103 protein-coding genes, 9 tRNA genes, 1 other RNA gene and 1 pseudogene (1 of these 114 only partly in view) are annotated in these 113,084 nt (G+C 71.7%); 70 read left to right on the top strand and 44 right to left on the bottom strand.

The window, feature by feature from the left end; genetic code table 11:
* The 5 genes from ACZ5VD_RS13240 to ACZ5VD_RS13220 form a co-directional block, all read left to right on the top strand.
* On the top strand, positions 1-762 hold the 3' portion of the coding sequence (locus ACZ5VD_RS13240; protein WP_468550164.1) for a sensor histidine kinase. It extends 879 nt beyond the left edge of the window; 762 of the gene's 1,641 nt are visible here — the last part of the coding sequence; the start codon falls outside the window, past its left edge; its stop codon occupies positions 760-762.
* A gap of 14 nt (positions 763-776) precedes the next feature.
* Positions 777-2,411 (top strand): bifunctional glycosyltransferase family 2/GtrA family protein, encoded by a 1,635-nt coding sequence (locus ACZ5VD_RS13235; RefSeq protein WP_468682265.1) that lies wholly within the window; start codon positions 777-779, stop codon positions 2,409-2,411.
* Entirely contained in the window at positions 2,408-4,645 is a 2,238-nt protein-coding gene (locus tag ACZ5VD_RS13230; RefSeq protein WP_468682264.1) for a glycosyltransferase family 39 protein, read from the top strand. The genes ACZ5VD_RS13235 and ACZ5VD_RS13230 overlap by 4 nt, the downstream gene beginning before the upstream one ends.
* Before the next feature lie 167 nt (positions 4,646-4,812).
* Complete coding sequence (locus tag ACZ5VD_RS13225) at positions 4,813-6,342, top strand: MFS transporter (RefSeq protein WP_468682263.1); 1,530 nt, start codon at positions 4,813-4,815, stop codon at positions 6,340-6,342.
* Between the two features lie 124 nt (positions 6,343-6,466).
* The gene (locus tag ACZ5VD_RS13220; protein ID WP_468550168.1) at positions 6,467-7,225 is read left to right on the top strand and encodes a TetR/AcrR family transcriptional regulator; all 759 of its coding nucleotides are present in this window, start codon (positions 6,467-6,469) and stop codon (positions 7,223-7,225) included.
* Between the two features lie 421 nt (positions 7,226-7,646).
* Here the strand turns inward: ACZ5VD_RS13220 and ACZ5VD_RS13215 are convergent, their stop codons facing one another.
* Both ACZ5VD_RS13215 and ACZ5VD_RS13210 read right to left on the bottom strand, forming a co-directional pair.
* Entirely contained in the window at positions 7,647-8,117 is a 471-nt protein-coding gene (locus tag ACZ5VD_RS13215) for a PPOX class F420-dependent oxidoreductase (protein ID WP_468550169.1), read from the bottom strand.
* 122 nt (positions 8,118-8,239) lie between these two features.
* Positions 8,240-8,611: an STAS domain-containing protein gene (locus ACZ5VD_RS13210; protein WP_468550170.1), complete on the bottom strand. Its 372-nt coding sequence runs from the start codon at positions 8,609-8,611 to the stop codon at positions 8,240-8,242.
* Between the two features lie 220 nt (positions 8,612-8,831).
* Here ACZ5VD_RS13210 and ACZ5VD_RS13205 point away from each other — a divergent pair, with 220 nt between their 5' ends.
* From ACZ5VD_RS13205 to ACZ5VD_RS13195, 3 genes are all read left to right on the top strand, one after another.
* Positions 8,832-9,545 (top strand): ANTAR domain-containing protein, encoded by a 714-nt coding sequence (locus tag ACZ5VD_RS13205; protein ID WP_468682262.1) that lies wholly within the window; start codon positions 8,832-8,834, stop codon positions 9,543-9,545.
* Between the two features lie 110 nt (positions 9,546-9,655).
* Positions 9,656-10,351 (top strand): GAF and ANTAR domain-containing protein, encoded by a 696-nt coding sequence (locus tag ACZ5VD_RS13200; RefSeq protein ID WP_468682261.1) that lies wholly within the window; start codon positions 9,656-9,658, stop codon positions 10,349-10,351.
* 74 nt (positions 10,352-10,425) lie between these two features.
* Positions 10,426-10,815: a hypothetical protein gene (locus ACZ5VD_RS13195; RefSeq protein ID WP_468682260.1), complete on the top strand. Its 390-nt coding sequence runs from the start codon at positions 10,426-10,428 to the stop codon at positions 10,813-10,815.
* A gap of 112 nt (positions 10,816-10,927) precedes the next feature.
* Here the strand turns inward: ACZ5VD_RS13195 and ACZ5VD_RS13190 are convergent, their stop codons facing one another.
* From ACZ5VD_RS13190 to ACZ5VD_RS13180, 3 genes are all read right to left on the bottom strand, one after another.
* Positions 10,928-11,749: a YceI family protein gene (locus tag ACZ5VD_RS13190; protein WP_468550174.1), complete on the bottom strand. Its 822-nt coding sequence runs from the start codon at positions 11,747-11,749 to the stop codon at positions 10,928-10,930.
* A gap of 84 nt (positions 11,750-11,833) precedes the next feature.
* The gene (locus ACZ5VD_RS13185) at positions 11,834-14,284 is read right to left on the bottom strand and encodes an MFS transporter (RefSeq protein WP_468682489.1); all 2,451 of its coding nucleotides are present in this window, start codon (positions 14,282-14,284) and stop codon (positions 11,834-11,836) included.
* Between the two features lie 94 nt (positions 14,285-14,378).
* Positions 14,379-14,903, bottom strand: coding sequence for a MarR family winged helix-turn-helix transcriptional regulator (locus ACZ5VD_RS13180; protein WP_468550175.1), 525 nt, complete (start codon positions 14,901-14,903; stop codon positions 14,379-14,381).
* A gap of 194 nt (positions 14,904-15,097) precedes the next feature.
* On the opposite strand from ACZ5VD_RS13180, the gene ACZ5VD_RS13175 reads away from it, so the two are divergent.
* Positions 15,098-15,295, top strand: a complete 198-nt coding sequence (locus ACZ5VD_RS13175; RefSeq protein ID WP_468550176.1) for a hypothetical protein — start codon at positions 15,098-15,100, stop codon at positions 15,293-15,295.
* Positions 15,296-15,354: 59 nt separating this feature from the next.
* On the opposite strand, the gene ACZ5VD_RS13170 is transcribed toward ACZ5VD_RS13175, so the two are convergent.
* The 9 genes from ACZ5VD_RS13170 to ACZ5VD_RS13130 all read right to left on the bottom strand — a co-directional run bounded on the left by ACZ5VD_RS13170 (position 15,355) and on the right by ACZ5VD_RS13130 (position 20,893).
* Positions 15,355-16,149, bottom strand: coding sequence for a hypothetical protein (locus tag ACZ5VD_RS13170; RefSeq protein ID WP_468682259.1), 795 nt, complete (start codon positions 16,147-16,149; stop codon positions 15,355-15,357).
* Positions 16,150-16,203: 54 nt separating this feature from the next.
* Positions 16,204-17,091 carry an RNA polymerase sigma factor SigF gene (locus ACZ5VD_RS13165; RefSeq protein WP_468550178.1) on the bottom strand — a complete coding sequence of 296 codons (888 nt, stop codon included), beginning with the start codon at positions 17,089-17,091 and terminating at the stop codon, positions 16,204-16,206.
* A 333-nt stretch (positions 17,092-17,424) separates the two neighbouring features.
* Entirely contained in the window at positions 17,425-18,291 is an 867-nt protein-coding gene (locus ACZ5VD_RS13160; RefSeq protein ID WP_468682258.1) for an RNA polymerase sigma factor SigF, read from the bottom strand.
* A gap of 152 nt (positions 18,292-18,443) precedes the next feature.
* On the bottom strand, positions 18,444-18,737 hold the full coding sequence (locus ACZ5VD_RS13155) for a Dabb family protein (RefSeq protein WP_468550180.1): 294 nt from the start codon (positions 18,735-18,737) through the stop codon (positions 18,444-18,446).
* A 46-nt stretch (positions 18,738-18,783) separates the two neighbouring features.
* Entirely contained in the window at positions 18,784-18,960 is a 177-nt protein-coding gene (locus ACZ5VD_RS13150; RefSeq protein ID WP_468550181.1) for a hypothetical protein, read from the bottom strand.
* An 84-nt stretch (positions 18,961-19,044) separates the two neighbouring features.
* Positions 19,045-19,129 (bottom strand) — tRNA-Ser (locus ACZ5VD_RS13145).
* A 158-nt stretch (positions 19,130-19,287) separates the two neighbouring features.
* Positions 19,288-19,719: a tRNA adenosine(34) deaminase TadA gene (gene tadA / locus ACZ5VD_RS13140; RefSeq protein WP_468682257.1), complete on the bottom strand. Its 432-nt coding sequence runs from the start codon at positions 19,717-19,719 to the stop codon at positions 19,288-19,290.
* A 56-nt stretch (positions 19,720-19,775) separates the two neighbouring features.
* Entirely contained in the window at positions 19,776-20,312 is a 537-nt protein-coding gene (locus ACZ5VD_RS13135) for a tRNA adenosine deaminase-associated protein (protein WP_468550183.1), read from the bottom strand.
* 332 nt (positions 20,313-20,644) lie between these two features.
* Positions 20,645-20,893: a hypothetical protein gene (locus ACZ5VD_RS13130; RefSeq protein ID WP_468550184.1), complete on the bottom strand. Its 249-nt coding sequence runs from the start codon at positions 20,891-20,893 to the stop codon at positions 20,645-20,647.
* A 153-nt stretch (positions 20,894-21,046) separates the two neighbouring features.
* Here ACZ5VD_RS13130 and upp point away from each other — a divergent pair, with 153 nt between their 5' ends.
* Positions 21,047-21,682: a uracil phosphoribosyltransferase gene (gene upp, locus ACZ5VD_RS13125; protein WP_468550185.1), complete on the top strand. Its 636-nt coding sequence runs from the start codon at positions 21,047-21,049 to the stop codon at positions 21,680-21,682.
* Between the two features lie 45 nt (positions 21,683-21,727).
* Here the strand turns inward: upp and ACZ5VD_RS13120 are convergent, their stop codons facing one another.
* Together ACZ5VD_RS13120 and ACZ5VD_RS13115 are read right to left on the bottom strand one after the other, a co-directional pair.
* Positions 21,728-22,381 (bottom strand): LytR C-terminal domain-containing protein, encoded by a 654-nt coding sequence (locus ACZ5VD_RS13120; RefSeq protein ID WP_468550186.1) that lies wholly within the window; start codon positions 22,379-22,381, stop codon positions 21,728-21,730.
* Between the two features lie 151 nt (positions 22,382-22,532).
* Positions 22,533-22,829, bottom strand: a complete 297-nt coding sequence (locus ACZ5VD_RS13115) for a type II toxin-antitoxin system VapB family antitoxin (protein WP_003999914.1) — start codon at positions 22,827-22,829, stop codon at positions 22,533-22,535.
* Positions 22,830-22,932: 103 nt separating this feature from the next.
* On the opposite strand from ACZ5VD_RS13115, the gene ACZ5VD_RS13110 reads away from it, so the two are divergent.
* Positions 22,933-24,528 (top strand): helicase HerA-like domain-containing protein, encoded by a 1,596-nt coding sequence (locus ACZ5VD_RS13110; protein ID WP_468682256.1) that lies wholly within the window; start codon positions 22,933-22,935, stop codon positions 24,526-24,528.
* Positions 24,529-24,562: 34 nt separating this feature from the next.
* Here ACZ5VD_RS13110 and ACZ5VD_RS13105 read toward each other — a convergent pair whose 3' ends face one another.
* From ACZ5VD_RS13105 to ACZ5VD_RS13090, 4 genes are all read right to left on the bottom strand, one after another.
* Complete coding sequence (locus ACZ5VD_RS13105; RefSeq protein ID WP_468550188.1) at positions 24,563-24,694, bottom strand: hypothetical protein; 132 nt, start codon at positions 24,692-24,694, stop codon at positions 24,563-24,565.
* Between the two features lie 46 nt (positions 24,695-24,740).
* Entirely contained in the window at positions 24,741-25,082 is a 342-nt protein-coding gene (locus tag ACZ5VD_RS13100; protein ID WP_468682255.1) for a hypothetical protein, read from the bottom strand.
* A gap of 82 nt (positions 25,083-25,164) precedes the next feature.
* A complete protein-coding gene (locus tag ACZ5VD_RS13095; RefSeq protein ID WP_468550190.1) occupies positions 25,165-25,764 on the bottom strand; it encodes an HhH-GPD-type base excision DNA repair protein in 600 nt (199 codons plus the stop codon).
* 41 nt (positions 25,765-25,805) lie between these two features.
* Positions 25,806-26,525 (bottom strand): siderophore-interacting protein, encoded by a 720-nt coding sequence (locus ACZ5VD_RS13090; protein ID WP_468682488.1) that lies wholly within the window; start codon positions 26,523-26,525, stop codon positions 25,806-25,808.
* Between the two features lie 119 nt (positions 26,526-26,644).
* Between ACZ5VD_RS13090 and ACZ5VD_RS13085 the strand changes: the two genes are divergently transcribed.
* The 6 genes from ACZ5VD_RS13085 (at position 26,645) to ACZ5VD_RS13060 (ending at position 33,082) form a co-directional block, all read left to right on the top strand.
* Positions 26,645-28,789, top strand: coding sequence for a penicillin acylase family protein (locus ACZ5VD_RS13085; protein WP_468682254.1), 2,145 nt, complete (start codon positions 26,645-26,647; stop codon positions 28,787-28,789).
* On the top strand, positions 28,782-29,411 hold the full coding sequence (locus ACZ5VD_RS13080) for a GNAT family N-acetyltransferase (RefSeq protein ID WP_468682253.1): 630 nt from the start codon (positions 28,782-28,784) through the stop codon (positions 29,409-29,411). Before ACZ5VD_RS13085 ends, ACZ5VD_RS13080 begins: the two co-directional genes overlap by 8 nt.
* Complete coding sequence (locus ACZ5VD_RS13075) at positions 29,408-29,881, top strand: cupin domain-containing protein (protein WP_468550194.1); 474 nt, start codon at positions 29,408-29,410, stop codon at positions 29,879-29,881. The genes ACZ5VD_RS13080 and ACZ5VD_RS13075 overlap by 4 nt, the downstream gene beginning before the upstream one ends.
* Positions 29,878-30,744: an SDR family NAD(P)-dependent oxidoreductase gene (locus ACZ5VD_RS13070; RefSeq protein ID WP_468550195.1), complete on the top strand. Its 867-nt coding sequence runs from the start codon at positions 29,878-29,880 to the stop codon at positions 30,742-30,744. Before ACZ5VD_RS13075 ends, ACZ5VD_RS13070 begins: the two co-directional genes overlap by 4 nt.
* A 158-nt stretch (positions 30,745-30,902) precedes the next feature.
* Entirely contained in the window at positions 30,903-32,690 is a 1,788-nt protein-coding gene (locus tag ACZ5VD_RS13065) for a copper resistance CopC/CopD family protein (protein ID WP_468682487.1), read from the top strand.
* Positions 32,691-32,791: 101 nt separating this feature from the next.
* Positions 32,792-33,082 carry a zinc-ribbon domain-containing protein gene (locus ACZ5VD_RS13060; RefSeq protein WP_468550196.1) on the top strand — a complete coding sequence of 97 codons (291 nt, stop codon included), beginning with the start codon at positions 32,792-32,794 and terminating at the stop codon, positions 33,080-33,082.
* A 42-nt stretch (positions 33,083-33,124) separates the two neighbouring features.
* On the opposite strand, the gene ACZ5VD_RS13055 is transcribed toward ACZ5VD_RS13060, so the two are convergent.
* The 3 genes from ACZ5VD_RS13055 to ACZ5VD_RS13045 form a co-directional block, all read right to left on the bottom strand.
* Positions 33,125-34,105: an oxygenase MpaB family protein gene (locus ACZ5VD_RS13055; RefSeq protein WP_468550197.1), complete on the bottom strand. Its 981-nt coding sequence runs from the start codon at positions 34,103-34,105 to the stop codon at positions 33,125-33,127.
* 137 nt (positions 34,106-34,242) lie between these two features.
* Positions 34,243-35,838: a multicopper oxidase family protein gene (locus tag ACZ5VD_RS13050; RefSeq protein WP_468550198.1), complete on the bottom strand. Its 1,596-nt coding sequence runs from the start codon at positions 35,836-35,838 to the stop codon at positions 34,243-34,245.
* Positions 35,838-37,031: an FAD-dependent oxidoreductase gene (locus ACZ5VD_RS13045; RefSeq protein WP_468682252.1), complete on the bottom strand. Its 1,194-nt coding sequence runs from the start codon at positions 37,029-37,031 to the stop codon at positions 35,838-35,840. The genes ACZ5VD_RS13050 and ACZ5VD_RS13045 overlap by 1 nt, the downstream gene beginning before the upstream one ends.
* Before the next feature lie 84 nt (positions 37,032-37,115).
* Here ACZ5VD_RS13045 and ACZ5VD_RS13040 point away from each other — a divergent pair, with 84 nt between their 5' ends.
* Positions 37,116-37,589: a MarR family winged helix-turn-helix transcriptional regulator gene (locus ACZ5VD_RS13040; protein ID WP_468682251.1), complete on the top strand. Its 474-nt coding sequence runs from the start codon at positions 37,116-37,118 to the stop codon at positions 37,587-37,589.
* 121 nt (positions 37,590-37,710) lie between these two features.
* Here ACZ5VD_RS13040 and ACZ5VD_RS13035 read toward each other — a convergent pair.
* A tRNA-Ser gene (locus ACZ5VD_RS13035) sits at positions 37,711-37,798 on the bottom strand.
* Between the two features lie 73 nt (positions 37,799-37,871).
* On the opposite strand from ACZ5VD_RS13035, the gene ffs reads away from it, so the two are divergent.
* The 6 genes from ffs (at position 37,872) to ACZ5VD_RS13005 (ending at position 47,756) form a co-directional block, all read left to right on the top strand.
* An RNA gene (ffs, locus tag ACZ5VD_RS13030) (signal recognition particle sRNA small type) lies at positions 37,872-37,968 on the top strand.
* Positions 37,969-38,831: 863 nt separating this feature from the next.
* A complete protein-coding gene (locus ACZ5VD_RS13025) occupies positions 38,832-41,291 on the top strand; it encodes a DNA polymerase III subunit gamma and tau (RefSeq protein WP_468682250.1) in 2,460 nt (819 codons plus the stop codon).
* A gap of 319 nt (positions 41,292-41,610) precedes the next feature.
* Entirely contained in the window at positions 41,611-42,864 is a 1,254-nt protein-coding gene (gene purD / locus ACZ5VD_RS13020; RefSeq protein ID WP_468682249.1) for a phosphoribosylamine--glycine ligase, read from the top strand.
* A 316-nt stretch (positions 42,865-43,180) separates the two neighbouring features.
* Positions 43,181-45,013: a M48 family metalloprotease gene (locus ACZ5VD_RS13015; protein WP_468550221.1), complete on the top strand. Its 1,833-nt coding sequence runs from the start codon at positions 43,181-43,183 to the stop codon at positions 45,011-45,013.
* 210 nt (positions 45,014-45,223) lie between these two features.
* Positions 45,224-46,771, top strand: a complete 1,548-nt coding sequence (locus tag ACZ5VD_RS13010) for a N,N-dimethylformamidase beta subunit family domain-containing protein (RefSeq protein WP_468682248.1) — start codon at positions 45,224-45,226, stop codon at positions 46,769-46,771.
* Between the two features lie 85 nt (positions 46,772-46,856).
* Positions 46,857-47,756, top strand: a complete 900-nt coding sequence (locus tag ACZ5VD_RS13005) for a phosphoribosylaminoimidazolesuccinocarboxamide synthase (RefSeq protein WP_468682247.1) — start codon at positions 46,857-46,859, stop codon at positions 47,754-47,756.
* A 42-nt stretch (positions 47,757-47,798) separates the two neighbouring features.
* Here the strand turns inward: ACZ5VD_RS13005 and ACZ5VD_RS13000 are convergent.
* From ACZ5VD_RS13000 to ACZ5VD_RS12965, 8 genes are all read right to left on the bottom strand, one after another.
* Positions 47,799-47,874 (bottom strand) — tRNA-Gly (locus ACZ5VD_RS13000).
* A 23-nt stretch (positions 47,875-47,897) separates the two neighbouring features.
* Complete coding sequence (locus ACZ5VD_RS12995) at positions 47,898-48,512, bottom strand: response regulator (RefSeq protein WP_468550224.1); 615 nt, start codon at positions 48,510-48,512, stop codon at positions 47,898-47,900.
* Positions 48,509-49,813, bottom strand: coding sequence for a sensor histidine kinase (locus ACZ5VD_RS12990; protein WP_468682246.1), 1,305 nt, complete (start codon positions 49,811-49,813; stop codon positions 48,509-48,511). Before ACZ5VD_RS12990 ends, ACZ5VD_RS12995 begins: the two co-directional genes overlap by 4 nt.
* 23 nt (positions 49,814-49,836) lie before the next feature.
* Positions 49,837-50,616, bottom strand: a complete 780-nt coding sequence (locus ACZ5VD_RS12985) for an ABC transporter permease (protein ID WP_468550226.1) — start codon at positions 50,614-50,616, stop codon at positions 49,837-49,839.
* Positions 50,613-51,569 carry an ABC transporter ATP-binding protein gene (locus ACZ5VD_RS12980; RefSeq protein ID WP_468550227.1) on the bottom strand — a complete coding sequence of 319 codons (957 nt, stop codon included), beginning with the start codon at positions 51,567-51,569 and terminating at the stop codon, positions 50,613-50,615. The genes ACZ5VD_RS12985 and ACZ5VD_RS12980 overlap by 4 nt, the downstream gene beginning before the upstream one ends.
* A 152-nt stretch (positions 51,570-51,721) precedes the next feature.
* Positions 51,722-51,794 (bottom strand) — tRNA-Gly (locus tag ACZ5VD_RS12975).
* An 80-nt stretch (positions 51,795-51,874) separates the two neighbouring features.
* A tRNA-Gly gene (locus ACZ5VD_RS12970) sits at positions 51,875-51,946 on the bottom strand.
* 123 nt (positions 51,947-52,069) lie between these two features.
* The gene (locus ACZ5VD_RS12965) at positions 52,070-52,387 is read right to left on the bottom strand and encodes a histone-like nucleoid-structuring protein Lsr2 (RefSeq protein ID WP_468550228.1); all 318 of its coding nucleotides are present in this window, start codon (positions 52,385-52,387) and stop codon (positions 52,070-52,072) included.
* A 375-nt stretch (positions 52,388-52,762) separates the two neighbouring features.
* On the opposite strand from ACZ5VD_RS12965, the gene purS reads away from it, so the two are divergent.
* The 9 genes from purS (at position 52,763) to purM (ending at position 61,849) form a co-directional block, all read left to right on the top strand.
* Positions 52,763-53,026 carry a phosphoribosylformylglycinamidine synthase subunit PurS gene (purS, locus tag ACZ5VD_RS12960; protein ID WP_030620556.1) on the top strand — a complete coding sequence of 88 codons (264 nt, stop codon included), beginning with the start codon at positions 52,763-52,765 and terminating at the stop codon, positions 53,024-53,026.
* Positions 53,023-53,727, top strand: a complete 705-nt coding sequence (gene purQ, locus ACZ5VD_RS12955; RefSeq protein WP_468550229.1) for a phosphoribosylformylglycinamidine synthase subunit PurQ — start codon at positions 53,023-53,025, stop codon at positions 53,725-53,727. The genes purS and purQ overlap by 4 nt, the downstream gene beginning before the upstream one ends.
* Positions 53,724-55,982 (top strand): phosphoribosylformylglycinamidine synthase subunit PurL, encoded by a 2,259-nt coding sequence (gene purL, locus ACZ5VD_RS12950; RefSeq protein WP_468550230.1) that lies wholly within the window; start codon positions 53,724-53,726, stop codon positions 55,980-55,982. Before purQ ends, purL begins: the two co-directional genes overlap by 4 nt.
* 118 nt (positions 55,983-56,100) lie before the next feature.
* A complete protein-coding gene (locus tag ACZ5VD_RS12945) occupies positions 56,101-56,601 on the top strand; it encodes an ArsR/SmtB family transcription factor (protein WP_468682245.1) in 501 nt (166 codons plus the stop codon).
* Between the two features lie 46 nt (positions 56,602-56,647).
* On the top strand, positions 56,648-57,469 hold the full coding sequence (locus ACZ5VD_RS12940; RefSeq protein WP_468682244.1) for a M23 family metallopeptidase: 822 nt from the start codon (positions 56,648-56,650) through the stop codon (positions 57,467-57,469).
* A gap of 10 nt (positions 57,470-57,479) precedes the next feature.
* Complete coding sequence (locus ACZ5VD_RS12935; protein ID WP_468682243.1) at positions 57,480-58,277, top strand: maleylpyruvate isomerase family mycothiol-dependent enzyme; 798 nt, start codon at positions 57,480-57,482, stop codon at positions 58,275-58,277.
* A gap of 57 nt (positions 58,278-58,334) precedes the next feature.
* The gene (locus ACZ5VD_RS12930) at positions 58,335-59,126 is read left to right on the top strand and encodes an META domain-containing protein (RefSeq protein WP_468550234.1); all 792 of its coding nucleotides are present in this window, start codon (positions 58,335-58,337) and stop codon (positions 59,124-59,126) included.
* Between the two features lie 83 nt (positions 59,127-59,209).
* The gene (gene purF / locus ACZ5VD_RS12925; protein WP_468550235.1) at positions 59,210-60,739 is read left to right on the top strand and encodes an amidophosphoribosyltransferase; all 1,530 of its coding nucleotides are present in this window, start codon (positions 59,210-59,212) and stop codon (positions 60,737-60,739) included.
* Positions 60,740-60,772: 33 nt separating this feature from the next.
* Complete coding sequence (gene purM, locus ACZ5VD_RS12920; protein ID WP_468550236.1) at positions 60,773-61,849, top strand: phosphoribosylformylglycinamidine cyclo-ligase; 1,077 nt, start codon at positions 60,773-60,775, stop codon at positions 61,847-61,849.
* 101 nt (positions 61,850-61,950) lie between these two features.
* Here the strand turns inward: purM and ACZ5VD_RS12915 are convergent, their stop codons facing one another.
* Both ACZ5VD_RS12915 and ACZ5VD_RS12910 read right to left on the bottom strand, forming a co-directional pair.
* Positions 61,951-62,208 carry a DUF3073 domain-containing protein gene (locus ACZ5VD_RS12915; RefSeq protein WP_468550237.1) on the bottom strand — a complete coding sequence of 86 codons (258 nt, stop codon included), beginning with the start codon at positions 62,206-62,208 and terminating at the stop codon, positions 61,951-61,953.
* A gap of 299 nt (positions 62,209-62,507) precedes the next feature.
* Entirely contained in the window at positions 62,508-63,614 is a 1,107-nt protein-coding gene (locus ACZ5VD_RS12910) for a Leu/Phe/Val dehydrogenase (protein WP_468550238.1), read from the bottom strand.
* Between the two features lie 218 nt (positions 63,615-63,832).
* Between ACZ5VD_RS12910 and ACZ5VD_RS12905 the strand changes: the two genes are divergently transcribed.
* Both ACZ5VD_RS12905 and bldC read left to right on the top strand, forming a co-directional pair.
* Positions 63,833-64,675: a DUF8083 family protein gene (locus tag ACZ5VD_RS12905; RefSeq protein WP_468682242.1), complete on the top strand. Its 843-nt coding sequence runs from the start codon at positions 63,833-63,835 to the stop codon at positions 64,673-64,675.
* Between the two features lie 560 nt (positions 64,676-65,235).
* On the top strand, positions 65,236-65,442 hold the full coding sequence (gene bldC / locus ACZ5VD_RS12900; RefSeq protein ID WP_003949541.1) for a developmental transcriptional regulator BldC: 207 nt from the start codon (positions 65,236-65,238) through the stop codon (positions 65,440-65,442).
* A 457-nt stretch (positions 65,443-65,899) separates the two neighbouring features.
* On the opposite strand, the gene ACZ5VD_RS12895 is transcribed toward bldC, so the two are convergent.
* From ACZ5VD_RS12895 to hrpA, 3 genes are all read right to left on the bottom strand, one after another.
* Positions 65,900-66,121 carry a DUF6274 family protein gene (locus ACZ5VD_RS12895; protein WP_468550240.1) on the bottom strand — a complete coding sequence of 74 codons (222 nt, stop codon included), beginning with the start codon at positions 66,119-66,121 and terminating at the stop codon, positions 65,900-65,902.
* Between the two features lie 177 nt (positions 66,122-66,298).
* A tRNA-Asp gene (locus ACZ5VD_RS12890) sits at positions 66,299-66,373 on the bottom strand.
* A 94-nt stretch (positions 66,374-66,467) separates the two neighbouring features.
* On the bottom strand, positions 66,468-70,445 hold the full coding sequence (gene hrpA, locus ACZ5VD_RS12885; protein WP_468682241.1) for an ATP-dependent RNA helicase HrpA: 3,978 nt from the start codon (positions 70,443-70,445) through the stop codon (positions 66,468-66,470).
* A gap of 208 nt (positions 70,446-70,653) precedes the next feature.
* On the opposite strand from hrpA, the gene ACZ5VD_RS12880 reads away from it, so the two are divergent.
* A complete protein-coding gene (locus ACZ5VD_RS12880; RefSeq protein WP_468682240.1) occupies positions 70,654-72,219 on the top strand; it encodes a right-handed parallel beta-helix repeat-containing protein in 1,566 nt (521 codons plus the stop codon).
* Positions 72,220-72,303: 84 nt separating this feature from the next.
* Here the strand turns inward: ACZ5VD_RS12880 and ACZ5VD_RS12875 are convergent.
* Both ACZ5VD_RS12875 and ACZ5VD_RS12870 read right to left on the bottom strand, forming a co-directional pair.
* Positions 72,304-72,380 (bottom strand) — tRNA-Phe (locus ACZ5VD_RS12875).
* A 24-nt stretch (positions 72,381-72,404) separates the two neighbouring features.
* Positions 72,405-72,479, bottom strand: a tRNA-Asp gene (locus ACZ5VD_RS12870).
* Positions 72,480-72,781: 302 nt separating this feature from the next.
* On the opposite strand from ACZ5VD_RS12870, the gene ACZ5VD_RS12865 reads away from it, so the two are divergent.
* From ACZ5VD_RS12865 to ACZ5VD_RS12835, 7 genes are all read left to right on the top strand, one after another.
* Positions 72,782-73,276 (top strand): O-methyltransferase, encoded by a 495-nt coding sequence (locus ACZ5VD_RS12865; RefSeq protein WP_468550243.1) that lies wholly within the window; start codon positions 72,782-72,784, stop codon positions 73,274-73,276.
* A 342-nt stretch (positions 73,277-73,618) separates the two neighbouring features.
* A complete protein-coding gene (locus tag ACZ5VD_RS12860) occupies positions 73,619-73,987 on the top strand; it encodes a hypothetical protein (RefSeq protein ID WP_468550244.1) in 369 nt (122 codons plus the stop codon).
* Positions 73,987-75,450 (top strand): FAD-binding oxidoreductase, encoded by a 1,464-nt coding sequence (locus ACZ5VD_RS12855; RefSeq protein WP_468550245.1) that lies wholly within the window; start codon positions 73,987-73,989, stop codon positions 75,448-75,450. The genes ACZ5VD_RS12860 and ACZ5VD_RS12855 overlap by 1 nt, the downstream gene beginning before the upstream one ends.
* Positions 75,447-76,220, top strand: coding sequence for an SDR family NAD(P)-dependent oxidoreductase (locus tag ACZ5VD_RS12850; RefSeq protein ID WP_468550246.1), 774 nt, complete (start codon positions 75,447-75,449; stop codon positions 76,218-76,220). The genes ACZ5VD_RS12855 and ACZ5VD_RS12850 overlap by 4 nt, the downstream gene beginning before the upstream one ends.
* 122 nt (positions 76,221-76,342) lie before the next feature.
* Positions 76,343-77,305, top strand: coding sequence for a GNAT family N-acetyltransferase (locus tag ACZ5VD_RS12845; RefSeq protein WP_468550247.1), 963 nt, complete (start codon positions 76,343-76,345; stop codon positions 77,303-77,305).
* A 47-nt stretch (positions 77,306-77,352) separates the two neighbouring features.
* A complete protein-coding gene (locus ACZ5VD_RS12840) occupies positions 77,353-78,186 on the top strand; it encodes an ester cyclase (RefSeq protein ID WP_468550248.1) in 834 nt (277 codons plus the stop codon).
* A gap of 52 nt (positions 78,187-78,238) precedes the next feature.
* Complete coding sequence (locus ACZ5VD_RS12835) at positions 78,239-79,876, top strand: FAD-dependent oxidoreductase (protein WP_468682239.1); 1,638 nt, start codon at positions 78,239-78,241, stop codon at positions 79,874-79,876.
* Between the two features lie 62 nt (positions 79,877-79,938).
* Here the strand turns inward: ACZ5VD_RS12835 and ACZ5VD_RS12830 are convergent, their stop codons facing one another.
* Positions 79,939-80,427, bottom strand: a complete 489-nt coding sequence (locus tag ACZ5VD_RS12830) for a MarR family winged helix-turn-helix transcriptional regulator (protein ID WP_468550250.1) — start codon at positions 80,425-80,427, stop codon at positions 79,939-79,941.
* A 126-nt stretch (positions 80,428-80,553) separates the two neighbouring features.
* Here ACZ5VD_RS12830 and ACZ5VD_RS12825 point away from each other — a divergent pair, with 126 nt between their 5' ends.
* Positions 80,554-82,098, top strand: a complete 1,545-nt coding sequence (locus tag ACZ5VD_RS12825) for an FAD-dependent monooxygenase (protein WP_468682238.1) — start codon at positions 80,554-80,556, stop codon at positions 82,096-82,098.
* 39 nt (positions 82,099-82,137) lie between these two features.
* Here ACZ5VD_RS12825 and ACZ5VD_RS12820 read toward each other — a convergent pair whose 3' ends face one another.
* A complete protein-coding gene (locus tag ACZ5VD_RS12820; RefSeq protein ID WP_468682237.1) occupies positions 82,138-82,260 on the bottom strand; it encodes a hypothetical protein in 123 nt (40 codons plus the stop codon).
* Between ACZ5VD_RS12820 and ACZ5VD_RS12815 the strand changes: the two genes are divergently transcribed.
* The 6 genes from ACZ5VD_RS12815 to ACZ5VD_RS12790 all read left to right on the top strand — a co-directional run bounded on the left by ACZ5VD_RS12815 (position 82,259) and on the right by ACZ5VD_RS12790 (position 90,070).
* Entirely contained in the window at positions 82,259-83,203 is a 945-nt protein-coding gene (locus tag ACZ5VD_RS12815) for a methyltransferase (RefSeq protein ID WP_468550253.1), read from the top strand. The genes ACZ5VD_RS12820 and ACZ5VD_RS12815 overlap by 2 nt on opposite strands.
* A gap of 59 nt (positions 83,204-83,262) precedes the next feature.
* Positions 83,263-84,240, top strand: a complete 978-nt coding sequence (locus ACZ5VD_RS12810; protein WP_468682236.1) for a quinone oxidoreductase family protein — start codon at positions 83,263-83,265, stop codon at positions 84,238-84,240.
* 166 nt (positions 84,241-84,406) lie between these two features.
* The gene (locus ACZ5VD_RS12805; protein WP_468550255.1) at positions 84,407-85,384 is read left to right on the top strand and encodes a quinone oxidoreductase family protein; all 978 of its coding nucleotides are present in this window, start codon (positions 84,407-84,409) and stop codon (positions 85,382-85,384) included.
* A gap of 228 nt (positions 85,385-85,612) precedes the next feature.
* A complete protein-coding gene (locus ACZ5VD_RS12800; protein ID WP_468550256.1) occupies positions 85,613-87,178 on the top strand; it encodes an MDR family MFS transporter in 1,566 nt (521 codons plus the stop codon).
* Positions 87,179-87,401: 223 nt separating this feature from the next.
* The gene (locus tag ACZ5VD_RS12795; protein ID WP_468682235.1) at positions 87,402-88,466 is read left to right on the top strand and encodes a methyltransferase; all 1,065 of its coding nucleotides are present in this window, start codon (positions 87,402-87,404) and stop codon (positions 88,464-88,466) included.
* Positions 88,463-90,070 carry an FAD-dependent oxidoreductase gene (locus tag ACZ5VD_RS12790; RefSeq protein ID WP_468682234.1) on the top strand — a complete coding sequence of 536 codons (1,608 nt, stop codon included), beginning with the start codon at positions 88,463-88,465 and terminating at the stop codon, positions 90,068-90,070. The genes ACZ5VD_RS12795 and ACZ5VD_RS12790 overlap by 4 nt, the downstream gene beginning before the upstream one ends.
* A gap of 356 nt (positions 90,071-90,426) precedes the next feature.
* Here the strand turns inward: ACZ5VD_RS12790 and ACZ5VD_RS12785 are convergent, their stop codons facing one another.
* Positions 90,427-92,013 carry an FAD-dependent monooxygenase gene (locus tag ACZ5VD_RS12785; RefSeq protein ID WP_468682233.1) on the bottom strand — a complete coding sequence of 529 codons (1,587 nt, stop codon included), beginning with the start codon at positions 92,011-92,013 and terminating at the stop codon, positions 90,427-90,429.
* 250 nt (positions 92,014-92,263) lie between these two features.
* Between ACZ5VD_RS12785 and ACZ5VD_RS12780 the strand changes: the two genes are divergently transcribed.
* The 17 genes and pseudogenes from ACZ5VD_RS12780 (at position 92,264) to ACZ5VD_RS12700 (ending at position 108,201) form a co-directional block, all read left to right on the top strand.
* A complete protein-coding gene (locus ACZ5VD_RS12780) occupies positions 92,264-92,713 on the top strand; it encodes an anthrone oxygenase family protein (protein ID WP_468550260.1) in 450 nt (149 codons plus the stop codon).
* Positions 92,710-93,279: a PNPOx family protein gene (locus ACZ5VD_RS12775; protein WP_468682232.1), complete on the top strand. Its 570-nt coding sequence runs from the start codon at positions 92,710-92,712 to the stop codon at positions 93,277-93,279. The genes ACZ5VD_RS12780 and ACZ5VD_RS12775 overlap by 4 nt, the downstream gene beginning before the upstream one ends.
* Positions 93,276-95,153, top strand: coding sequence for an asparagine synthase (glutamine-hydrolyzing) (gene asnB, locus ACZ5VD_RS12770; protein ID WP_468682231.1), 1,878 nt, complete (start codon positions 93,276-93,278; stop codon positions 95,151-95,153). Before ACZ5VD_RS12775 ends, asnB begins: the two co-directional genes overlap by 4 nt.
* Before the next feature lie 336 nt (positions 95,154-95,489).
* Positions 95,490-97,394, top strand: a complete 1,905-nt coding sequence (locus ACZ5VD_RS12765; RefSeq protein WP_468682230.1) for an AfsR/SARP family transcriptional regulator — start codon at positions 95,490-95,492, stop codon at positions 97,392-97,394.
* 493 nt (positions 97,395-97,887) lie between these two features.
* Positions 97,888-98,259: a TcmI family type II polyketide cyclase gene (locus tag ACZ5VD_RS12760; protein ID WP_468550264.1), complete on the top strand. Its 372-nt coding sequence runs from the start codon at positions 97,888-97,890 to the stop codon at positions 98,257-98,259.
* Positions 98,256-98,687 (top strand): cupin domain-containing protein, encoded by a 432-nt coding sequence (locus tag ACZ5VD_RS12755; RefSeq protein WP_468682229.1) that lies wholly within the window; start codon positions 98,256-98,258, stop codon positions 98,685-98,687. The genes ACZ5VD_RS12760 and ACZ5VD_RS12755 overlap by 4 nt, the downstream gene beginning before the upstream one ends.
* A complete protein-coding gene (locus tag ACZ5VD_RS12750) occupies positions 98,684-99,970 on the top strand; it encodes a beta-ketoacyl-[acyl-carrier-protein] synthase family protein (RefSeq protein ID WP_468550266.1) in 1,287 nt (428 codons plus the stop codon). Before ACZ5VD_RS12755 ends, ACZ5VD_RS12750 begins: the two co-directional genes overlap by 4 nt.
* A complete protein-coding gene (locus tag ACZ5VD_RS12745; protein WP_468682228.1) occupies positions 99,967-101,241 on the top strand; it encodes a ketosynthase chain-length factor in 1,275 nt (424 codons plus the stop codon). The genes ACZ5VD_RS12750 and ACZ5VD_RS12745 overlap by 4 nt, the downstream gene beginning before the upstream one ends.
* 273 nt (positions 101,242-101,514) lie before the next feature.
* Positions 101,515-101,778: an acyl carrier protein gene (locus tag ACZ5VD_RS12740; protein WP_468550268.1), complete on the top strand. Its 264-nt coding sequence runs from the start codon at positions 101,515-101,517 to the stop codon at positions 101,776-101,778.
* A pseudogene (locus ACZ5VD_RS12735) lies at positions 101,778-102,236 on the top strand (SRPBCC family protein); the annotation flags it as partial. The gene ACZ5VD_RS12740 and the pseudogene ACZ5VD_RS12735, both read left to right, overlap by 1 nt.
* Positions 102,216-102,983, top strand: a complete 768-nt coding sequence (locus ACZ5VD_RS12730) for an SDR family NAD(P)-dependent oxidoreductase (protein ID WP_468682486.1) — start codon at positions 102,216-102,218, stop codon at positions 102,981-102,983. The pseudogene ACZ5VD_RS12735 and the gene ACZ5VD_RS12730, both read left to right, overlap by 21 nt.
* A gap of 29 nt (positions 102,984-103,012) precedes the next feature.
* Positions 103,013-103,762 (top strand): SDR family NAD(P)-dependent oxidoreductase, encoded by a 750-nt coding sequence (locus tag ACZ5VD_RS12725; RefSeq protein ID WP_468682227.1) that lies wholly within the window; start codon positions 103,013-103,015, stop codon positions 103,760-103,762.
* Between the two features lies 1 nt (position 103,763).
* Positions 103,764-104,090, top strand: a complete 327-nt coding sequence (locus ACZ5VD_RS12720; RefSeq protein WP_468550270.1) for an antibiotic biosynthesis monooxygenase family protein — start codon at positions 103,764-103,766, stop codon at positions 104,088-104,090.
* A complete protein-coding gene (locus ACZ5VD_RS12715) occupies positions 104,087-104,437 on the top strand; it encodes an antibiotic biosynthesis monooxygenase family protein (protein ID WP_468550271.1) in 351 nt (116 codons plus the stop codon). Before ACZ5VD_RS12720 ends, ACZ5VD_RS12715 begins: the two co-directional genes overlap by 4 nt.
* Before the next feature lie 2 nt (positions 104,438-104,439).
* The gene (locus ACZ5VD_RS12710) at positions 104,440-105,687 is read left to right on the top strand and encodes a cytochrome P450 family protein (protein WP_468550272.1); all 1,248 of its coding nucleotides are present in this window, start codon (positions 104,440-104,442) and stop codon (positions 105,685-105,687) included.
* A gap of 48 nt (positions 105,688-105,735) precedes the next feature.
* Positions 105,736-106,554, top strand: a complete 819-nt coding sequence (locus ACZ5VD_RS12705) for an SAM-dependent methyltransferase (protein ID WP_468550273.1) — start codon at positions 105,736-105,738, stop codon at positions 106,552-106,554.
* A gap of 204 nt (positions 106,555-106,758) precedes the next feature.
* Entirely contained in the window at positions 106,759-108,201 is a 1,443-nt protein-coding gene (locus ACZ5VD_RS12700) for a peptide MFS transporter (RefSeq protein ID WP_468682226.1), read from the top strand.
* A 5-nt stretch (positions 108,202-108,206) separates the two neighbouring features.
* Here the strand turns inward: ACZ5VD_RS12700 and ACZ5VD_RS12695 are convergent.
* Both ACZ5VD_RS12695 and ACZ5VD_RS12690 read right to left on the bottom strand, forming a co-directional pair.
* Positions 108,207-108,279: transfer RNA gene (locus tag ACZ5VD_RS12695), tRNA-Glu, on the bottom strand.
* Positions 108,280-108,347: 68 nt separating this feature from the next.
* The gene (locus ACZ5VD_RS12690; protein ID WP_468682225.1) at positions 108,348-109,925 is read right to left on the bottom strand and encodes a metallophosphoesterase family protein; all 1,578 of its coding nucleotides are present in this window, start codon (positions 109,923-109,925) and stop codon (positions 108,348-108,350) included.
* Positions 109,926-110,029: 104 nt separating this feature from the next.
* Here ACZ5VD_RS12690 and ACZ5VD_RS12685 point away from each other — a divergent pair, with 104 nt between their 5' ends.
* The 3 genes from ACZ5VD_RS12685 to ACZ5VD_RS12675 form a co-directional block, all read left to right on the top strand.
* Positions 110,030-110,380 (top strand): metallopeptidase family protein, encoded by a 351-nt coding sequence (locus ACZ5VD_RS12685; protein ID WP_468550276.1) that lies wholly within the window; start codon positions 110,030-110,032, stop codon positions 110,378-110,380.
* 89 nt (positions 110,381-110,469) lie between these two features.
* Complete coding sequence (locus ACZ5VD_RS12680) at positions 110,470-110,997, top strand: hypothetical protein (protein WP_468550277.1); 528 nt, start codon at positions 110,470-110,472, stop codon at positions 110,995-110,997.
* Positions 110,998-111,286: 289 nt separating this feature from the next.
* The coding region (locus ACZ5VD_RS12675; RefSeq protein ID WP_468682224.1) for a DEAD/DEAH box helicase at positions 111,287-113,084 on the top strand (1,798 nt) is incomplete at its 3' end.

Raw genomic sequence — 113,084 nt, 5'->3', positions numbered from 1 at the left:
ATGCGGGTCCGGCAGTTCGTGGCGGACGCCAGCCATGAGCTGAGGACGCCGCTCTCCTCCATCCGCGGGTACGCCGAGCTCACCAGACGCGGCAGGGAGCAGATCGGGCCCGACACCCGGCACGCCCTCGGCCGTATCGAGTCCGAGGCGGGCAGGATGACGCTGCTCGTCGAGGATCTGCTGCTGCTCGCCCGGCTGGACGCCGGACGGCCGCTGCAGTTCGAGCAGACCGACCTGATCCCGCTGGTCGTCGACACGGTCAGCGACTCGCGCGCGGCCGGCATGGAGCACAACTGGCGCCTGGACCTGCCCGACGAACCGGCCCTGGTGACCGCGGACGCGGCGCGGGTCCAGCAGGTGCTGGTCAACCTGCTGGGCAACGCCCGCAAGCACACCCCTGCCGGTACGACCATCACCGCCCGCATCCAGCGGCGCGGCCCCTGGATGTGCGTGGACATCGAGGACAACGGCCAGGGCATCCCGGACGACCTGCTGCCGCGGGTCTTCGAGCGCTTCGCGCGGGGCGACTCCTCGCGTTCCCGTGCCTCCGGGTCGACCGGTCTGGGGCTCGCGATCGTGCAGGCCGTCGCGTCCGCGCACGGGGGCGCGGTGACCGTGGACAGCGTTCCCGGGCGCACCGTCTTCACCGTGCACCTGCCCGCGCTGGGTCCGGTGACCCCCCGTCCGGCGCCCGAAACGAACTGGCAATCGCACTCACAGGCACAGCACAGCGCTGCCATATGGGTGCAACAGGGCGCTTGACCACAGTCGTTGTCATGCGAACCGATTCTTCTCCCGGCACTCTGCCGGCGCGGGAGCACCTCCCGGCCGGAGACGCGGGTGCGCCTGTCCTGGACGTCGTGATCCCCGTCTACAACGAGGAGAAGGACCTCCAGCCGTGTGTGCTGAGACTGCACGATCACCTCAAGCGCACGTTCCCGTACGCGTTCCGCATCACGATCGCGGACAACGCGTCGACGGACACCACTCCGCAGGTGTCCGCACGGCTGGAGGCGGAGATCCCGGAGGTGCGGGCCTTCCGGCTGGAGCAGAAGGGCCGCGGCCGGGCGCTGCGGACCGTCTGGTCCTCCTCGGACGCCCCGATCCTCGCGTACATGGACGTGGACCTGTCCACCGACCTGAACGCGCTGCTGCCGCTGGTGGCACCGCTGATCTCCGGCCACTCGGACCTGGCGATCGGCTCCCGGCTGGCCCGTAGCTCGCGGGTGGTCCGCGGCGCCAAGCGGGAGTTCATCAGCCGCTCCTACAACCTGATCCTGCGCGGCTCGCTCCAGGCCCGCTTCTCGGACGCGCAGTGCGGATTCAAGGCGATCCGCCGCGATGTCGCCCAGGTGCTGCTCCCCATGGTGGAGGACAGCGGCTGGTTCTTCGACACCGAGATGCTCGTGATCGCCGAGCGGGCCGGGCTGCGGATCCACGAGGTTCCCGTCGACTGGGTCGACGACCCGGACTCCACGGTGCACATCGTGAAGACGGCGACCGAGGACCTCAAGGGGGTGTGGCGGGTGGGCAAGGCCCTGGCCGGCGGTTCGCTGCCGCTGGACCGGATCACCCGGCCGTTCGGCGACGACCCGCGCGACCGCGAGATCCAGGACGTGCCGAAGGGGCTGGCCCGCCAACTGGTCGGCTTCTGTGTCGTCGGCGGTCTGTCGACGCTCTTCTACCTGCTGCTCTACAGCGGCTTCCGTGAGTTCTCCGGTTCGCAGACCGCCAACGCGCTCGCGCTGCTGGTCTCGGCGGTCGCCAACACGGCGGCCAACCGGCGGCTGACCTTCGGGGTGCGGGGCCGCGGCGGCGCCGTCCGGCATCAGGCGCAGGGCCTGGTCGTCTTCGGTATCGGCCTGGCGCTGACCAGCGGCTCCCTCGCCGCCCTGAGCGCGGCGTCGTCCAGCCCCGCGCACTCCACCGAGCTCGCGGTCCTCATCGCCGCCAACCTGGCCGCGACGGTCCTGCGCTTCCTGCTCTTCAGGGCCTGGGTGTTCCCGGACCGGCGCGAGTCGACCGTGGTGGCCTTGCACCACCCGGAGTACCAGCCGGAGTACCAGCCGGAGTACCAGCCGGAGTACCGGCCGGGCCATCGCCCGGAGTACCGGCCGGAGTACGGCCCGGAACACCACCGGGAGCACGCTCCGTCCGCGCCGGCCCACCCGACGCAGCACGGCATGCCCCACCCGCCGCTGCCGCAGCGCCCGAACGCGCAGACGCAGACACCCCATTACGCCGCGGCGCCTCGATCGCCGTACGACACCGACCAGTACCGCGACCGGTACCGAGACCAGCACCACGACCAGTTCCGCGCCGGTGAAGCCGCGGACCGCACCCGGGGGGACGCGACCATGCACCTGCAGCCGGTGCGCCCGACCGACACCGACCCTAGGAACGTCCGATGACCACGCACACCGATCAGCCGACCCCGCAGGGTCCCTCGGCCTGGGGGCCGCCCGTGGCGAGCACCGGTACGGCCGGTACGGGTTCGGCCGTCCAGGAGCCGGTGGCCCCTCCGGCGCCGTCGGCCCCCGAGTCCGGTGAGCCCCGGCAGCCCTTCGTACGGAGACTGTGGCGGGGGCGGCCCGAGGACCCGAGCTGGGCGCGCCCCGCGTTCCTCGGCCTGCTGCTGGCGACCGCGGCGCTCTACTTCTACAACCTGAGCGCCTCCGGCTACTCCAACTCCTTCTACTCGGCGGCCGTCCAGGCCGGCACCAAGAGCTGGAAGGCGATGTTCTTCGGCTCGCTGGACGCGGGCAACGCCATCACCGTCGACAAGCCCTCGGCCTTCCTGTGGCCGATGGAGATCGCGGCACGGATCTTCGGCCTCAACTCGTGGACGATCCTCGGCCCCGAGGTCCTCATGGGCGTCGGCACGGTCGCGGTCGTGTACGCCTCGGTGCGCCGCCGGTTCAGCCCCGGGGCCGGTCTGATCGCGGGCGCCGTGCTCGCGCTCACTCCCGTCGCGGCGCTGATGTTCCGGTTCAACAACCCGGACGCGATGCTGGCGCTCCTGATGGCGCTGGCCTGCTACTTCGTCGTCCGCGCGGTCGAGGACGGCCGGACCAGGTGGCTGGTGTACGCCGGTGTCGCGATCGGTTTCGCGTTCCTCGGCAAGACCCTGCAGGCCTTCCTGATCCTCCCGTCCCTGGCCATCGTGTACGCGGTGGTCGCCCCGGTGTCGCTGAAGAAGCGCTTCGGACAGCTGGCCGCGGGGACGCTCGCGCTGATCGTCTCCGGCGGCTGGTGGGTCGCGATCGTCGAGCTGTGGCCGGCGTCCTCCCGCCCCTACATCGGCGGCTCGCAGAACAACAGCTTCCTTGAACTGACCTTCGGCTACAACGGTCTCGGCCGGCTGAACGGCGAGGAGACCGGCAGCGTCGGCGGAGGGGGTGGCGGTGGCGGTACCGGCCAGTGGGGCGAGACCGGCTGGAACCGGATGTTCAACTCCGAGATCGGCGCCCAGATCTCCTGGCTGCTGCCCGCCGCGCTGATCCTGCTCGTCGCCGGCCTGGTGGCCACCCGCAAGCTCAAGCGGACGTCCGTCACACGCGGTTCGTTCCTGGTGTGGGGCGGCTCGCTGCTCATCACCATGGTGGTCTTCAGCTACATGGCGGGCATCTTCCACCAGTACTACACGATCGCCCTCGCCCCCTACATCGCCGCCGTGGTCGGCATGGGCGCGGACGTCCTGTGGAAGAAGCGCACCGAGACGTGGGCCTCGCTCACCCTCGCCGCCTCGGTCGTGGCGGCCTCGGGCTGGGGGTACGTCCTCCTCGACCGCACCCCCGACTACCTGCCCTGGCTGAAGTGGCTGGTCCTCGTCGGCGGCCTGGTCGCCGCGCTCGGCCTGATCTTCGTGGCCAGGCTCGGCCGGCAACTGGCGCTCGCCGCGGTGGGCCTGGGCATCGTGGCCTCGCTGGCCGGTCCGGCCGCGTACACCGTGAGCACGGTGAACTCCGCACACACCGGCTCCATCCCGACGGCGGGTCCGGCGGGCGCGAGCATGATGGGCGGCCGGGGCGGCGGTCCCGGCGGCGGTGGCGGCATGGGCGGCGGGATGCCCGGCGGCGGCCAGAACCAGCAGAACGGCAACGGCAACACCCAGGGCCAGGGCCGGCAGAACGGCAACGGCTTCCCGGGCGGCGGGATGCCCGGCCAGAACGGCAACGGGAACAGCCAGGGCAACGGCAACACGCAGGGTCAGGGCCAGAACCAGCGGGGCGGCGCCATGGGTGGAGGCGGCATGGGCGGCGGAGGTGGCGGTGTCGGCGGGCTGCTCAACGGCGCCACCGTCACCGACGAGGCGAAGAAGCTGCTGGAGGCCGACGCCGACCAGTACACCTGGGCCGCAGCCGCCATCGGCGCCCAGAACGCGGCGAGTTACCAGCTGGCCACCGACGAGTCGGTGATGGCGATCGGCGGCTTCAACGGCACCGACCCGTCCCCGACGCTGGCCCAGTTCAAGCAGTACGTGACGGACGGGAAGATCCACTACTTCATCTCGTCCGGCACCGGCGGCGGCATGGGTGGCAGCAGCGACGGCACGTCCTCGCAGATCACCACCTGGGTCGAGGCCAACTTCAAGAAGGTCACGGTCGGTTCGTCCACCTTCTACGACCTGACGCAGAAGGCGTAGCGAACTCACCCGGAACGGAAGGGCGGTGGCCACGGCCACCGCCCTTCTCCGTTTCTCTGTTTCTCTGTTTCCGCGTTTCCCCGTCCTCCGTCCCCCTCCATCCCTTCGTCGCCCCGTCCCCATATCTCTCTTGTACGCCGTATGGGAACTGTTCTACGGTGTAGAGCATGACGACGTCCCCCCAGGAACAGGCCCCTGCGGTCCAGCAGCCCGGCGGCCACCCGCAGCGCTGGCTGATCCTCGGTGTCATCTGCCTCGCGCAGCTCACCGTCGTGCTCGACAACACCGTCCTGAACGTGGCGATCCCCTCGCTCACCCGTGAGCTGGGCGCGGGCACCGCCGACATCCAGTGGATGATCAACGCCTACTCGCTGGCCCAGTCCGGACTGCTGCTCACCGCGGGCAGTGCCGCCGACCGCTACGGCCGCCGGAAGATGCTGATAGCCGGCCTGGTCCTGTTCGGTACGGGCTCACTGATCGCCGGACTCGCCGACTCCACGGGCCAGTTGATCGCGGCACGGGCCGGAATGGGCGTCGGTGGCGCTCTCCTGCTGACCACCACCCTCGCCGTGGTGATGCAGATCTTCGTGCCCGAGGAGCACGCCAGGGCGATCGGCATCTGGGCCGCGGTCAACGCGCTCGGCTTCGCGACCGGCCCGCTGATCGGCGGCTTCATGCTGAACCACTTCTGGTGGGGGGCGATCTTCCTGATCAACCTGCCGGTCGCCGGGCTCGCCCTGGTGGCCGTGGTGGCGCTGGTCCCGGAGTCCAAGGCAGCGTCCTCCCGGGTGACGACCCCCGGATCCCCGGCACGGAGCGACCGGCCCGACCTGCTGGGTGCCCTGCTGTCGACCGTCGGCATGACCTCGCTCGTGTTCGCGATCATCTCCGGGCCGGAGCACGGCTGGACGTCCGGCCGGGTGCTCGGCACGGCGGCCGTCGCGGTCGTGGTCCTCGGCCTGTTCGCGTACTGGGAGAGCCGGATCCCGTACCCCATGCTCGACCTGCACTTCTTCAGGGACCGCCGGTTCACCGGTGCGGTCGCGGGCTTGGTGCTCATCACCTTCGGCATGGGCGGATCGCTGTTCCTGCTCACCCAGCACCTGCAGTTCGTGCTCGGCTACGGCCCCCTGGAGGCGGGTCTGCGTACGGCCCCGCTGGCGGTGGCGATCGTGGCGCTGAACTTCTCCGGACTGGCGGCGAAGTGGACGACCAGGCTCGGCCATCCCCTCTCCGTCGGGCTGGGCATGGTGCTGATGTCGGCGGGCCTGGTCTCGATCGCCACCCTCACCGAACACGGCTACGGCGGGACGCTGGCAGGGCTGTTGCTCATCGGCGCCGGAGCGGGGATCGCCAACCCGGCCATGGCTCACGCCATCATGAGCGCGATTCCCCGGGAGAAGGCGGGCGTCGGTGCCGGGATCAACGGCACGTTGGCGGAGTTCGGGACGGGGTTGGGGGTCGCCGTGCTCGGGGCCGTGCTCAACGCCCGTTTCGCCGCGCTGATCCCGGTGGCGGCGGTGTCCCTGCCGGGGGCGCTGGCCGAGGCGGGATCGGACCAGGAGAGGGCGCGGATCACGGACGCGTTCGCCTCCGGGCTGGAGAGCAGCCAGTTGGTGGGGGCGGTGGCCGTGCTGTTCGGGGGCCTGGTCGCGGGGGCGTTGTTGTGGCGGGCCGAGCGGGAAGACTCCGTCTAGGAATCCGGTCGGCCGCGCAGGAGGCGACCGCGGGTCGTCCGTTGTGGCTGGTCGCGCAGTTCCTCGCGCCTGTGGGGGCGCGCCTAAGCTGACCCGTATCACCCAGTTCCGAGGAAGGTGCGCCATGGCGGATGCGGCCCGGAGGCCGACGCGGACCAGCGTCTGGCTCGACGGCAAGGCGCGCCGGGGCGGGCGGGGTGGCGGGCAGCCGTCTGGCCTCGACCGGGACCGGATCACCGAGGCGACCGTACGGCTCCTGGACGCCGACGGACTGGCCAGGTTCTCGATGCGCCGGCTGGCCGCGGAGCTGAACGTCACGGCGATGTCCGTCTACTGGTACGTCGACACCAAGGACGACCTCCTCGAACTCGCCCTGGACGCGGTCTTCGGCGAGCTGGAGCTGCCCGATCCGGAGGCCGACGAGGACTGGCGCGACCAGCTGCGGATGCTGACCCGGGGCTACCGGTCGCTGCTGGTCCGCCACTCCTGGATGTCGCCGCTGGCCGGCACCTATCTCAACCTCGGCCCGAACCACCTGGCCTTCGCCCGCGTGGTCCAGCAGGTCATCCGCAGGACCGGGCTGCCGGTGCACGGCGTGACCGGGGCCATCTCGGCCGTCTTCCAGTTCGTCTACGGCTACGGCACGCTCGAAGGCCACTTCTTCGCCCGCGTCGCGGAGGCCGGAGTGACCCCGGACGAGTACTTCCAGCACGCCGTCAGCACGGCGACCCGGGCCCCGGATGCCGCCGAGATCATCCAGGAGTCCACCAAGATCATGGAGGCCCGCGGTGGCGACACGGTCGAGGAGATGATGGAACGCGACTTCACGTTCGCCCTGGATCTGCTGGTGGCGGGCATCGAGGCAATGGTGGCAAGAGGCTGACCCCACCGACGCGAGCCTGCCACCCGACCCGGTTGCCCGAGATCAACTACCCGAGGCCGGACCCGAATCGTCCCGCTCGCGGGCAACTGCCCGAGGTCGGCCCCGGACTGGCCTGCTCGCGGCCATCTGCCCGAGGTCGGCCACCCGAACCGGCCCGCTCGCGGCCATCTACCCGAGGTCGGCCCCGGACTGGCCTGCTCGCGGCCATCTACCCGAGGTCGGCCATCCGAACTGGCCTGCTCGCGGCCAACTGCCCGAGATCGGCTGCCCGAGTCGGCCGCCTGAGACCGGCCGCCCGACGTCGGCAGCCCGACCTCTCCCGCTCGACCTCAACCGCCCGAGCAGTCGCCCGACCTCTCCCGCTCGACCTCAACGGCCCGAGCAGTCGTCCGGCCTCCGACCCCGGCCTCCGCCCCCGACCTCAGTCGTCCGAGGCCAGTCGGGCCGGGAATCCGCCGGTGGCGACCGGGCCCCACCGCTCCGGTGTGACCCGGATGATCGACTTGCCCTGCTTCAGCATGGCCGCCCGGTACTCGTCCCAGTCCGGGTGCTCGCCGGCGATGTTCCGGTAGTACTCCACGAGCGGCTCGACGGAGTCCGGCGGGTCGATGACCTCGGCCGCGCCGTCGATCTGCACCCACGGCCCGTTCCAGTCGTCGCTGAGGACGAGGAGGCTGACCCGCGGATCCCGCTTGGCGTTGCGGGTCTTGGCGCGCTCGGGGTAGGTCGAGACGACGATCCGCCCGGAGTCGTCGACCCCGCAGGTCAGCGGCGAGCCCTGGGGGCTGCCGTCGGACCGGCGGGTGAGCAGGATGGCGTGGTGGCGCGGTCGTACGAAGTCCAGCAACTCGTCCAGTGATACGGCGGTGTTGGTCGCGATGTTCGGTGCCATGGTCCCAGCCTAGGACGCCGCCCGGCACACCGCGCGACGGCACCGGCGCCCGGCACACCGCGCGACGGCGGCAGGTGACGACACCCGCCCCGCCACCCCACGCCTCCCGCGGCGGCTCCGCCCTACGACTCCAGCGCCTCGGCGAGGTTGTCGTACACCGGGATGTCCCGCCGCAGCCCGGTCAGGCCCAGGACGCGGCAGGCCGCCCCGCCGGGTGCCGCCACCACGCGTATCCGCGCCCCGGGAGGCAGGTCACGGCACACCTCCTCGACGAGGCGGACACCCTGGGAGTCCATGAAGTCGGTCCCGGTGAGGTCCAGGACCAGCAGGCGCAGCCGGTCGGCGCGGGCGTCCACGGCGGACATCACGCGCCGGTGGAGGCCCACGGCGTTGCAGAGATCGATCTCGACGGGCAGGGCGATCACGGTGCAGCCGGGCAGATCACGCAGATCACGCAGCTCGCACGGATTCGGGAGGAAGGTCACGGCGCTCACCTGGCAGACGCTCGTCCGGATTCCGGGGAGGCCACTTCCTGACCTGTCGGCTCCATTCCACCATGCCGCGGAGCGCGCCCGAAAGTGCCTGTGGCCTTCGTCGGCCGGACCTCGGCCGAACGTCACCTCGACGCAACAGAGCAGATAAAGTGCTGTCCGTCCTGTGCTCGCAGTCGGGAATGTGCTGCGGAGCTCTCCTGCGCACGGCCAAAAGCCGTGCATGCCGAAGAGGTTCGTGGTGTCTGCGTTCGAGTTTCCTGATTTGCCCCATTTTCCCGCCGGTTTCGCGTTGGCGGAGGCCCTGACGGTGGCAGCTCAGCAACTGCACGACACGGTCACCCCGCACCACACGATGCGTACCGCGGTCCGGCTGGCCGTCCACGTCCTGCCCGGCGCCGACCACGCGGGCATCTCCGTCATCGAGCGCCCCCAGCACCGCCGTTCGGTCGCCTGGACCGACGAGGTCGTGCGCACGGCCGAGGCCGGACGCGAGCAGGCGGCGTACTGGGAGGGGCTGTGGTCCGCGCCCGTCGTACGGGTGGAGGACAGCGAGTCCGACGACGGCGGGGCGGTCCTCGCGGAACTGGGCCTGCGCTCGGCGCTCTCGTTGCGGCTGCGCGCCGACCGCCGCCGTCTCACCGTGCTCACCGCGTACGCCCGCAAGCCGCGCGCCTTCGACGAGTCCGCCACCCGCGTCGGCCGGCTGTTCACCGCGCACGTCAGCCTCGCCCTGGACTCCGCGACCGTACGGGAGCAGCTGACGGAGGCCATGCGCACCCGGGACCTGATCGGACAGGCCACCGGGATCCTGATGGAACGGATGGACATGGACGCGGCCGAGGCGTTCGAGTCCCTGGTCAAGGCCTCGCAGCGGGAGAACGTCAAGCTGCGCGACCTGGCCCGCCGGATCGTCGACGCCAACCGGACCGCATGAGAGGCACCACACGACGGGCGTCGCAGGACCCGGCACCACATGACCCGCGACACACGACCGGCGGGGGGCGCCCAGGCGTTAACGGGCGTCGACGGGATATCCGTACCTCCATGAGCCCTGACCCGTCCGACACGCTGGAGATGGCCATCGTGCGCAGCAGCGGCCTCGACACGCTGCTGCGCGATCTGACCGACCGAGCCGTCGAGGTGGTGCCCGGTGCCGCCGCCTGCAGCATCACCGTGCGCCGCGCCGACCGCCTGCTCACCCTGGCGGGGAGCCGTGGTCTGCCGGGCGGCCTCGACCAGCGCCAGTACGAGAACGATTCGGGGCCGTGTGTGGAGGCCGCCGAGACCAGCACCGAGCAGTACTCCGCCGACCTGGAGACCGAGACCCGCTGGCCGCACTACACGCCGTACGCCCTCTCCGCCGGAGTGCGCTGTGTGCTGGCGCAGCCGATCGCCGTCGAGGGCGAGCGAGGCGCCGCCCTCAACCTCTACGGTGTCGAGCCCGGGGCGCTGGGCCCGGGCCGGGACGCGGCCCGTGCCTTCGCCGCCCGGGTCGGCGACGCGATCAACGTCGCCCTGCGCGTCGAGCGGCGCCACGAGTCGGCCGCCGACGTGCGCACCGCCCTGCTCTCCCGCAGCGTCATCGACCAGGCGGTCGGCATCCTGATGGCCCAGGAGCGGATCGACGCCGACCTCGCGATGCAACGGCTGCGCCGGGTCTCGCAGGACCACAACGTCAAACTCCGGGACCTGTGCAACGACTTGGTGGCCCGGGTGGGCAGCGGCGACGGCCCGTCCTGAGCGGGAGGGGCGAGGTCCGGCCAGTTCGCCCGGACGCCTGCGCGGTCCGGCCCGCACCCCCTAGCGTGAGCCGCATGAGCGCGGAAGACCTCAGCCCCGAGGACCAGTGGCCGCTGCCACCCGCCTGGATGTGGGACTGCGCCGAGTGCATCCGCCGCTACGAGGCGATGAAGCACGTGCAGGCCGTCATCGCCGGGCTGACCGCGGAGGATCCCGGCGTCGACTGGGACGTCACGGACAGCGTCGTCGGCACCCAGATCGACCTCGGCCGGCACCTCGCCGAAGCCCACCGCGACGCCCTGCCCGACTGGGACGCCGGGTGCCGGGCCTGCGTCGACCACCGGGCCTCCGTGGAACGCACCGGGCAGCGCTCGCCCGACCGGCTGCCGGGGGCGGTCACGGCGGCCGAGGAGCACCGGGCCCGCCACCTGTTCGCCCCGCCCCGCATCGTCGGCCTCATGTGAGCCGGCTGGGCCCTGTCCGGCGGGCTCACACCGCAGACGCGGGGCTCACCAGCGAGGAAGGGGCGCCGCCGATTCCCTGCGGCCTGATCCGCCGGACAGGGTCCGGCCCGGCCTAGCCCTGCGGCAGCGACTCGCCCCGCACCGCCTGGATGTCCAGCTCCACCTTCAGCGTCGTACCGATGGCGGCGATGCCCGCCTGGACGACCTGGTTGTAGTTCATGGCGAAGTCCTCGCGGCGCAGTTCCGTGGTGGCCCGGAAGGCCGCCCGGGTTCCGCCCCAGGGGTCCGCGCCGGTGCCGAGGTAGGCGAGGTCGAGGTCGACGGGCCGTAGGACACCGTGCATCCCCAGTTCGCCGTGGACCCGCCAGCGGTCGGAACCGGCCGCCGTGAGCCCCGTCGACCGGTAGGTGATCTCGGGGTACCTGTCCACGTCCAGGAAGTCGGCGGACTTCAGGTGCCCGTCGCGCATCGTGTTGCCGGTGTCGATGGACGCGGCCCGGATGACCGCCTCCACCCGGGACTTGGCCACGTCGTCGGGGGCGACCTCGATCGAGGCCGTGAACTCGGTGAACCGGCCGCGCACACTGGAGATGCCCAGGTGCTGGGCGAGCGCGGCCACCCCGGAGTGCGCCGGGTCGACGGTCCAGGGCCCCGGCGGCGGAAGTTCGGAGCCGCCCTGCCGGGCCAGCGTCACCGTGCCGACCTCGGCCCGCCCGCTCGCGGTGACGAGCGCACTGGCGGCGGCGGGCGCGTACCCGACCGCCGTGACGATGACGGTGTACGCCCCCGGCGCGAGCGCTTCGGTGTCCCGCACCGCGCCTTCCTCGTCGGCCTCGGCACGCAGCACCTGCGTGCCGGTCGTGTCGGTCACCGTGACGACCGCGTGCGACACGGCCCATCCGTCCCGGGTACGGATCCTCGCGGTCAGTCCCATCTCGCTGTCACTCCTCACAAGAGACCGGCCCGCGGCGGTGCGCACCTCCGCTCGGAGTGCTCACCGCCACGGGCCGGAGTCGAACTACTCGCCGGGGTGGGCGAGTTCGATGTGGTGGTCGTCGACTCCCCGACCGTTCACGGTCAGCGCGGTCGCGACCGGCGGGTACCCGGTGGCGATCACGGTGTAGTCGCCGCCGTCCAGGTCGGTGAAGGCGTACGCCCCGTCCGTCCCGGTGGTGGAGGTGCCGACCACGTTGCCCGCCGCGTCCACGAGGGTGACCCGCGCGTCGGCGAGGGGCCCGTGCGGTGCCCGGACGACACCCTGGAGCTGGGCTCCGGCGTCGAGGTCGACCTCGATCCGGGTGACCCCCGTGCCGCCGATCTCGACAGGCAGGGCGCGCGGCCGGAACCCGGCCGCGTTCACCGCGACGGTCACCGTTCCCGGCACCAGCTCGGTGAGGGCGAACTCGCCCTGCTCACCGGTGGCGACGGTGGCCAGCAGGTCACCGCGCACGTCCGTCACGATCACCATGGCGTCCTTGACGGGCAGCGCTCCCTGCGCGGCCCGCACCACACCGGTCAGCCCGCTGGTGCCGCTGAGCAGGATGTCGTACGACACCGGCTCGTCGCCCACCACCACGGTGGACGCCTGCGGCTGGAACCCGTCGGCGGAGGCGATCAGGACGTAACTGCCGGCACCCGGCGCGTCCACCGCGTAGGAACCGTCGGCCTGCGCGACCGACCGGCCGAGCTGTCGTCCCGCGAGGGAGATCAGCGTGACGGCGGCCTGCGGCACCGGCGCGCTCTCGGCGCCGCGGACCTGACCGCGGACCGGGATCCCGCCGTAGCCGTTTCCGGTGCCGAAGGACGCCGCGGGAGCCTCCGACGGGGCGACGGCTCCGAGCCGCCGGGTGTCCTCGGGACCGGCCTCCGGGGTGGCGGCGGCCCAGCTCGGGACGCGCTCCTCGGCGGGGACCGCGACGGTGGCTGCCGCCGGAGCGGTCTCCTTGGCCTCCGCGGCCTGCGCCAGCCCGCCCGAGGTCCGCAGCGGGACCTCCTTGATGAACAGGGTGACGAGGAACGCGAGCAGGGCCAGCGGCGCGGCGATCAGGAAGACGTCCGCGATGCCGTGGCCGTACGCGCTCTCCATCACCGTGCGCAGCGGAAGGGGCAGGCTGTCCATGTCCGGGATGGTGCTGGTGGAGCTCGAAGAGGCGGCGGCGGCCGCGTACTTGGGGTCGAGGGTCGCCAGGCCGTCCTTGGCGTAGTCGGTGATCCGGTTGGCCATGACGGCGCCCAGCGCCGAGACGCCGACCGCACCGCCGAGGGACCGGAAGAACGTCACCGTGGAGCTGGCCGCGCCCAGGTCGGCGGGGTCCACCTGGTTCTGCGTGCACAGCACCAGGTTCTGCATCATCATGCCGATGCCGAGGCCCAGCAGCGCCATGAAGATCGCGATGTGCCAGTACTCGGTGTCGTAGCGGATCGTGCCGAGCAGGCCCAGACCCGCGGTCACCAGCACACCGCCGGCCAGCAGCCAGGCCTTCCAGCGGCCGGTCTTGGTGATGACCTGCCCGGAGACCGTCGACGAGACGAACAGGCCGCCGATCATCGGGATGGTCATGACGCCGGACATCGTCGGCGACTTGTCGCGGGCCAGCTGGAAGTACTGGCTGAAGAAGACGGTGCCGGTGAACATCGCGACACCCACGAAGAGCGAGGCGATCGAGGAGAGCGTGATGGTGCGGTTGCGGAACAGCCGCAGCGGGATGATCGGTTCGCGCGCCTTGGACTCGACGAGCACGAACAGCAGCCCGAGCACGACCGATCCGCCGACCATCGCGTACGTCTGCCACGACACCCAGTCGTACTTGTCACCGGCGAAGGTGACCCAGACCAGCAGCAGCGAGACCGCGGCGGAGATGAGGAACGCGCCGCCCCAGTCGACCTTGACGTCCCGCTTCACGACGGGCAGGTGCAGGGTCTTCTGCAGCACGATCAGCGCGATGACCGCGAACGGCACACCGACGTAGAAGCACCAGCGCCAGCCGAGCCAGCTGGTGTCGGTGATGACACCGCCGAGCAGCGGGCCGCCGACGGTGGCGACGGCGAAGGTCGCGCCGAGGTAGCCGGAGTAACGCCCGCGCTCCCGCGGCGAGATCATCGCGGCCATCACGATCTGCGCGAGGGCGGACAGGCCGCCCACGCCGATGCCCTGGACGACACGGCAGGCGATCAGCATGCCGGCGTTCTGCGAGAGTCCGGCCGCGGCCGAGCCCAACACGTAGATGATCAGGGCTATCTGGACGAGCGCCTTCTTGCTGTACAGGTCGGACAGCTTGCCCCACAGGGGAGTCGCCGCGGTCATGGAGAGCAGCGCGGCGGTGACGACCCAGGTGTAGGCGGACTGGCCGCCGCCCAGGTCGCCGATGATCTCGGGGAGGGCGTTGGAGACGATCGTCGACGACAGGATCGCGACGAACATGCCGAGCAGCAGCCCGGAGAGCGCCTCCATGATCTGCCGGTGTGTCATCTGGACGCCGTCGGAGGAGCTTGAGGAGCCTCCCCCGTGCTTGGCGTGAGCCCGCACACCGGCTGGTGTGGTCGTTGCCATGGGCTTCCTTCTCTTACGTGGTGATCGCTGGTGTACGGGGGGACTGTTCGGGGGCGGGAGGGGCCGGCGGCCGGGGTTCCACCGGCGGGGCGTGCGAGGCGTGCGGGACGCGGCAGTCGTCGAAGCTGGCCCGGAGCCGCGCCATCAGCGCGGTCAGCTGGGTCACCTCGTCGTCGCTCCAGTCGCTCAGCCGCTCGGAGAGCATCAGGCAGGTCCGCCGGGACATCTCCGTCAGCCGCGCCCGGCCCGAGGGCGTCAGGCGCAGGATGCGGGAGCGCTTGTCCGCCGGGTCGGGGGAGCGGTCGATCCAGCCGCGCTCGGCCACATGGGCCACGTGGCGGCTGGTCACCGACATGTCCACGGCGAGCAGCTCCGCGAGCTTGCTCATGCGCATGTCCCCGTACCGGTCGAGCAGGGTCAGCACGGCGGCGGAACCGCTCGGGCAGTCGGACGGCATGATCCGCCCTATCTCCCTCTTCACGGCCCCGAAGGCGCTGAACTGACGCATCAGCTCCTCGTACTGCGCCTGCTCGGCCATCACACCTCCCGTGTTCGTTGCTTAGGGCAACCGTATGAGAGGTTGGTTGCTACAGGCAAATAAATCGGAGGGCTCGCGGCCAAAAACTTGGCAAAGGCAAGTATTGCGAACGTAAACGCACAGGTGAGGTGATGCGGTGCGGACCCGGAGCCCCCACTTGGGCCACACCCCCGGATTCGCTAGGGTCTCGGTGCATGGCTAACACGCAGGGCCCCCAGGGCAACCACGACCCCGCCGGCAGCACCCAGATGTTCCGCGCGTTCGTCGACGAGGCCCCTCCGGGCCAACAGCAGCAGGCCGCCACCGCGGGCGGTCCCCGTCTCGGTCTGATCATCGGCGTCGTGGTCGCCGTCGTGATCGTCGCCGCCGTCGCCTGGCTCGCGCTGAAGTAACCCATCCCACCGGGGAGTGACCGCCCCGCCGGGAAGCGACCACTCCCGCCGGGAAGTGACTACTCCCACCGGACGGACACGTCCCGCGTCTCCACATGCATGCCCCACGGCACGCGCCACTCGTCGACGCACACCGTCCAGGTCTTCTTCTTCCGCGCGCCGGGACCGATCGGCGCCGGAAGCTTCTCGGTGGACTCGATCGTCGCCCAGTCGACACCGAGTGCGCCGATGACGTGCGCCCCGAAGGTCACGGTGCCCGAACGCACCGCGGCCGCCCCGGTGTTGTGGAAGGCCAGCGTCACGTCCTCGCACCACCGTTCGTCCACGGCCTCCCGCACGGGCTCACCCACCACGAGTGCGGCGGGACCGGTCGGCGGGGCCGTGGGGCGGGCAGTGGGCGCCGGGGGCGCCGGGGGCGCCGGTGAGGCGGGAGAGTGGGGCGATGGAGACGGACTCGCCGTCGTCGGACCGGAGTTGTCGCCCCCGGACGGGGGAGAGCCCGGACCGGCGCCGCTGCCGTCCGGTGAGCCGGATCCCGGCACGGCCCCCGAAGAGGTGGCTCCCGTAGGCGAGTTGTCGCCGCCACCGGACCGCCGAGCCCGGCCGTCGCCGTCACCACCACCGTCACGGTCACCATCGCCGTCGAGCGGCACCAGTGTCACGTCCCCCGTCGGCGCCACCGCCGTACCGGACACGAGAGGCCGGCCGCCCGCCGCGCCGGTGGCGACATGGCCGGCGCCCTCCCCGCCCCCGCACGCGGCCAGGGCGCCGCCCAGGCAGACGGCAGCCGCCGACGCGCCGATCAGGGCGCGCCGACGGCCGGAGGTCCATCCGGAGCGGGTCGCTCGAAGCATCGCGCCATGGTGGCTGACGCTCCGTCAAATGGAAACCCTCGTACCCGACTTCCGTCAGTCGGAGATCAGGCCTTCCCGCAGCTGCGCCAGTGTCCGGGTGAGCAGCCGGGAGACGTGCATCTGGGAGATGCCGACCTCGTCGCCGATCTGGGACTGGGTCATGTTGGCGAAGAAGCGCAGCATGATGATCCGGCGCTCGCGCGGCGGCAGCTTGGCCAGCAGCGGCTTCAGCGACTCGCGGTACTCCACACCCTCCAGGGCCGTGTCCTCGTAGCCGAGGCGGTCCGCGAGGGAGCCCTCGCCGCCGTCGTCCTCCGGGGCCGGGGAGTCGAGCGAGGAGGCGGTGTACGCGTTGCCGACCGCGAGGCCGTCGACGACGTCCTCCTCGGACACGCCCAGGACCGCGGCGAGTTCGGGCACGGTCGGGGAGCGGTCCAGTTTCTGCGCGAGCTCGTCACTGGCCTTGGTGAGGGCCAGCCGCAGCTCCTGGAGGCGCCGCGGGACGCGGACCGACCAGGACGTGTCCCGGAAGAACCGCTTGATCTCACCGACCACGGTCGGCATCGCGAACGTCGGGAACTCGACGCCCCGTTCGCAGTCGAAGCGGTCGATCGCCTTGATCAGGCCGATCGTGCCGACTTGGACGATGTCCTCCATCGGCTCGTTGCGGGAGCGGAAGCGGGCGGCCGCGTAGCGCACCAGCGGGAGGTTGAGCTCGATGAGGGTGTCCCGTACGTACGCGCGCTCGGGGCTGTTCTCGTCGAGTGCGGCGAGCCGCAGGAAGAGGGAGCGGGACAGGGTGCGGGTGTCGAGAGCTCCCGAGGTCGGGAGGGCCGGGGCCGGGGCCGGCGTGGCCTCGACGGTCGTTACGTCGTCGAGCGCTGGCACAGGCTCGCTCTTCATGAGCGTGAGCACCTTCGAGCTGCCCTGGTCTGCGGACATGCCACCCCCTTTGGGTCGCGGGACGGTCGCGGCGAACGCTCCCTTGCGGAACGTCGGCCTTCACCTGAATACCGGAGCCGAAGCCCCGGCAAACGCGCTTCCGGCAGAATGTCACATGTCGGCAACACGCTGTAGTGACATGTCGACACGCAAGACGCGAATACGCCCTGGAAGAAGGGGGTCTGACGGTATTTCGGCTCAGAAAGGCCGGGATCCGAGCTGGTGAGCGATTCAGTCCCGCGGGTGACAGCTCGATCGTTCATCCGGACGGGCGCCGGGTGGGCTCCTGCCAGGCGTCGGACGGGCGCCGGCAGGGCGCCGATCGGGCTTCTCTCAGGCTTCGATCCGGTTCGCGGACCGCAGCCGCTGGAAGCTGCGCGCGAGCAGCCGTGAGACATGCATCTGGGAGACGCCGAGTTCCGCGCTGATCTGCGACTGGGTGAGATTGCTGTAGTAGCGCAGCAGCAGAATGCGCTGCTCGCGCTCCGGCAGCTGGACCAGCAGATGCCGTACGAGATCCCGGTGCTCCACGCCGTCCAGGGCCGGGTCCTCGTAGCCGAGCCGGTCCAGCAGCCCCGGCAGCCCGTCGCCCTCCTGGGCGGCCTCCAGTGAGGTGGCGTGGTACGACCGTCCGGCCTCGATGCAGGACAGCACCTCCTCCTCGCTGATGCGCAGCCGTTCGGCGATCTCGCCGGTCGTCGGGGTGCGCCCGAAGGCGGTGGTCAGGTCCTCGGTCGCGCTGCTGACCTGCACCCACAGCTCGTGCAGCCGGCGCGGTACGTGGACCGTGCGGACGTTGTCGCGGAAGTACCGCTTGATCTCGCCGATCACGGTCGGCATCGCGAACGTCGGGAACTGCACGCCCCGCTCCGGGTCGAAGCGGTCGATGGCGTTGATGAGGCCGATGGTGCCGACCTGGACGACGTCCTCCATCGGCTCGTTGCGGGAGCGGAAGCGGGCGGCCGCGTAGCGCACCAGCGGGAGGTTGGCCTCGATGAGCGCCCCGCGCACCCGGTTGTGCTCCGGCGTGCCCGGCTGGAGGCCTGTGAGCTGGGCGAAGAGCACCTGGGTGAGGGCCCGGGTGTCGGCGCCACGGCTGCGCTGGGGTGCGGCTGCCGGGATTTCGGCGACCTCGGCGACTTCTTGGGGCGGCGCAGTACTGGCCGACACGGTCAACGCCACCTCTTCATCGGTCTTCATCGGTCAACTCATCCTTCAAAAGCGGTCATAGCATCACAAGACATGTGCACTGTGTGCAAGCACCGCATAACACCGTGTTGAGGGAAGAGTTGGGGCATAAGACGCGAAAAAGCCCCCCGCCGTTCCGGCGAAGGGCTTCGAGGGGAGGGGGTTCAGTACGCGTAATCGGCGATCACCCAGGTGGCGAACTCGTGCCACAGGGCCACGCCCGCCTGGTGGTCGGGGTGCTCCACGTACCGGCGCAGGGCGCCCGGGTCGTCGAAGCCCGAGTTGATGGCGAAGTCGTACGCGATGGGCCGGTCGCTGAGGTTCCAGCCCAGTTCCCAGAAGCGGATCTCGGGGATGGTGCCGTCGAGCGCGCGGAAGGCCTCGACGCCCTTCACGACCCGCGGGTCGTCGCGCTCGACGCCCTCGTTGAGCTTGAAGAGGACGAGATGGCGGATCATGTGCGCTCCCAGCTGCTCGGCCCTGTCGGTGCGTGGCCCCGGAGGGCTATTTGGCCCCGTCGGCGAGCCAGGTGAAGAAGTCGCCGATGGACTTGGCCGCGTCCGATATGCCCTCGAAGGCTATCTGGACGTAGTCGGCCGCCGTTTCCGGGTCCGTGATGATCACGTACAGCACGAAGACCACGACTGCGTAGACGGCGATCTTCTTCGAGTTCACCGCCATTGCGGCCTCCCCTGTCTCACCTGTGACGAATGCGCGCACATGATCGCACGAAGGGCCCCGTCTGACGACGGGGCCCTTCAGAAGCGGTAGCGGAGGGATTTGAACCCTCGGTGACTTGCGCCACACTCGCTTTCGAGGCGAGCTCCTTCGGCCGCTCGGACACGCTACCGAGACAGACCTTACAGCAAGGTGGCGCATGGTTTGAAATCCGTTTCCCGGGCCGTGGGGACGGCCGTTGGGCGGGACCTCGGACGTCATCCCGGCCCGGATCCCAGCCCGGATTCCGGCCGGGTTCCGGTCGGATCCCGGCCGGACCTCAGCGGCACCTCAGCGGGAACGGAAGAAGTCGGTGAGAAGCCCCGCGCACTCCTCGGCGAGCACTCCCTCGACGACCTCCGGGCGGTGGTTGAGCCGCCGGTCGCGGACGACGTCCCAGAGGGAGCCGGCCGCGCCCGCCTTCTCGTCACGGGCGCCGTAGACCACGCGGTCCACCCGGGACTGCACGAGCGCGCCCGCGCACATCGTGCACGGCTCCAGCGTCACGACCAGCGTGCAGCCGGTCAGCCGCCAGCGCCCGAGCCGCTCGGCGGCCCGGCGGACCGCCAGGACCTCCGCGTGCGCGGTCGGGTCGCCGGTGGCCTCGCGTTCGTTGTGCCCGGCCGCCAGGACGGTCGTACCGTCCTCGGCCAGCACGAGGGCGCCGACCGGGACGTCACCGCCCCGGCCGGCCTCTCCGGCCTCGTCCAGGGCGAGCCGCATCGCGGCCCGCCAGCGGTCGCGTACCGGGTCCGGCGGCGTTCCTGCGGTCGATGCGGTCAGCGAACGGCCTCCAGGACCTCGGAGGCGCCGAGGGCCTCGGCGATCTCGGTGACCGCGTCCGTGGACAGCGACTTCAGTTCCTTCTCGCCGACCCCGAGGTCGTCGAGGATCTGGATGTCGCCGACCGGGCCGTGCGGCACGATCTCGCCGGAGCCGCCTGCCTCGCCGTCTCCGTCGTCATCGTCGTCGTTCTCACCGTCCTCGGTGCCGTCGAGGTCGAGGGCGTCCAGGTCGGGCTCGTCGTCGTCGGGATCTCTGCCGAGCAGTTCGTCGGTCAGCAGGATCTCGCCGTACGAACTGCGGGCGGCGGCGGCTGCGTCCGAGACGTAGATACGAGGATCCTCCTCGCCGTCGATGCGGACGACGCCGAACCAGGCGTCCTCCTGCTCGATCAGCACGAGCACCGTGTCCTCGTCGGGAGCGGACTCCCGGGCCAGGTCGGCGAGATCCGACAAGGTCTCCACGTCATCGAGCTCTGTGTCGCTCGCTTCCCACCCGTCTTCGGTGCGCGCGAGCAGTGCGGCGAAGTACACCGTGACTCTCCCACTGGTCTTAGGCGTGCCGGTTGGGGGTCCCCCCGGCGGAGGCTTCGGGCGGGGAGAGCTGTGCTCCGAGCCCACCCACTCGGAATCGTGGCAGAAACAAGACGCTCAGGGGACGTCTTCGGCTCCCTGTGTCCTGGGCTGCCGCCGATCTCCTGGCGGCAAAGGGTCCGTCGAGGTCTCACCAGCGCACTCGTCGCCGCCAACAGCGGATCGTACGCGGCTTTTCCGAACGCCCGCGCAGGGCCACCGGTACGACGGCGAGGGTCCGCGATCTCCCAACTGGGCGGCCCTGTCAGCGTGTCCCCGCTCTTGACGGGCTCTTACCAGCGGAAGGTGCGCATCCGCATCGCGCGCCGCAGCCGGGCCGTCTTGGCGCGCCTGGGCTGCACCCGGTCGCGCAGTTCGCGGGCCTCGGCGAGGTCGCGCAGGAACTGTGCGCGGCGCCGCCGGCGCTCGGCGTCCGTCTCCCGGTCGTCCGATGCGCCCGGCGTGTCCGTCCGGCGCACGGTGTACGGCGTCCCCGGCTGCTCGCGCGGCGACGGATTCTTACGGGTTTCCCGGTCAGGCATAGGTTCACCACCCCAGTCCGTCTATCCCACCTTCCCTCGGACGGGCGGTTTGACGCCACTGATCGGGTGAGCGGGCGGTCCAGGGCTTGCGCGGCCCGGGGCTCACCCCGACTGGGAGCGCCGGGCACACCGGGCCCGGCTACTGTTGTGGACATGCGTCTCCACGTCGTCGACCACCCGCTGGTCGCCCACAAGCTCACCACGCTGCGCGACCAGCGCACCGACTCCGCGACCTTCCGCCGTCTCGCCGACGAGCTGGTCACCCTGCTCGCCTACGAGGCCACGCGTGACGTGCGCACCGAGCAGGTCGACATCACGACGCCGGTCGCCTCGACCACGGGCGTCAAGCTGTCCTACCCGCGCCCGCTGGTGGTGCCGATCCTGCGGGCCGGCCTCGGCATGCTCGACGGCATGGTCCGCCTGCTGCCGACCGCAGAGGTGGGCTTCATGGGCATGGTCCGCGACGAGGAGACCCTCCAGCCCTCCACGTACGCCACGCGCATGCCGGAGGACCTCTCCGGCCGTCAGGTGTACGTCGTGGACCCGATGCTCGCCACCGGCGGCACCCTGGTCGTGGCGATCCAGGAGCTGATCAAGCGCGGCGCCGACGACGTCACCGCCGTGGTCCTGCTCGCCGCCCCCGAGGGCGTCGAGGTCATGGAGCGCGAGCTCGCCGGCACCCCGGTCACCGTCGTCACCGCCTCGGTCGACGAGCGCCTGAACGAGCACGGCTACATCGTGCCGGGCCTGGGCGACGCGGGGGACCGGATGTACGGGGCGGCCGAGTAGGGCCCGGCCCGCCCGGCGGTACCGGGACGGGACGTCCTGCGACCCTCAGCAGCTCTTCTTCGACGAGGTGGCTGTCGGCCGGGGCGCGGCCAGTGCGGCCAGCGCCTTGTCGGCGGCCACCTTGTTCGTGAGGTTCTTGAAGCCGGTGCCGATGATCAGGTCGAGGGTGGTGCCCTTGCGGGCGGCGTCCGTGCGGCGCTCGGCCGTGGCGAGCTGGGTCGCGAGGACGGGCAGCGAGGTCTCCAGGGAGGGGGCCGGGCCGAGCAGTATCCCGGTGCCGTCGACCTTCTTGTCGAACTCCTTGGACGCGTTGCCCACGTCCCCGATCTTGAAGCCGCGCTTCTTCAGCTCGTCCGCCGTCTTCTTCGCGAGGCCGCTGCGGGCCGTCGCGTTGAACACGTTGACGGTGATCTGGGCCGGCCTGACCGCGGAGACGGGGGTGTCGGCGGAGGCGGACGCCGACGGGGTGACCCGGGTGCCGCAGTCCGACTTGGCACCGGCCGCCGCGGCCTTCTCGCCGCCACCGGTGAAGACGTCGACGAGCTGCAGGGTGCCCCAGCCCACCAGTCCCAGTGCGGCGACCGAGGCCACCAGCCCGAGGGCGAGCCTGCCGCGCCGCCGGGGCCGGCGCATGCGTGGGAACTTGTCTCCCGTGATCCGGTATTGGCCACCCATGCCGGGGGGAGTCAGCATGCTCATGAGCGCAGCGTAGTGCGCTCGGGCGGCGATGCCTACTAGATGATCATTGGACGCGGCGTAACCCGGACAGGAGAACCCGAAAGGGCCAACCCGGCACCGGGACGGCGCCCGCGGGACGGCGCCCGCGGGGAACGTGTCCGGGTGGAACGCGTCAGTCCAGTTCGAGCACGCGCGCGTGCAGCACCTGGCGCTGCTGGAGCGCCGCGCGGACCGCGCGGTGCAGGCCGTCCTCCAGATACAGGTCGCCCTGCCACTTCACGACATGCGCGAAGAGGTCGCCGTAGAACGTGGAGTCCTCGGCGAGCAGGGTTTCCAGGTCGAGCTGGCCCTTGGTCGTCACGAGCTGATCGAGGCGGACCGGGCGCGGCGCGACATCCGCCCACTGCCGGGTGCTTTCCCGGCCGTGGTCGGGGTACGGCCGGCCGTTTCCGATGCGCTTGAAGATCACACGGAAAGCCTACCGGTCAAGACCTTCCGGGCGCAGCCATGACGGCGGAGTGCGAGCCTGGAAAAGACGTGTCAAACCTGGGCGAACAGAGCAGGGGCCCGACATGAGTGACAGCGAAACCGTTCCGCAGGCCGCCGCTCCCGAGGCGCGGGGGAGCGCTCCCGCCCTCCCGGACGAGGCCCTGAAGATCGCTTCCGGGTACGCCTTCACCGGCCCCGCCCTCGATCTGGGCGCCCTGCTCTGGGACGGGGTATGTCTGCCGGACGCGCAGATCCGTATCCCGCTGCCCATGCTCAACCGGCACGGACTGGTCGCGGGTGCCACCGGCACCGGCAAGACCAAGACGCTCCAGCTGATCGCCGAGCAGCTGTCGGCCCAGGGCGTCCCGGTGTTCCTCGCCGACATCAAGGGGGACGTCTCCGGGATCTCGGCGCCGGGGCAGGCGAACGACAAGGTCGGCTCCCGCGCCGCCGAGGTGCACCAGACATGGACGCCCACCGGCTTCCCCGCCGAGTTCTACGCCCTGGGCGGCCTCGGCCACGGCATCCCGGTGCGCGCGACCGTCACCAGCTTCGGCCCGGTGCTGCTGTCCAAGGTGCTCCAGCTCAACCAGACGCAGGAGCAGTCCCTCGGCCTGGTCTTCCACTACGCGGACCACAAGGGCCTGGAACTGGTCGACCTCAAGGACCTGCGGGCCGTCGTCGCCTTCCTCACCTCGGACGAGGGCAAGGCCGAGCTGAAGGAGATCGGCGGGCTGTCCACGGCGACGGCCGGGGTGATCCTCCGCTCCCTGACCGCCTTCGAGGCGCAGGGCATGGCCGACTTCTTCGGGGAGCCGGAGTTCGACACCGCCGAGTTCCTGCGCACGGCCGAGGACGGCCGCGGACTGGTGTCGGTCCTCGAACTGCCCGCCGTCCAGGACAAGCCGCAGCTCTTCTCGACCTTCCTGATGTGGCTGCTCGCCGATCTGTTCCACGACCTGCCCGAGGTCGGCGACGCCGACCGCCCCAAGCTGGTCTTCTTCTTCGACGAGGCGCATCTGCTCTTCGACGACGCCTCGAAGGCGTTCCTGGACGCGATCACGCGGACCGTCCGGCTCATTCGCTCGAAAGGGGTCGGCGTCTTCTTCGTGACCCAGACCCCCAAGGACGTGCCGGCCGACGTCCTCGCCCAGCTCGGCAACCGCGTCCAGCACGCGCTGCGCGCCTTCACCCCGGACGACCAGAAGGCGCTGAAGGCGACGGTGAAGACGTTCCCGGACTCGGCGTACGACCTGGAGGAGCTGCTGACCGGGCTCGGTACCGGCGAGGCCGTCGTCACCGTGCTCAGCGAGAAGGGCGCCCCGACCCCGGTCGCCGCGACCAGGCTGCGCGCACCCGAGTCCCTGATGGGCCCGATCGAGGCGACGGCCCTGGACCGGGCGGTCGAGGCCTCCGCGCTGCACGCGCGTTATGCACAGGCTGTGGACCGGGAGTCGGCGTACGAGAAGCTGACGGCGCCCAAACCCTCCGGGGGTGCCAAGGGGCCGGACGAGATGACGGCTCCGAAGGCCGGGGCCGCACAGCGGAAGAAGAAGCCCTCCGCCGTCGAACAGGTCGTCGGCAGCGGCATGTTCCAGTCCCTCGCGCGCTCGATCGGCACCCAGATCGGCCGCGAGATCACCCGTTCGGTCTTCGGGACGGCGCGGCGGAGGCGGTAGGCCCCGAAGCCGGGCCGCCGCCTCCGCCCGCCGGTCAGCGGCCCGGTTCCTTCGGGGGCTGCTGCGGCTTCGCCTCCTCCATCCGGGGCAGCTGCGTCTTCGGCGCGTTGCGTGCGGCCTCGGCGCGCAGCAGGGCGCGCAGGACCGCGTACGGGTCGATGGGCATGGCAGGGTTCCTCACGTCGTGCCGACAGGCCTGGGAGCGGGCTCTGTCAGCAGCGCAGGACCACCGAGCGCCGGGTGTGCGGCAGCCGCGGAGCACCCGCCGGGGCGGGCAGGTGCCGGGCGGCCGGGGCGGGCGGCGGGGCCGGGAGGGGCGCGGGCCGCAGCGGTACGGCGGGCCGGCCGGAGCCGCGCGTCACCGGTCGCAGCACGGTGTCCAGGACGTCGTACTCGAAGACCGCCGAGCCGCTCTCGGCCACCGTCACGGAGGCGGGCAGCGCGTGCGCGCCCGTGTGCGCTCCCGGCACGGACAGGGCGAGCAGCAGGACGAGCACCCGCAGCCAGGCATGCCGACGGCCGGGGCCGGGGGCTGCTGGTGCGGCGGTGCTCACGGGAGGTCATCTCCCCGTGCGGAGTACGTCGTTCATCCCACCGGCGGCGAGAACCGCCCGCTCGGCCTACGGACCGCCCCGGCTACGGCTGTTTCCCGGCGGCCTTCGCGGCCTTCGCCGCCGCCTTCGCCTCCTGCTTGTGCGCGCGGACCTTGACCAGCGACTCGGGCCCAGTGATGTCGGCGACGGAGCGGAACGACTCCGGTTCGCCGTAGGCGCCCGCCGCCTCGCGCCAGCCCTCGGGGCGGACGCCGAGCTGCTTGCCGAGGAGGGCGAGGAAGATCCGGGCCTTCTGCTTGCCGAAGCCGGGCAGCGCCTCCAGGCGGCGCAGCAGTTCCGCGCCGTCGCCCACGCCCTTCCAGACGAGTTCGGCGTTCCCGTCGTAGTGCTCGACGAGGTACTGGCACAGCTGCTGGACCCGCTTGGCCATCGACCCCGGGTAGCGGTGCACGGCCGGCTTCTCCGACAGCAGGGCGGCGAAGGCCTCCGGGCTCTGGGCGGCGATCTCGTGCGCGTCGAGGTCGTCCGCGCCCATCCGGCCGGCGATGGTCGCCGGGCCCTTGAACGCCCACTCCATCGGAACCTGCTGGTCCAGCAGCATGCCGGTCAGCGCGGCGAGCGGGGAGCGGCCGAGCAGTGCGTCGGCCTCGGGGTCCTGGGCGAGGTGAAGGGTGACGTCCATGCCCCGATGATGCCGTCTGGGGCGGCGGCCCGCTCCTCGGGTCAGGGCCGCCAGTACCCGAGGGCGTGCATGCGCTGCTTGGGGACGCCCAGCTCCTTGCGGACGTACGACGACAGGGCGCGGGTGGTCGTGGTGTCGCAGGCGATCCAGACGTACGGGTCGGGGGTGCCCTTCAGCAGCTCGGGCAGGTCGGCCTTGACCCGGTCGACCAGGTGGGCGCCGGAGTCCACCCGCAGTACCCGGCGGACGTCGTGCCGGTCCGGGTCGGTGCGGAAGGGCAGGCCGTCGCCGTCGCCCTCGAACCAGATCGTGGCCGGCGCCCGGTCGATCGCCCCGAGCAGGGAGTTGAGGCCGGGCAGCGAGGCCGGGTCGGCGACGACGAAGACATGGGAGGGCGCGGGGGCGGGCTCCTCGAAGTCCGTGCCGTGCAGGGTCGCCTCGATGGTGTCGCCGGGCTCCACGGTCCGCGCCCAGTCGCTGGCGCACCCCTCGTGGAGGGCGAACTCCAGGCTGAAGGTGCCGGCCGCGGGGTCGGGGTCGACCAGGGTGTAGGCGCGCTGGTGCGGCTTGCCGGCGTTGTCGAACCAGAGCCGGACCCACATCGTCGGGTGGACGCCGGTCGCCGCGAGCATGCCGCCGTCGGTGAGGTGGACGCGCCGGTACTGCCCGGTGACGTCCTCCGCCCCGGTCACGGTGAACACGAAGTCCTTCGCCCGCAGCAGTTTGAGGACCGCGCCCTCCCAGCCGTGCCCCTGCCCCATCGCGTCTTCACCCTTCGCGTACGATTCCCCCACGATTACTTAGGCAAGCCTAACCTAAAAGCCGACCGGCTCGCAGGGCGGCCCGAAGAACAGCGCCACAGAACAGGAAGGGCACAGGGGTGATCACCGAGATCTACCGCGACGCCTGGGGGATACCCCACCTCCGCGCCGGCAGCGCGCGGGAACTCGCCCGTGCCCAGGGCCTGGTCACCGCCCGCGACCGGGCCTGGCAACTGGAGGTCGAGCGGCACCGTTCCCAGGGCACCTCGGCCGCCTTCCTCGGCACCGACGCCCTGCCCTGGGACCTCTTCGCGAGACGCTCCCGCCTCGACGACACGGCCCGACGCTGCTTCACCGCCCTGGAGGGACGGGACCCGGAGACCGCGGACTGGGTGCGGGCGTACGTCGACGGCGTGAACGAAGGACTCGCGTCGAGCCGCGCACCGGAGTTCGCCCGGGTCGGCCTCGCCCCCGGCCGCTGGGAGCCCTGGACGCCCCTCGGTGTCTGGCTCGGCGCGCACATCCTCTTCGCCGGCTTCCCCGCCAAACTCTGGCGCGAGCAGGCCGTACGGCATCTCGGGGCGGACGCGGTCCGGCTGTTCGCCACCGACGGCCCCGGCACCTCCGGCAGCAACGGCTGGCTGGTCGGCGGCGAACGCACCAGCACCGGCGCGGCCGTCATCGCGGGCGACCCGCACCGCTACCTGGAGGACCCCGGCGTCTACCAGCAGATCCACCTCTCCTGCCCCGAGTTCGACGTCGTCGGCCTCGCCGTGCCCGGCGTCCCCGGCATCGCCCACTTCGGCCACACCGGCACGGTCGCCTGGGCCATCACCAACGCCATGGCCGACTACCAGGACCTCTACCGCGAGCGGCTGCGTCGCACCGGCGCCGGCGTCGAGGCGCTCGGCCCGGACGGCGTCTGGCGACGGGCCGCCCGGCACACGGAGACCGTGACGGTCGCCGGGGAGGAACCGGTCGAGGTCGAGGTGATCGAGACGGCGCGGGGGCCGGTGGTCATCGGGGGACCGGAAGGGCTGGACGAAGGGGTGGACGAGGACGGAACCGGCGGTTCGGAGGGCGGCCCGGACGACGGCGTGCCCGGTGGCGGCTCCGCCGTCCCCCTCGCCGTCAGCCTCCGCTACCCGCCCCGCGTCACCGAGGACCTCGGCTTCGGCGCGCTGCTTCCCCTCCTGCGGGCCCGCCGGGTCGCCGACGTGGACCGCGCCTTCGACGCGTGGGCCGAGCCGGTGAACGTGGTCCAGGCCGCCGACACCGAGGGCGGCCTGCTGCACCGCGTCGCGGGCCGGGTGCCGCTGCGCTCCGACACCAACCGCACCCGTCTCGTCCCCGCCTGGGAACCCGGCCACGAGTGGCGGGGCTGGCACGGGACGCCCTACGCCGGCCTCACCGACGGCATCGCCGTGATGGCCAACCAGCGCGGCCCCGCGGCCCCGCTGGGCGTCGAGTTCGCCCCGGCCCACCGCGCCGACCGCATCACCGCACTCCTCCTGACGAAGGACCACTGGTCGCCCGCCGACATGCCGGTGATCCACATGGACACCCGACTCGCCTCCGCCGGACCGCTGTTGGACCACCTCGCGGCGCTGGACGGCCTGACCCCCGAGGCCGCCCGCATCAGGAACGCCCTGCTGGGCTGGGACCGCCACATGGACGCCGACAGCACGGACGCGGCCCGCTACGCGGCGGTGCGCGGTGCGGTCGTACGCCGTCTCGCGGCGCACCCGGCGTTCGCCGCACTGACCACCTCGCCCGCCTACCCCGAGGTGTTCCTGCCGTGGCTCGACCTCGTCCCGCGCATCGGTTTCGCGCTCGAACACCTGCTGCGGGCCGAGGAGTTGTACGGCATCGACCGGGCACGGGCCGTGCGGGCCGCGGTCGAGGAGGTGGCCGCCGAAGAGCAGACGAAGCCGCCCGCCACCTGGGGCGACACCCACCGCCTGTACGCCTGGCGGGCGCACACCGACGCGGTCGAGCAGGGGCCGGGTCTGTCCGGCGACCACGACTGTGTGCTGTGCACCTCCGCCGTGCCGGGCCGGACGGACGTGAGCGCGCGCGGCCCGGCGGCCCGTTACGTGTGGGACCTGGCCCGCCGCGAGGACAGCCTCTGGGTGGTGCCGTTCGGCGCCTCGGGAGTCCCCGGTTCACCCCACCACCGCGACCAACTCCCCTTGTGGCTCAAGGGAGATCTCGTCCCGGTCGTCACCGACTGGACCCTGCTGGAGAAGGAGACCGATGTCTGACCCGCACGCCCCCGCCCGTGAGCCGGCCTCCATCCGCGAGCCCGTCCACGAGCAGACCGTCGACGGCTTCGGCACCGTCCGCGTCCTGCCCCTCGACGCCCACGCCGACGCCGGGATCCTGCACGCCTGGGTCAGCGAGGAGCGGGCCTCCTTCTGGGGCATGAACGGCCTGGGCGAGGAGCGGATCGCCGAGATCTACGCCCACATGGACACCCTCGACACCCACCACGCCTTCCTCCTGGTGAAGGACGGCGACCCGGTCGGGGTCCTTCAGACCTACGATCCGGCGGCCGACCGGGTCGGCGAGTGCTACGAGGTGCTGCCCGGCGACATCGGCCTCCACCTGCTGCTGGCACCCGCCGAGCGGGGCGCCGGCCGCGCCGGCTGGTCCACGGAACTGCTGAGCGCCGTCGCCTCGTTCGTGCTGCTGGTCCTGGACCGCACCCGGGTCGTCGTCGACCCCGACGTGCGCAACGAGAAGGCGGTCGCCCGCTTCCTGAAGCAGGGCTTCGAGGCGGGCCCGACGGTCGTGCTGCCCGAGATCGACGTCCCGGACGTGTACCTGCCCGAGAAACGCGCTCAACTGGCCTTTCTGCGGCGGGAGGTAGTCTTCCCGGCGTGACGCCAGACGACCTCGTCGCCCACTACGGTCTGGAGCCCATCCCCCGCGAGGGCGGGCTGTTCCGGCGCACCTGGGCGGGACCGGAACTGCCGGACGGCCGCCCCCAGGGCTCGGCGATCGTCGCCCTGCTGACCTCGGACGACTTCTCCGCCCTGCACCGCCTGCCGCACGACGAGATCTGGCACTTCTATCTCGGCGCCCCGCTCGGCCTGCTGCTCCTAGCCCCCGACGGGACGTCGACGACCACCGTCCTCGGGCCGGACGTGCTCGCCGGTCAGCACCCGCAACTCACCGTCCCCGCCGGCACCTGGATGGGCGGCCGGGTCGCGGCGGGCGGGGAGTGGACCTTCTTCGGCTGCACGATGGCCCCCGGATTCACCTACGAGGACTACGAGCACGGCGACGCGAGGGACCTCACGGCGCGTTACCCGGCCGAGGCCGACCGGATCGCGGGACTGTGCCGTCCATGAGACCCCCCGAACCCCGCAGGCTCCTCGAAGGACAGGTCGCGCTGGTCACCGGTGCGGGCGGCGGCATCGGAGGAGGGATCGCCCTGCGGTTCGCCGAGGAGGGCGCGGCGGTCGCCCTGCACTGCCGTACGGCGGCGGAGCCGGCACGTGAAGTCGCCGCCCGCATCCGCGACTCGGGCGGGCGGGCCGTCGTACTGGAGGCGGACCTGCGCGACGAGGAGGCATGCCGGGGTCTGGTGCGGGAGGCGGCCGACTGGGGCGGGGGCCGTCTGACGGCCCTGGTCAACAACGCGGGCGTACAGCCGACGCGGTCGCTGCCCGGGATGACGGCGACCGAGTGGCGGGCGGTCCTCGACACGAACCTGTCGAGCGTGTTCGCCTGCACCCAGGCGGCGGTGGAGGTCATGCGGGCGGGGACGGGGACGGGGAGGGGAATGGAGGCGGGGATGGCCGTGAGGGCGGACTCGGCCCCTGCTTCCGCTTCCGGAGCCGGTTCCCTCTCCGGTTCCGGTTCCGTGACGCACATCGCATCCATCGAGGCGCGTCACCCGGCCGTCGACCACGCCCACTACGCCGCCTCCAAGGCGGCCGTGGTGATGCACGCCCGGGCGGCGGCCCTGGAGTACGGCCCGTACGGTATCCGCGTCAACACCGTCTCGCCCGGCCTGATCGACCGGGAAGGGCTGGTGGAGGCCTGGCCTGAAGGGGTACGGCGCTGGGAACGGGCGGCGCCGCTCGGCCGGCTCGGGACCCCGGAGGACATCGGCGACGCGTGCGTGTTCCTGGCGTCGCCGCTCGCGTCCTGGATCACCGGCCAGGACCTCGTGGTGGACGGAGGGGTGACGGCGAGGCCGACGTGGTGAGCGCCCGGGCCTCCGCGTCCGTACCTGGGGGGAAGTCGGTAAGTCCACAGACGGAGAATGACGTGGAGCGTGAGAGTGAGCGTGACGGCGAGCTCGGATCAGGTCTCGGGCAGGCGGGTCCCGGAGCGGGCCGGCGACGCCGGGGACTTCAAGGGCTGGTGCTGCTGGGCACCGTGCTGGTCCTGCTCCTCCTCGGCAGCGCGGGCCCAGCGTCGGCCCACGCCGCCCTCCGCGACACCGACCCCAAGGACGGAACCGTCCTCAAGTCCGCCCCCCGCGACCTCACCCTCACCTTCACCGAGTCCGTAAGTCTGCTGGAGGACTCCTTCCGGGTCCTGGACCCCGACAACCACCGGCTGCGCCTGGGCCGGGCGGGGCACGGGCCGGAGGGTTCCGACACGGCCCGGGTGACACTGCCCGCGAAGCTCGCCCAGGGCACGTACGTGGTGGCCTGGCGGGTCGTCTCGGCCGACAGCCACCCGGTGTCCGGGGCGTTCACCTTCTCGGTGGGCAAGGAGTCGGTGACCGCGGCGACCGTGGACAACGGCCCGGTCGAGAACCCAACGACGGCGAGCCTCTACTCCATCGCCCGCTACCTGGCCTATCTGGCCGTGGCACTGCTGATCGGCACGGCGGTCTTCGCGACGGCCTGCCGCCCCCCGGACCTGGCTCCCCTGCGCCGGCTCCTGTGGTCGGGCTGGTGGACGCTGCTGGCGGCCACCCTGGCCCTCCTGGTGCTGCGCGCCCCGTACGAGCTGGGCACGGCCCCGACCCTCGATCCCTCGGCCTTCACCCGCACCCTGAGCACCCGCCCCGGCCTGGTCCTGCTGACCCGCCTGGCCCTGCTCGCACCGGTGGCCTTCCTCGTCGTACGACTGCTGCGGCGGGAGTCGCTGTCGCGGGTGTGGCGCGCCGCCGGCACCGTCCTCGGTGTCGGTCTGGCGCTGACGTGGGCGGCCGGCGAGCACGCGTCGGCGGGCATCCAGGTGCCGGTGGCGATGACGTCGTCCGTCCTGCACGTGCTGGCGATGGCGGTGTGGCTGGGCGGCCTGACGGCCCTGCTGACCACGCTGTACAAGGCGGCGTCGGCGATTCCGCCCACCGTCGTCACGGCCTTCTCCCGGCTGGCCTTCTGGTCGGTGACCGTCCTGGTCGTCACCGGCGTCTACCAGTCCTGGCGCGGCCTCGGCTCCTGGAACGCCCTCACCGACACCGCGTACGGCCGCCTCCTGGTCGCCAAACTCGTCGCGGTGATCCTGCTGCTCACGGCGGCGGGCCTGTCCCGGGGGTGGACGGCGAGGCTGGTGGCGGGGGCGCGGGCCGAGGCGGAGACGGAGACGGTCGTGCGGGAACGGGTGCCGGAGCGGGTGGGCGGCCCGCCGCACCCCTCTCCGGAATCTCCGGAATCTCCGGAACCGGCCGGACAGGCCGGCCCCCCCGCCGCCACCGCGTCGGTCACCCACCACTCCGCCCTGCGCCGCTCCGTCCTGGCCGAGGTCGCCGTGGGGGTGGTGGTCCTGGTGATCACGACCGTGCTCACCGGCACCCTGCCGGGCCGAGCCGCCGACGAGGCCGCCGCGTCGGCGTCCACGGCCGGTCTGCCCCCCGCGTCCGTCACCTTCGTCCTCTTCGACGTGGGCACCCCCGGCGCCCAGGGCAAGGTGCAGATCACCCTCGACCCCGGCCGTACCGGCGACAACTCCGTGGAAGCCGTCGTCTACGGCCCCGACAACGGCCTCTCCACCGTCCCCGAACTCCGGATCTCCTTCACCCTCCCCGCCCAGGACATCGGCCCCATCGACGCCGAGCTCACCGACAAGGGCGGCTACTGGGGCACCAGCGACCTCAACCTCCCCATCGCCGGCGACTGGCAGATGAAGGTGACGGTCCGGGTGTCGGAGATCGACCAGGTGAGCGAGACGACGACGGTACGGATCGGGGGGTAGGCAGGGCGTGGGCACCGTCGCGTACAGGACACTGTGGTCATGACCGCACGGTGCCGCCGTCGGCACGGTGCCGGCAGGCCCTGACCCGGGAAGGACCCCGCATGATCATCTTCGGCACCAAGGGATACCTGTACCAGCTCGCGATACTGACGCTGCTGTGTGGCCAGTGCGGCAACCCCGCCGCGCACACCCTCAGGAAGCGCGTCACGAAGTTCACGCTGTTCTTCGTGCCCCTGTTCCCGTTCTCGACGAAGTACGCGACCCAGTGCACCTTCTGCGGCGCGGAGTCGAAGGTGACCCAGGAGCAGGCGGAGCAGCTCCAGGCGCAGGCGGCGGGCGGTCCGGGCGGACAGCAGCACGGGCAGCCGCAGCAGCAGCCGTACCAGTCCTGAACGCGCCCCTGCTGCTGTGCCCGCTGTCTCCGGCCGTTCCTGTTATCCCCCCGCCGACCCGTCCGGCGCGTAGTGCTCCGGCTTTCCGCGCTCGGACAGCGGCGGAAGGTTCCGTCGTGGCGTCTCCACCGGCTCGGCGTCCGCCGCGAGTTCACCGCGGGCGCGGCGCCAGCCCGCCCGGGCCCGGGGGTGGTAGCGGCGGTCGTGCGGGAGGAGCCCGAACAGCGCGCCGATCACCCGGCACGTCCCGCGATGGAGCCGGGCGTCCCGCGCCGACCACGTGAACCCGAGCAGCTCGCGGATCTCCGGGTCGTACAGCCCGACGGTGAACCAGACGAAGGCCCGCCCGATCAGTGCGCCGGCCGGACGCCACAGCACCTGCGGCAGCCACGGCAGAAACGGCGGCCGGGCGATCCCGGTGATGTCGAGCACGTCCCGGGTCGCCTTGTTGTCCTCCAGCACCTCCGCGCACATGTGCTTCCAGTAGCGCCGGAAGTCCTCCCAGCTCTCCGGCACCGGCCGCATGCTCAGCCCGTACATCCGGTACCACTGCACATGCTCGTCGAACAGCCGCCGCTTCTCCGCCTCCCCGATGCCGCCGCGCGTGAGGTGCTCCGCGATCAGGATCGTGAGGACGAAGAACGTGGAGTGCGCCCAGTAGTAGGTGTCGGGATCCAGCGCGTGGTAGGCACGGCCCTGGGCGTCGACACCCTTGATCCGGTCGTGGTACCCGCGCACTTCGAGCGCGGTCCGCCGGGCGCGCGGCCCGTCGTAGACGACTCCGCCGATCGGATAGAGCGAGCGGAACAGCCGCTGCCAGCGTTCCCCGAAGAACCCCGAGTGCTGCTCGACACCCGCACCCAGCCCGGGATGCATGTTCTGCATCGACCCGGCCCACAACGCGATGAGCACCCCACGCCAGTCCCCGAAATACTTCCAGGTCAACGAATCCGGCCCGAGCGGCACCGGGCCGCCGCCCGCCAACTCCGGTTTCCCGTCCGGTACTTCACCGATCGCTCGCATGTGCAGACCATGCCCGCCCGGGCCGGATTCCGGAAGACCGTGCCGGGCATCCGCGTGACGCGGTGGTCGGGCCCTTCGCCTCCGTGCCCGGTGAGGCACCGGCGGAGGATACGAGATCCGACCTCGTGAACGAGCTCTCAATGCCCCGTGTGCGCGTCGCGGCCGGCCTCTCGGGCCCGTTGCCCTTCCTCCTTCTCCACCACCACGAACTGGCCCATCATCCCCACGTCCTCGTGGTACAGCAGATGGCAGTGGTACATGTACGGCGCGTCCGGGTCGGCCGGGCCGTCGAAGCGAAGGGCCAGCTTCATCGTCGTCCCGTTGGGCACGAAGACCGTGTCCTTGGCACCCCGCAGATGCGGCGGCGGTGCCTTGCCGTTCACCCGCAGCACCCGGAACCGGACGTCATGGACATGGAAGTTGTGTGGCATACCGTCGCCGTTGCGGACGGTCCAGATCTCGGTCGTGCCCCGGACGACCGTTGCGTCGGTTCGGTCCATCGCCATGGCCCGGCCGTTGATGCCGGACACCTTGAGGTCGAAGTGCCGGCCGCGCGTCGCCTGCGAGCCGTCCGGCACCTCCGGTGCACCGAGCGCGGAAGGAAGTCCGGGTGAGGGCCGGAGCGTTGCCGCGGCCCTCAGTTCCAGTACGTCGAAGGAGTCGTCGCCGCCGGAGAACCGGGTGCTCCAGGCCTCGCCGTAGTCCTGCGGATGGCTGCGCAGCACCACGCGCTCGCCGGGACTCATCCGTACGACGGTCTCGGCTCGTTCACCGGGCGACAGCTGCAGACGCGTCATCGGCTCCGGCCGCGGCAGCAGCCCGCCGTCGGTCGCCACCTGGACGAAGCGGCGGTTGTCGTCGAACCCGAAGGCGTAGGTCCGGGACACGGAGGCGTTGAGCAGACGCAGCCGCACCAGCTCGTCCTTCACCTCCCGATACGGTTCCAGCGTGCCGTTGACCATGGTGCGGTCCCCGAGGAACCCGACGGCCTGCATCAGCCCGCGCCCGCGGTCGAGTTCCGCCCCGTCGAACCTCACGTCCTGCACGATGACCGGCAGATCGTCGACGCCGTACCTCCTCGGCAGTGCCAGGGCCGTGGACCGGTCGTCGTCGAGGAGGAACAGGCCGGCCAGCCCGCGCTGCACATGGTCCTGCGTCCGTCCGTGCGGGTGCGGGTGGTACCAGAGCGTGGCAGCGGGCTGGTCGATCTCCCAGCGCGGAGCCCAGGTGCTGCCGGGCCGTACCGTCTGGTGGGGCCCGCCGTCCATGCGCGCGGGCAGGTGCATTCCGTGCCAGTGCACGGTCGAGGGCTCGGCAAGGCGATTGTGGACGCGGACCTCCACCTTGTCGCCCCGATGGGCGCGCAGCGTGGGGCCCAGGTGACTGCCGTTGAACCCCCAGGTGGGTGTCTTCAGGCCGGCTCTGAACTCCGTCTCGCCCGCCTGCATCCGCAGATCGAAGACCTTGGTGCCGTCCGTCTTCACCCGCGAGGGTTCGGCGAGCGGAGGTATGGCGAGCTCGTTGCGGAAGGAGGTGCTGCCCACCGTGCTGGTGTCCGCGGTGGTCCACAGCCACAGAAAGCCTCCGCCCAGGGTGGTCAGCAGCACGCCTACGAGCGTGCTCACGCCGATGAGCACGCGCCGGAGGGTCCGCCGCTCACCGCGCCCGCCGGCGGTCCCGCCCTCCGCCTTCGCGGCGGCTCGACGGTCCCGGGCGGTCGGTGTGCCGGGCATCAGGTGGCTACCCCGTGGTCCCAGTCGATGTGGTGGTCGTACATCCAGGCATGCGACTTGGGGTTGGCGAAGAGTCTCAGTGCGACGGGCATCATGAGATCGCGGAAGACCCGGGCGACGGGGCCCGCGGTCTTGGTACCGGAGAGGGACTTGGAGTAGGCCACCACTTTCTCCACGCGGGGTCGCCGCAGCCGCTCGTACGTGGTGAAGGCGGTGGTGGCATCGGGTGCGTCCCGCAGACACCGGGCGAGCACGACGGCGTCTTCCAGCGCCATCGAGGCGCCCTGGCCCGCGGAGGGGGAGGTGGCGTGCACGGCGTCACCGATCAACGCGACGGGCCCGCGGTGCCAGACCGGGCTGGTCGGAATGTCGTACACCGGGTAGGCCCCGACGTCCGCGGTGGAGGTGTCGATGATGCGCCGGACGAGGGGCATGTCGTCGGCGAAGAGGTCGCTCAGCCGGCGCCGCCACTCGTCGGGCGTCGTCGCGCTCAACTCGTCCCGGTCCGGTTCGACGGGCTGGTGCAGGTTCGCGAACCAGTAGGTCTCGCCCGACTCCCGGACCAGGTAACCGAAGAAGGCCCGCCTGCCGAACACGAAGTGCTGGGTGCCGGTCGTGGGGGCCAGCCCGGTGCCGCGGCTGTACCCGCCGATGCTGAGGAGCCCGGTGAAGCGCGGTTCCGGCGCCTCGGGGTCGAGCAGCCGCCGGGTGCGGGAGTGGATGCCGTCGGCGCCGACGAGGAGGTCGCCGGTGGCCTCGGTACCGTCGGTGAACCGTGCGGCGACGCCCGTGGACAGGGTCCGGTAGGAGTCGAGGCGTTTGCCGTACTCGATGGCGATGCCGCGGGCACGGACCTCCGCGCGCAGCACCTTCAGCAACTCGCCCCGCCGGACGCACACGCTCACCGAACCGTCCGGGAGCGCGGTTCCGTTGGCCACTTCCCCGAGTCGCTTCCCCGTGCCGCTCCACATGATCATGCGCGGGATGGGGACGCCGTCGGCCTGGTGGGCGATGTCGATGTCGATGGCCCGCAGTGCGCTGAGGCCGTTGGACGCGGTGTTCAGGAACAACCCCGCGTAGTCGGCGGGCCGGCTGTACGCCTCGTGGACCACCGGTTCGATACCGGCACGTCGTAAGGCCAGGGCCGTGGTCAGGCCGCCGATTCCGCCGCCGATGAGCAATGCCTTCGTCATTGTGACCTCCGCCGCCGACTGATAGCATGATTACAGTCAGTTATTTAGTTCGGTCGAACGAAATATATGGAGGGGGTGGCTCGAGTGTCAAGGGACGCGGATCGACGCGGTGAGCTGCTGGCCGCGCTGCACCGGGCGGGCCGCGAACACAGCAACGCCGCGGTGATGTTCCACGCCGCCGTCGGCGCGCGCATGGGGCTGGGTCTCACCGAGGAGAAGACCCTCGACCTGCTGGAACGGGAGAAGGCGCTGACCGCGGGAGAGATCGCCGCGAGAACCGGGCTGGCGCCCGCGTCGGTGAGCGGACTGATCGACCGGCTGGAGCGCAAGGGATTCGTCCGTCGGGCGCGTGACCGTGACGACGGTCGCCGGGTGATCGTCGAGATCAACCGGGAACACGTGGCGAGCTTCGGTGCCCTGTTCGCGCCCTTCGTCGCCGGACTCGAAGCGCTGTACGCCGACTACTCCGACGATCAGCTCGACGTGATCCTCGACTTCCTGCGCCGGTCGGCCGCCATCCAGCAGGAGGCCACCGGCGAGGTGGCCGGGCACAGGTGACAGCGACCGGTGCCCTGGATGCCGTGTAGCGGTGCCGGCCGAGACGGAAAGTGAGACCGAGTACGTCGAAGGGCCCCACCGCGAACGGTGGGGCCCTTCGATTTCGTGCCCGGTGAGGCACTGGCGGAGGATACGAGATTCGAACTCGTGAGGGGTTGCCCCCAACACGCTTTCCAAGCGTGCGCCCTAGGCCACTAGGCGAATCCTCCGACGCGAACATTACATGACCGCGGGCGGTGCTTGCGAACTCGTTCGGACCCCCTGCGATCAGGTACGCTGGGCCTCAGCCCCTCACGCGGCGCTATCTGACTGAACTCCCCCAGGGCCGGAAGGCAGCAAGGGTAGGTTGGCTCTGGCGGGTGCGTGGGGGGTCTTGTGCGTTCCGGGGGCCGGTGGCGGGCATCGCGCGGTCGTGGACCCGGAGGAAGATCCGTTCGTCGGCGTGGACCGCGAGGAAGACGACGAGGTCCACGCCCAGCCCGATGACGGACGGATGGTGGCCCGTGGTCGGGGCCGGGACCGCTTCATCGCGAGCCGCAGGAAGGCGTGGGGCGTGTTCCGGGTGAGGAACATGTCGACGCCGACGCCGACGCCGTGGCGGCGCAAGCGCAGGCGCAGGAAGAGTGCCGTCAGGAGACGCAGGGTCGCCAGGGCCGCGGCCGTGACCGCCCTGGTCAGGAGCAGGCGGCCCGTGAGCGGAGCCGTCAGGCCCGTGGTCGGGGTGAGGGCGAAGGCGGCCAGGCCCGCCAGGGGGATCAGGGCGAGGCCGCCGAGCCGGTTCCAGTTGGTAGCTCAGCGCGCGCCCGCGCGGATCGGGTCGCGCCGGCTCAGGGCCTGAGGGCCCGCCCGCGCCGGGCAGCGCGAGCGCGGCGAGCAGGGCGGCGGCGTAGGTCGGCAGGGCCGGTTCGAGTGCGGTGAGGGTGCGGGCCGTGACACCGCCACTGCCGACGGCAGGGCCGACGGCAGGGCCGGTCCCGTGAGCGGCAGTGCCGGGAGGGCCGGTGAGGCGGCCACCGCGTGACGTACCGCGAAGAACTGGTCGCCGCCCCGGAGGAGGAGGGGGAGGGCGGGGGCTGTCAGGGCCGGTGGCAGGAGGAGGAGCAGGCCGGCCGGCTCGTTCCCGTGAGCCCGCTCACGGTGAGCGTTCGGGTTTCGCCCTGTCGGCGCCCTGGGGGCGGTCTCGCGGCGCTCGTGGTGTCCGGGCGGTCCGTGTTGTCAGTGGGCGCCTATAACCTCGTACGCGTGTCGTCTCTCGCGCTGTACCGCCGTTATCGCCCGGAGTCGTTCGCCGAGGTCATCGGGCAGGGGCATGTCACCGACCCGTTGCAGCAGGCGCTGCGGAACAACCGGGTCAATCACGCGTACCTGTTCAGCGGTCCGCGCGGGTGTGGCAAGACGACCAGCGCGCGCATCCTGGCCAGGTGCCTGAACTGCGAGCAGGGGCCCACACCGACCCCGTGCGGGGAGTGCCAGTCCTGCCAGGACCTCGCGCGCAACGGCCCCGGTTCCATCGACGTCATCGAGATCGACGCCGCTTCGCACGGCGGTGTGGACGACGCCCGTGACCTCCGCGAGAAGGCCTTCTTCGGGCCTGCGGGCAGCCGCTACAAGATCTACATCATCGACGAGGCCCACATGGTCACGTCGGCGGGCTTCAACGCGCTCCTCAAGGTCGTCGAGGAGCCGCCGGAGCACCTGAAGTTCATCTTCGCCACCACCGAGCCCGAGAAGGTCATCGGGACCATCCGGTCGCGGACCCACCACTACCCCTTCCGGCTCGTGCCGCCGGGGACCCTGCGCGAGTACCTGGGCCAGGTGTGCGGGCAGGAGGGGATCCCCGTCGAGGACGGGGTGCTGCCGCTCGTCGTGCGTGCCGGTGCCGGGTCCGTGCGTGACTCGATGTCCGTCATGGACCAGCTGCTCGCCGGCGCGGCGGCCGACGGCGTGACGTACGCCATGGCGACCTCCCTCCTCGGCTACACCGACGGCTCGCTGCTCGACTCCGTCGTCGAGGCCTTCGCGACCGGTGACGGCGCCGCCGCCTTCGAGGTCGTCGACCACATCATCGAGGGCGGCAACGACCCCCGGCGGTTCGTCGCCGACCTGCTGGAGCGGCTGCGGGACCTGGTCATCCTCGCCGCCGTGCCGGACGCCGCCGACAAGGGCCTCATCGACGCCCCCGCCGACGTCATCGAGCGGATGCAGGCCCAGGCCGGCACCTTCGGCGCCGCCGAACTCAGCCGCGCGGCCGACCTCGTCAACGAGGGGCTGACCGAGATGCGCGGCGCCACCTCCCCCCGCCTCCAGCTCGAACTGATCTGCGCGCGCGTGATGCTGCCCGCCGCATACGGCGACGAGCGCTCGGTCATGGCCCGCCTCGACCGCATCGAGCGCGGCGTGAACTTCTCCGCGGGCGGCGGCGTGCCGGCCATGGCGTACGTGCCGGGACCCGACGCGCACGCGCAGGGGGCCCCGCCGCCCGCTGGACCTGCCGCTCCGGTTCCGCCCGGCGGGGGTGCGGCTGCCGCGCGCGCGGCGGTACGGGCCTCGGGGGCGCCCGCGGGTACCGGGACGGCCGGCCCCGGTGCGGGTGTCACGGGCGCGGTGCCGGGCGAGTCCTCCGGGCAGGGGGCCCCTGCGACGGCCGTAGGCGGAGCCGGTACCGGAGTGGGTGCCGGAGCCGGGGCGGTTGCTGCTCCCGACGGGCGTCCGGCCGGACCCGACCACGCCCCCCAGTCGGCTCAGCCCCAACCCCAGCCTCAGCCTCAGTACCGGCCCGAGCAGGCACAACAGGCCCAACAGCCTCAGCAACCCCAGCAGTCCCAGCCCTCATCGCCTCCGCCGGAGCCCGCGCCCGCCGCCGCCTCCTCGGCCCCTGCCTCCGCCCCCGGCGCCTGGCCCACCGCCGCGCCCGCGGGAGGTGGCCGTCGGCCCGGTGGCTGGCCCACGGCGGCGCCCACCGGGAGCGGACAGCCCCCGGCCGCCGCGCCGAACGCACCGGCACCGGCCCCCGCCTCTTCCGCACCGGCTCCCCAGGCCGCGGCCCCCGGCCCCGCCGTCGCCTACGCACCGCCGGCCGGCGGCATCGACCCCCGCACGCTCTGGCCGAACATCCTGGAGGCCGTCAAGAACCGCCGCCGGTTCACCTGGATCCTGCTCAGCCAGAACGCGCAGGTGACCGGGTTCGACGGCACCACCCTCCAACTCGGCTTCGCCAACGCCGGTGCCCGTGACAACTTCTCCGGCAGCGGCAGCGAGGACGTGCTGAAGCAGGCGCTGTCCGAGCAGTTCCACGTGCAGTGGAAGATCGAGGCGACCGTCGACCCGTCGGGCGGCTCGGCACCCCCGGCCACCGGCGGTCCCGGCGGCGGCTACGGCGGTGGAGGCGGCGCCGGCTACGGCGGATCCGGTGGAGGCGGCGGCTACGGCGGCGGCGGTGGCTCCCCGTCACCCCAGCGCCCGGCGTCCCCGTCCCCCCAGGCCGCGCCCGCCGCCCCCGCGCCGTCCTCGTCCGACGCGGCCCGGTCGTCCGCGGCCGGCTCCATGCCCCGGCAGTCCGCCCCGGAACCGCCCCCCGTCTCCCCCGAGGACGACACCGCGGAGGACGACGATCCCGATCTCGACGAGTCGGCGCTCTCCGGCTACGACCTCATCGTGAGAGAGCTGGGGGCGACGGTGGTGGAGGAGCTCTCGCACGAGTAGCGGGCAGCCGTCACCGCGCCCCTCGACCGGGAGGGCACCTCCCCCGACCGAGAGTCCCCCCTCGACCGGGAGTCCCCCCTCGACCGAGAGTCCCCCTCGACCGGGCGTGCCCCCCTTCGGCAGGGCTACCTCCCTCGACCGGGAGGGCTCCCCCTCGACCGGGAGTGCCACCTCCCGTGACAGGGGTACGGGCCTCCGCGACAGCGGTGCCCTCCCGACGGCAGGAGTGCCGGGGCACCGGCGGAGCTGGAGGAACCTACAGCCCCGCTCCCCCCCACCCCTTCGGAAGCCCGCACAAAAACCCCGTTAGGCTGACCCCGTGAAGGTCCTCGTCATCGGCAGCGGTGCCCGCGAACACGCCCTGTGCCGTTCTCTGTCCCTCGACCCCGACGTCAGCGCGCTGTACTGCGCTCCCGGCAATGCCGGCATCGCCGAGGTCGCCGAACTGCACCAGGTCGACGCGCTCGACGGCGACGCCGTGTCCGCGCTGGCCGTGGAGCTCGGCGCCGATCTGGTGATCGTGGGCCCGGAGGCGCCGCTGGTCGCCGGGGTCGCCGACGCCGTGAAGTCGGCGGGCATCCCCGTCTTCGGCCCCTCAGGGGAGGCCGCGCAGCTCGAAGGCTCGAAGGCCTTCGCCAAGGACGTCATGGCGGGCGCCGACGTGCCCACCGCGCGGTCGTACGTCTGCACGAACGCGGCGGAGGCCGCCGAGGCGCTCGACGCCTTCGGTGCCCCCTACGTCGTCAAGGACGACGGGCTCGCCGCCGGCAAGGGCGTCGTCGTCACCGGCGACCTCGAAGCCGCCAAGGCGCACGCGGCCGGATGCGAGCGCGTGGTCATCGAGGAGTTCCTCGACGGCCCCGAGGTCTCCCTCTTCGCCATCACCGACGGCGTGACGGTCCTTCCCCTCCAGCCCGCCCAGGACTTCAAGCGCGCCCTGGACGGCGACGAGGGCCCGAACACCGGCGGCATGGGCGCCTACTCCCCGCTGCCCTGGGCCGACCCGAAGCTGGTGGACGAGGTCATGCAGACCGTCCTGCAGCCGACCGTCGACGAGCTGCGCCGCCGCGGCACCCCCTTCTCCGGCCTGCTCTACGCCGGTCTCGCGATCACCGGCCGCGGTGTGCGGGTCATCGAGTTCAACGCCCGCTTCGGCGACCCCGAGACCCAGGTCGTCCTCGCCCGCCTGAAGACCCCGCTGGCCGGCGTCCTGATGGCCGCCGCCACCGGCAACCTCGCCGACCTGCCGCCCCTGCGCTGGAGCGACGACGCCGCGGTCACCGTGGTCATCGCCTCGCACAACTACCCGGACACCCCGCGCACCGGCGACCCGATCACCGGCCTGGACGAGGTGGCCGCCCAGGACGCCCCGCACGCCTACGTCCTGCATGCCGGCACCCGGCACGACGGCGACGCCGTCGTCAGCGCGGGCGGTCGCGTCCTGTCGGTCACGGCGGTCGGCGAGAGCCTCGCCCAGGCCCGCGACCGCGCGTACCGGGCCGTCGCCCGCGTCAACCTCGACGGCTCCCAGCACCGTACGGACATCGCCGCGAAGGCGGCCTCCGGCGCCTGACCGCCCGGGCGCCGGGCCCATGAAAGTCCCGGTATCGATGAACCCCGCAGGCCCCGGACCCGTCTCAGGATCCGGGGCCTGATCGTCGCTGTCCGTCATCCACCTTTCCCCAAAGCCATTCCATCGAGTGACCGATGCCCCATCCGGCTGACGGAGACCGGGGCCCCAACTATGGTGCGGCGCAAGCGGTCCGGCACTTGGCCCACCGGCATTGCGATGTCGGTGGCGGGTGCCACAGTGGGGGAGTGAGCAACGCCAGGAGAGCCGCCCGGAGAGCCGGGCGGGCAGGACGGCAAGGAGGGGGCGAGGTCCGGTCATGACCGGTATGGGTGTGGAGGCGGGTGCGCAGTCCGCGCGATCCCGGGCGCTGGCCGTGCTGCGGGTCCGCAGCCGGGCGCTGGCCGTCGCGCTGCTGCCCGCGGCCGTCGCCGTGGTGCTGCTCGCCGGCGACTCCACCGGGCATCTCGTGGGTCCGGGCTGGCAGACCGCGCGGTGGGCGATGTCCGTGGCCGCCGTGCTCGTCCTGCTCGCCGCCGCCGGTGTCGCCCTGGTCGTCGCCCGCGCCCGCCCCGCCGTCAGCCCCACGGTGGCGATCGCCGAGGAGTCGGCCCCCGACCTCTACCGCATGGTGCGCGACCTCGCCGACCGCCTGGACGTCCCCGCACCCTCCGCGATAGCCCTGACCCCGGACTGCGACAGCTGGCTGGAGGACCGTACCCACCCGTCCCACGGCCCGCCCCCGCGCGAGGACCACGACGAGATTGCGGGCGTCCGCGGCCCGCAGCGCCGTGCCGCCGCCGCGCCCGTCCTGGTCATCGGCTCCCCGTTCCTGTGGTGGATGCGGGTGGGTGAACTGCGCGCGGTCCTCGCCCCGGTCGTCGCCGGTACGGGACCCTCGGCGCACCCGGACATAGCCGCGGCCCGCCGCTTCGTACGAGGCCTGGACGCTGCGGTGGCCGTGACCTCGGCACCCGGCCGCAGCGTCCTCCTCCGCCCGGCGCTCGCCGGGATCGGCTGGGTGACCCGCCTGCTGCTGCGCAGCTGCCGCGGCCATGCCGCCGAGATGGAGCGCGGGGTGGCCGCCGCGGCCGCCGAGCGTGCACAGGCTGTGGACTACGGCCTCAGGATCGTCGCCCAGGAACAGGTCGGCCTCGCGTACGCCGGCTGGGACCGGCTGCTGACCCGGGTCGCGCTGCCCGCCTGGCGGATGGGCCGCTGGCCCTCCCGGCTGGACGCGGGCGTCGTCGCGGCCCTCACCGAACTCTCCCGGCGTGACCGGCTGGCCGAGGGCTTCGCCTCCCGGTTGGGCGAGCGCCCCGCCTGCGACCTGCTCGAAGAGCCCGGCGCGATGGACGAGGCGACCTCGCTGCTCGCCGCCCGCCTCTTCCACGGAGGCCCCGCCGAGCCGGGCCGGGACTGGGCCCCGGTGGACTGGCAGGAGTACCCGGACGAGGTCGTCGACCGCAAGTGGCGCACCGACGCGGCCCGCCTCCACCGCGTCCTGGACGCCCTGGGCGTACGCCGAGCCCCCGACCCCCTCTCCCCGGACCCCGACGGCCCGACCCTGGCCCGCGTCATGGCCCACCTGACCGACCCGACGGCCACGGACCCGACGGCGACCGACCAGACCACCGTCACCCCCGCCCCCGACACCCCCGCCGACCTCACCCGTCTCACCGACCTCGACGACGACGTCCCCGGCGGCACGGAGAACGGCACCGCTCTCGCCGCCCGCCTCAGCGCCGAAGTCGCCCGCGAAGAGGCCTCCGCTGCGGGGAACGCGTCCCAGAGCGGCCAGAGTGGCCGCAACGACCGGGCCAACCCCGGCCAGGGCAACGCGGGCAGTCCCGACATCGCCTTCTGGGACGACGGCATGCTCCCCCTCTTCCCCCTCCAACCACCCCGTACCGCACGCGAGTTGCTCACCGACCACGTCACCGCGATGGTCTGCTGCGCCGCGATGGACACCGCCGGCGCGACCCCGGGCCTCGACTGGCTGGACGGCCCTTCCCTCATGGTCAACGGCGAACGGGCGGCCGATCTGGCCCCCCGCGTCCTCAGCCTGGTGGAGGACGGCGACCCCGCCCCCCTCCAGGCATGGCTGGTCGAGTCCGGCATACGCCCGGAGAAGCCGGTCCGCCTCGTCTGACCGACGGCGCCGGGACGGTCGTGGGAACGCGCCCCGTCGTATGCCACGTACCGGATCTCGCGGTTCCACTTCCGGCCAATTCGCAACGAGTAGTGACCGGCTGCGTGCGTAATGTGATGTGCTGGGACCGATCGGGCGCAGGGCACGAGCGTGCGGCACAAGACAGGTACATGACACGAATGCACGGGGGCGTGAGGGAGGGCAGCGACCATGGGTTCGCAGCAGATCCGCCGCTGGGAGTCGGGCGCACTCGCACACGCCGTGACGGACCCCTTCGGCCTGGGTCCCGTCCCCTGGCTCCGCGGCACGGAGACGTACTTCGGCGACACCGGCCAGGTCGTCGCCTGGTACGTGGACGCCCCCGAGCGGCCGACGGCCCCACCGGCACAGGCACCTCACGCGTCCCAGACGGCCCTGCCGAACCGGTCGCCCCGCGAAGACCCCCGCCTCCCCGCCCCCCGAACCGCCGGAGGCCCCCGCTCCGCCGACGACGTCCGCCGGCAGATCAAGGGCTTCATCTCCACCGGAGCGGTCGCCCCCGGCGAGGCCGTCGACTTCCACATCAGCGTCGACCCGCCGCAGGCGTTCGGCATCGACATCTACCGCATCGGTCACTACGGCGGTGACGGCGCCGCGAAGATCACCAGCAGCCCGCGGCTGTCCGGCATCGTCCAGCCCCCGCCGCTGACGGCGGACCGTACGGTCTCCTGCCATCACTGGTGGCTGTCCTGGCGCCTGCAGGTCCCGAGCTACTGGAGCATCGGCGCGTATGTCGCCGTCCTCACCACCGCCGACGGCTACCGCTCGCACATCCCGTTCACCGTCCGCGACGACCACCCGGCCGACCTGCTGCTGGTCCTGCCCGACATCACCTGGCAGGCGTACAACCTCTTCCCGGAGGACGGCCGTACCGGCGCCAGCCTCTACCACGCCTGGGACGAGGACGGCCGACTGCTCGGCGAGGCCGACGCCGCGACGACGCTCTCCTTCGACCGCCCGTACGCGGGCGCCGGCCTCCCCCTGCATGTGGGCCACGCCTACGACTTCATCCGCTGGGCCGAGCGCTACGGCTACGACCTCGCCTACGCGGACGCCCGCGATCTGCACGCCGGCCGTGTCGACCCCACCCGCTATCGCGGCCTGGTCTTCCCCGGCCACGACGAGTACTGGTCGACAACCATGCGCCGCACGGTCGAGCGGGCCCGCGAGTACGGCACCAGCCTGGTCTTCCTCTCCGCCAACACCATGTACTGGCAGGTGGAGCTGGGCCCCTCCCCGTCAGGCGTCCCCGACCGTCTGCTCACCTGCCGCAAGCGCAGAGGACCGGGCAAGTCCGTGCTCTGGCGCGAGATCGACCGGCCGGAGCAGCAGGTGGTCGGCATCCAGTACGCCGGCCGGGTCCCCGAGCCGCACCCGCTGATCGTGCGCAACGCCGGCCACTGGATGTGGGAGGCGACCGGCGCGCACGAGGGCGACGAGATCGAGGGCCTGGTCGCGGGCGAGGCCGACCGCTACTTCCCGCGCACCCCGCTGCCCGAGCACGACGACCGCATCCTGCTCGCGCACTCCCCGTACGCCGACAGCGAGGGCACCCTCCGGCACCAGGAGACCTCCCTCTACCGCGCCCCTTCCGGCGCCCTGGTCTTCGCGTCCGGAACGTTCGCGTGGTCGCCGTCGCTGGACCGCCCCGGCCACGTCGACACCCGGGTCCAGCGGGCCACCGCGAACCTGCTCGACCGCATCTGCAAACGTGACTGACCGTCCACCCACCGGTCCCGCCGTCCGGGACCGCTCCCCCGTACGGGAGAATCGACCCAGTTGGACAGAACCACGGGGAGGAACCGTGTCCGGATTCGTCGAAAAGCCCGAGCCGCTTCAGGTTCCGGGCCTGGTCCACCTGCACACCGGCAAGGTGCGCGAGCTGTACCAGAACGAGGCGGGCGACCTCGTGATGGTCGCCAGCGACCGCATCTCCGCCTACGACTGGGTGCTGCCGACCGAGATCCCCGACAAGGGGCGGGTGCTCACCCAGCTGTCCCTGTGGTGGTTCGATCAGCTCGCCGACCTGATCCCCCACCACGTGCTGAGCACCGACCTGCCCGCCGGCGCCCCCGCCGCGTGGGCCGGCCGCACCCTGGTCTGCAAGTCGCTCCGGATGGTCCCGGTGGAGTGCGTGGCCCGCGGCTACCTCACCGGCTCCGGCCTGGTCGAGTACAACGCGTCCCGCACGGTCTGCGGCCTCGCCCTCCCCGAGGGCCTGGCCGACGGCAGTGAACTCCCCGCCCCGATCTTCACCCCGGCCACCAAGGCCGAGGTCGGTGAGCACGACGAGAACGTCTCCTACGAGGAGGTCGCCCGCCAGGTGGGCGCCGACACCGCCGCCCAGCTGCGTCAGGCGACCCTCGCGGTCTACTCGCGGGGGCGGGACATCGCCCGGGACCGCGGGATCGTCCTCGCGGACACCAAGTTCGAGTTCGGCTTCGAGGGGGAGACCCTGGTCCTCGCGGACGAGATCCTCACCCCGGACTCCTCGCGCTTCTGGCCGGCCGAGCAGTGGGAGCCTGGCCGCGCGCAGCCGTCGTACGACAAGCAGTACGTCCGTGACTGGCTGACCTCGGCGGAGTCCGGCTGGGACCGCGGGAGCGAGCAGCCTCCGCCGCCGCTGCCCGAGCGGGTGGTGGCCGCGACCCGCGCCAAGTACGTGGAGGCGTACGAGCGCCTGACGGGCCTGAACTGGGCGTAGCACCACGCGAGAAGCCCCCGGTGAAAACCGGGGGCTTCTCGATGGAGCGGACGACCAGGTTCGAACTGGCGACCTCAACCTTGGCAAGGTTGCGCTCTACCAACTGAGCTACGTCCGCGCTGCGCCGTGGCGCGAGAGCAACTATACCCAACCTCGCTCGCGGGCGAGCCGCGCCGCCGTGTGACGGTTCTCCGCCCCGAGCTTGGAGACGGCCGACGACAGATAGTTCCGTACGGTCCCCTGCGACAGCGCGGCCCGCTCGGCGATCTCCGCGACGGGCGCCCCGTCCGCGGCGAGCTCAAGGACCTCCGCCTCCCGCGCGGTCAGCGGGGAGTCCCCGGCGGAGATCGCGTCGGCGGCCAACTCGGGGTCGATGTAACGGTTTCCCGCGTGCACGGTACGGATGATCTCCGCGAGCCGCCGCGCGCTGAGGGTCTTCGGGACGAAACCGCGCACACCCGCCTCAAGGGCCCGCTTCAGATGTCCGGGCCGGCCGTGGCCGGTCACGATCAGCACCCGGCAGTCGGGCAGCTCGGCCCGTAGCGATGTGGCGACCTTCACACCGTCGGCGCCGGGCATCTGCAGATCCAGTACGGCGACATCGGGCGCGTGGGCCCGCGCCATCGCCAGCGCCTCGGGCCCCGTCGCCGCCTCGGCCACGACGACGAGGTCGTCCTCCAGCGCGAGCAGCGCGGCGAGAGCACCCCGGATGAGGTGCTCGTCGTCGGCGAGGAGAAGGCGTACCGGAGACGTCATGCCATGACCTCACTCGTGTCGACCGTCATCAGCGGCACCTGAGCCACCACCCGGAACACCCCGCCCCCGGTGCGGCCCGCCTCCAACGTCCCCTCCACCGCGGCCAGCCGCTCCCGCAGCCCGGTCAGCCCCGAGCCCTCCACGACCAGGTCGGCACCGGAGACCTCGGGAACCCCAGAGACCCCGGGGACGCCGGAGGCACCCGAAGCACCGGAGGACGTCCGGGGCGTCGGAGCGGCCCCGTCGTTCTCCACCGTCAGCACCACCCGTCCCTCGGCGACCCGGACCCCGACCGCGCACCAGACGGCGTCCCCGTGCCGCAGCACGTTGGTCGTCGTCTCCCGCACCACCCACGCGAGCGCCGACCGCACCGCGCCGGGCAGCCCGGCGGGCTCGCTGCCGGTCACCTCGCACCGGATGCCGGCGGCCGTCAACACCCCGTGCGCACCGGCGATCTCGGTCCCGAGGTCGGCCTCCCGGTAGCCCCGTACGACGTCCCGCACCTCGCGCTGCGACTCCCGCGCGATCCGCTGCACCTCGTTCATCTGGTCGACGGCCTCGGCCCTGCCGCGCCGCGCCAGCTGCACGGCCAGCTCGCTCTTGAGGGCGATCACGGCGAGGTTGCGCCCCATGACGTCGTGCAGGTCCCGTCCGAACCGCAGCCGTTCCTCGGCGACGGCGAGCCGGGCCCGGGTCTCGCGGGCCGCGTCGAGTTCGTAGACGGCGTCGAGGAGCCAGACGGAGAACACGGAGCTGAGGGCGAGGACCCCGCAGCCGAGCAGCACGGACAGCGTCGAGACCAGCACGGCGGCGGCGGGGGAGCCCATGGCGAGCGACACCGCGCAGGCGACGGCCCCGGCGGACCCGACGAGCGCGTACACCTGTCGTCGGTCGCTCAGGCCGAGCGCGAGCGTGCCCCCGCCGTAGATCAGGGCGATCCCGAAGACCCCGCCCGCGGCGCCCTCCGTGCTCTCGCCGGTCGATCCGTGCTCGGAGATCGCCAGGGCCGAACCGGCGACCGCGGCGCTGATCAGGCCGAGCGCCCACATCAGCCGCACGGGCCGGGCACGGCGGCCACGGGTCCAGTCCAGCGCCCGTGACGCGGTCAGGGAACAGACCACCGCGTGCGTGCCCACGCCGATCAGCAGCCAGGCCGAGAACCACGGTTCGACCCCGCTGAACGCCACGATCCCGAACATCCCGGCTTCCACCGTCGTCAGGAAATGGAACGTCGACCGTGTGTAGGTCTCCACCTTCGCCGGCGTGCTCTTCCGCCGCCACCACCTGCCCGGCCCGCGCATGCCCGTGCTCCCGTCCGCGTTCCTCAGCGCCGCGGTTCCCACCGGAACCACCGCTGTACAGCAAACACGCCCAGCGCGGTCCAGGCCAGCGCCGTCATCAAGGGCCCGATCGTCTCGTACGCCGAGAGGTCACCGGTCCATCCGCCGCGCACCAGCGTCATCACCGGTGTCAGCGGCAGCAGTTCGAGCACGGTCACCGCCCGGTCGGGCATGACCTCCAGCGGTACGGCGATCCCGGAGCCCACCATCGAGGCCAGCATCAGCGGCATCGAGGTGATCTGGGCGCTCTCCACGGTCCGGGTCAGGCTCGCCGTGACGGCGGCCAGCACCGCGCACATCAGCAGGCCCAGGACGAGCCCGAGCACCGCGAGCTGGGGCGCCTTCGGGGCGGGCACATCGAGCAGGACGGAGCATCCCACCGCCACCAGCAGGGACTGCACCAGCCCCGTGGTGACGGCGGGCAGCGCGGCCCCGGCCAGGATCTCCGGATCCCGCAGCTCGCCGGTGCGCAGCCGCTTGAGGACGAGTTCCTCGCGCCGTGTCACGAAGACGCTCACGAGCGCCGAGTACACGGCGAACAGCAGCGAGAACCCGATGGCGCCGGTCAGCAGCACCAGCCCGACGCTCAGTCCGTACTGGCCGAGGTCCGTGCCCTCGATCGCCGACCGGGTGCTGAGCGGCAGTACCAGCGGCACCAGCAGCGCCGTGAGGAGCACGGCCTTGCTCCGCCCGAACAGGATCAGTTCGGCCCGGGCGAGGGCCGCGACGCGCCCCGCCGCGGTGGTGGTGACGGTCGCACTCATGCCGCGTACTCCTCGACAGTCTCGACGGCCGCTTCCCGGGCGATCCCCAGGAAGGCCTCCTCCAGTGATGCCGACCGCACGTCGAGGCGGCCCAGCTCGACCCCCGCCGCCTCGGCCCACACCAGCACTCCGGTGGCGGCCCGCTGCAACTCCCGCGTCCGCAGCCGTACGACGTTCCCCTCGACCTCGTGGCCGCAGATCCCGAGCCGGCCGAGCGGCGGCAGGTCCCCGAGGAGGTAGCCGGGGGGCAGTTCGAAGGAGATCCGGGAGGGCTGGGCGGCGGTCACCTCGGCCGGTGTCCCGGTGGCCGCGATCCGCCCCTCATGCAGGATGGCGAGCCGGTCGGCAAGGTCCTCGGCCTCTTCCAGGTAGTGCGTGGTGAGCAGTACGGTCGTCCCGCCGTCGCGCAGCGCCCGCACCAACTCCCAGGTTTCCCGGCGCCCTTCGGCGTCCAGGCCGGTCGTCGGCTCGTCGAGGAACAGCACCTCGGGTTCGCCGAGCAGGGCGAGCGCCAGGTCCAGGCGCCGCCGTTCGCCTCCGGACAACAGCTTCACCCGCACGCCGGCCCGGCGCTCCAGGCCGACCCGCGCGAGCACGTCCGCGGTGGGGCGGGCGCCGCTCACGCAGCCCGCCCACATCCGGGCGGTCTCGGCGACGGTCAGCTCGGAGGGAAACCCGCCCTCCTGCAACATCACCCCGGTCCGGGGCCGTACGACGTCCCGCTCGTCGTGGGGATCACGGCCGAGGACCCGCACCTGTCCCGAGGCCGGCCGGGCGAGCCCTTCCAGCAGTTCGACCGTGGACGTCTTGCCCGCCCCGTTGGTGCCCAGCAGGGCGAAGACCTCGCCGCGGCCCACGGAGAAGGAGATGCCGCGCACCGCCTCGAACCCGCCCCCGTACACACGCCGCAGGTCAGTGACCTCAATCACGTGTTCGTGTTCGTTGGTGTCCATGCCTTCAGCGTTCCGCCCCGGCGGGCCCGGCAGCAGTGCGGACTGTCATCACTCGACATGACAAATGTCAGACGGCATCGGTCGCCGGGTGCACGGAGACGGGCACACGAGAAAGACCCCCGGTCAGTGACCGGGGGTCTTTCCTGCAACAGAGCGGACGACCAGGTTCGAACTGGCGACCTCAACCTTGGCAAGGTTGCGCTCTACCAACTGAGCTACGTCCGCATTGCCTCCGACCGGCTTTCACCGATCGGCGCGGGCACCAGCCTACCTGATCCACAAGAGCGGTCAGATCGGCGGTGCAGAGCGGGTGACAGGAATTGCACACTGCGCCTTCCCCCTGGAAGGGGGATGTTCTACTACTGAACTACACCCGCGTGTACCTCGGAGCCGGGCCTTTCGGCCTTGCCCCTCGGCGTGCTCCAGACTCTAGCTGACCAGGTGGGGTGCAACGCAAGTCGGGTCTCCCGAGGGGCCGGTGACCAGCCGTCGGCCCGGGATCACTGTGCGGCGGAGAACGCCTCGTAGACCTTCTTGGGGATCCGGCCGCGCGCCGGGACGTCCATCTTGTTGGCCTGGGCCCAGGCCCGGACGGCCGCCGGGTCGGGGGCGACCTCCGTCTGCTTGTACGCCTTGCCGGACCTCGACCGCTTCCGGCCGGCCTCCAGGTACGGCTCCAGCGCCTTACGCAGTTTCTCGGCATTGGCTTGGTTCAGGTCGATCTCGTACGACTTGCCGTCGAGTCCGAAGGCGATCGTTTCCGCCGCTTCCGAGCCGTCGATGTCGTCAAAGAGAGTGACTACGACACGCTGCGCCACGAATATCGGTCCCTTCGTGCGACATCTCTGTGGTGACGTGCCAGGACGTCACACGGATGTCGACTGTCCGCCTGTTATTGGGCAAAGTATCGGCTAATGGCAATTCATTTGTACAGTGCCGAGCATTGCAATGTGAAGCCCGACTAAATCTGTCCGCGTGTCCCCCGCGCAATAGCTCCCGTGCATCGATTCGGGATCTTTCCCTGAACTTTTCGTGAAGGCGCCCTTCCGATGCCGGTCCGCAACCGGATCGTGACGGCCATCACGTAGTTTCCTCCAACTCTACTCGCGTAGAAATTTTGTACGGGTAGTCTGAAGCCACCTGTTGGAGACACCTGCAGGAAGCTGCTCAGCACCACACCACCGGGAGTGCCCGTGGCACGCGTCGTAGTCGACGTCATGCTCAAGCCGGAGATCCTCGACCCCCAGGGCCAGGCGGTGCAGCGCGCACTGCCGCGGCTGGGTTTCGAAGGCGTCTCGGACGTACGTCAGGGAAAGCGATTCGAACTCGAGGTTGACGGACCGGTCGACGAGGCCGCGCTCGCCCGCATCCACGATCTTGCGGAATCCTTCCTCGCCAACACCGTCATCGAGGACTTCACCGTCAAGGTGGAGGAAGTCGCGGAGGCCGCGAAGTGACCGCTCGTATTGGCGTCGTCACTTTCCCGGGCAGCCTCGACGACCGGGACACACAGCGCGCGATCCGCCTCGCGGGCGCCGAACCGGTCGCCCTCTGGCACAAGGACAAGGACCTCCACCAGGTCGACGCGGTCGTTCTCCCCGGTGGTTTCTCGTACGGCGACTATCTGCGCGCCGGGGCCATCTCCCGTTTCTCCCCGGTGATGGAGACCGTCATCGAGCAGGCGAAGGGCGGCCTCCCCGTCCTCGGTATCTGCAACGGTTTCCAGGTCCTCACCGAGGCCCACCTCCTCCCGGGCGGGATGCTCGGCAACGACCACCTGCACTTCATCTGCAAGGACCAGAAGCTGCGGGTGGAGAACGCCGACACCGTCTGGACCAGCGACTACGAGCAGGGCCAGGAGATCAGCATCCCGCTCAAGAACATGGACGGCCGCTACGTCGCCGACCGGTTCACGCTGGACAAGCTGGAGGCCGAGGGCCGGGTCGCCTTCCGGTACCTGGTCAGCGGCGATACCGCTGACGGGTACGGCAACCCGAACGGCTCGCTCAACGACATCGCCGGCATCACCAACGAGGCCGGGAACGTCGTGGGCCTCATGCCGCACCCGGAGCACGCCGTCGAGCCCCTGATCGGGTCGGGCCGCACCGACGGTCTTCCCTTCTTCACCTCGATCCTCAAGAAGCTGGTCAACGCATGAGCCGGACGCCTCTGGACACGGTCGAGCACGCGGCCGCGACCCCCGACGTCGAGCTGCCCTGGGCCGAACTCGGCCTGAAGAAGGACGAGTACGAGCGGGTCGTCGAGATCCTCGGCCGCCGGCCCACCGGTGCCGAGCTCGCCATGTACTCCGTCATGTGGTCCGAGCACTGCTCGTACAAGTCGTCGAAGGTGCACCTGCGCCAGTTCGGCGAGAAGGCCCCGCAGTCCGACGCGCTGCTCGTCGGCATCGGCGAGAACGCGGGCGTCGTCGACGTCGGCCAGGGCTACGCGGTCACCTTCAAGGTCGAGTCGCACAACCACCCCTCGTACGTGGAGCCCTACCAGGGCGCGGCCACGGGTGTCGGCGGCATCGTGCGCGACATCATCGCGATGGGCGCCCGCCCGGTGGCGGTCGTCGACCCGCTGCGCTTCGGTGCGGCGGACCACCCGGACACCAAGCGGGTGCTCCCCGGTGTCGTCGCCGGCATCGGCGGCTACGGCAACTGCCTGGGCCTGCCGAACATCGGCGGCGAGGTCGTCTTCGACGCCTGCTACCAGGGCAACCCGCTGGTCAACGCCGGTGCCATCGGCGTGATGCGGCACGAGGACATCCACCTCGCGAAGGCGTCCGGCTCGGGCAACAAGGTCATCCTGTACGGGGCCCGCACGGGTGGCGACGGTATCGGCGGCGCCTCGATCCTGGCGAGCGAGACCTTCGACGACGCGAAGCCCTCCAAGCGCCCCGCGGTCCAGGTCGGCGACCCCTTCCAGGAGAAGCTCCTCATCGAGTGCACCCTGGAAGCCTTCGCCGAGAAGCTCGTCGTCGGCATCCAGGACCTCGGCGCGGCCGGACTGTCCTGCGCCACCAGTGAGTTGGCGTCCAACGGCTCCGGCGGCATGCGCGTCACCCTGGACGACGTACCGCTGCGCGACTCCACGCTCTCGCCCGAGGAGATCCTCATGAGCGAGTCGCAGGAGCGCATGTGCGCGGTCGTCGAGCCGGAGAAGGTCGACCGCTTCCTGGAGATCTGCGACAAGTGGGACGTCATCGCCACGGTGATCGGTGAGGTCACCGACGGCGACCGGCTCGAGATCTTCTGGCACGGCGGCAAGATCGTCGACGTCGACCCGCGTACGGTCGCGCACGACGGCCCGGTCTACGAGCGCCCCTACGCCCGCCCGTCCTGGCAGGACGCGCTCCAGGCGGACGACGCCAACAAGCTTGCGCGGCCTTCGACTTCGGAGGAGCTCAAGTCCCAGGTCCTGCAGCTGGTGGGCTCCCCGAACCAGGCCTCCAAGTCCTGGATCACCTCCCAGTACGACCACTTCGTGCAGGGCAACACGGTCCTCGCCCAGCCCGAGGACTCGGGCATGATCCGCATCGACGAGGAGACCGGGCTCGGCGTCGCCATCGCGACGGACGGCAACGGCCGGTACGCGAAGCTGGACCCGTACGCGGGCGCCCAGTTGGCGCTCTCGGAGGCGTACCGGAACGTGGCGACGACCGGCGCCAAGCCCCTCGCCGTCTCCGACTGCCTGAACTTCGGCTCGCCCGAGGACCCGGCGGTGATGTGGCAGTTCGCGGAGGCGATCCGTGGACTGGCCGACGCCTGCCAGCAGTTGGGCACCCCGGTGACCGGCGGCAACGTGTCGTTGTACAACCAGACGGGCGAGGTCGCCATCCACCCGACCCCGGTGGTCGCGGTCCTCGGCGTCATCGACGACGTCGCCCGCCGCACGCCCGTCGCCTTCCAGGAAGAGGGCCAGCTCCTCTACCTCCTCGGCGACACCCGCGAGGAGTTCGGCGGCTCGGCCTGGTCGCAGGTCGTGCACGACCACCTCGGCGGGCTGCCCCCGAAGGTCGACCTGGAGCGCGAGCGGCTGCTCGCCGAGATCCTGATCTCCGCGTCCCGCGACGGCATGATCGACTCCGCGCACGACCTGTCCGACGGCGGTCTGATCCAGGCGGTCGTCGAGTCGGCGCTGCTCGGTGAGAAGGGCGCGCGCCTGATCGTCCCCGACGGCCTGGACGCCTTCACCCTCCTCTTCTCCGAGTCGGCCGGCCGCGCTGTCGTGGCCGTCCCCCGCTCCGAGGAGCTCCGTTTCAACGACATGTGCGGCGCCCGGGGCCTCCCCGTCACCCGCATCGGCGTCGTCGACGGTGCCACGATCGAGCTCCAGGGCGAGTTCGAACTCTCCCTGGAGGAACTGCGCGAGGTACACGAGCGGACGATCCCGGCGCTGCTCGCGTAAGCAAGCGTGGAAGGCCCCGCCCGGACTCGCCGAGTCCGGGCGGGGCCTTCGTGCGTGTCGAGGGAGTCTCACTCGGTACGGGGTTGACGTAATTACGTAGTTCCGTAATCTGGAGGGTGTGGAACTCGAAGACCGTGTCAGCGAGCTGGAGCGTCGCCTCGCCGTGCTCGAAGGCGTCGGCAGTGGTGCGCCGCGGCTCGGTGACGGGGACTTCTGGGCCCTGGAAGGGCTGAAGGAACAGCTCACGGCGCTCCGGGCGACCGAGGGCGGGGTCCTGTTCGCCGGTGCCGTCCGGCTGCCGACCGGCGAGCGGTACGACTGGCAGCACGGCGCCCTGACCGAGGGCCTGCTCGACGACGACTGGACGCGGGCCGCCGAATCGTTCGCGGCGCTCGGCCACCCCGTCCGGCTGCGGCTGCTCCGCGAGATCCTCGGCGGTCGCCGCACCGCCGCCGAACTCGCCGAACTGGACGAGCTCGGCACGACCGGCCAGATCTACCACCACCTGCGCCAACTGACCGCTTCGGGCTGGCTGCACACCACCGGCCGGGGCCGCCACGAGGTGCCACCGGCCCGGGTCGTGCCCCTGCTGGTGGCGCTCTCCGCGGGCCTGCCCTGAGCCGAGAAGAACCGCCCCGATCCGCCCCGAACGCACTGGGGGAACGATGTCCGTACGCAAGCTCGGTATGACGACCTTCCGCCTGCTCCTGATCGGCTTCCTCGCCCTGGTCGTGGCCCACGTCTGGCTCGACCTGACCTATCCCGCCTGGTGGGACCTGGTGCCCCTGGTCCTCGCGTACGTCCTGGTCTTCGTCCTGAACCGGGCCGGCCGCGACCGGACCCCCCGCACCCCCGTCGAGACCGCCCCACCGGTCACCGGCCGCTGGTCCGCGCTGAACAGCCCCGCCGACCGCACCCCGAGCCACGGCACCCACGCCTACGGCCAGACGTACGCCATCGACATCGTCGCCGAACCCGAACCGGGCGCCCGCCCCGGCTTCCACGCCCTGTGGCCGCTCGCCCGCGGCGCCGAGGACTTCCCCGGCTACGGCGCCCCCGTCCTGGCGGTCGCCGACGCCACGGTCGTCCGGGTCGCCGACGGCCGCCGCGACCACCTCAGCCGCACCTCCCTGTCCGGCCTCCTTTATCTCTTCCTGATCGAGGGCGCGGTCCGCGAGATGATCGGCGTCGGCCGGATCCTCGGCAACCACGTCGTCCTCGACCTGGGCGACGGGACGTACGCCCTCTACGCCCACCTGCGCCGCGGCTCGCTCCAATTCGCCCCCGGCGACCCCGTCCGCACCGGACAGCGGCTCGCCGACTGCGGGAACTCCGGCAACTCCAGCGAACCGCACCTCCACTTCCAGCTGATGGACGGCCCCGACCCGGACACCGCCCACGGCATCCCCTTCCGCTGGCAGGACCTCGGCGTCCCGAAGAACCGCGAGATCTTCGACGCCCCTGTCCCGGCACCCCGGCCCGCCTAGGCTGGCCCCCATGCCACCGGCCAAGAAGCGCGCCCGCACCTACGACCCCGCCCGGACCCGCACCGCGGTCCTGGCCCAGTTCGGAAACGTCCGGGCTGCCGTCGGCACCCTCACTCCCGAGCAGGCCGCGCTGCCGACCCGGCTCGGGGACTGGACCGTGCGGGAGCTGGCCGCGCATGTCGGCATGGCCCTCGGGGCCGTCGTACGCCTGCTCGACGAGCCCGCCCCGCCGAAGCCGGACGGCGTGCTCCTCGACTGGGCGCACGCGATCGGCGCCGACGCCGGGGACATCGCCGACCACGCCCGCGAACTCGCCGAGCGGAACCCCGACCTCAGCGCCCACCTCGCCGACGTGGAGCGGCGCTTCACCGCCCGCCTCGCCGACCACCCCGGCACCCGGCTGCTCGCGACCAGCGCGGGCGCCCTGTCGCTCGACGCCTACCTGGTCACCCGTACCGTCGAACTCGTCGTCCACACCGACGACCTGAACGCGGCCGTCCCCGGCCTCGACATCCCCTGCGACCGCCAGGCCCTCGCCGCCGCCACCCGCCTGCTCGCCGACACCCTCGCCGTGAAGGCCCCCGGCGGCTCCACCGAGGTACGGATCCCGCCGTACGCCGTCGTGCAGTGCGTCGAAGGCCCGCGGCACACCCGCGGCACCCCACCGAACGTCGTCGAGACCGACCCGCTGACCTGGATCCGGCTCGCCACCGGGCGCCTGGCCTGGACGGACGCGCTCGACGAGGCGAAGGTCGACGCGAGCGGCGAACGGGCCGACCTGGGCGGACTGCTGCCGCTCCTCGGCTGAGAGGAAGCGATCCCACCCGAGGGGAACCAACCACCCCACCCGCCCCGTCGAATCGGCATGTACAGGCAGACGGACACACAGAAGGACAGGAAGAAGCGACGACTGGCCCTCGCCGCGGCCGTGGCCCTCGTCCCGTTCGCCGCGGCCTGCGGCGACGAGAAGGCCGACGGCGGCTCCGTGGGCGCGGCCCCGAACGTGACCGGCGTGCACTGGAGCATCGACAGCGTCACCGTCGACGGCACCACCCACCGCGCCCCCTCCGACGCACACGTGGAGATCGCCGACGGCAAGGCGGCCGGCAACTACGGCTGCAACCACTTCAGCGCGACCGCCGCCGTCGAGGGCGACAGCATCCGCCTCAGCGACCCCACCTCGACCGGGATGGCCTGCGAGGACGGGCCCATGGACTTCGAGCGGACCCTCGCCCGCACCCTCGCGGACGGCGCCCTGAAGACCGAGGTCGAGGACGGCCGCATGACGCTCACCACCGAGGCCGGCGACCGCGTCGACCTCACCAAGGCGACCGACGCCGCCCTCTACGGCACGAAGTGGCAGGTCACCTCGCCCGCCGCCAAGAGCAAAGCGCACCTGACCTTCGACCGGAAGGCCGGCACGGTCGCCGGCAGCCTCGGCTGCAACAAGGTGAACGCCAAGGCCACGGTCAGCGACGGACATATCACCCTGGGCGCGCCCTCCACTACCCGAATGATGTGCGACGCCTCACTCATGACCGTGGAGAAGGACCTGCTGCGTCTGTTCGACAGCACGGTCAGCTACGAGATCGATCATCGGACTCTCTCGCTGACCAGCGAAAACGACGCCGTCGTCACCGCGGTCGTCGCCAAGTGACCGTCGAGTGATCCTTTACCGCAGCTCAGGGCAGGGCATTCGCCAATTCGGACCAGTGGTCGACCTCGCCTACACTCGGGGACGTGCCACGTGGTGACGGACGACTCAACCACGACCTGCTCCCCGGTGAGAAGGGCCCCCAGGACGCTTGCGGCGTCTTCGGTGTCTGGGCTCCGGGCGAAGAGGTCGCCAAGCTCTCCTACTTCGGGCTCTACGCCCTCCAGCATCGAGGCCAGGAATCCGCGGGAATCGCGGTCAGCAACGGCTCCCAGATCCTCGTCTTCAAGGACATGGGCCTCGTGTCCCAGGTCTTCGACGAGGCCTCGCTCGGATCGCTCCAGGGTCACATCGCGGTCGGTCACGCCCGCTACTCGACCACCGGCGCCTCCGTGTGGGAGAACGCCCAGCCGACGTTCCGTGCCACCGCGCACGGCTCCATCGCGCTCGGCCACAACGGCAACCTGGTCAACACGGCGCAGCTCGCCGAGATGGTCGCCGACCTCCCGAAGGACACCAACGGCCGTTCCACCCGGGTGGCCGCCACCAACGACACCGACCTGCTCACCGCGCTCCTCGCGGCCCAGGTCGACGACGACGGCAAGCCGCTGACCATCGAAGAGGCGTCCATCCGGATCCTCCCGCAGGTCCAGGGCGCCTTCTCGCTCGTCTACATGGACGAGAACACGCTCTACGCGGCCCGTGACCCGCAGGGCATCCGCCCGCTGGTCCTCGGCCGTCTGGAGCGCGGCTGGGTCGTCGCCTCCGAGTCCGCCGCCCTCGACATCTGCGGCGCGGCCTACGTCCGAGAGATCGAGCCGGGCGAGTTCATCGCGATCGACGAGAACGGCCTGCGCACCTCCCGATTCGCGGATGCGAAGCCCAAGGGCTGTGTCTTCGAGTACGTGTACCTGGCCCGCCCCGACACCGACATCGCCGGCCGGAACGTGTACCTCTCCCGCGTGGAGATGGGCCGCAAGCTCGCCAAGGAAGCCCCGGTCGACGCCGACCTGGTGATAGCGACTCCGGAGTCCGGCACCCCCGCGGCCATCGGCTACGCGGAGGCCTCCGGCATCCCCTTCGGTGCGGGTCTCGTGAAGAACGCGTACGTCGGACGTACGTTCATCCAGCCCTCGCAGACGATCCGGCAGCTCGGCATCCGCCTGAAGCTGAACCCGCTGAAGGAAGTCATCAAGGGCAAGCGGCTGGTCGTCGTCGACGACTCGATCGTGCGCGGCAACACCCAGCGCGCCCTGGTCCGCATGCTCCGCGAGGCGGGCGCCGCCGAGGTCCACATCCGGATCTCCTCGCCGCCCGTGAAGTGGCCCTGCTTCTTCGGCATAGATTTCGCGACCCGTGCCGAGCTCATCGCCAACGGCATGACCATCGACGAGATCGGCACCTCGCTGGGCGCCGACTCGCTGGCGTACATCTCCCTCGACGGCATGATCGAGGCGACCACCATCGCCAAGCCGAACCTCTGCCGCGCCTGCTTCGACGGCGTGTACCCGATGGAGCTCCCGGACCCCGAGCTGCTCGGCAAGCAGCTCCTGGAAACCGAGCTGGCCGCCGGTCCGGCGGCCACGGCCGCGGCCGACGCGATCCGTCGCCCGTAAGCCCCGTCAAACCAACCCGAAAGATCCCAGGCAATGTCTGAGACCTCTGCCCCCGCTGGGGCTTCCTACGCGGCTGCCGGCGTCGACATCGAAGCGGGCGACCGCGCCGTAGAGCTGATGAAGGAGTGGGTGAAGAAGACGCAGCGCCCCGAGGTCCTCGGCGGCCTCGGCGGTTTCGCCGGCCTCTTCGACGCCTCCGCCCTCAAGCGCTACGAGCGTCCGCTCCTCGCCTCCGCGACCGACGGCGTCGGCACCAAGGTCGACATCGCGCGGCAGCTGGGCGTCTACGACACCATCGGCCACGACCTGGTCGCGATGGTCATGGACGACATCGTGGTGTGCGGCGCCGAGCCGCTGTTCATGACCGACTACATCTGCGTCGGCAAGGTCCACCCCGAGCGGGTCGCCGCCATCGTCAAGGGCATCGCCGAGGGCTGTGTCCTCGCCGGCTGCGCCCTGGTAGGCGGCGAGACGGCCGAGCACCCCGGTCTGCTGGGCCCGGACGACTTCGACGTCGCCGGCGCCGGTACGGGCGTGGTGGAGGCCGACCGGCTGCTCGGTCCGGATCGCATCCGTACGGGTGACGCGGTGATCGCCATGGCGGCCTCCGGTCTTCACTCGAACGGGTACTCGCTCGTGCGGCATGTGCTGCTCGACCGGGCGGGTCTGGCCCTGGACGCCCGGATCGAGGAGTTCGGCCGCACCCTGGGCGAGGAGCTCCTGGAGCCCACCAGGATCTACTCGCTGGACTGTCTGGCGCTGACCCGCACCACCGACGTGCATGCCTACTCGCACGTCACGGGCGGCGGACTCGCCGCCAACCTGGCCCGCGTCATCCCCGACGGTCTGCACGCGATCGTGGACCGCTCCACCTGGACCCCGGCCCCCGTGTTCGACCTCGTCGGCAGGACCGGTGACGTCGAGCGGCTGGAGCTGGAGAAGACCCTGAACATGGGCGTCGGCATGATCGCGATCGTCCCCGAGGAGTCGGCGGACGTGGCCCTGGCGACCCTGGCCGACCGCGGGGTCGAGTCCTGGATCGCCGGCGAGATCACCGAGCGCGGCGACCACACCACGGGTGCGGAACTGGTCGGCGACTACGCCCGCTGACCGTCACGGTCCGCCGTCACGGCACCTGAGTCGACGAGGGCAGAGCAAAACCCGGTCCGGCGGTGGAAACCGCCGGACCGGGTCAATGCAGAGCTGAATCGTCAAGCACCGCGACGTTGAGACGTGGGACCGGACTCGTCGTCCTCGTCCTGATCGTCGTCGTTGTAAAGATCCGCGTACTGAGCGTACGGGTCGTCTTCCTCGTCGTCGTCGTCCTCGAACGGCTCGCCATTCGGCGGCTGGCTCGAGGTCGATGCGCCCAGCTCATTGGCCAGGCGCGAGAGGTCAGTCCCGCCGCTGCTGTACTTCAGCTGGCGGGCGACCTTCGTCTGCTTGGCCTTTGCCCGGCCGCGCCCCATGGCTCGACCCCCTCGGATACGGGGCTCGGTGGCCCCAGAGTCTTGACACGCGTTCATGATCTGGAACGGACTCTCCATGGAGAGACCGGTCCGTAGGGCTTCCACGGTACCTGAGCCCACGCCCATACGGTACGTCGCCCGCAGCACGGGCCCGGACACAGAACCCTCAGGGTGCCCCGTCCCCGCTGGTCAACCGCGATTTTAACCACTTCTTGGAGGCCGACCCGCCGACGAACGTGAGAGTTCTCTCTAAGTGCCCGTCGGCGGGCACCGGCCAAACCCCCTGGAGGGCTGTCAGGTCACCCGGCGCGGCGGGCCGCGGCGGCCTCGTGCATCCGCTGCTCGGCGATCCGGTCGGCCGCGGCGGCCGGCGGAATCCCGTCCGTCTTCGCACGTGCGAATATGGCCAGCGTGGTGTCGTAGATCCCCGCCGCCTTCGCCCGGCACCGCTCGAAGTCGAACCCGTGCAGCTCGTCGGCGACCTGGATCACCCCGCCGGCATTCACCACGTAGTCCGGCGCGTAGAGGATCCCGCGGTCGGCGAGGTCCTTCTCGACGCCCGGGTGGGCGAGCTGGTTGTTGGCGGCACCGCAGACGATCGCCGCGGTGAGCACCGGCACGGAGTCGTCGCCCAACGCCCCGCCCAGCGCGCACGGGGCGTAGATGTCGAGCCCCGCCACCCGGATCAGCGCCTCGGTGTCGGCGACGGCGCTCACGCCCTCCGCGTGCCGGTCGAGAATCCGCCGTACGGCCTCCTCGCGCACATCCGTGATCACGACCTCGGCGCCCTCCTCCCGCAGGTGCTCCACCAGGTGGTGGCCGACCTTGCCGACGCCCGCGACGCCGACCCTGCGGCCGCGCAGCGAGGGGTCGCCCCACAGGTGCCGCGCGGAGGCGCGCATGCCCTGGTAGACGCCGAAGGCGGTGAGGACGGAGGAGTCGCCGGCGCCGCCGTTCTCGGGGGAGCGGCCCGTCGTCCAGCGGCACTCCCGCGCCACGACGTCCATGTCGGCGACGTACGTACCGACATCGCACGCGGTGACGTACCGGCCGCCGAGCGAGGCGACGAACCGGCCGTAGGCGAGGAGCAGCTCCTCGCTCTTGTCACGGTCCGGGTCGCCGATGATCACGGCCTTGCCGCCGCCGTGGTCGAGACCGGCCATGGCGTTCTTGTACGACATCCCGCGGGCGAGGTTCAGCGCGTCGGCGACGGCCTCCGCCTCGCTCGCGTACGGGTAGAAGCGGGTACCGCCGAGCGCGGGGCCCAGGGCGGTGGAATGGAGGGCGATGACGGCCTTGAGACCGCTGGCACGGTCCTGGCAGAGCACGACTTGCTCATGACCCCCCTGGTCCGAGTGGAACAGGGTGTGCAGTACATCAGCAGACGCGCCGGTTACGTCGGTCACTGTGGTGACTCCTGAGTAAAAAGCGGCGGTTGGGACCAGTTCCCGTGGGGTCCCCCCGGCGCTTTTGGCAGTGGGGGAGGGTGGTGGGCACTGTGAGCACGAGATTAGGGCCTGGCGGCCCCGCCATCCGCGCAGTGCCCGGGATCACCTCCTCCCGGAGGACGGCCGTGCGACGATTTGCAGGGTTTTCCTGGCAGACGGCGGGGGAGAGAGCAGGCGTGCGCAAGGTGTCCTCGGTGATCGTCCCGTACGCGACCTATCTGCGCGTGTACGAGCCACTGGCCGCCTTCCCGGAACCGGAGCGCGGCCACTGGGCGCGGTACGCCCGCCGCCCCGACCGCCCCACCTACCAGGACGAACTCCGCCGCTCCCTGGCCGACTTGCTGCCCACCCCGCCCATCCCGGTGCCGGTGCACGAGAGCGGCGACGCGTTCGTGCTGGAGATCGACGGGGTGGTGTGCGTGTGCCCGTGGCGCACCCGGCTGCGCGGCTGGCAGGCCCTGGGCGACCTCGGCGAGGAGCTGCCGGAGCCGGTGCTGGACGCGGTGCTGCCGGAGGTCGTACGGGAGCAGGCGGCCCAGGACTACGAGCGCTGGCTGGCCCGCAACCCGGACGCGCGGCCCTGGATCCGCACCGGGACCTGGCAGGTGCCGCTGAGCTGGTTCGTGCTGGTCTCCGACGAGGAGCGGCGCTTCGACAAGGGCTCCGGTGAGGTCCCTCCGGCGCTGCGCTACCGCACGCCGATGGTCCAGGCCCGGCGGCGGATCGCGCGGGCGCTCAGGGCGCTCAAGGAGGCCATGGACGAGGGGCCGCTCATCGACGGGCTGGTGGACGTCGGGCGCTGGCTGGAGGAGTTCCACCCGCGTTCGCTGGTGGAGCTGGACTACGGCGGCCTGGTGCACGCGCTGCCGGGCGGCGAGCTGGAGGACGACCACTCGGCGGCGGACGTGGCCGAGGGCATCGAGGCGCTGCGGACCGGTGACGGGGTCGCGGCGGGCGAGGCGTACGCGCGGCTCGTGGAGCGGTGGCGGTCGGTGCGGGACCGCCGGTCGGCGAACTGAGCGCGGCCGGAGCGGGCACGTCCGCAGGGGGCGCGGCCGGGCCGGCGTGACGCAGGTAACGAACTGACGTTTGACCTGGCGCCCGTTTTGGGGTTTCGTCCTCGGACCGAGGTTTCCCCTCGGTATGTCCTGAGGTTTCGTCAACAAGGGACGTAGGTCCCGATCCGGGGCGTTTGCTGTCAAGCGTGACGGACCGCACGTACGCGGCCCTTGCGTCCCTTGCCCCTCCTCATGCCAAAATAGGACAAGGAGTCCGGGGGAGGACTCTGTCGCTTTGGGGGGTCTGATGACTCCTGATCGTCCTGTGACTGATCGTCACGGTGGCGTGACTGTCCGCTATGGGGTGGTCCATCGGCTTCCGTCGCTGATGAACACCTGGAGGGGCAATTCCATCGGTTTGGCCTACGCGGCTGGACGGATGGTGTAGTTGTAGTGCCGAGGACAAGCCGTTCGTCCTATAACCGACTCGACTCGCGTCCGCCATTTCGGGCAACGCGGGTCAAGGTGCAGAATTTAGAGGAATGAACCGAGAAGGTTCGGTTCTCCCGAGGAGGCCGCTCATGACCGCTCGCACCCCTGATGCCGAGCCGCTGCTGACCCCGGCTGAGGTCGCCACGATGTTCCGCGTCGACCCGAAGACGGTCACGCGGTGGGCGAAGGCCGGCAAGCTCACTTCCATTCGCACGCTCGGCGGACACCGCCGATACCGCGAGGCTGAGGTTCGCGCGCTACTTGCGGGTATCCCGCAGCAGCGCAGCGAGGCCTGACAACTGAATAACCGGGCAAAACCGGCACGTCCCCCAACGTGCCGCGGCGCCCGAACCCTGGCTCCAAGCGACGCGGGTTCTGCCCCAACAGAGCCCTCGCCCAGGCCCCTCCGGGCTTCCAAGCCAACAACAGGGTGCGTCGTCGATCGCGCTGGACTCCGCCGAGTCCAGCGCGATCTTTTTTGTGCGCACGGCGTGGCCGGACGGGGTGTCCTGTGAGCGGGCTTGTCGGAGTCTGGGGAGGGGTGTCGGATCTCCTGTGGGCACCCTCTGGCACTGGTGCAATTGCACATATTAAATTGACCAGTTGTAGGTGAGGTGTAAGTTCCGCGCTTTCAAAAAATCATGCGGTGACACCCGTCACATGCCAGGGTCCTTGTTGCCTCTGGCTCATGTGCGCTAGGGGCTTCATGCTCCACCCGCCCACAGTGGGGCGGGTGTTGGGGCCGGGGTGCGGTCACACTCCCGAGGCGCAGGCGTCCCCGGCTTCGTCGCTGCCGGCCTCCTCGGGGGCCTGGGGCGTCCGGGGCGGCCGAGCGGCTCCTGGGGCGCCGTCCAGTGCCAGGCGCAGCAGGCGGTGGCAGATGGGGCAGTGGCGCGTCAGATGGCGGTAGGAGGAAGCGGCCGCGAGGTGCGCACGGAGCAGCGCCCGCGTCTCGTGCCTGACCGATGCCGCCATGCCCCACCTCCAGGGGGCCGCACGGAGAGCGGGGCCCTGGTTTCTGGGTACCGAGCGAGAGGGACGCCGTCAAGACCGCGGGCGCACGCGGGAGAGCCCGGGTCCTCGGACCCGGGCTCTCCCACATCGCAGAAGGCCCGCGTCCCTTGCCGGGATGCGGGCCTTCTCTTCTTGCTGCGGTCCTGACGGGATTTGAACCCGCGGCCTCCACCTTGACAGGGTGGCGAGCACTCCAAGCTGCTCCACAGGACCAGGTTTCGCAGTGCGATTGCTGCGTTGCGCTGCGAGAAGAGACTCTACAGGAGGGTGCGCCCACCGCGCGAACTCACCCAGCGTGCGGGGGTCGTTACGGCGCTGCCGCGTCGATCGCCTTCACGATCCGCTTGTCGGAGACCGGGTACGCCGTGCCGAGCGCGTGGGCGAAATAGCTGACGCGGAGCTCCTCGATCATCCAGCGGATGTCCAGGACCGCGGACGGCACGGGACGGCCCCGGGGCAGCTGCTCAAGGAGCCAGGCGTACTCGTCCCGCATCTCGTGGACCTTCTCCATACGGCTGGTGTCCCGCTGGACGTTCGTCGGCATCTGCTGGAGCCGGCGGTCCGCGGCGACCAGGTAGCGCATGAGGTCGGGAAGCCGCCGGACACCCGCGGCCGTCACGAAGCCCGGCCGTACGAGGGCGTCCAGTTGCCCGCGTACGTCCTGGAGGTTCGCGAGGAGCGTGGGGCTCCGTACGGACTTCAGGCGGCGCTCACAGGCCTGCCAGGCGGCCAGCACCTGCTCCACCTGCCCGACGGTGCGGACCGTGGTGTCGACGATCTCCGCGCGCACCTTCTCGTACAGCTTGCGGTACGACTCCTCGTCCCAGACCGGGCCGCCGAAGTCGCCGATCAGCCGGTCCGCCGCCGCCATCGCGCAGTCGTCGAACAGGGCCTGGACCGAACCGTGCGGGTTCGCCGACAGGGCGATCTTCTGGGCGTTCGTCAGCTTGTCCGAGGCGAACTTCGCCGGGTTCACCGGGATGTTGCGCAGGATGAGCCGCCGGGTGCCCTTCCACATCGCCTCGGCCTGCTCGGCCTCGGTGTCGAAGAGCCGTACGGACACGGTGTCGCCGTCGTCGACCAGCGCCGGGTACGCCTTCACCGGCTGGCCGGCGCGGCGGGTCTCGAAGAGGCGGGTCAGGGAGCCGATCGTCCAGTCGGTGAGGCCCTTGCGCTCCAGGGACTCGCCGCCCTGCCGCTCGGCCGTCGCCGCGGCGGCCTGCGAGAGGGCCTGCCGCGCCTTCGGCCGCAGCCGGAGCCTCAGCGTCTCCAGGTCCTTGTCCTCGGCCAGGTTGCGGCGGCGCTCGTCGACGATCCGGAAGGTGATGCGCAGATGGTCGGGGATGCGCGACCAGTCGAAGTCGTCCTCGGTGAAGGGGACGCCGACCATGCGTCTGAGTTCACGCGCCATGGTCGTGGTGAGGGGTTCCTGAAGGGGCACGGCCGTGTCGAGGAACCTCTTCGCGAAGTTCGGGGCCGGCACGTAGTTGCGGCGGATCGGCTTGGGGAGGGAGCGGATCAGCTCGGTGACGATCTCCTCCCGCAGCCCGGGGATCTGCCAGTCGAAGCCCTCGTCGGTGACCTGGTTGAGGACCTGGAGCGGGACGTGGACCGTCACACCGTCGGCGTCCGCGCCCGGCTCGAACTGGTACGTCACCCGGAACCTCAGGTCGCCCTGCTGCCACGCGTCCGGATAGTCGGCCTTGGTGACCGCCTCCGCCGACTCCCGGATGAGCATCTCCCGCTCGAAGTCGAGGAAGTCGGGCTGCTCGTGCCGCTTGTGCTTCCACCAGGAGTCGAAGTGGGCCCCGGAGACGACGTGTTCGGGCACCCGCTGCTCGTAGAAGTCGAAGAGCGTGTCGTCGTCGACCACGATGTCCCGGCGCCGCGCGCGATGCTCCAACTCCTCGACCTCGCTGAGGAGTCGGCGGTTGTCGGCGAAGAACTTGTGGTGGGTGCGCCAGTCGCCCTCGACCAGGGCGTTGCGGATGAAGAGCTCGCGGGAGGCCTCCGCGTCGATCCGGCCGTAGTTGACCTTGCGCTGGGCGATGATCGGGACGCCGTAGAGCGTGACCTTCTCGTACGCCATCACCGCGGCCTGGTCCTTCTCCCAGTGCGGTTCGCTGTAGGTGCGCTTCAGCAGGTGCTCGGCGAGCGGCTCGACCCACTCCGGCTCGATCTTCGCGTTGACGCGGGCCCAGAGGCGGGAGGTCTCCACCAGCTCCGCCGACATCACGAACCGCGGCGGCTTCTTGAAGAGGGCCGAACCGGGGAAGAGCGCGAACTTGGCGCTGCGGGCGCCCAGATAGTCGTTCTTCGCGCCCTCCTTCACGTCCTTCATGCCGATGTGCGAGAGCAGGCCGGCGAGCAGGGAGACATGGACGCTCTGCTCGGCCGCATCCGCCTCGTTCGGATGGATGCCCATCTGCTTGGCGACCGTCCGCAGCTGGGTGTAGATGTCCTGCCACTCGCGGATGCGCAGGAAGTTCAGGTACTCCTGCTTGCACATCCGCCGGAAGGAGGAGGAACCCCGCTCCTTCTGTTGCTCGCGGACGTACCGCCACAGGTTGAGACAGGCGAGGAAGTCGCTGGTCTCGTCCTTGAAGCGGGCGTGCTGCTGGTCGGCCTGGGCCTGCTTGTCGGCGGGGCGCTCGCGCGGGTCCTGGATGGACAGCGCGGCGGCGATGACCATGACCTCCCGGACGCAGCCGTTCTTGTCGGCCTCCAGGACCATCCGCGCGAGGCGCGGGTCGACGGGCAGCTGGGCGAGCTTGCGGCCGGTGTCCGTGAGCCGCTTGCGTACGTCCTTCTGCGCCGGGTCCAACGCGCCCAGTTCCTGGAGGAGTTGGACGCCGTCACGGATGTTGCGGTGGTCCGGCGGGTCGATGAAGGGGAACTTCTCGATGTCACCGAGGCCGGCCGCGGTCATCTGCAGGATGACGGAGGCGAGGTTGGTCCGCAGGATCTCGGCGTCCGTGAACTCGGCCCGGCCCTCGAAGTCCTCCTCGCTGTAGAGGCGGATGCAGATGCCGTCGGACGTACGGCCGCAGCGGCCCTTGCGCTGGTTGGCGCTGGCCTGGGAGATCGCCTCGATGGGGAGGCGCTGGACCTTGGTGCGGTGGCTGTAGCGGGAGATGCGGGCGGTGCCCGGGTCGATGACGTACTTGATGCCCGGCACGGTGAGCGAGGTCTCGGCGACGTTGGTCGCCAGAACGATCCTGCGCGTGGTTCCCGCACCGGGACGCTGGAAGACCCGGTGCTGCTCGGCGTGCGAGAGCCGGGCGTAGAGAGGCAGTACCTCGGTGAACCGGAGGTTCTTCTTGTCGAGCGCGTCCGCCGTGTCCCGGATCTCCCGCTCCCCGGAGAGGAAGACGAGGATGTCCCCCTTGCCCTCCCCCTGGAGTTCCTCGACGGCGTCGCAGATCGCGGTGATCTGGTCGCGGTCGGAGTCCTCCGAGTCCTCCTCCAGGAGCGGCCGGTAACGCACTTCCACGGGGTACGTCCGCCCGCTGACCTCGACGATCGGCGCGTCGCCGAAGTGCCGGGAGAACCGCTCGGGGTCGATGGTCGCGGAGGTGATGACGACCTTGAGGTCCGGCCGCCTGGGCAGCAGCTGGGCCAGGTACCCGAGCAGGAAGTCGATGTTCAGGGACCGCTCGTGGGCCTCGTCGATGATGATCGTGTCGTAGGCGCGCAGCTCGCGGTCGGTCTGGATCTCGGCGAGCAGGATGCCGTCCGTCATCAGCTTCACGAAGGTGCCGTCCGGGTTCACCTGGTCGGTGAACCGCACCTTCCAGCCGACGGCCTCCCCGAGCGGGGTGTCCAGCTCGTCGGCGACCCGCTCGGCGACGGTCCGGGCGGCGAGACGACGGGGCTGGGTGTGCCCGATCATGCCGCGGACCCCGCGCCCGAGTTCGAGACAGATCTTGGGGATCTGCGTGGTCTTTCCCGACCCGGTCTCACCGGCCACGATCACGACCTGGTGATCGCGGATGGCCGCCGCGATGTCGTCCTTCTTCTGGCTGACGGGCAGCTGCTCGGGATAGCTGACGGCGGGCACCCGGCCGCGCCGCGCGCTCATCCGCGCCTCGGCCTTCGCGACCTCCGCCTCGATCTCGGCGAGGACGGTGGCACGGGCCTGCGGTGTGCGGATCCTGCGCGCGCCTTCGAGCCTGCGCCCGAGCCGGTGCGCGTCGCGCAGGGACAGCTCGGTCAGGCGGGGGGCGAGAGCGCCGAGGTCGGGGGTGCCCGGAGCGGAGGCGCCGGGGGCGGGGTGCGTAGACATACGCGGTCCAGGATCTCATCCCGGGGATTTTCGTGGCGAACCCTTTTGCCGCCGCCGGTGGAGCGGCGCGACCGATCCCGCCGGCCGACCCGCCGGTCAGCCCGTCGGCCGGCCTGTCGGTCAGGGCCCCGGGTTTGAGGTTCGCCCGGTTCCCGGTGCCCCCGATGTGCCAGAATTCGCGGGTTGTGGTGGGGACGAGGGGGATGTCATGCCTGGTGAGCCCGCGGCTTTCATGAGCTACGTCCGTTTCGACGACCGGCACGACGACGGCCGGCTCTCGCAGTTCCGCGAACGGCTCGGCGCCGAGGTCCGGGCGCAGACCGGCGAGGAGTTCGCGATCTTCCAGGATCGCAACGACATCGCCTGGGGGCAGAACTGGCAGGCGCGGATCGACGAGACGCTGGACGCGGTGACCCTGCTGCTGGTCGTCGTCACGCCGAGCCTGTTCCGCAGCCCGGCCTGCCGGTCCGAGGTCTCCCGGTTCCTGGAGCGGGAGGAGAAGCTCGGCCGCCAGGACCTGATCCTCCCGGTGTACTACATCAGCGCCCGCGAGATGGACGAACCCCGGCTCCGCGACGCCGACGACCTGGCCACCGTGCTGGCGGCCCGGCAGCACGCCGACTGGCGGGAGCTGCGGTTCGAACCGTTCACCTCGCCGGTGGTGCGCAGGGCCACCGCGCAGTTGGCGCTGCGGATGCGGGACACGTTCTGGCGCCCGGGGGCCGCCGCGCCGACGCGGGCCGCCGGGCAGGCGAAGACGGCGGGGGCGGCGACCGGGTCCACGGCGGCGGGGGGGACGACGAGCGGGAGCGCGACCAAGACCGAGCCGCCGACCCATGTGGTGGACCCCTACCACCGGGGGGACTTCGTCACGGTCGGCGCTGCCGTCGTGGCGGCACGGCCCGGTGACCGCATCCTGGTCCGGCCGGGCCTCTACGAGGAGGGTCTGGTCGTCGACAAGCCCCTGGAGATCCTGGGCGACGGCCAGTTGGAGGACATCGAGATCCGGGCCCGCGACACCAACGCGCTCAGGTTCCAGGCCAGCATCGGCAGGGTCGCGAACCTGACCCTGCGCCAGATCGGATCCGAGGCGCACACCGTGCAGATCGTCCAGGGGCGGCTGGAGCTGGAGGGCTGCGACATCAAGGGAAACCGCCGTGCCGGTGTCTCCATCAGCGAGGGCGCGGACCCCCGGCTGCGCCGGAACCGGATCCACGACGGCGGGCAGAGCGGTGTCTTCGTGTTCGGCGGCGGGCTGGGCACGCTGGAGGACAACGAGATCATCGACAACGGCTACTCGGGCGTGGAGATCGGCGAGGCCGGCAACCCCACCCTGCGCCGGAACCAGATCCACCACAACAAGACCGGCGGCGTCTTCGTCTACGAAGGCGGGCTGGGCACGCTGGAGGACAACGAGATCACCGACAACGGCTACTCGGGCGTGACGCTCAAGGAGGCCGGCAACCCCACGGTGCGCCGGAACCAGATCCGCCACAACGAGTTCCACGGTGTCTACGCCCTGGAGGGCGGCCTGGGCACCTTCGAGGAGAACGAGATCACCGGCAACCGTCATGCGGGGGTGCTGGTCAGTGAGAACAGCAACCTGACCGTGCGCAACAACCGGGTCAACGGCAACGGCTACGAGGCGGTGTGGGTCGAGTCCGGCGGCAGCGGTGTGTTCGAGGACAACGACCTGACCGGCAACGCGCGGGGGCCGTGGGACATCGCCGAGGAGTGCGAGGAGAACGTGACGCGCAACCGGAACCAGGAGTGACGTCCGTACCAGGAGCGATGTCCGGGCACCTACGCGAACACCCCCGTCGATGATCCCGACGGGGGTGTTTTCGCTGTTCCGCGATGGTGGCTGGGGCCGGGGTCGAACCGGCGACCTATCGCTTTTCAGGCGATCGCTCGTACCAACTGAGCTACCCAGCCACGAGGTTTCCGGGGAAACCTCAGCGGTCCTGACGGGATTTGAACCCGCGGCCTCCACCTTGACAGGGTGGCGAGCACTCCAAGCTGCTCCACAGGACCTTGCTGTTGTGCGAACCGATGAACCCAGTGTCGCACACCGTTTTGCGTGTTCCCACTGGGTTTCCGCCGCCCGCACCGGTGAGTGTGGAGAGGCTTGTCAGCTGGGGTGACGTCGCTGCAGCAGCGTATCAGAGGATGAGCTGTGCCCTGAAAACGAGCAGCACCCGGGCTCGGCCCCGGTCTTGAGGGCGGCTGGAGGCTCGCTCGGGGAGCGGTCCAGGGGCGTCGCCCGCCGACTGCGGGTCTGTAACGCTCGGCCGGGAGATCTCGAATGTCTCGACACTCGTGACGGGGAGTTCCGCATGCCTGATTCCACCTCGACCCTCCTGCGGCAACTGGTACTGGCGGCCGGACCGCTCAATGTGCTCCAGGCCGGCTGCCTGGACGAGTCGTCCACCGCGTCGATCGCGGCGGCGCTGCGGGAGAACGGGCGGGGCCGGGTCCTGTGCTGCGAGCCGGACGCCGTGCGCGCCGGGCTGGCCGCGGCGGCGGTGGAGAAGGCCGGGCTCGGGCGGTACGCACAGGTACGGGTGGGCAGTCCGGAGCGGCTGCTGCCGGCCGTGCCCGGGCCGGTCGAGCTGCTGCTGCTCGGGGGGCCGCCGGAGTCCTTCCTGACACTGCTGAAGCTGATGGAGCCCAGGATGCTGCCGGGTGCGGTGATCGTGGCGTACGGCGTCCGGGACGTGCCGGGGCGGTGCGCGGAGTTCCTGACCCACATCCGGGTTCCCGGCAGCGGTTATGTCTCGCTTCCCCTTCCCTTCGACGGTGGCGTGGAGATGGCGGTCTGCGCCGCCTGACCGTGCCGAGGACCCATGCCGAGGAGCGCTGTGGCTGTTCGTCCGTTCGACCCCCGGTTACTGCCCGAGGGGCATCCCGACAAGATCGCCGTCCCGGTGCGGGGCACCGTCCTGGACGTTCTGTGGCGGGGGCTGATGCGGTTCTGCCTGCGGCCGTCGTACCGGGGCCTGGTCGCGCTCGGGTCCATGCACGTGGCCGCGCTCTGGCATCCGGGGTTGGGCCCCCACTCACAGGACGCCCACTCACAGGACGCCCACCTACAGGACGTCTCGAGCGCGTCTCCAGAGCTCGCCGGAAGGCTGGCCGCACCATCCCACTTCCCGATCCCGAGGAGAACCGCGATGAGCGACGCACGTCTGGTCGGCACCTGGACCACGCAGCTGGACGACGACGGAAAGGCCGTACCCGGACTGGTCTCCTTCTCGGCGGACGGCTCGGTCGTCTCCACCCAGCTCAACACGAAGAACATCGGCCTCGGCACCTGGCGTGCCACGGGCCGCGGCACCTTCGAGTACGGCTTCCACATCCTGGCCGCCGATCCCGAGGGCAAGCACGTCGGAGAGGCGCATGTCCGGGTGTCGGGCGAGTTCGTCTCGGACACCGAGTGGCAGGGCACCGGCGGCGCCGAGTTCTTCGACCCGCAGGGCACCAAGCTGCGCGGGCACGCGGGCTCCAAGGTGACCGCCGGCAAGTTCGGCATCGACGACTGATGCGGGCGGCAGCGCTGCGGGACCGGATCGGCGGGGAGCTGGTCCTGCCGGACGATGCGGGCTACGCCCTGGCCGGACAGGTGCAGAACACCGAGTACGACACGATCGAGCCGTACGCCGTCGCGTACTGCGCCTCCGAGGAGGACGTCGCCGTCTGTGTGCGCCATGCCCGGGACCGGGGGCTGCGGCTGCACGTCCGGGGCGGCGGCCACAGCTTCAACGGCTGGTCGACCGGCGAGGGGCTGGTCGTCGACCTGTCCCGGATGAACCACGCCGTGGCCGAGGGGCCCGTGGTGCGTCTCGGGGCGGGTGTCCGGTCGCTGGACGCGCTGGACGCCCTGCGGACCCGGGGCCGACAGATCGTCACCGGCACGTTCCCCACGGTCGGCGTGGGCGGGTTCCTGACCGGCGGTGGGATCGGCTGGCAGACCAGGCGGTTCGGGCTGGGCAGCGACCTGGTCACCGCGGCGCGCGTGGTGCTCGCGGACGGCAGGACCGTCCGCTGCTCGGCCACCGAGGAGCCCGATCTGCACTGGGCGCTGCGCGGCGGTGGCGGTGGCACCTTCGGGGTCGTCACGGAGTTCGAGGTGCGGCCGGTCGAGGCGCCCACGCTGATCGCCTTCGAGACGCTGTGGGCGTACGACGACGCCGTGGAGGTGCTGACGGCCTGGCAGGAGTGGGCCGTCGAGGGGCCGGACGAGCTCGGCACCTCGCTGGTGGTGCTGCCGGGCATGTTCGGGCCCGGCGGGCGTCCTGTGGTCCGGGTCTGGGGGGTGCACCTCGGGACGGCCGAGGAGGTGCGGGCCGGCCTGGACGAACTGGCGGAACGGGCCGGGAGCAAGCCGCTGAGCAGGACCGTCGGCCCGCCGGGCGGATATGCCGAGGTGATGCACGAGGCGCTGTGCGGCTCGAAGACGGTGGCCCAGTGCCATCGCACCGGGACGGGTCCCGAGGCCGAGGGGCACCGGCATCCGTACACCCGGCAGAGCTACCGGCTGACCGGCCGGGCCGCGACCCGTGCGGAGTCGGCGGCGCTGCTCGACGCCTGGGACCCCGCGCTGGACGCGGTGGGCCAGGAACGCTACCTGCTGTGCATCGCGCTGGGCGGTGCGGCGAACCGGATGCCGAGGACCGCGACGGCCTACGCCCACCGGGACGCGCGGTTCCTGATCGGCTATCAGTTCGCCTGCCGTGACGTGGCGGGAGATACGGCGGCCCCGGCCCGGCTGACCGCCCTGGCCGACCGTGCGGCGGTGGCCCTCGCGCCGCTCGCCTGCGGCTCGTACATCAACTTCCCCAGTTCCCGGGTGGGCGAGAACTGGGAGACGGAGTACTTCGGCGAGAACCGCGACCGGCTGCGCGAGGTGAAGCGGGACTACGACCCGGAGGACTTCTTCCGGCACGCGCAGAGCATCGGCATCGGCCATCGGGCCCCGACGACCGAAGAGGAATCACAGTCATGAGGACGGATCTGCGGGACAAGGTGGTGCTGGTCACCGGCGCCTCCTCGGGCATCGGCCGGGCGACGGCCGTGGCGTACGCGGAGGAGGGGGCCAGGGTCGCGATCACCTTCCACACGAACGAGGACGGCGCCCGGGAGACGGCCCGGCTGGTGACCGAGGCCGGCGGTACGCCGATGGCGGTGCGGTACGACCTCGCGGACGAGCGGTGCATACGGGACGCGGTGGGCCGGGTCGCCGAGGAGTGGGGCGGCATCGACGTGCTGGTGGCCAACGCGGTGGTCTGGAGCGAGGCGATACCGCGTCCCGGCAGGCCGGTGCCGCGCTTCGAGGACGTACCGGCGAAGCAGTGGCAGGAGGTGCTGCGCAACTCCGTCGAGGCCGTGTTCCACACCCTGCAGGCGACGCTGCCGTGGATGCGCGGGCGACCGTGGGGCCGGGTCGTGCTGCTCGGCGCGGGCCTCGCGGACACGGGCAAGGCGGGTGCGGGAGCGTACGGCGCGGGCAAGTCCGGGCTGTTCGGGCTGATGCGGAGCCTGGCCTGGGAGCTGGGGCCGGACGGGATCCTGGTCAACATGGTGGTACCGGGGCAGACCGGCACCGAGACCGTGCGGGCCCATGTGCCGCCGGGGTTCCTGGAGGAGAAGGGCAAGAGCCTGCCGTCGGGGCGGATGTCCGCGCCGGAGGACGTGGCGAACGCCGTCGTCTTCCTCGGCTCCGCCGCCAACGGCAACACCAACGGCGAGACCCTCCGGGTGACGGGCGGCGCCTGACGCCCGAGAGCCTGTGTACCGAGCCCCGTGGCTGGATCGCCACGGGGCTCGGGTGTGTCCGCGCGGGCGGTGTCGAGTTGTCCTCGACGGTGTTTCGAGAGGTGCGGGACACCGTGTGGGGCATGGAGATTCGTAGCCTCGACGGTGATGAGCCGGCCACCATCGCCGCTCTGCTTCCCGGGTTCCGGGAGACCATGACGCTGGAACTGCCCGGCGATCCGCCCGTGACGGAGGCGCTCCTCGCGCGGCTGTTCCAGCGCCGGCACGGGACGGAGCGGATCGTGCTCGTCGCGTATGACGACGACACCCCGGCCGGTGTGCTGAAGCTCGGGCTCGACCTGGGGGATCCGGCCGGGCCGGGACACGGTTCGCTGTGGGTGTTCCCCGGCTTCCGGCGGCGCGGTGCCGGGCGGGCCCTGGCGGCCGCGGGGCTGGCGGCCCTGCGGGCGCGGGGACGGGAGTTGCTGCTGGCCGACGCTCCCAGGGCGGCGGCCGGTGAGCGCTTCGCGGCGGAGCTCGGCGCGGAGCTCGTCGGCGAGACCGTGCGCAACCGGCTGCGGCTCGCCGGATCCGCCCGAGCGGTGCTGGAGGCCGCGCTGGCCCGGCCGGTGCCCGGCTACCGGCTGGTGTCGTGGCACGGGCGCTGCCCCGACGACCTGGTGGAATCCTACGCGCGGGCCTGGAGCGCTCTGGAGGAGCGGGTCAACGGCCAGGCCCGGGTACGGCGTCCGAGCGTCGACGACGTACGGGCGCGTGAGGCCGAGGCGGAGCGGGCCGGTCATCTGCCCCGCGTGGTGGCCGCGTTGCCCGGGCAGGCCGGCGAGATCGTCGCGTACAGCACCTTGTTCGTGCGGGACAGTCCGATGGCTGACGCCGGCGAGACGCTGGTGCTGCCGCGGCACCGGCGGCGTGGAATCGCCACCTGGCTCAAGGCCGACCTGCTGCTCGGGGCGGCTCGGGAGAACGGGCGGCTCCAACTGGTCCAGGTTTTCAACGAGTCCGCCAACACCGCCGTGCTCGCGCTCAACGAGCGGCTCGGCTTCGAGGCCGACTCCCACTGGTCGACGTACGCCCTCAAGGCATGAGCGGCCCCGCCCCACTCACTGATCAGTGCCGATCCGAGAGGAACCCCATGACGACTGTGATGCCCGCCGGGCAGCGCACGCGCAACGCCGAGCTGGTCCGCGATCTGTACGGCACCCTGTACCGCGAGCACGGCTTCGAGGAGGCCGGTCGCTTCTTCCACGCCGACCACGTCGAGCACGACACGGTCGACTGGAAGACGCCGGACCGCCGGGGGCTGTCGGCTGACATCGACCATCTGGTGGCCGACAACGACCGGGTGATGCTCTTCGCGACCTGGACCGGGCGCACCCCTGCCGGTGCCGAACTCCGGTTGCACACCGCCGAGTTGTATCGGCTGCGGGACGGCAGGGTCGCCGAGCACTGGAACGTGGTGGACCGGGACGTGCTGGCCGCGCACGGGGTGGACAGCGGGCCGGAGCGGGGCGGTCAGCCGGCCGCTCCCGGGCTGCACGGCCCGCACAGCGACACCGAGCGGGCCAACGCGGAGCTGGTGCTCGGCGCGTACCGCGACGTCTTCAGCGAGCACCGGCTGGACCTGGCCGAGCGCTACTACCACCAGGACTACCGGCATCACAACATGCGTACGGACGCGGTGCCGGACGGGCTCGACGCCTTCAAGGCGTTCTTCGCGGACAACATCGCGGCCTTCCCCGACCTGGTCACCACCGTGGACCACATCGTCGCCGTCGACGACCGGGTGATGGTCTTCGTGACCTGGACCGGCACGCTCACCGGGGCCTGGAGCGGGGGCGGGGCGTCCGGGCTGCCGCTCGAGATGCGCACCTGCGACCAGTTCCGGATCGAGCGCGGGAAGGTCGCCGAGCACTGGGAGGTCGTCGACTACCTGGCGCTCGGCAGGGCGGGGCTGCCGACGCCGTGAGCAGGACCGACATCCGTTCCGAGAGCCGAGAATCCTGGAGAGGGGTTCCGCGATGACTTCCCGTTCCGACAACGCCTCCGTACTGGTGGTCGGCGGCAGCCTCGTCGGGCTGTCCACCGCTCTGTTCCTCGCCCGCCACGGGGTTCGCTGCACCCTGGTGGAGCGCCATCCGGGCACCTCCGTCCATCCGCGGGCCGTCGGCTACTACCCCCGGACCGGGGAGCTGCTGCGCCAGGCCGGGGTCGAGGACGCCGCCGTGGAGGACGCCTCGGGGTTCGCGACGCACCGCACCCGGGCCGGGGTGACCTCCCTGGCCGGTGACGTGCTGTTCAGCAAGGAGGAGTTGGAGGGCGACGACGAGCTGGGCGACCTCACGCCGTCCCGGCTGCTCCTCCTTCCCCAGGACCGGCTGGAGCCGCTGCTGCGGGACCGTGCCGTGGAGCTCGGCGCCGACCTCAGGTTCGGTACCGAGCTGCTTTCCTTCGCGGAGGACCCGGACGGGGTCACCGCCGTCCTCGGTGACGGGGCCGGCGGGACCAGCACCTTCCGCAGCTCCTACCTGGTCGCCTGCGACGGGCCGCGCAGTACCGTGCGGGAGGCGCTGAAGGTTCCCCGGCAGGGGCGCGGGGTGCTGTCCCGGCATGTGAGCATCGCGTTCGGCGCGGATCTGCGGCCCGTGCTCGGGGAGCGCCGCTACAGCGTGGTCCATGTGAAGAACCCCCAGGTCACGGGGATTCTCGTGCATGACGACCGGCTGACCGGGGGCACGCTGATCGTCGGGTACCGGCCCGAGGACGGCGAGAGCCTGGAGGACTTCACCGACGTCCGCTGTGCCGAGCTGGTGGGTGCCGCTATCGGGGCACCCGGGGTCGAGGTGACGATCCGTTCCCGCTTCCCCTGGGACATGGCGGAGCAGGTCGCCGAGGGCTTCGTGCACGGGCGGGTGCTGCTCGCCGGGGACGCGGCCCATGTGGTGCCGCCGACCGGGGGCTACGGCGCCAACACCGGGATCGCCGACGCCCACAACCTCGCCTGGAAGCTCGCCCTGGTGGTCGACGGGGTCGCGGGGGCCGGCCTGGTGGAGACGTACGACGCCGAGCGGCGGCCGGTCGCGGTCTACACGGCCGAGCAGGGATCCCTGCAGCTCGCGGTGCGGTCCGGCAGTGCCACTGCGGAGCAGCGGGCCGCCGCGGCGGACGCGGTGACGGTGACGACGGGACAGGCCTACCGTTCCGCCGCGGTCGTCGAGGAGGCGGGGAGCGCGGCCCTGCCGGTCGCCTCCGATCCGCGGGCGCTGCGCGGCGCGCCGGGGACCCGGGCGCCGTACGTGATGCTGTCGCGCGGTGGTGAACCCCTCTCCACGCTCGATCTGTTCGGGCGCGGCTTCGTGCTGCTGGCCGGGGCGCGCGGCCGGGAGTGGATGTCCGCCGCGGCCCAGGCCTCCGCCGGGCTGGGGCTGGGGCTGGAGATCACCGCGCGCCGGGTGGTGCCGGGCGAGGGCGGCGGGGCGGGCTCACTGGCCGACCCGGACGACCGCTGGTCCGAGCGCTACGGCGGTCTGCGCCCCGAAGGTGCCGTGCTGGTCCGGCCGGACGGTGTCGTCGCCTGGCGGTCGGTGGGCGCGGACCCCGGGGGTGCGGAGAGCGCGGTGCTGACGGCGGTTCTGCGGAGGGTCCTCGCGCTCGGGTGAGGACGCGGAAACGTGCCCCGGCCGGGTGCCGGGGCACGCTCTGCGGGGCGCCCGGTCGGGCGTCAGGCGGAACCCGGGGCCTGCTGCAACCCGGCCACCGAGTCGACGTACTTGATGAGCAGCCGGGCGAACTCGAGCCGCTCCTGCTCCGGCCAGTCCTGGGTGATGCGCTCGAAGGCCGCGCGCTGGTGGCGGCGGAAGCGGGCGAGCGTCTCGTGGCCCTCCGGGGTGAGCTGGAGGATCGTGCGGCGGCCGTCGCGCTGGGAGGCCGCCCGGATCAGATAGCCGGCGGTGATGCAGTCGGAGACCATCCGGCTCGCCACGGAGGGGTCGACGGCCAGCCGCTCGCCCACCACCCCGACGGTGATCTCCTGGCCCTCCGCGTCCGGCCCGTCCTGGACGATGTTGAGCACCAGGGTCCTGGTGAGGTCCTTGCGGGACACCTGCTTCTCGACGTTCAGCGCCTGGGCGCGCCGCAGTCGGGAGAAGGCGGGGCCGACCGCGTCGAGCAGATCCACTGCCTGCGGCGAGGGCTGAGTCGAAGTCTCCATGTCCGCATTCTAAGCGAGTTGATTACGGCAGGCGAGCATCTGTATGCTCTCCATCGACTGCATGACTTAAAGCATATACCTGCTCACCAACATATATCCCGGGACTCCTTCAGGAAGGGGCCACACATGGCCACCGAGACGACCGACCGCGACTTCCAGATCGACTACGACTCCGCCTACGACTTCGACGTACTCGTCGTGGGCGGCGGCCCCGTCGGCATGCTGCTCGCCGCCGAACTCCGCATCTCCCGGGTCCGGGCCGTGGTGCTGGAGCGGCTGCCCGAACGCACCCCGCACTCCAAGGCCTTCGGCCTGCACGCCCGCTCCCTGGAATCGCTCGACCGGCGCGGCCTGCTCAAACGGTTCCGCGAGGGCGCCCGCTCCTGGAACAACGGCCACTTCGCCGGGCTCGACGAGTGGGTCGACTTCTCCACCCTCGACAGCGCCCACGGCTACGCCCTGCTCTCCGAGCAGACCAGGACCGAGCGGCTCCTGGAGGAGCGCGCCGCCGAGTTCGGCGCCGACATCCGAAGGGGTCACGAGGTCACCGCCATACGCCAGGACGCCGACGGCGTCGAGGCCGAGGTGACCGGCCCCGACGGCGCCTACACCCTGCGCGCCCGGTACGCCGTGGGCTGCGACGGCGGGCGCAGCCTGGTCCGCCGGGAAGCCGGCATCGACTTCCCCGGCACCGGCGGCCGGGTCACCGCCCGGCTCGGCGACGTGATCCTCGCCGACCGGGAGAACGCCCCCATGGGCATGGAGCGCACCGAACGCGGACTGCTGTTCTGCGTACCGCTGGACGACACCTACCACCGGGTGTCCACGTTCGACTTCCAGGCCGACCGGGAGCCGGACGCGGAGCTCACCCTGGACGAGCTGACCGCGAGCCTGCGCGAGATCTGGGGCAGCGACCTCGGCGCGCACTCGCCGCGCTGGCTCTCCGTCTTCACCGACTCCGCCTGCCAGGCCGACCGTTACCGCGAGGGCCGGCTGCTGATCGCGGGCGACGCCGCCCACACCCACTTCCCGGTGGGCGGCCAGGGCGTCAACCTCGGCCTCCAGGACGCCTTCAACCTCGGCTGGAAGCTCGCCGCGAGTGTGCACGGCTGGGCTCCCGAGGACCTGCTCGACAGCTACGACCGTGAGCGCCAGGCGCCGGCCCGCAAGGTGCTGGCCAACACCCGTGCGCAGATCGCGCTGATGAACCCGGACCCGTACGTCACCCCGTTGCGCGAGCTCTTCACCGACCTCATGCGCAAGGAGCAGGTGAACCGCCATCTCGCCGAGATGCTCAGCGGCGTCACCGTCCGCTACGCGATCGACGGTCCCGAGCACCGGCTGCTCGGCGACTTCGCCCGCGACCTGGAACTGGCCACCGAGGAGGGCGACAAGTCCCTCCCCAGGTACCTGAAGCGCGGCACCGGTCTGCTGCTCGACCTGACCGACGGCTCGCAGATCGGCCAGGTGTACGAGAAGTGGGCCGCGGGTGTCGGCTGGGCCGGACGGCTCCAGCACGTCCGGGCGCAGTGCGCCCAGGAGCCGGAGCTGGCCGGTCTGCTGGTCCGCCCCGACGGCTACGTCGCCTGGGCCGCGGACCGGGACATGCCGGAGGCGGAGCAGCGGGAGTCGCTGACCACCGCCCTCACCACCTGGTTCGGCACGGTCTGACGACGGGTCCCCCCTCACGGATCCCCGGCTCCCCTTCCCTTACTGCGAGGACGACGTGATCAGTTCCCCCACCAGTCCCTCCACCAGCCCACCCACCAGCCCTTCCACCAGCCCACCCTGGTCGCAGGAGTTGCTGACGAAGAGCGACCTGATCACCCCCATGGCGATCAGAGTGGCCGCCACGCTCCGACTCTCGGACCACATGGCGGCCGGAGCGGTCGGCGTCGAGTCGCTGGCCCGCGAGGCGGGCGTGGACCCCGTCGCGCTGGGCCGGCTCCTCGGTCACCTGGTGAACGCCGGCATCTACCGCCCGCTCCCCGACGGGGGTTACGAGCCGACCGAGCTCGGCGGCCTGCTGCGCGACGACGTGCCCGGCTCTGGCCGTGACTGGCTCCGGCTGGACGGCCCGACCGGCCGGGGCGAGGCCGCGGTGTTCCGGCTGCTCGACGCCGTACGCTCCGGCACTCCCGTCTACTCCACGCTGTACGGCCGGGAGTTCTGGACGGACGTCGAGTCGGACGACGCGCTCGCGGAGTCCTTCGCCCGGCGGATGGCGGCGAGCATGCGGTGGGTGATCCCCGAGCTGCTGGCACAGGGCGACTGGAAGGCCGTACGGCATGTGGTCGACGTGGGCGGCGGCAGCGGCGAGCTGCTCGCGGCCGTCGTCGGCGCCGTCCCGGAGGCGAGGGGAACGCTCCTCGATCTGGCGGGGCCCGCGGCGGCGGCCGAGCGGGACTTCGCGGCCGCCGGACTCCAGGAGCGCTGCCGTGCCGTGGTCGGCAGCTTCTTCGATCCGCTGCCTGCCGGAGGCGACGCGTATCTGCTCTCCAACGTCCTCCTGAACTGGCCCGACGAGCGGGCGGCCGAGATCCTGCGGCGCTGCGCCGAGGCCGTCCGTCCCGGCGGCCGGGTCATGGTCCTCGAAGGGCTGCTCGACGTACAGACCGACCAGACCGATCTGGATCTGCGGATGCTCGTCTATCTGGGCGGGCGGATGCGCACCACCGAGCAGCTGCGCGAGCTGGCGGCCGAGGCCGGGCTCGCCCCGCGCCGGGTGACCGCCCTGGGCCCGGTGCGCTCGCTCGCCGAGTTCGAACCGGCCTGACTCACCCGCAACACCCCCAACGCCCCCACACGCAATGTCATTCACAGAGGAGTACGTCCATGCGTATCGTCCGGCACCACGAGTTCGGCGCGCCTTCGGTGCTGAACGTCGAAGAGACCGACAAGCCCGCCCCCGGCCCTGGTGAGGTGCTGATCCGCACCGAGGCGGTCGGCGTCAACTTCGCCGAGTGCCAGCGCCGGCAGGGCATCCCGGTCGGCGGCCCCGCCACCCTTCCCGGCTCGCCGGGCGGTGACGTGGCGGGCGTCGTCGAGCAGGTCGGCGAGGGAGTCGACCGGGTGAGCGTCGGCGACCGGGTGGTCACCGGTGTCGCCGTCGACGGGTACGCCGAGTACGTCGTCACGAACGCCGACTGGCTGTTCGCCGTCCCCGACGGGATCGACGCCGGGCAGGCCACCTCGCTGCCCATCCCCGGCCAGACCGCCTACCACGTGATCGTCACGGCGGCGAAGCTGCAGCCCGGGGAGTCCGTGCTGATCACCGCCGCGGCGGGCGGTATCGGCCATCTGCTGGTCCAGATGGCCAAGGCGCTCGGCGCGGGCCAGATCATCGCGGCGGCCCGCGGTGCGCAGAAGCTGGCGTTCGCCGCCTCGCTCGGCGCGGACGTCACCGTCGACTACAGCGAGGACGGCTGGGAGGAGAAGGTCCGGGCCGCGACCGGCGGCCGGGGCGTGGACGTCGCCCTGGAGACCGTGGGCGGGGACGTCCTCACCAAGTGTGTGAACCTCACCGCCCAGTTCGGGCGGACGGTGGTCTACGGCGCGGCGGGCGGCGAGCTGCCGGCCATCGAGGTCGGTGACATCTTCGACAACCGCACCGTCATGGGCTTCAGCATGTGGGGCGTGATGGGCAACCGGCCGGACGTCATGGCCGCGGGCGCTCGCGAGCTGCTGGACATGGTGTCGTCCGGCAAGGTCCGGCCCGTCGTGCACGCCGAGCTGCCGCTGAAGGACGCGGCGGCCGCGCACGAGCTGATGGAGTCGCGCTCCCAGCTCGGCCGCGTCGTGCTCGTTCCCTGAGTACCACGGGTTATCTGAGCATCGGCATCGATATGCACATTGACAAGCACATGCATTTACGCATGTAATTGACCTCGGTAACCCCGCACCCCCGTAACCCGGATCCCTGGGCGGAGCCGCGACGACCATCCGCGGCTCGAAAACACCTCCTAGTTGGGAGAACACCATGCGAATCGTCCGCCACTACGAGCACGGGGCCCCCTCGGTGCTGCGTGTCGAAGAGGCGGAGAAGCCGCAGCCCGGACCGGGCGAAGTGCTGATCCGCTCCGAAGCCGTCGGCGTCACGTTCGCCGAGGTACAGCGCCGCCAGGGCATCCCGATCGGCGGCCACGCCACCCTGCCCGGCGCCCCCGGCGGCGATGTCGCCGGCGTCGTCGAGGCCCTCGGTGAGGGCGTCACCACCCTCCGCGTCGGGGACCGCATCGTCGTCGACGTCGACCACAGCGCCTACGCCGACCACGTCACCGCCGACGCCGCCTGGGCCATCACCATCCCGGACACCATGGACGCCGCCGAGGCGACCCTGCTGCCCAGCCCGGCCCAGACCGCGTACCACGCCATCAAGGAGGCCGGCCAGCTCCAGCCGGGCGAGTCGATCCTGATCGACGCCGCCTCCGGGGGCGTGGGCCACCTCGCCGTGCAGATCGCCAAGGCGATGGGCGCCGGCAAGGTGATCGCCACCGCGAGCACGCAGGCCAAGCTGGATTTCGTGCGCGAGCTCGGTGCCGATGTCACCGTCAACTACACCGACGACGACTGGGACGAGCAGGTCAAGGCCGCGACCGGCGGCCGGGGCGTGGACGTCGTCCTGGAGACCGTCGGCGGGGACATCCTCACCAAGAGCGTCGCCCTCACCGCCCAGTTCGGCCGGCTGGTCTTCTACGGCTCGGCCAGCGGCGACATCCAGCCCATCCACCCGCTGCTGCTCAGCCGGATGAAGACCGTGGCGGGATTCGCCCTGTACGCCATGCTCTACAACAAGCCGGAGGCCATCGCGGCCGGTCAGCGCGACCTGTTCGACATGATCGCCACCGGCAAGGTGCGCCCGGTCGTGCACGAGCGGCTCGGCATCGAGGACGCGGTCAAGGCGCACGAACTGATGGAGGCGCGCGCCCAGTTGGGCAAGATCGTGCTCGTCCCCTGACACGGGGCCCACGACCGGCCGTCTCCCGACCGACGTGGCAGGTCACGGTCGTCCCCCGTACGTGACCGGCCACCCGCCGTACGGCACGAGAGGCACACGAGAAGCACTCGTGCCGTACGGCGCAACTCCCACGGCAATCCCCTGACGGACCCACGTCCGCAGACGACGCCGGCCACCGCGGCCGGTGGACGGGGATGGCACCCAATCCAGCCCGAAAGGCGAATCACCGTGCCCTCCCGGACCACAGGGACCGGCGGCCCGCTCACCGCCGCAGGTCCCGCACCCCAGACCCGGATCAAACCCGTCATCGCCGCCTGTCTGCTGGCCGTCTTCCTGGCCATGCTGGACTCGCAGGTCGTGGCCACCGCGCTGCCCCGCATCGTCGGGGACCTCGGCGGCCTGGAGGTGTTCGCCTGGGTGACGACCGCGTACATCATCGCCGCCAGCGTCACCACGCCCGTCTACGGCAAGCTCGGCGACCTCTTCGGCCGGAAGAAGATCTTCCTGATCGCCGTGACCGTGTTCCTCGTCGGCTCCGCGCTGAGCGGCGCGGCCCAGTCGATGGAACAGCTCATCCTGTTCCGCACCGTGCAGGGCATCGGAGCCGGCGGCCTGTTCGTCTCCGTGCTCGCCATCATCGGGGAGCTGTTCAACCCGCGCGAAGCCGCCAGGTACTTCAACCTCTTCGGCATCGTCTTCGCCCTCGCCGCGCTCTCCGGTCCCGCCGTCGGCGGTGCGCTCACCGACCTGCTGAGCTGGCACTGGGTCTTCCTGATCAACCTGCCCGTGGGCGTCGTGATCCTGGCGCTGGTCGCCACCTGTCTCCATCTGCCCAGGGTCGACCGGCCCGCGCACATCGACTACACCGGCTTCGTCCTGCTCAGCGCCTCGATCGTCGCGCTCACCCTGGCGGCCAGCTGGGGCGGGGTGAAGTACGACTGGCTGGACTGGCGGATCCTCGCACTCGGCGCGGGCGCGGTGCTGCTCGCCGTGCTGTTCGTCGGCGCCGAGCGCCGGACCACCGAACCCGTCATCCCGCTGCACCTCTTCCGCGACTCCACCTTCAGCGTCAGCGTGCTGGTGAGCGTCGCGGCGGGCATCGTCTTCCTCGGCTCGGTCAACTTCCTGGCGATCTACATCCAGGTGGTGACCGGCGCCAGCCCGACCATGTCCGGTGTGGTGCTGCTGCCCATGATGTTCGGCCTGGTCGCCTCCTCCGTGGTCAGTGGCGCGGCGATCACCAAGACCGGCCGTTACAAGTGGTACCCCGTGCTCAGCATGGCCATCGGCATCGTCGGGGCGCTGCTGCTCGCCACCATGGACACCGGGACGTCCCGGGCCGTGGTCATCGCCTACATGCTGGTCTTCGGCATCGCGGCGGGCCTGAACATGCAGGTCCTCACGATGGCGGCGCAGAACACCGCACCCCGCGAGGACATCGGCGCCGTCCACGCCACCGTGTCCTTCGCCCGCCAGCTCGGCACCACCGTGGGCATCTCGCTGTTCGCCTCGATCTTCTACAACCGGCTCACCGAGGAGATCGCCGACCGGACGCCCGCGGACGCGCTGCGCGGCATCGACCACGACGCGCTGTCCTCGACCGAGACGCTCGACAGACTCACCGAGCCCGTGCGGCACGCCGTGGAGCAGTCGTACGCCGCCGCACTCACCCCCGTGTTCCTCACCGCCGTACCGGTCCTCGTCCTGGGGCTGCTGGCAGCCCTGGCGATGAAGAACCTCCCGCTGCGCGGTGAGGACCACCAGGGGCACGAAGCGGTGGCCGAGGAGAACTGACCACGCTCCTCCGCCGCCGAGAGCCGCCCTTCCCGTACGGGGAGGGCGGCTCTCTCCCGTCCGCCTCCGCACTCCGCCCCTTCAGCGCCCTTCGAGCCCGAATCGACGGCTCGCGGACATCGTCGGCACTGCACGGCCGTACGACGCAGAACGCAGGCCGCGCCGGAACGCAGGCCGCAGGCCGCAGGCCGAAGAAGAGGCAGAGGCAGACCAGGAGGCTCGTGTGACAACGACCGAAGACCCGCAGACGGCACCGGCGGTCGATCCCGGACCGCTGATCCGGCTGACCATCGCCGACTGCGCCGCCAAAGTGCTGCACAGCGCCGTGACCCTCGGTGTGTTCGGCGCGCTCGCCGAGGGCCGCCCCGCGGACTCCGCCGAACTGGCCCGGCGTACCGGGCTGCACCACCGGATGGTCCCGGACTTCCTGGACGCGCTGGTCGGACTCGGGCTGCTGGAGCGCACGGAGGGCGGCCACTACCGCAACTCCCCGCTGGCGCAGACCTATCTGGTGCCGGACTCCTCCTCCTACCTCGGCGGCTTCGTCGAGCTCACCAACGAGACGCTGTACGGCACCTGGGGCCGGCTCACCGAGGCGCTGCGCTCCGGCGAGCCCCAGCACCTCGACCCGGACAAGGGCGGCTTCGTCGGGGACCGGCACCAGGACCCCGCCAAGATGAAACGGTTCCTCGCCGGACTCGACGCCTACAGCGACCGGATGGGCGCGGAACTCGCCCGGCGGATCGACTGGGGCCGCCACTCCTCGTTCGTCGACCTCGGCGGGGCGCGCGGCAACCTCGCGGCCGTGCTGGTGCAGGCGCACCCCCATCTGGAGGCCACCTGCTTCGATCTGGAGCGGACCCGGCCGCTGTTCACCGAACACATCGGCGGTCTGGGCCTCGCCGACCGGATCGCCTTCGCCGGCGGCGACTTCTTCGCCGACCCGGTCCCGCCGGCCGACGTCGTCGTCCTCGGCCACATCCTGCACGGCTTCGACACCGGGCGGCGGCGCGAGCTGCTCGGCCGGGTCTTCGACGCGGTGCGGCCCGGCGGCACGGTCCTCGTCTACGACCGCATGATCGACGACGACCGCAGCGACCCGGAGCGGCTGCTCAGCAGCCTGCACATGCGTCTGGTCAGCCCCGACGGCTCCGAGTACCGGGTGGCGGACTGCCGGGCCTGGCTGCGCGCGGCGGGCTTCACCGACGGTACCGCCGAGCCCCTGCTCGGCACCCACACCCTGGTCACCGCCCACAAGCCGGCAGCGGGAAGCAAGGAGGCAGCATGAAGCAGGACCAGATACCCGTGCTCATCGTCGGCGGTGGGCTGACCGGACTGTCGGCGGCCGTCTTCCTCGCCCACCACGGCGTCCGTGCCACGGTGGTGGAGCGCCACCCGGACACCTCCACCCACCCCAAGGCCCGGGCCATCAACCCGCGGACGATGGAGCTGTACCGCGCGGTCGGCATGGAGGAGCGGGTACGGGCCGGGCGCTCCCCCATCTCCGGCAACACCGACCTCGTGCACGTGGAGAGCCTCGCGGGCAAGGAACGTGTGCGGATGCCCAACGCCTCTCCCGAGGACATCGGCCGGATCAGCCCCACCCAGTGGACGCTGATCGACCAGAACCAGCTGGAGCCGATCCTGCGGGAGCGGGCGGTCGAGGCGGGCGCGGACGTCCGCTTCTCCACTCGCGTCGACGGTGTGGAGGAGGACGCGGAAGGAGTGCTGGTCCGCGTCACCGACCTTTCCACCGGAGGGAGTTCGGAGATCCGCGCCCAGTACGTGATCGCGGCGGACGGCAGCCGCAGTCCGCTGCGCGAGATGCTGGGCATCGGGGCGCACGGGCGGGGCACCATCACCGACCTCGTCAGCTTCTTCTTCGAGGCGGACCTGACCGAGGTGCTGCGCAGCCGCCGGATCATCGCGGCGTACGTCAACAACCCCGAGGTGCGCGGCACGATCATCCCCATCGACAACGACCGCCGCTGGGTCATCAACGTCTCCTTCTCCCCCGAACAGGGCCAGCGCGCCGCGGACTTCACCGAGGAGCGCTGCACCGCCCTGGTGCGGGCCGCGGTCGGGGTGCCCGACCTGCCGTTGAAGATCGAGTCGGTGGACATGCCCGCGTGGGACATCTCCGCGCGCGTGGCGGACACCTTCGCGACCCGCCGGGTGTTCGTCGCCGGTGACGCCGCCCATGTGATGCCGCCCACCGGGGCGTTCGGCGCCAGCACCGGTATCCAGGACGCGTACAACCTGGCCTGGAAGCTGGCCCTGGTGCTGTCCGGCACGGCCGGTTCCGGGCTGCTGGAGAGCTACGACGCCGAGCGGCGGCCGGTGGCCGAGGAGACCGTCCGGCAGGCGATGCTGCGGTTCGCGGTGCGGGAGGGCAAGCAGTACCAGGAGGTCGCCGCCGAGCTGCTGGACGAGACGACGATGACGTTCGGGTACTGCTACCGGGCCGGTGCCTTCGCCGCGGAGGAGGGGGCTCCGGACACGATCGTCGAGGACCCGGAACATCCCGGCGCACGGCCCGGAGCGCGGGCTCCGCACCTCGAACTCTCCGGTCCCAAGGGCCCCGTGTCCGTCATCGATCTGTACGGCGACGGGTTCACCCTGCTCGTCGACGAGGTCGCTGGGCGCTGGCCCGGGGCGGTGGAAGAGGAGGCCGGGCGGCTGGGCGTCGACCTGAAGGTCGTCCGTATCGGGCGCGGCACGCGGCTGTGGGACCAGGACGGGTCCTTCCGGCGCCGCTACGGCCTGTTGGCGGGCGGGGCGGTTCTGGTGCGGCCCGACGGGTTTGTCGCCTGGCGCACCACGGCCGGCCGTACAGGTCCCGTGGACCGCTCGGCGGTCGACGCGTTGCGGACGATTCTCGATCGCCGGTAGCTCCGCTGCGGAAGCGGTTGTGGGCGGCTGCGGGTCCGGTGGGGGCTGGTCGCGCAGTTCCCCGCGCCCCCATGCGGGCTGCGCCCGCCGGGGGCTGGTCGCGCCCTTGCGGCGGTAGCCGCACATGTCACAGCCCCGCGCCCCCATGCGGGCTGCGCCCGCCGGGGGCTGGTCGTGCCCGTGCGGCGGGACCGTACATGTCACAGCCCCGCGCCCCTTTGCGGGCTGCGCCCGCCAGGGGGTCGGTCGGTTGCGAGTGGGTGGGGGCTGGTCGTGCCCGTGCGGCGGAGCCGTACATGTCACGGCCGCGGTGCTCCTTTTCGGAGCACCGCGGCCGTGGTGTGTGCGGGGCGGGGTTACGTGGTGGGGCGTCGCAGCAGGGTGTCGAGTACCGCTGTCAGGGACTTGGTGGGGTCGGGCGCCGGGCCCGGGCTGCGCCAGGCGATGAAGCCGTCGGGGCGGAGCAGTACCGCGCCGGCGGCTTCGATGCCGTAGCGGGTGAGGAAGTGGGTGACGGTCTCCGGGGGTTCCTCCGTGCCGACGCGGTGGAAGGAGACGCCCCGCAGCACCTCGGCGGCCGGCTGCCATGCGCTGCCTTCGGGGCCGGTCAGGAGCCAGAAGTCGCCGTCCAGGAGGTCGTGCAGGGGGACTTCCTTGCCCTGGCGGACCAGGGGGAGGTGCGGGGCGCGGGTGCCGGGGCGGCCCGTGGGGGTCGTCGGGTCCTCGACCGCCGTGGCGTCGTCGTCGCCTGCCTCCCGCAGGACCGCGTCCGAGCGGTACACGTGGCCGAAGAGGACCGTGGTCTCGGGGCGGTGGCGGGCCGCGGCCGCCTCGTCGAGGCCGCTGCGCTGGAGGTAACGGATGACGCCCTGGTCCACGGTGAACTCGGCCACCGGGGCCCGTTCCTGTTCGTAGGTGTCCAGCAGGTCGGGACCCGCCTCCCCGCGCAGCACCAGCGCCAGCTTCCACGCCAGGTTGTGCGCGTCCTGGATGCCCATGTTGCCGCCGAACCCCCCGGTGGGCGGCATGACGTGCGCGCAGTCGCCGGCCAGCAGCACCCGCCCGGAGCGGAACCGGTCCGCCACCCAGGCGGCGATCTCCCAGCTCGTCGCGGACTCCACCTCGACCGGCAGGTCGGAGACCCCTACGGCGGCCCGCACCAGCTCCACGCAGTCCTCGGTGCCGTACCCGCGATGGTCGGACCCGGGCGGCAGGCTCGGCGCCAGGACCCAGCGGTCGGAGTCCGCGCCGCCGAGCTTGCCGAGTACGCCCTTGACCTGCGGGTTGCTGACGAAGCAGAGGAAGAAGGCGCGGCCCGCCACGTACGGGTCGAGGTCGGCGTGGAAGACGACGTTCATCTGCCGGCCGAACACGCCCTGCCCGTGATGGCCGATGCCGAGTGACTCACGGATGGGTGCCCGTGAGCCGTCGGCCGCCACCAGGTAGCGGGCTCGTACGGTCCGTTCCGAGCCGTCGCCCAGGTCGCGCAGTACGGCCGTGACGCCCTCCGCGTCCTGGGTGAACCCCGTCATCTCGGTGGCGAACCGGATGTCCGCGCCGAGTTCCTCGGCCCCGTCCCGCAGCACCGGTTCGAGCCGGTCCTGCCCGATCAGCGTCCAGCCGGTGGTGCCCACGTCGTTCGGGTCGTGACGGAACGGCCCGTCGAAGCGCCCGAGTTCGGGCCCGGTGAGGGACTCCGCCTGGAGGATGTCGCCGTACTGGGCGTGCGGGTTCTCCCGGGCCCGTACCGCGTCCTCGAGGCCGAGGGCGCGCAGCAGCTCCATGGTGCGCGGGCTCGCGGCCTGCGCCCGGGGGTGCGCCGAGATCTCCGCGTGCCGTTCCACCAGCAGCGGCCGGATGCCCTGCCGGGCGAGGAACAGGGCCTGGGCGAGGCCCACCATGCTGCCGCCCACGATGAGTACTTCGGTCGTCTCGTCCGCCATACCGGCTCCTGAGGATGGGAGGGGCAATGCCCTCGGGTTCGCACCCGGGTTCGCCCTCGGATTCGCGCTCGGGGTTCGGCGGCCGATGCAACACCCGCCCCCTCGAACCGGGCTCGCGGCGCGGGCGAACGGGGCCTGTGCGGAGCGGCGCGCTCCCAGGGGGATTCGAGTGCCGTCCGAGGTGCGGCTGACAGGTTCGAGCTGTTCCAGGCCCGAAGTGCGGGGCAAGGCTCGAAGGAGGGCGAAAGCGGTGGTGGAGGCTTTGAGTGTGCTGGTGCTGACGGGCACCGGCCTGGTGGCGGGGGTGCTCTTCGCGGTGGCGGTGAGCGTGATGCCCGCGCTGATCGCGATGACGCCGGAGCGTTACGTGTCCACGCACATCCTGCTCGGCAGACGCTACGACCGGATCATGCCGTTCATCGTCACCGGCTCCACGGCCGTCGACGTGGGGTTCGCGATCCGCGCCTCGGGCGGCCCCCGGGTGCTGTTCGCGGCCGCCGCCGTCTGCATGGCCGGGGTGGCCGTGGTCTCGCAGACCAGGAACGTGCCGATCAACCGGACGGTCAAGCGGACCCGGCCCGAGGACCTGGGCGCCGGCTGGCGGGATCCCCGTCCGGCCTGGCGCGACTGGCACCTGGTGCGCACCTGCCTCGCGATCGCGGGCTGTGCGCTGACGGCCCTCGCGGTGGTGCTGACGTGAGCCCCGCCGTCGTACGCGATCTGCCGGAGGGGGAGGAGCGAGCGGCGGCCGACGCCCGGATGCGGGAGCTGCTGTCCGGTCCCGAGCCCGGTCCGGTGGCCGAGCGGCTCGCGCTGCTGCACTTCACGGGACGGCGCAGCGGACGGCCGTACACCGTGCCCGCCGGGGTGCACGCCCTCGGCGGCGCGCTGGTGGTCGCGACCGGCAGCGGCTGGCGGCACAACTTCGCGGGCGGCGCGGAAGGTGAGCTGACCTGGCGCGGGCGGCGGCGGCCGGTGCGGTTCGCGCTGGTCGACGACGCGGAGCGCACCGCGCGCGGCTATCTGGAGCTGTACCGCGGATACGGGGAGGCGGCCCCGCGCCGGCTGGGCATCGCGGTGCGCGGCGAAGGGGCGCCGGGGCTCTACGAGTTCCGGGAGGCCGTCGTCCGCCACGGGCTCTGTCTGGTGGAGGTCACCCACCTCCCGGCCTCCGACAGCACCTCCACTTCAGGCACTTCAGGTGCTTCAGGCAGGTCAGATACATCAGGCACCTCACACGCAGCGAACGAGAGGACACCACGATGAGCGGAATCGCCGGCTGGGTGGACTTCGAGCGGGACCTGACGCCCGAGGCGCCCACCGTACGGGCGATGGCGGCGGCGCTGGCGCACCGCGGCCCCGACGGTTCGGGCGAGTGGATCGAGGGGCATGCCGCGCTGGCCCACCGGCGGCTCGCGCTGCTCGACCCGGAGCACGGTGCGCAGCCGGCCGTCATGGAGTCCGAGGCCGGGCGCCCGGTGGCCGTGCTGACCCTGGACGGGGCGATCACCAACCACACCGAGCTGCGCCGCGAACTGGCCGCCAAGGGGCACCGGTTCGCCGGGCGCGGCGACGCGGAGGTGGCGCTGCACGCCTATCTGGAGTGGGGTGCCACGTTCCCGGAGCGGCTGGAGGGGCTGTTCGCCCTGGCCGTGTGGGACGTACGGCGGCATGAACTGCTGCTGGTCCGCGACCGGTTGGGAGTGAAGCCGCTGTGCTACTTCCTGACCCCGTCCGGGGTGGTCTTCGGCTCCGAGCCCAAGGCGCTGCTGGCCCATACGGCGGTGGCGCCGGTGGTCGACGCCGACGGGCTGCGGGAACTGTTCGCGCACAGCCGCAAGCCGGGCACCGGGGTCTTCCGCGGGACGCGCGAGGTGCTGCCAGGCCACACGATGACCGTGCGCGCGCCGGGCACCGGTCACCGGCGCTACTGGTCGCTGCCCGCCCGGCCGCACACCGACAGCCTGGAGACCACCGTCGCCACCGTGCGGGGTCTGCTGTCGGAGGCGGTGGCCGCGCATCTGCGGGCGGACGTGCCGGTCGGCGCGATGCTCTCCGGAGGGATCGACTCCAGCGCGCTGACCGCGCTCGCGGCCCGTGAGAGGCAGGCGGCGGGGGGCGGCGCACTCCGCTCGTTCTCGGTGAACTTCGCGGGCTACGCGGAGAACTTCGAGCCGCATCCGACCATGCGCGCCACCCCGGACGCCCCCTACGCGGCCCTCGCGGCCGAACACATCGGCACCGAGCACACCGAGATCCTGCTCGACACCGCGGCACTCGCCGACCCGCAGACGCACGCCGCCGCGCTGCGCAGCCAGGACGTGCCCTCCCCGCTCGGCGACATGGACGTCTCGCTGCTGCTGTTCTTCGAGGCCCTGCGCGGCGCCGGCATCCCGGCCGTGCTCTCGGGGGAGACCGCCGACGAGGTGTTCAACGGCTACTTCTGGGCCTACGACGCGGGCCACAGCAACTCCACGACCTTCCCGTGGGTCTCCTTCGAGCGCGGGCACGACGCCGCCGCGGGCGGTCTCGGCTGCTCGCTGGTGGACCGTACGCTCCGCAAGGAGCTGGACTTCATGGAGTACGCCGACCAGCACTACCGGGACGCCCTCACCGAGGTGCCGCGGCTGGCGGGGGAGGGGCCCGCAGAGCGCCGGGCGCGCGAGGTCACCTATCTGGCGCTGACCCGCTGGGCCCCGACCCATCTGGACCGGGCGGACCGGATGAGCATGGCGCACGGGGTGCAGCTGCGGCCGCCGTTCTGCGACCGGGCGCTGGTCGAGTACGTCTACAACGTGCCGGCCGAGCTGAAGCGGGTGAACGGCCAGGAGAAGAGCCTGCTGCGCGCCGCCGTCGCCGATCTGCTGCCGGAGCGGGTGCTCAACCGGCCCAAGAGCGCCTACCCGACCGTCCAGGAGGCCGCGTACGGGGAGTTCGTGCGCCACCGCTTCGGGGACCTGGCCGAGGACCGGTCGGCCCCGGTCGCCCCGCTGCTCGACGCCGAGGCGACCCGTGCGGCGCTGGGCGCGGCGGCGGCACCCAGCGGCGCCTTCGCGTGGGTGGAGCGGGCCAGCATGGAGATGGTGCTGCAGTTGAACACCTGGCTGGCGGAGTACCGGGTCGCCCTGCGGCTGCAATAAATGTGCACCTTGTCATCCTTGTGTGTGAAGTAATATGATGACTCGGATGGACAAAGGGAACGCGGTATTCGGAACGGAATTCTGCGTTCCATATTCCATTCCGGCCGTGCGCAAGGTTCGTTGAATTCAGTCCTATTTTCGGCGAAAGCGTTCCCGGTAAAGGAAAGGCAATATTTCCCGCCTGAAGGCGCAGTGGATGTTTCGCCAAAATAGGACTGACGCAGGAAGGTGAATACCGACAGGCTTGCCAAATATCAGGCCCATCGATGGCCGCCACCCCACAAAGGCGGCGCACTCAGGGGGAATGCAGTGATAGAGATCGGTCTGCTGGGATCCATGCGAGTACGCAGGAACGGGGAGGACGTCACACCGTCGGCCCCCAAACTGCGTCAGGTACTGGCCCTGCTGGTGCTCAATGCCAACTCGCTGGTCAGCGTGGACCAGCTGTGCGAGGAGCTGTGGGAGGATCGGCCGCCGCTCAGCGCGCTGACCACCTTGCAAACCTACATTTATCAACTGCGCCGCAGACTGCTGCTGGCCACCGGACAGCACGGCGCGCCATTCGGAACCCGTCCGCCGCACGGCTACCCCGCACTCCTGACCAGGGTGGGTGGGTACGAACTGCGCCTGGAGGACAAACAGTCGGTGGACGCCTACCGTTTCGAGCAGCTCACCGAGCAGGGTATGGCCCGGCACCGCACCGGTGCCGGGGACGAGGCGGCCCGCACACTGAAGGAAGCCCTTTCCCTGTGGCAGGGCGGAGCTCTGGTCGACGTCATTGCCGGACGCCGGCTTTCGGCCTGGTCGACCCAGCTTGAGGAGCGCCGCAAGAGCGTCCAGGAGCAACGTTTCTCCTTGGAGCTGGACCTCGGCCGTCACCACGCCGTGCTGGACGAGCTGGCCGAGGCATTCCGCGCCCATCCGACCCACGAGGCGTTCGCCGGACAGCTCATGCGGGCGCTGCACCGCTGCGGTCGCCGGCCGGACGCCCTCAACACCTTCCGCACCCTGCGCGGTCATCTCGTCGAGGAACTGGGCCTGGAGCCCTCGGCCCAACTCCAGCGCCTCCACCAGGAGGTGCTCGCGGACCGCGGTCATCTCAGGGGGCCGGTCAAGACCGAGGCCGCCCCCGCCCCACGCAGGCCCGTGCCCGGACCGGCCCAACTTCCCGCCGACATCGGTGACTTCGTCGGCCGGGAACGGGAACTGGACCAGCTGGAGACCTTCCTCGGCTCGGACCGGGCCAGCACCGGCATGCGGGTGGTGGAGGTCCACGGCCCGCCCGGCGTCGGCAAGAGCGCGTTCGCCGTCCGTGCCGCGCACCGGCTGCGCCCGCGCTTTCCCGACGGACAGCTCTTCATCGACCTGTCCGCCGTGGGCGAGGGCTCCCAGCAGCTCGCCGACGTGCTGTCGGCCTGCCTCGGCGCGTGTGGCGTCCAACGCGAGAAACAGCCCGCCGGACTCGACGAGCTCAGCCGGCTCTTCCGCACCTGGACCGCCGACCGCAGGGTGCTGGTCGTGGTCGACGACGTGCTCACCGCCTCCCAGATCCGTGCCGTACTGCCGGGCGGCTCCGGCTGCGCGGTGATCGCCACCAACCGCTACCGGGCGCACAGCCTCTCCACCGGACGCAAGATCGTGCTCAACGCCCTGTCGGGGGAGGAGTCCCTCCAGCTGTACGACCGGGTCGCCGGGGAGCGGTCCCGGCAGGACGACCCCGCCGCCGTGCACGAGCTGATGGGCCTGTGCGAGGGACTGCCCCTGGCGATCCGGGCGGTGTCCGGTCGGCTCACCGCCCGGCCGGGCTGGTCGGCCGGGCGGCTGGCGGTGCGGCTGCGCGGCAACCACCGGATGCTGCTCGAACTCCCCGCCGGGACCCAGTCGTTGATGACCACGGTGGCCGCCAGTCACCGGCATCTTCCCGTTCCCTCCCAGGAGTTGCTGCACCTGCTGCTGCAGCGCGAGCGCCCCCGCTGGAGCCTCGACGAGGTGATCGCACGGCTGCGCCCGGGCACCGGTGACACCGAGACGCTTCTCGACTACCTCGTCGACGTCCATCTCGTACGGGAACACCTGGCACCGGGTGCCCAGCCCCTGTACTCCGTGCCCCGGCTCACCCGGCAGGCCCTGATCCTCCTGCTGCGGGGCACACACGCGGCAGACGTACCGAACGGCCGGACGGCGGCGGTGGGCTGCGCCGGCTCGCGTATCACCCTGATGAAGGCCGGGGTCCACGGGTAGAGGCCCTCTCCGACGGCCCGCGGCGCTTTCTGCGCGGCGGGCCGTTGTTGTACGTCCGGGGTCTGGTGGGCCGTGTCTTGTGCGCCGGGGGAAGGGGCGTCTGGGGGCGGTCGGGCGGCTGCGGGCCGGTGAGGGCTGGTCGCGCAGTTCCCCGCGCCCCTTTGCGGGCTGCGCCCGCAGATGTCGGGTGGTTGCGGCCCGGTGGGGGCGACCGGCTCCCACCGGTCCCCGCGGGCGTAGCCCGCATAGGGGCGCGGGGCTGTATCGATATGCGGCTCCGCCGCGTGGGCGCGACCAGCCCCCACGTACCCGCAGCCGACCGACACCCGTGGCCGCAGCCCGCTCCGGGGCGCGGGACTGCACCGACAGGCCCCCGCGCCCCGCGCCCCATGGCCCCCCGCCCGCGCCGTCAGCGGATTTCCAGGCGCCTTCGAGAGCGCCTCGACCCTCGCCGACCAGGGTGAACACAGAACCGACAAGCCGGGAGGGCATCGTGCACCGCACACTGATCGTGGCGAGGATGGACCTCGCCGACGCCGAGGGCGTCGCGCAGGTCTTCGCCGACTCGGACAGCACCGAACTGCCGCATCTGGTGGGCGTGTCGAGGCGGACGCTCTTCGCGTTCCACAACCTGTACTTCCACCTGGTGGAGGCCGACCAGGACATCGCGCCGAACCTGTACAAGGCGCGCAGCCACCCGCTCTACAACGAGATCAACACCCGGCTCGGCCAGTTCATCTCGCCCTACGATCCCGACTGGCGTGAGCCCAAGGACGCGATGGCCGTCCCGTTCTACTCCTGGACGCCCGAGCAGGGCCCGCAGACGAGCGCCCCCCGGTCCGCGAACCTCGGCGGTGCCCGATGAGCGCCCCCGCCACCACCAGGGTCTGTGCGAACGAGGTCGCCGCCAACACCAAGCGCGGCGGCGACATCCGCGTCACCCTCAGCCCCAAGACCGTGGGCTGCACGTCGGGCTTCGGCGGGGTGCTGCGGCTGGCCGCCGGTCACCACGTCACCGAGCACTACCACCCGTACTCCGAGGAGTTCCTGCACGTCGTACAGGGCCGCCTGGAGATGACGCTGGACGGCGGCGCCCCGGTCGAACTCGGCCCCGGCGACTCGCTGTTGGTGCCCATCGGGGTACGCCACCGGCTGGTGAACACCGGTTCCGTGCCGGCCGAGGCGGTGTTCCACCTCTCCCCGCTCGCGCCGCGTCCCGAGCTCGGCCACGTCGACACCGAGCAGCCGCTCGACACGAGCGCGGGCAACCCCGATGTCGGAGCGGCCCGATGACGCCACCCGAGCGGCGCGCGGTGATCACCGGAGTGGGGGCCGTGGCTCCCGGCGGGCACGGCCGGGAGGCCTACTGGGACCTGCTCACCGCCGGCCGTACCGCCACCCGCCGCATCAGCCTGTTCGACCCGGCCGGGTTCCGCTCCCGGGTGGCCGCCGAGTGCGACTTCGACCCGCTCGCCGCCGGGCTCACCCCGCAGGAAGTGCGCCGGATGGACCGGGCCGGCCAGTTCGCGGTCGTCGCCGCCCGCGAGGCCGTCGCGGACAGCGGCATCGAACTGCCCGGCGCCGACCCGGAGCGGGTCGCGGTGAGCATCGGCAGCGCCGTCGGCTGCACCATGGGCCTGGAGGAGGAGTACGCGGTCCTTTCCGACGACGGCCGCCACTGGCTGGTCGACCACAGCTACGGCGTCCCCCACCTCTACGGCTACATGGTGCCCAGCACCCTCGCCGTCGAGGTGGCCCGGCAGGCCGGGGCCGAGGGGCCGGTGGCGCTGATCTCCACCGGCTGCACCTCGGGCCTGGACGCCGTCGGGCACGCCGTCCAGCTCATCGAGGAGGGCACCGCCGACGTCGTACTCGCCGGTGCGACCGACGCCCCGCTGTCGCCGATCACCGCCGCCTGCTTCGACGCCATCAAGGCCACCACCGCCAACAACGACGACCCCGAACACGCCTCCCGGCCCTTCGACGGGCGGCGCGACGGCTTCGTCCTCGGCGAGGGCTCCGCCGTCATGGTGATCGAGGAGCTGGAGTCCGCCAGACGCCGCGGCGCCACCGTGTACGCCGAGATCCTCGGCTTCGCCGGCCGCAGCAACGCCTTCCACATGACCGGACTCAAGCCCGACGGCCGGGAGATGGCCGAGGCCATCCGCGTCGCCCTGGACCGGGCGCGGCTCGACCCCGGCGACATCGACTACATCAACGCGCACGGCTCGGGCACCAAGCAGAACGACCGGCACGAGACCGCCGCGTTCAAGCGCAGCCTCGGGCAACGCGCCCACGAGGTGCCGGTCAGCTCCATCAAGTCGATGATCGGGCACTCGCTCGGCGCCATCGGCTCCCTGGAGATCGCCGCCTGCGCCCTCGCCCTGCGCCACCAGGTCGTCCCGCCGACCGCCAACCTCTCCACCCCCGACCCCGAGTGCGACCTCGACTACGTACCGGTGACGGCACGGGAGCACCGTATGGACCGCGTGCTCAGCGTGGGCAGCGGCTTCGGCGGCTTCCAGACGGCGATGGTCCTCGGCCGGCCCGCCGCCGCGCGAGGGGAGGCGGCATGAGCGCCTCCGGCATCCGCCCCGGCCGCCGCGGCCGGTCCGTGGTCACCGGGATCGGCGTGGTCGCGCCGACCGGGATCGGCGCCGCCCGGCACTGGGAGTCGGTGCTCGCGGGCAAGAGCGGCATCGGCCGGATCACCCGGTTCGACCCGACCGGCTACCCCGTCCGGGTCGCCGGTGAGGTCCCCGGCTTCCGGGCCGGTGAACAGGTCCCGGGACGACTCGTGCCGCAGACCGACCGGTTCACGCACTTCGCGCTGGCCGCCGCCGAGGACGCCCTCGCGGACGCCGCCGCCGATCCGGCGACCCTGCCGGAGTACGAGATGGCGGTGGTGACGGCCAGTTCCTCGGGCGGCACCGAGTTCGGCCAGCACGAGATGGAGAACCTCTACCGGCAGGGCTCCTCCTGGGTCGGCGCCTACCAGTCGATCGCCTGGTTCTACGCGGCCACCACCGGCCAGGTCTCCATCCGGCACGGCATGCGCGGCCCCTGCGGGGTCATCTGCGGCGAGCAGGCCGGCGGCCTGGACGCCCTGGGCCAGTCCCGCCGACTGCTGGACACCGGCTCCCGGCTCGTCCTCAGCGGCGGCACCGACGCCTCGCTGTGCCCGTACGGCCTGGTGGCACAGTTGTCCACCGGCCACCTGTCCACCGAGGACGATCCCGCCCGCGCCTACCTGCCCTTCGACGCGGCCGCCTCCGGCTTCGTCCCGGGCGAGGGCGGCGCCATCCTCGTCGTCGAGAACGCCGAGGCGGCACGGGCCCGCGGAGTCCCGTCGTACGGCGAACTCCTCGGCTACGCAGCCGGTTTCGACCCCACGACGGACGGCACCGCCGCACGCCACTCGGTGCTGGTGTCCGTCGTCCGGCGCGCGCTCGCCGACGCCGGACTCACCCCGGACGCCGTCGACATGGTCTTCGCCGACGCCTCCGGCGTACCCGCCGAGGACCTGGCCGAGGCCCGCGCGATCACCGAGGTCTTCGGCCCCGGCGAAGTGCCGGTGACCGCGCCGAAGACCCTCACGGGACGCCTCTACGGGGGCGGCGCCGCGCTGGATGTGGCGACCGCGCTGCTCGCCCTGAGCGCGGGCGTGGTCCCGCACACCGCCGGCCTCGCCCGCCCGGCCCCCGGCTGCGAGATCGACCTCGTCCTCGACCGCCCACGCCGGACCGACCCCCGCACCGCCCTGATCCTGGCCCGCGGCCACGGCGGCTTCACCTCCGCGCTACTGGTCGGGGCGGGCGACCGCCCCATGAGGGCACAGCCCGCCTAGGGGCGCGGGCCGGTATCGACACGCGGCTCCGCCGTGCGGGCGCGACCGGCCCCCACCACCCCGCAGCCGACCGACAACCGGCCCCACAGCCCACGACCGACCCACCTGCAGCCAACCGCCCATGCGGGCGCAGCCCGCATTCAGGGGCGCGGGGCCGTATCGATATGCGGCTCCGCCGTGCGGGCGCGACCAGCTCCCACTCACCCGCAGCCGACCAACGACCAACGACCAACGACCGACCCCGACCCACGACAGCCCGAAAGGCGGCTCCAAATGCCGGAGTTCACCCTCGACGACCTACGGCGGATCCTGCGCGCCGGCGCCGGCGTCGACGAGCAGACCGACCTCGACGGCGAGCACTTCGCCGACACCACGTTCTCCGACCTCGGCTACGACTCCCTCGCACTGCTGGAGCTGGTCAACCGCGTGGAGCGCGAGTACGGCATCCAGATCCCCGACGGCGACCTGGCACACACCCAGACCCCGCGAGAGGCCCTCGCCTACGTGCACGCCCGGCTCACGGAGGCCCGCGTCTGATGGCAGGACACGCAGGACACACCGACAACGCGATCGTCGTCGAGGCACCGATGGACCTGGTGTGGACGATGACCAACGACGTGGCCTCCTGGCCGCGGCTGTTCAGCGAGTACGCCTCCGCCGAGATCCTCGGCCGGGCCGGCGACACCGTCACCTTCCGGCTCGCCCTGCACCCGGACGAGACCGGCACGGTCTGGAGCTGGGTCTCCGAGCGCACCCCCGACCCGGTCACCCGCACCGTCGTGGCCCGCCGGGTCGAGACCGGCCCCTTCGCGTACATGAACATCCGCTGGGAGTACGAGGAGGTGCCCGGCGGCGTACGGATGCGCTGGCTCCAGGACTTCGAGATGAAGCCCGGTGCCCCGATCGACGACGCAGGGATGACCGCCCGCCTCAACCGCAACACCGCCGTCCAGATGCGGCTGATCAAGGCCAAGGTGGAGACCGCGGCCCGGGCCGGCCGCCAACTGGAGGGCAAGCGGCTCCTGGTGACAGGCGGCAGCCGCGGCATCGGCCGGGGCATCGTGCTCGCCGCGGCCCGCGCCGGCGCGGACGTCGTCACCTGCTACCGCACCCCCGGCGAGGCCGTCGCCACCCTGGAGGAGGAACTCGCCGGCACCCCGGGCAAGCACCAGGTGCTGCGCGCCGACGTCGCCGACGAGGCCGACGTGGACCGGCTGGCCGCCGAGTGCGAGGCGAGCCTCGGCGGGCTGGACGCCGTGGTCAACAACGCCGGCACGTTCCGCCCCCAGCCGTACGAGGAACTCGGCCCGGCCGAGTGGGCCGCCACCCTGCAGGGCAACCTCACCGCCACCCACCTCGTCACCCGCCGCACCCTGCCGCTGCTCGGCGCCGGCTCCTCGGTCGTCAACATCGGCTCCACGGTCGCCTTCATCGGCATGGCCGGCGGCGTCCACTACACCGCCGTGAAGTCCGCGCTCATCGGCATGACCCGCTCGCTGGCCCGGGAACTCGGGCCGCGCGGCATCCGCGTCAACACCGTCTCCCCCGGCCGGATCGACACCGAGGCGCTCGACGAACTGCCCGCCGAGGAAGCCCGACGGCAGCGCGCCATGTTCGCCTCCTTCAGCGCGCTCGGCCGGCTCGGGACCGTCGACGACATCGCCCAGGCCGTGCTCTTCCTCGTCAGCGACCACGCCACGTACGTCACCGGCCAGAACATCCACGTCGACGGCTGCGTGTGAGCCGCGACCCAGCCCAGGAGGTACCCCCAGTGGAACTCGCACTGCACGGCAGGAAACTGATCGTCACCGGCGGCACCCGGGGCATCGGCCGGGGCATCGTCCTCGCCGCGGCCCGCTCCGGCGCCGACGTCCTCACCTGCTACCGGCAGGAGAGCGAGGCCGTCGACAGCCTGACCGCCGCCCTCAAGGAGACCGCCGGCGACCACCACGTGCTGCGCGCGGACGTCGGCGACATCGCTGAGGTCGACCGGCTCGTCGGTGAGGCCAAGGACCGCTTCGGGCGGCTCGACGGCATCGTCAACAACGCGGGAGTGATCAGCCACATCCCGTTCGCGGAGCTGCCCGCCGAGGAGTGGTCGCGGATCCTCGACACCAACCTCACGGCCGCCTACCGGGTCATCCAGCAGGCGCTGCCGCTGCTCGGCGCCGGCTCCTCGGTCGTCAACATCGGCTCGCGCGGCGCCGCGGCGGGCATCCCGCTGCGCGCCCACTACACCGCCGCCAAGGCCGCCATGATCGGGATGACCCGCTCGCTCGCCAAGGAACTCGGCCCGCAGGGCATCCGGGTCAACGTGGTCGCCCCCGGCGTGATCGAGACCGAGGCCTTCGACACCATGCCCGCCGACCGTGCCGACGGAATGCGGGCCACCTACTCCCGCAAGACCGCGCTCGCCCGCCTCGGCACCGTCGAGGAACTGGCCGGCCCGGTGCTGTTCCTGCTCAGCGACGTCTCCGCCTACATCACCGGCGAGACGATCAACGTCGACGGGGGCATCTGACATGGCCGAGATGTCCGACCAGGTGTTCCGGGTCATGTTGCGCATGCAGATCAAGCCCGACATGGGACACGAGTTCGAGAAGGTGTGGCTGGAGGTCGGCGACTCCGTCACCACGCATCCCGCCAACCTCGGCCAGTGGCTGTCCCGCAGCGCCGAGGAGAACGGCGTCTACTACATCGTCAGCGACTGGGTGGACGAGCCGCGCTTCCGCGAATTCGAGACCAGCGACCGGCACCTGGAACACCGCCAGAAACTGCATCCGTACCGCAGCGGCGGCTCCATGACGACCATGCACGTCGTCGCCGCCCTCACCGGCGCCGCGTCGTGACCTCCGAAGCGGCCTCCGGTGCCGTGGAGGTGGTGCTCTACCACCTGAGCGACGACCCGGTCCCGGTGCTGGACGCGTACCACGAGGCCAGCCGCCGGATGGCGGGCACCGCCGGGCTGCTCGGCAACAAGCTGCTGCACCCGCTCGGCGACCCGCGCGGCTACGTCGTGGTCAGCCGCTGGTCCGACTGGGAGGCGTTCACCGCCTGGGAGAAGGGCGCCGCGCACAAGGAACAGACCGCCCCGCTACGGCGGTTCCGCGACACCGACCGGGACCGCCCCTTCGAGATCTACCGGGAACTCGCCCACTACCCGGCCGAGTTGGCCCACGTCACGGAAGGAGCCTGAGAATGGCCCGCACGGACACCCCGCCGGCCGACCTGTTCACACCCGCCTTCCACCAGAACCCGCACGAGGCGCTGGCCGGACTGCGGCAGACCGCCCCCGCCGTGCCCGTGATGACGCCGAACGGACTGCGCACCTGGCTGGTCACCGGGTACGAGCACGCCCGGGAGCTGCTCGCCGACCCCCGGCTGAGCAAGGACATGCGGGTCGGCAGGGACCTCATCCCGCACAACTTCGCCGACCCCGACAAGCAGCGGGAGTTCCTCGCGGAGTCGGGGGAGCGCAGCCAGTTCCCGCACGTCCTCAGCGTGCACATGCTCGACAGCGACCCGCCGGACCACACCCGGCTGCGCCGGCTCGTCGGCCGGGCCTTCACCGCACGCCGGGTCGAGTCCCTGCGGCCCCGCATCACAGAACTCACCGACGAACTGCTGGAAGCCGTCGCCAGGCACGCCGAGGTGGACCTGATGGAGGCCCTGGCCTTTCCGGTGCCGTTCACGGTCATCTGCTGGCTGCTCGGTGTGCCCCCGGACGACCGGGCCGCGTTCCGCCGCTGGTCCAACCTGCTCGTCTCCGGCGCGGGCACCGAAGAGGTCCGCGAGGCCAGCGCGTCGATGATCGCCTACCTGAAGGCGCTGATCGAGACCAAGCGGGCCGAACCGGCCGACGACATGCTCACCGATCTCGTGCACGCCCAGGACGCCGGCGACCAGCTGTCGTCCGACGAGCTGATCTCCATGGCGTTCCTGCTGCTGGTGGCCGGCCACGAGACCACGGTCAACCTCATCGGCAACGGCGCCCTCGCCCTGCTCACCCACCCCGAGGTGCGCGAGCAGCTCGCCGCGGACGCTTCCCTGTGGCCCGCGGCCGTGGAGGAGTTCCTCCGCTACGACGGCCCGGTCACCAACGCCACCTGGCGGTTCACCACCGAACCCGTCGAGGTCGGCTCCGTGGTCATCCCCGAGGGCGAGTTCGTGACCATCTCGCTCGGCGCCGCAGGCCGGGACCCGGCCCGTTACCCCGACCCGGACAGCCTGGACGTCACCCGGTCCCACAGCGCCTCGGTCGCCTTCGGCCACGGCATCCACCACTGCCTGGGCGCCCCGCTGGCCCGGCTCGAAGGGCAGATCGTCCTCAGCCGCCTCTTCGCACGCTTCCCCGCGCTGCGGCCCGCCGTGGACGTGGGCGAACTGCGCTGGCGCAGCAGCCTGATGATGCGCGGCCTCGAGGAACTCCCGGTGTTCACGGCGTAACAGCCCACCCGCCCCGCCCCCGCCTATCGGCTCCTGGAGGAGACACCCGTGGAACAGCAGGACACCGAGCGCCCCGCCTGGGCGCCCCCGGAGGTCGACATCGACACCCCGAGCATCGCCCGGGTCTACGACCACTGGATCGGCGGCACCCACAACTTCCCGGCGGACCGGGAACTCGCCCGCAAGGTCGCCGCCGGCAACCCGGACCTCCCCGCCACCCTGAAGGCCAACCGCGCCTTCCTGCGCCGCGCGGTAAGGGAACTGTCGGCGCTCGGCATACGCCAGTTCCTGGACATCGGCTCCGGCATCCCGGCCGAGGGCAACGTCCACGACGTGGCCCTCGCCGCCCACCCGGACAGCAAGGTCGTCTACGTCGACATCGACCCGGTGGCCGTCGCGCACGGCCGGGCCCTGCTGGCCGACGAACCCCGGGCGGCCGTCTTCCAGGGCGATCTGTACAAGTCCCGGGAGATCCTGGACGCGCCCGACACCCGTCGGCTGATCGACTTCGGGCAGCCGGTCGCGCTGATCCTCGCCGCCGTACTGCACTTCGTCCCGGACGCGGACGATCCGCTCGCCCTGGTCGGGCAGTACACCGAGGGGCTCGCGCCCGGCAGCGCCCTGGTGATCTCGCACGCCGGCGCGGAGGAGGTCCCGCGGGCCGCACCGGAGGCCGCCGAGCAGTACCGGGGCGCGGTGAGCCAGGTCATCTGGCGCGACAACCGGGAACTCGCCGCACTCTTCGGGGACTTCGAGCTCCTGGAGCCCGGCGTGGTCCGCGCCCCGCTGTGGCGCCCCGAACCGGTGGACACCCCCGACCCGAGCCTCGCGATGCTGGCCGGAGCGGCCCTCAAACCGGCCCGGTGACCACGGGTGAAGACCTCGCACACCACACCGGATCCCCCACCGAACACCACGCCCGCGGACTCCGGAGCGCCTGGGGCCCGCACGGCCTCCGGGGTTTCCGGGGCTCCCCGGACCGCCACGGCAGCCTCCGGCCCGCCCGGTGTCCCCGAGACCTCCGCCGTTTCCGCCGTTTCCGTTTCGGCCGCAGACTCCGCCACCCCACGCGTGACGGTGCGGACGGGCCGGGGCCGCAGCCCCGGCTTCGGCACCCTGCTCGCGGTCGATCTGTGGGAGCGGTTCAGCTTCTTCGGCATGGCGGCGATCCTGGTGCTGTACCTGACCGCCTCCGAGGCCCGCGGCGGCCTGGGCATGGCCCCGCAGACTGCCACCGCGGTCTTCGCGGCGTACATGTCGCTGAGCTTCATGGCCGGCCTGCCCGGCGGCTGGCTCGCCGACCGGGTGCTGGGCGCCCGCCGGGCGGTCCTGCTCGGCGGGGTCCTCATCACCTGCGGCCACGCGGTCCTCGCGGTCCCGGTGACGGGCACGCTCTACGCCGGGCTGCTGCTGGTCGTCGCGGGCACCGGCCTGGTCAAGCCGGCCATGGCGGCGATGGTCGCGGGGGTCAGCGGGGACGGGGAGGGCCGCCGTGAGGCCGCCTTCTCGCTCTTCTACCTGTGCATCCAGGTCAGCGCGCTCGTCGCCCCCGTCGTGACCGGCCTGCTGGCGGAGCGCGTCGCCTGGCACCTGGGCTTCGCGGCGGCTGCCGTCGGCATGACGGCGGGCCTGGTCCAGTTCGCCCTCGGCCGGCGCCGGTACGGGGAGGTGGGCGCACGTCCCTCCCGCCCGGTGCCGCACGCCGAGGCCGCCGCGATGCTCAGGCGTGCCGCGGGGGCCACGGGGGCGCTGGCCGCCCTGCTGGTCGTCCCGGCGTCCCTCGGACTGCTGCCGCTGCCCGCGGTGCTCGCCGTCCTCGGCCTGACCACGGTCACCCTCCCGTTCTGGTACCTGCGCTCACTGCGCCGGGCCGCCCCGCCCGGGGCGGAGCAGCGGCGCCGACTCACCGGGTTCACGGCGCTGATGGCGGCCTCGGCCGCGTTCTGGATGATCTTCGCGCAGAGCGGCTCGGTGCTCAGCCTGTTCGCGGAGCGTCACACCGACCGGGGCCTGCTCGGCTTCGAGGTCCCCGCCAGCTGGTTCCAGTCCGTGCACCCGCTCTTCGTCCTGCTGGCAGCCCCGTTCGTCGCCCGCCTCTGGCGGCGTGCGGGGCCGCGTGTCGACGCGCCCGTCAAGTTCGCGGGGGCGCTGATCGCGGCCGGGCTGAGCTTCGTGCTGATGGCGGTCGCGGCCCGGCTCGCCGAGCACGGCCCGGTCGGCCCGTACTGGCTGCTGCTGGTCTACCTGCTCTACTCCTGCGGCGAGATCGCCCTCGCACCGGCCGGCCTGGCGCTGGCCGCCGCGGTCGCACCGCCCGGCAGCACCAGCCGACTGCTCGCGGTGAACGGCCTGTTCGGCGCGGTGGGTGTGGTGGTGGGAGGCCAGTTGTTCCGGCTGACCACGGTCATGCCCCTGGCCGGATATTTCCTGCTCCTGGGGGCTTTCGTCCTCGCAGTCGGTACGGCGGTCGCGCTCAGTACCCTGCGGCTGCGTCGAATGCTCGGCGCGAAGTGATGAAGTACCCCCAACGGGATTCGAACCCGTGCTACCGCCTTGAAAGGGCGGCGTCCTAGGCCGCTAGACGATGAGGGCCGGTACGGCGCGACTGTACTACGGCGTCAGGGCCGGGACCAAACCGAATAGGCGCAGTCCACGCCGCCCTAGGGGGTGGACCCGCTCGGGCTCGGGCTCGGGCTCGGGGTCGGGGTCCGGGTGGCCCCCGGCTGGTTCTCCTCGACCAGGTGACGGCTGACCTCGGCGGTCGTGAGGCCGAGGCCGCCGAGCTTGATCTCGTCCCAGGCCTGGAGGCGGCGGGTGTCGCGGTCCATGTAGAGGATCGACGCCTCGATGGGGTCGGGGTACTTGCCCTCGATGGCGCGCAGGCCGCTGCCGCCCGTCGAGCCCTCGATCCGCAGGCGGGTGCCGTTCCTGAGGATCTCCGTCTCGTTGTGGTGGAGGTGGCCGGCCAGGGCCAGCGGGACCGTGCCGTCCACCTCGCGGGCGGCCGACGGCTCGTGCGCGACGGCCACGTCGACGGGGGTGCCGGCGGCCTGCTGGGCGCGCAGGGCCGTGGCCAGCAGGGAGCCCGCCTGTTCCTGGGACTCCTCGGCGCCGGGGTCGTTCGAGCGGTCGGGGGTGAACTGGGGGTCGCCGATCCCGGCGAACCGCAGGCCGGCGACGGTCTCGGCCCTGCCGTCGTCCAGGACGTGCACGTTCTCCAGGCCTTCGAGGTAGCGCTGGGTGGTGCGGGAGTCGTGGTTGCCGCGCACCCAGACGTAGGGGGCGCCGAGGTCCTCGATGGGGTCCAGGAAGCCGTTCTCGGCGGCCGAGCCGTGGTCCATCGTGTCGCCGGAGTCGACGATCACGTCGACCTTGTACTGCTCCACCAGCGACGAGATGATCTGCCAGCTCGCCGGGTTGAGGTGGATGTCGGAGACGTGCAGGACACGGATGGTGGAGGGGTCGGGCGCGTAGGTGGGGAGCGTGGAGGTGGCGTCGTAGAGCTTCGTCACGTTCGTCACCAGGCGGGCCAGCTCCTTCTGGTAGACGTCGAATTCGGTGACGATGCTGCGTGCGTTGCCGACCAGGGACGGGGCCGAGGAGAGCAGGCCGGAGAACTTCGGCTCCAGGACGGATTCGGGGTTCCAGGTGGCGTACGCCGTGCCGCCCGAGGCGGCCAGCAGGGTCAGGGCCAGTCCGCCGGCCGCGAGGGCCCGGCGGGGGCGGCGGTAGACCGCGAGGCCGAGGGTGGTGGCTCCGGCGACGACGGCGACGCAGGAGCGTACGGCCAGGTCGAGGGTGCCGTGTTCGACGTCCTCGGCGACCTCGTCCTGAAGGCCGGAGAGGCGCTCGGGGTGGTCGACCAGGGCCTGCGAGCGGACCGGGTCGAGCTGGTCGACGTTGACGTCGAGGCGGACCGGGGCGTGGTGGCTGTCGAGCTGGAGCGCGCCGAGCGGCGAGACGTTGATCTTCGTGCCGCCGGTGAGGGAGGGACGCAGGGTCATCGTCGTGTCCATGGGGCCGACCGGGGCCCGTACGTTGCCGACGATCAGCAGGCCCAGCCAGGCGCCGAGGACGACCACCGCGACCAGGCCGAGGGCGCGGGCCCAGGGATGCGGCTGGGGGACCAGCTCGAAGGACGGGTGGGGCCGGCGGACGCGGTAGTGGCGGGCCAGGGCGCGCGGAGCCCTGCGCAGGGTGTGCGCGATGTTCCGGACGGCGAGGGGGACGCGTGCCATTGGTCGCGTATGCCCAAGTGCGCGTGTGGATATGCGGGCCCGTTCCCGACTCCCGGGCGTGCTCCCGACTCTCCCGCGACGGCCGCGTACCGGACAATGGGCCTGTGCTGGAGATGACGCGCGAGGAGTTCGAGGAACTGGTCGCCGAGTCGCTGGACCGGATTCCGCCGGAGCTGACACGGCTGATGGACAACGTCGCGGTGTTCGTCGAGGACGAGCCGCCGGCGGACGATCCCGAGCTGCTCGGGCTCTACGAGGGGACGCCGCTGACCGATCGCGGGGAGTGGTACGCGGGGGTGCTGCCGGACCGGATCACCATCTACCGGGGGCCGACGCTGCGGATGTGCGGGACGCGGGAGGAGGTCGTCGCGGAGACCGAGGTGACGGTGGTGCACGAGATCGCCCACCACTTCGGGATCGACGACGCCCGGCTGCACGCACTCGGGTACGGGTGAACGCCGTGTGACGCAGGTCGCGTGTCCTCTTGTGGGCGGCGGGAGTTGGACAGGTTGACTCCTTCACCCTCCACCGGAGGTGGCCGCCCGTGCGCCCCTTGTACGTACCCGTCCGTCTGGCCGCCACGGTCATGGCCGTCGCCGCCGCCGCCGGCTGCATGAGCGTCGGCGACGACGACGGCGGCGGGAGCGCGAAGCCCTCGCACTCCGCCGGACATCGAGGTGGTGAGGCTCCCGACGGCGGGGCGGCGGGGTCCGGCGGCGGCCCGGGGTTCGGCGCCGGGGCCGGCGACGGCAAGCACGGACACGACAGGCACAAGAAGGGCGAGGGGGAGTCGGCGTCGCCCTCGGCGTCCACGTCGGCGAAGGCGAGCGCGTCGGCCTCGGCGGGCGCCAAGCCGGGGAAGGGCAAGCCGGACCGGCCGGGCCCCGACCCGACCGGGCCCGCGCCGACCCCCACACGTACGGTCGAGCCGCAGCCGACCCCCTCGGACCCGCCGCCGCCCTCGCCGTCCCCGGAGCCGCCGTCCGCCGAGCCGTCGTCGTCGGCGCACGAGCCGCCGGGGCCGCAGCTGGGGGAGCGGGAGCCGGCCCCGCAGGCCGGGTCGCCGGTCTAGTGCCCGTCCGCTCCGGCGCCGGTCCGCTCCGTGCCCCGTCCGCTGTGCCCGGCACCCGGTCCGGCCTGGGGTGTGACGTACGTCTAGTCCCTGGGGCCCGGTTTGCCTTGGGGGGTGGTGGGTGCGTATGGTGGTAGATCGTTTGATCCCATTGCCCGGCGCCGAAAAAGAGCGCGCCGTGTGGCGCGTTCTCTCCCTTGCCGTGGCTGACCGCATAGAGGCGGTCGTATTGCGAAACACGGAGTTGACGGGCGCGTGCCGACGAGACTCCGGAAGGTTTCGCATACGCATGTCCATTTCCAGTACTGATCACGCCGTCGTGCCCGAGAACGAGAGCACCGAGGGCGTGGCCGACACCCCCGAGGTCACGTTCGCGAGCCTCGGTCTCCCCGAGGGCGTCGTGCGCAAGCTCGCCCAGAACGGCGTGACCTCCCCCTTCCCGATCCAGGCCGCGACCATCCCGGACGCCCTGGCCGGCAAGGACATCCTCGGCCGTGGCCGCACCGGCTCCGGCAAGACCCTCTCCTTCGGCCTGCCGGCCCTGGCCCAGCTGGCCGGCGGCCGCACCGAGAAGCACAAGCCGCGCGCCGTCATCCTCACGCCGACCCGCGAGCTCGCCATGCAGGTCGCCGACGCGCTGCAGCCCTACGGCGACGTCCTCGGCCTCAAGATGAAGGTCGTCTGCGGCGGTACGTCGATGGGCAACCAGATCTACGCCCTGGAGCGCGGCGTCGACGTCCTCGTCGCCACCCCGGGCCGGCTGCGCGACATCATCAACCGCGGCGCCTGCTCCCTGGAGAACATCCAGATCGCCGTCATCGACGAGGCCGACCAGATGTCGGACCTGGGCTTCCTGCCCGAGGTCACCGAGCTGCTCGACCAGGTCCCGGCCGGCGGCCAGCGGATGCTCTTCTCGGCCACGATGGAGAACGAGATCTCCACGCTGGTCAAGCGCTACCTGAAGGACCCGGTCACGCACGAGGTCGACAGCGCGCAGGGCAACGTCACGACGATGTCGCACCACATCCTCATCGTGAAGCCCAAGGACAAGGCGCCGGTCACCTCCGCGATCGCCTCCCGCAAGGGCCGCACGATCATCTTCGTCCGCACCCAGCTGGGCGCCGACCGCATCGCCGAGCAGCTGTGCGACTCCGGCGTGAAGGCCGACGCGCTGCACGGCGGTATGACGCAGGGCGCGCGCACCCGGGTGCTTGAGGACTTCAAGAAGGGCTACGTCAACGCGCTCGTCGCGACCGACGTCGCCGCCCGCGGCATCCACGTCGACGGCATCGACCTGGTCCTGAACGTGGACCCGGCCGGTGACCACAAGGACTACCTGCACCGCGCCGGCCGTACGGCCCGCGCCGGTCGTACGGGCACGGTCGTCTCGCTCTCGCTGCCGCACCAGCGCCGCCAGATCTTCCGGCTGATGGAGGACGCGGGCGTCGACGCCGGCCGTCACATCATCAACTCCGGTACGGCCTTCGAGCCCGAGGTCGCCGAGATCACCGGCGCCCGTTCGATGACCGAGGTCCAGGCCGAGTCCGCGGGCAACGCGGCTCAGCAGGCCGAGCGCGAGGTCGCCCAGCTCTCCAAGGAGCTGGAGCGGGCGCAGCGCCGTGCGAGCGAGCTGCGCGAGGAGGCCGACCGTCTGGTCGCCCGTGCCGCCCGTGAGCAGGGTGAGGACCCGGAGGCCGCGGTGGCCGAGGCGCAGGCCGCGGTCGCGGCCGAGGCGGCCGTACCCGAGCAGCCGGTGGCTCAGGACACGGACCGGGACGACCGTGGCGGCCGTTCCTACGAGCGTCGTGACGACAACCGTGGTGGCGGCTTCCGCCGCGACGACCGTCGTGACGACAACCGTGGCGGCTTCCGTCGTGACGACAACCGTGGTGGTGCTCCCCGTTCCTTCGAGCGCCGGGACGACAACCGCGGTGGCGGCCGTTCCTTCGAGCGTCGTGACGACAACCGTGGTGGCGGCTTCCGCCGCGACGACCGTCGTGACGACAACCGTGGTGGTGCTCCCCGTTCCTTCGAGCGCCGGGACGACAACCGCGGTGGCGGCCGTTCCTTCGAGCGTCGTGACGACA

The sequence above is a fragment of the Streptomyces sp. NPDC032822 genome, assembly GCF_055578825.1.
This window is presented reverse-complemented; position numbering and strand designations above follow the sequence as displayed.

Coding starts and splice junctions, on each gene's coding strand:
- ACZ5VD_RS13235 (WP_468682265.1), top strand. CDS start 777: ATGCGAACCGATTCTTCTCCCGGCACTCTGCCGGCGCGGGAGCACCTC.
- ACZ5VD_RS13230 (WP_468682264.1), top strand. CDS start 2,408: ATGACCACGCACACCGATCAGCCGACCCCGCAGGGTCCCTCGGCCTGG.
- ACZ5VD_RS13205 (WP_468682262.1), top strand. CDS start 8,832: ATGCCGAAGAGGTTCGTGGTGTCTGCGTTCGAGTTTCCTGATTTGCCC.
- ACZ5VD_RS12755 (WP_468682229.1), top strand. CDS start 98,256: ATGAGCGCCCCCGCCACCACCAGGGTCTGTGCGAACGAGGTCGCCGCC.
- ACZ5VD_RS13175 (WP_468550176.1), top strand. CDS start 15,098: ATGGCTAACACGCAGGGCCCCCAGGGCAACCACGACCCCGCCGGCAGC.
- ACZ5VD_RS12840 (WP_468550248.1), top strand. CDS start 77,353: ATGACGACTGTGATGCCCGCCGGGCAGCGCACGCGCAACGCCGAGCTG.
- hrpA (WP_468682241.1), bottom strand. CDS start 70,445: ATGTCTACGCACCCCGCCCCCGGCGCCTCCGCTCCGGGCACCCCCGAC.
- ACZ5VD_RS13185 (WP_468682489.1), bottom strand. CDS start 14,284: ATGACACACCGGCAGATCATGGAGGCGCTCTCCGGGCTGCTGCTCGGC.
- upp (WP_468550185.1), top strand. CDS start 21,047: ATGCGTCTCCACGTCGTCGACCACCCGCTGGTCGCCCACAAGCTCACC.
- ACZ5VD_RS13055 (WP_468550197.1), bottom strand. CDS start 34,105: ATGCGAGCGATCGGTGAAGTACCGGACGGGAAACCGGAGTTGGCGGGC.
- ACZ5VD_RS12915 (WP_468550237.1), bottom strand. CDS start 62,208: ATGGGGCGCGGCCGGGCAAAGGCCAAGCAGACGAAGGTCGCCCGCCAG.
- ACZ5VD_RS12880 (WP_468682240.1), top strand. CDS start 70,654: ATGCCTGGTGAGCCCGCGGCTTTCATGAGCTACGTCCGTTTCGACGAC.
- ACZ5VD_RS13060 (WP_468550196.1), top strand. CDS start 32,792: ATGATCATCTTCGGCACCAAGGGATACCTGTACCAGCTCGCGATACTG.
- ACZ5VD_RS13215 (WP_468550169.1), bottom strand. CDS start 8,117: ATGGCACCGAACATCGCGACCAACACCGCCGTATCACTGGACGAGTTG.
- ACZ5VD_RS13095 (WP_468550190.1), bottom strand. CDS start 25,764: ATGGACGTCACCCTTCACCTCGCCCAGGACCCCGAGGCCGACGCACTG.
- ACZ5VD_RS12790 (WP_468682234.1), top strand. CDS start 88,463: ATGAAGCAGGACCAGATACCCGTGCTCATCGTCGGCGGTGGGCTGACC.
- ACZ5VD_RS12820 (WP_468682237.1), bottom strand. CDS start 82,260: ATGGGGGTGATCAGGTCGCTCTTCGTCAGCAACTCCTGCGACCAGGGT.
- ACZ5VD_RS13170 (WP_468682259.1), bottom strand. CDS start 16,149: ATGCTTCGAGCGACCCGCTCCGGATGGACCTCCGGCCGTCGGCGCGCC.
- ACZ5VD_RS12995 (WP_468550224.1), bottom strand. CDS start 48,512: ATGACGTCTCCGGTACGCCTTCTCCTCGCCGACGACGAGCACCTCATC.
- ACZ5VD_RS13070 (WP_468550195.1), top strand. CDS start 29,878: ATGAGACCCCCCGAACCCCGCAGGCTCCTCGAAGGACAGGTCGCGCTG.
- ACZ5VD_RS13050 (WP_468550198.1), bottom strand. CDS start 35,838: ATGCCCGGCACACCGACCGCCCGGGACCGTCGAGCCGCCGCGAAGGCG.
- ACZ5VD_RS13190 (WP_468550174.1), bottom strand. CDS start 11,749: ATGGGACTGACCGCGAGGATCCGTACCCGGGACGGATGGGCCGTGTCG.
- ACZ5VD_RS12720 (WP_468550270.1), top strand. CDS start 103,764: ATGGCCGAGATGTCCGACCAGGTGTTCCGGGTCATGTTGCGCATGCAG.
- ACZ5VD_RS13160 (WP_468682258.1), bottom strand. CDS start 18,291: ATGAAGACCGATGAAGAGGTGGCGTTGACCGTGTCGGCCAGTACTGCG.
- ACZ5VD_RS12830 (WP_468550250.1), bottom strand. CDS start 80,427: ATGGAGACTTCGACTCAGCCCTCGCCGCAGGCAGTGGATCTGCTCGAC.
- asnB (WP_468682231.1), top strand. CDS start 93,276: ATGAGCGGAATCGCCGGCTGGGTGGACTTCGAGCGGGACCTGACGCCC.
- ACZ5VD_RS13105 (WP_468550188.1), bottom strand. CDS start 24,694: ATGCCCATCGACCCGTACGCGGTCCTGCGCGCCCTGCTGCGCGCCGAG.
- ACZ5VD_RS12985 (WP_468550226.1), bottom strand. CDS start 50,616: ATGAGTGCGACCGTCACCACCACCGCGGCGGGGCGCGTCGCGGCCCTC.
- ACZ5VD_RS12940 (WP_468682244.1), top strand. CDS start 56,648: ATGTCCGTACGCAAGCTCGGTATGACGACCTTCCGCCTGCTCCTGATC.
- ACZ5VD_RS13130 (WP_468550184.1), bottom strand. CDS start 20,893: ATGCCTGACCGGGAAACCCGTAAGAATCCGTCGCCGCGCGAGCAGCCG.
- bldC (WP_003949541.1), top strand. CDS start 65,236: ATGACCGCTCGCACCCCTGATGCCGAGCCGCTGCTGACCCCGGCTGAG.
- ACZ5VD_RS12855 (WP_468550245.1), top strand. CDS start 73,987: ATGCGGGCGGCAGCGCTGCGGGACCGGATCGGCGGGGAGCTGGTCCTG.
- ACZ5VD_RS13195 (WP_468682260.1), top strand. CDS start 10,426: ATGAGCGCGGAAGACCTCAGCCCCGAGGACCAGTGGCCGCTGCCACCC.
- ACZ5VD_RS12745 (WP_468682228.1), top strand. CDS start 99,967: ATGAGCGCCTCCGGCATCCGCCCCGGCCGCCGCGGCCGGTCCGTGGTC.
- ACZ5VD_RS13165 (WP_468550178.1), bottom strand. CDS start 17,091: ATGTCCGCAGACCAGGGCAGCTCGAAGGTGCTCACGCTCATGAAGAGC.
- ACZ5VD_RS12765 (WP_468682230.1), top strand. CDS start 95,490: ATGCGAGTACGCAGGAACGGGGAGGACGTCACACCGTCGGCCCCCAAA.
- ACZ5VD_RS13015 (WP_468550221.1), top strand. CDS start 43,181: ATGACCGGTATGGGTGTGGAGGCGGGTGCGCAGTCCGCGCGATCCCGG.
- ACZ5VD_RS13180 (WP_468550175.1), bottom strand. CDS start 14,903: ATGGCCGAGCAGGCGCAGTACGAGGAGCTGATGCGTCAGTTCAGCGCC.
- purL (WP_468550230.1), top strand. CDS start 53,724: ATGAGCCGGACGCCTCTGGACACGGTCGAGCACGCGGCCGCGACCCCC.
- ACZ5VD_RS13090 (WP_468682488.1), bottom strand. CDS start 26,525: ATGGGGCAGGGGCACGGCTGGGAGGGCGCGGTCCTCAAACTGCTGCGG.
- ACZ5VD_RS12815 (WP_468550253.1), top strand. CDS start 82,259: ATGGCGATCAGAGTGGCCGCCACGCTCCGACTCTCGGACCACATGGCG.
- ACZ5VD_RS13200 (WP_468682261.1), top strand. CDS start 9,656: ATGAGCCCTGACCCGTCCGACACGCTGGAGATGGCCATCGTGCGCAGC.
- ACZ5VD_RS13080 (WP_468682253.1), top strand. CDS start 28,782: ATGTCTGACCCGCACGCCCCCGCCCGTGAGCCGGCCTCCATCCGCGAG.
- ACZ5VD_RS12690 (WP_468682225.1), bottom strand. CDS start 109,925: ATGGCACGCGTCCCCCTCGCCGTCCGGAACATCGCGCACACCCTGCGC.
- ACZ5VD_RS12805 (WP_468550255.1), top strand. CDS start 84,407: ATGCGAATCGTCCGCCACTACGAGCACGGGGCCCCCTCGGTGCTGCGT.
- ACZ5VD_RS13225 (WP_468682263.1), top strand. CDS start 4,813: ATGACGACGTCCCCCCAGGAACAGGCCCCTGCGGTCCAGCAGCCCGGC.
- ACZ5VD_RS13010 (WP_468682248.1), top strand. CDS start 45,224: ATGGGTTCGCAGCAGATCCGCCGCTGGGAGTCGGGCGCACTCGCACAC.
- ACZ5VD_RS12935 (WP_468682243.1), top strand. CDS start 57,480: ATGCCACCGGCCAAGAAGCGCGCCCGCACCTACGACCCCGCCCGGACC.
- ACZ5VD_RS12980 (WP_468550227.1), bottom strand. CDS start 51,569: ATGGACACCAACGAACACGAACACGTGATTGAGGTCACTGACCTGCGG.
- ACZ5VD_RS12990 (WP_468682246.1), bottom strand. CDS start 49,813: ATGCGCGGGCCGGGCAGGTGGTGGCGGCGGAAGAGCACGCCGGCGAAG.
- ACZ5VD_RS12750 (WP_468550266.1), top strand. CDS start 98,684: ATGACGCCACCCGAGCGGCGCGCGGTGATCACCGGAGTGGGGGCCGTG.
- ACZ5VD_RS12895 (WP_468550240.1), bottom strand. CDS start 66,121: ATGGCGGCATCGGTCAGGCACGAGACGCGGGCGCTGCTCCGTGCGCAC.
- ACZ5VD_RS13220 (WP_468550168.1), top strand. CDS start 6,467: ATGGCGGATGCGGCCCGGAGGCCGACGCGGACCAGCGTCTGGCTCGAC.
- ACZ5VD_RS13110 (WP_468682256.1), top strand. CDS start 22,933: ATGAGTGACAGCGAAACCGTTCCGCAGGCCGCCGCTCCCGAGGCGCGG.
- ACZ5VD_RS12845 (WP_468550247.1), top strand. CDS start 76,343: ATGGAGATTCGTAGCCTCGACGGTGATGAGCCGGCCACCATCGCCGCT.
- ACZ5VD_RS12825 (WP_468682238.1), top strand. CDS start 80,554: ATGGCCACCGAGACGACCGACCGCGACTTCCAGATCGACTACGACTCC.
- ACZ5VD_RS12710 (WP_468550272.1), top strand. CDS start 104,440: ATGGCCCGCACGGACACCCCGCCGGCCGACCTGTTCACACCCGCCTTC.
- ACZ5VD_RS13150 (WP_468550181.1), bottom strand. CDS start 18,960: ATGGCGGTGAACTCGAAGAAGATCGCCGTCTACGCAGTCGTGGTCTTC.
- ACZ5VD_RS13155 (WP_468550180.1), bottom strand. CDS start 18,737: ATGATCCGCCATCTCGTCCTCTTCAAGCTCAACGAGGGCGTCGAGCGC.
- ACZ5VD_RS12810 (WP_468682236.1), top strand. CDS start 83,263: ATGCGTATCGTCCGGCACCACGAGTTCGGCGCGCCTTCGGTGCTGAAC.
- tadA (WP_468682257.1), bottom strand. CDS start 19,719: ATGCGGCTCGCCCTGGACGAGGCCGGAGAGGCCGGCCGGGGCGGTGAC.
- ACZ5VD_RS12850 (WP_468550246.1), top strand. CDS start 75,447: ATGAGGACGGATCTGCGGGACAAGGTGGTGCTGGTCACCGGCGCCTCC.
- ACZ5VD_RS12930 (WP_468550234.1), top strand. CDS start 58,335: ATGTACAGGCAGACGGACACACAGAAGGACAGGAAGAAGCGACGACTG.
- ACZ5VD_RS13120 (WP_468550186.1), bottom strand. CDS start 22,381: ATGAGCATGCTGACTCCCCCCGGCATGGGTGGCCAATACCGGATCACG.
- purM (WP_468550236.1), top strand. CDS start 60,773: ATGTCTGAGACCTCTGCCCCCGCTGGGGCTTCCTACGCGGCTGCCGGC.
- ACZ5VD_RS13045 (WP_468682252.1), bottom strand. CDS start 37,031: ATGACGAAGGCATTGCTCATCGGCGGCGGAATCGGCGGCCTGACCACG.
- ACZ5VD_RS12865 (WP_468550243.1), top strand. CDS start 72,782: ATGCCTGATTCCACCTCGACCCTCCTGCGGCAACTGGTACTGGCGGCC.
- ACZ5VD_RS12785 (WP_468682233.1), bottom strand. CDS start 92,013: ATGGCGGACGAGACGACCGAAGTACTCATCGTGGGCGGCAGCATGGTG.
- ACZ5VD_RS12835 (WP_468682239.1), top strand. CDS start 78,239: ATGACTTCCCGTTCCGACAACGCCTCCGTACTGGTGGTCGGCGGCAGC.
- ACZ5VD_RS12860 (WP_468550244.1), top strand. CDS start 73,619: ATGAGCGACGCACGTCTGGTCGGCACCTGGACCACGCAGCTGGACGAC.
- ACZ5VD_RS12740 (WP_468550268.1), top strand. CDS start 101,515: ATGCCGGAGTTCACCCTCGACGACCTACGGCGGATCCTGCGCGCCGGC.